Source organism: Legionella sp. W05-934-2 (assembly GCF_964199965.1).
Classification (GTDB): Bacteria; Pseudomonadota; Gammaproteobacteria; order Legionellales; family Legionellaceae; genus JAFIFT01.
This window is the reverse complement of the sequence record NZ_CAXMZT010000005.1, coordinates 173015-262177: the sequence shown is the minus strand read 5'-3', so window position 1 is coordinate 262177 and position 89163 is coordinate 173015. Positions and strand designations below refer to the sequence as shown.

Here is an 89163-nt window from a genome sequence, read left to right as displayed (position 1 = left end):
ACACAGTTTGTCTTTATTTTCTTAAGGAACTCGCCCAATCGGCGTAGGGTGCATTCTACGGATTTTTTATCCTTTGTCAAATGATTTTTTGTATTAACCACGCTTAATTAATGACAGCTTCGCCAAACGTCTTTTACCAACTTGGATAATATAAATATTCCCCGGTTCAAGTTGCGCTGCTTGGTCTGATACTTTTTCCTGATTCAATTTAACGGCGCCTTGTTTTATCATTCTTATTGATTCAGATGTGCTTTTTGTTAAATCCAGTTCCTTCATAATATGGATCAATGATTCTGCTTCATCGGATTCCCTTTCAACGGTTGGCAGATCATCGGGGATTTGTCCTTTTTGAAAGCGCTCGATAAAGGCCTGGTGGGCTGTTTCCGCCTGTTCCGAACTATGAAATCGAGTGATTATTTCCATAGCTAGCGCTATTTTTGCGTCCCTTGGATTCATACCTGCAGCGACATCTTTTTTAATTTTATTAATATCAGAACTCGATTTTAAACTGATCAAGTCATAATAACGCCACATTAGATCATCGGAAATTGACATCACTTTGCCAAACATGGTCTCAGCTGGCTCATTGATACCGATATAATTATCCAAGGATTTGGACATTTTTTTTACGCCATCTAATCCCTCTAATAAGGGCATTGTCAAAATGGCCTGAGCTGGCATTTGGTAATGCTTTTGTAACTCACGCCCCATTAACAAATTAAATTTTTGGTCCGTCCCACCTAACTCCAAATCAGCCTTTAAGGCAACGGAATCATACCCCTGTATGAGCGGGTATAAAAACTCATGAATGGCGATTGGTTGCTGGTTGTTATATCGCTTATTAAAATCATCTCTTTCTAACATCCTGGCAACAGTATAAGTTGACGCCAGTCTAATCATGTCTGCGGAGCTAAATTTATTAAACCAGGTTGAGTTGTATTCAACGATTGTTTTTTGTGGGTCAAGGATTTTAAATACTTGGGTAGTGTAAGTTTTAGCGTTTTCGATCACTTCTTCCCGAGATAGCGGTTTACGCGTGACGTTCTTGCCCGAAGGGTCACCAATCATTGCCGTGTAATCACCAATGAGAAAAATGACATCATGACCTTGCAATTGGAATTGCCGCAATTTACTTAATAACACGGTATGCCCTAAATGCAGATCCGGCGCTGTGGGATCGAAGCCAGCCTTAATCCTGAGTTTTTTCCCAGATTTTATTTTTTCAAATAATTCTTCCTCCGGAATTATCTCATCGCAACCACGTTTAAGTGTGGCGATATCAATTTCTGACATGTTTTAAACCTATTAATTTATTGACCTATTTACTAAGTGAAGGTATCTTATCGCGGATTGATAAGACTGTCGATAACTTCGGATAAGTCGAATTGATTTGATTTTAACCAAGGAATCATTTTGCACACAGGACTTGCTCCCAAAGGCAACCTGCGTCATTATGAATAAAAAAGAATAATAAATTGTATACCCTTGTTACCTTTGGAAAGTTTGTTTCGACGTTGCAAGGTTATAGATGTTGATTGGAGTGTTCATGCGGGAGCCTAAAAAGCCATCCAGATTAATGGCAATCATGGCATTATGTGTCGCTATATCGCTGCCATTTATTATGGTAAACACGCTTCATCACAAACACAAACCTATCAAAACAAATATCAAATTGCCTGCACAACTGCAGCTGCCACATAGCACCAATTCAACACCTGTTGCGGAAAATAACTGGATCACTATTACCACGAAGGATGGCGACACCTTAACAAGCTTGTTTATACGAAAAAAATTAGATACCCGCCAAATTCCAGCGATCCTCAAATCCAGTCCGACGGCCGAAAGGTTAAATCACATCAAACCTAACCAAAAAATGCAAATACTTCGAGTGGATAACACCCTGCAAAAATTATTGATGCCGGTGACAGCAACCCAATCACTGCTTGTCTACAAAGAAGGAGATGGCTACTTAAGCAAGATGGTCTCCCGGCAAATGAGCAAACACAACCACTATATCACAGCAACTGTTAAAGGCTCTTTATTTGGCACAGCAAAAAAATTGAATATCCCAAGCAAATTAATCAATCAAATGGCGCAACTATTTGCATGGGAAATTGACTTTAGCAGAGAAGTAAGAGACGGTGATCAATTTACCATTATCTATAGTGCTTATTACAGCGAAGATAAAATGGTTGGAACGGGAGATATCATCGCAGTCACTTATACGTCTCATAAAAAGGTGTTCCAAGCATTCCTCAATGTCGACAAAGACGGTAATCATGACTACTTTGATGCTGATGGAAGGAGCTTAAAGAAAGCATTTGATCGTTATCCATTGAGATTTAGCCATATTAGCTCTGGATTTAGTAACAAACGATTTCATCCCGTATTGAACTATAAACGTCCACACAATGGTGTTGATTTAGCCGCACCTTTAGGTAAACCGATTCATGCAACCAGTGATGGTAAAATAGAAAAAATCCAATATTACAATGGCTATGGCAATATGATAAAAATTCGCCATACTGACCGTCAATTCTCAACTATATACGCCCATATGCTACGATTCGCAAAGGGACTGAGTAACGGAAGCCGTGTCAAACAAGGACAAGTGATTGGCTATGTTGGCCAATCAGGGTTAGCAACAGGCCCTCATTGTCATTATGAGTTCCATGTTAACAACCATGCTACCAACCCGACAACCGTAGCATTACCCAGGGCCCCGTCGATCCCCAACAATCAACTTGCTGAATTTAAGACACGCTCCTCAACCTTACTGGCTCAACTTAAACTGTTTGAAGAAGCCAATTCTTTAGATAAGCATGGCCTCCATAAAGCCGTTGTTTAAGTGAATAACCATCGGCAAACGATGACAGAAGCGATTATTCCCGATAAATCTGCTAATAGACCGGCGGCTATGGCATGTCTTGTGCGACGAATACCAACAACACCAAAATAGATGGCGATGACATAAAACGTTGTTTCAGTGCTTCCCATCATGGTCGCAGCCATTTTGCTAATGATCGAATCACCGCCATTTTGTTTAATCAGTTCAGCGGTAACGCCTGTTGCTGCTGCGCCCGAGAAAGGCCTGACTAAGGCTAATGGCAATAACTCAGAAGGCATCCCTATAGCGGATAATAGGCCTCCGAGCAAACGATTCATCAACTCAAAAAATCCCGATGCTCTTAGCATCCCTAATGCCATCAACATACCAACCAAATAGGGAATAATTTTGACACAGGTAGGAAAACCCTCTTTAGCGCCTTCAATAAAACTATCAAATACATTCACTTTTTTGAAAGCTGCATAGACAGGTATGCCGACAACAAACATTAAAAAGATAAAATTGGATATATTAGTCAACATCAAGTATTTTCCGTAGGTTCAGTTTTTACTTTAAAAATTGGCCAAGCCGCTAGATATTTCACACTTATAATAGCAACTGCAGTGGATATTGACGTGGCTATTAATGCTGATATGACCACATCGCTCGGATGAGTTGCATGGTTGATTGCCAAAAAATTAATTGCCGTAATTGGGATAATTTGAACGCTGGAAGTATTGACCGCCAGAAAAGTACACATGGCATCACTGGCCTGATTTTTATATTGATTTAATTTTTGTAATTCTTCCATTGCCTTAAGGCCAAAAGGTGTTGCAGCATTGCCAATACCAAGCATGTTTGCCGCTATATTCATAATCATTGCACCCGTTGCTGGATGATCCGGGGGAACATCCGGGAATAGCCAGCGCATCACAGGTCGAACGGCGCGGGCAAACAAATTGACTAAGCCAGATTGACGAGCCACCTCCATTATCCCTAACCACATTGTCATGATTGCGGCCAAACTCAAGGCAATTTCAAATCCTGTCTGAGCATAGTCGGTACAAGCTTTTACCAACTCGTTTACACGTCCTTCAATAAATGCCACAATAACCGAAACGACGATCATGCCCAACCAGATAAAATTTAACATTTTGTCTTTTAACCTTTGATACTATTCAAAAGAGGAATACCATGCGATTTAGTTTACTAATAATCAACTTGATTGCAGTTATCCTACCGGTCTATTCACAACCAGTCCACCCAATCGAACAAAAAACCGAAACGATACTGGAAAAACTATATCATACTGATGCGTTTAAACAGAAGCAACGAATTGAGGCCCGTCTTCAATGGTTATCCAACAACTATCTCAGCAAACCCTATATCCTATTTCCCCTTGGAGAAGGTATAACTGGTGAATATGATCAGCAACCAAGATACCGTCTAGATGGCTTTGATTGTGAGACATTCGTGACAACCCAACTTGCGCTGGCTCTAAGTAATAGCCCTCAGTCTTTCAAACAATGTATCGATAAAATGCGCTATCATGGGAATACCATATGTTATTTACGTCGTAATCACTTCACGAGTATCGATTGGAATCGGTCAAACCAACGTTTGGGTTTATTGCAGGATATTACCCGCGAGATCCATGGTAACAATCAGCAGAAACTCTATAAAACAGCGGTAGGGTCTATTGATAAAGCAAGTTGGTATCAACACATCTCGTCGGATAGAATTAAGCTATTTGAAACAACCCGTTCAGAAATCAAAGCACGCATGCATGCCTTAAAAAATGCCGGAAAAGTTTTCAAACCCCAAAAGGCAATAGTTGATTATATTCCAACAGAAAGCTTGCTTGATAAAAACGATGAACTCAATATGAAAGTGGTTCGGCAAATTCCAAATGGTGCGATTATGGAGATTGTTCGGCCTAACTGGAATTTGCGTGATAAAATTGGCACCAATTTACATATTTCACATTTAGGTTTTATTTTCTGGCATGATAACCACCCTTATTTCTTGCATGCATCCAGTGAGTCTAAAAAGGTAGTTAAGGTCCCGTTGAAAACCTACTTGCATGAGATGAAAAAAAGCCCAACAATTAAAGGTATCAATCTTCAGGTTGTGCCCTTTTCAAATATCAATGAGTCACCTTGTATCCACTTGTTTAAAAACGAATAATGAACAACGCATAGGTAATAGATTGCGAAATCAATCAAGATGCTTAATAATGTATGAACGGTAAACGATTGGGGGTATCATGGGACGTTGGTTCCGATATATAGTAATTGGATTAATCGGTTTGAATTTGCAAGGTTGCTTCCATCCTCCTTATAACCACTTTAAACTCTACAATCGCACAGCAAAAGATACGCTTGTTGCAGGTAGCGCAGGAGCCGTTGCCGGCGCCTTAGCAGGTTCTACTGTTACTGGATTAGGGTTGGGCATTGCGGCTGGTACCACCTATGGCTTATATCATGAAAGTGAATCTTATATAATCAGACAATTGGAAAATCAAAGCATTCAATATATTCAGTATGGTGATACACATACTTTGATCATACCAACAGACAAATATTTTTTAATTAACTCTGCCAACATCAATGATCTCGCGTATCCAGGATTAAACAACGTCGCCAAATTATTAAACAAATATCCCGATAGTCAAGTTTTTGTGGCTGGATTTACGGATGATATCGGCTCTAAGCTCCATCAACGTAAAATGTCCCAAGCCCAAGCTGAAGCAATGTTGACATTCCTGTGGGCATATGGCATCTCAGCTCAATGCTTAGATGCAGAAGGATATGGGCAAAAATTTGCTGTTGGCGATAATAAACTTATCCATGGAAGCGCCTATAATCGCCGGATTGAAATTCAATGGTATCACAAACCCAATCAACCCAAAAAACTTGCATTCATGGGGTGGAAAAACTAATTAATGAATAGTCGTTTGATAGGAGGAATTCTCCTAATTGTAGGTACATCTATTGGCGGTGGAATGTTAGCTTTACCCATTGCCAATGCGGCAACTGGTTTCTGGCAATCTACGTTTTTTTTGATTCTATGTTGGGCAGCAATGACGGCTGGCGCTTTTTTAATTTTAGAGGCAAACCTCTATCTTAAAAATGGCGGCCATATGGTCTCTATGGCTCTATTGACGCTAGGTAAATGGGGCAGTGCATTTACCTGGCTAATTTATTTAATTCTCTTATACACCCTCCTTTGCGCTTATATTTCTGGCGGCTCAGATGTTCTAAATAGCCTACTTAAAAAAATGGGGTATTCCTTATCCGATACCTATGCATGCCTGTTATTTGTCATCGTTTTTGGGGCCGTGGTATATAGCGGCATACGTCAAGTTGATTGGCTCAATCGTGGTCTCATGTTTGGTAAATTAGGCGCTTTCTTTTTTTTAATTATTTTAATCTCCCCCTATGTTGATGTTAGTCATTTCCAAGGAGGTGATTTTCATAACATTTCCGGCACAATTATGATTCTCATTACTTCCTTTGGCTTTGCCATCATAGTCCCCAATCTGCGGGACTATTTTGAGGATGATATAAAGAAATTAAAACAAGCTATTTTAATTGGCTCTCTCATCCCTTTGTTTTGTTATATTGCCTGGGATGCTGTTATTATGGGGAGTATCGCTAACGAAGGACCCCACAGTTTACAATCCCTCATTAAGAGCGCTCATTCAACCAGTGACCTTGCTCAACAATTATCAGAAACCATTGACAATAGTCTTATTCAGCGGTTATTCCATTTCTTCATTTCCATTAGTATGTTAACCGCTTTTCTAGGTGTATCATTGTGTTTAATCACATTTCTTGCCGACGGCTTCAAATGGCAACAAAAAGGCCTAAAAGGAGGGGTTTTATTTACTCTAACTTACCTTCCCCCGCTGATCATTGTTCTCCACTACCCAGGGGCGTATATCGATGCACTCAACTATGCCGGCATATTTTGTGTTTTATTGCTGTTACTATTGCCAGCCATAATGTGTTGGTCGGGCCGTAGCCGTTATCATAGTGAACCATTAAGATATCGAGTAATGGGTGGGCAATATTTGATCGCTGCTGTGATAATTGTTTCTATTATCTTGTTAACAAATAGCTATGTTCACTTATTATAAGACGACTAATTTGCCTTAGCCTATATTGCGATTGAAAGCAGATATATAGCAACCACACCAACCATGACTAATACCGATTTCCCGCCTGGGACAAGCATGAGTGATTGATTATTATTTTTACGCCCTTGCCAAGCCATGGCGACTGGTAATAATAGGAGTAAGACAACACAGCAAATACCCGCATAACGCATTGCACTCAGGTAAATTCCAGGTTTCACTAAGACGATTAGTAGGGGGGGAAGAAAAGTTAATAAAAACGTTCCCTTTCCTTGAAGGCCGCCTTTTTGCCATTTAAGACCGTCAGCTAAAAAATCAAACAATCCAATTGAAACCCCGAGAAAAGCGGTCAACATGCATATTGATGTGAAAAATGCAAAAAAACCGCTTATCAATTGACTACTCACAGACAAGCTTAGCGCATTGGTTAGACCACTCGTTGCATGACTGCTTTGCATCAATTGCAGCAAACCAAATTCACCATCTCTTTGTATAACGCCCATGATGACGGCATCCCAAAGAATATAGCAGGTTAACGGAATCAATGAACCCCAGAGCACAACTTTGCGTAATTGATTCACATCACTATCGAAGTAGTCACGAAGACTAGGCACTATGGAGGCAAACCCAAACGATGTTACTAATACCATCAAACTACCAACAGCGGCTTGAACTCGTCCGCCGGATAGTAAAGAAACGTTGATGTGTGGACTGATAATGAGAATGAGTAAAATATATATCCCTAGTTTGCCAAACATCAATCCGCGATTGACATAATCAACGGCTTGAATTCCTGCATAAACAATTAACCCAAAAAGACCAGTAAATGCAAGTGCTGCCATTGGTTCACTCAGTGGCAAACCGATATTAGTTAAGACCGAACCCAGCACATCGCTACCACCCGAAATATAACCAGCAAGCAAGGTGTATAAAAGAAACAGATAAGCAATCCAAGCAACGATTTGACCAGGCATACCGAGTGTGTGCCGGGCCATGGAAACCATATTACTTCCTTCTGGCAATCGTAAATTGACCTCTAAAACCAATAAGGCACCTGCAGTCATCACTAGCCATGTCAATACGAGAAAAATTAGGGAGTTAAAAAAGCCAACTTCGGCCGTTACCACAGGCAAAGCCAGCATGCCTCCACCAATTGAGGTGCCAATGATTAATAATATGCCGCCAATTAGTTTACTATTCAAATTCCACGCCAGTTTAAATTTTAAACACTATGTTAATAAATAATGCCGGATTTGTCAATCCCTATTACTATTTTTTTTGTCAATCTGATAGGAACAAGACTTACGAAAAACACCAAGCAGAATCTGCTATACATCAAAAATCATAACTTCGATTCATCACCCCTTCATCCGCCCTTTTGCCACCTATTCCCTATGCCTTGGGAGAAGGAAAGCTGAAGGAAGATATTTAGAGGTCCAGAGGGATACATTATCAGTAATATTCATGGATAAACAGCTTTATGTATAGCATTATTTGTGTTCTTGGGTATACTAACATCTGTGTTAAAATACAAGAATATAGGATGCAAAATCGACCTTTCTTGAAATGGGCTGGGGGGAAGCAGCGTTGTCTACCCCATATTTTACCCCACTTACCCCAAGCCAATCGATTGATAGAGCCTTTCACTGGCGCAGGTGCTATCTTTCTAAACACCAATTATCCAAACTATCTATTAGGTGAGATTAATTTTGACTTAGTCAACTTATTTTCAATATTACGCGACCATCAAACTGATTTTATCAATTACAGTGAAACTTTATTTCGCGATCAACATAATAGCAAAGCCAGCTATTATCAATTAAGAAATCAATTTAATCAATGCACTGACTCTCACCAGCGCGCTGCTTTGTTTGTGTATTTAAATCGCCATGGGTTTAACGGACTATGTCGATATAATTCCAAGGGCATGTATAATGTCCCCTATGGAACCCAAGGGAAGTCTGGCCCGTATTTCCCAAAAAACGAATTAATACAATTTGCTAAAAAAGCAAAACATGTTGAGTTTATTTGTCAGGATTTTAGAGACACGTTTGCCCAAGCTATGCCAGGAGATGTGATCTATTGCGACCCACCCTATGTGCCCATTGATATGGAAATTAAATCGTTTTCTTATCACCAAATTCCATTTAACATCGAAGAACAATCCTCACTTGCCTCCCACGCACTTACAGCAAGCAAGCAAGGCATCCCCGTCATTATTTCAAATCACGATACCCCATTCACAAGAATGCTCTATAAAGAGGCTGAAATTATCAGCTTTCCTGTCCAACGGTTCATTAGCTGCAATGGGGCAAAACGCCAACAAGTCAAGGAATTAGTTGCTATTTATCATTCGCAAAAATGAAATTATCCCTTTGCCGTTCTGACATCTTTGAGAAAAAACGCAACAATCGTGACAAGTAACATTGAAATGGGTAAAACGGATAATGCAATTTGAAAATCAGGCACGGAATATTGATGTATTGGCAACGTAAAACGCTGTTCTTCAAGCATATCAAGAATTTTGCCAACAAGCGGTTGAAAAATAACCCCTCCTAAAGTCACAATCAAGTTGGTGACAGCGAATACTGTCCCGGATAACTCAGCGCCAGAATTCTCTTTTGCCATAATGAAGACAATAATTTCAACCGCACTAAAAAGTCCATAAAAAAACAATAAAATATTTAAGGTCATGTAAGACAAGTTTGGGAAATATAAAACGAGTGAAATACAAACACACGCACCGATAGCTCCTAAAGCAAGCGGCATGACACGTCTACCCGAATTATCCGAGAAGAATCCCGCTAAAGGTGCACCGATAGCCCACCCAAAAAAAACGGATGACACCGTCTTTGCTGCTTCCATGTTACTGAGATGGTGCGCCTGCATTAGATAGGTTTTACCCCACATTTCGCCGAAAACAGATAAAGAGGTATAGAGGCAAGCTCCAACAACGCCTATCAGCCATACTTCATAACTAGTGACCACTTTAAACACTTGATAAAAAAACTGAGGCCAAGGCTGGACATCTGGAGAGTGGCCAGCAGGGCCATCTCGTACTAAAAGGAAAATTAATATCGATAGGCCCGCGCCCAAAAAAATCATTAGATACAGGACATATTCCCAGCCGAGATTAGCGCTCCATTGAGAGATTTTAATTTCCCCATACACTAAACCTAACATGCCCATGGTTGTAATTAAACCGACGACAAAGGAAAAATAGCGACGTGGAAGCCAATTTGTGGTTAACGTTAATACGCCAACAAAGGCAAATGAAGAACCAAAACCAACCAGGAATCGACCACTAGCGGCAAGCCACATCGTGTCGGTAAAGGTATATAAATACGAACCCACCGTACAACTAAAGCAAGCAAATGTTAATAGCCGCCTGGGCCCATATCGATCCATGAGCATTCCCACAGGTAACTGCATTGGTGAATAGGCAAAATAATAGAAAGCTGAAATTTGTCCGAACGTTCCTGCTGTCACATGGCCATAGGCCTCACTTAACTCACTTTCCAATGCCCCGGGAATAATTCGCAAAAGAAACTCATAACAATAGAAGACGCCGCCGATAGAAATGATCAAAACAGCTAATAAATTGATTGTTTTACTAGAATCACTTATTTTGGGGTGCATGGGCATGAGTTTCTTTGAGGAAAAAGGTCAATATAGCTGCAATGAAAATTCCTACTGGGATGATAATCATGGCAAATTGATAGTCACCAATACTATACATGTCCCTAACTGCATCCTCTGGCATCGCAGATAAATTCATATGCGGTAACCGGCTTTGTAAGCTCCAATCAAGCAGACGCCCTATTAACGGTTGTATAAAGGTGGCTCCAAGCATCACAATCGTATTCGTTGTCGCCATCGCTGTTCCAGCTGCTTCTCCGGGGCTTAACTCACGACCAACAGCAAACACAATTGCTTGGGCACTATACATCATGCCTAATAGAAAGACTAGGCCATAAATTCTTTGATAATCGAGTCCTGGCATATAAATGATAATGCTCATTATGATGCCTGACATGACTGCACCAAAAAGCATAGGCAATTTCCGTCGATGCAACTTATCTGAGATAAACCCCATAATGGGTGCGCCGATGGTGAATCCTAAAAATATCAAGGAATTTGCAAAGTCGGCTTGTCCGGATGTTAATTTTTGACCATGCTCAAAATAGGGGATACCCCATAACTCAGCAAATACAGTTGTTGGCAAGTAGACCAAGCACCCATACATGCCGTTAATCCAAATTTGTTTATTAGTTAAAATTTTCTTTAAATCAACCAGGCTTTGTCGAAAGCTATCGATAGTCCCGGAAATTTCCTCTGCATTTGGATGGTCTTTAACACCTAACCATAAGGCAGCAATGATAAATAGCCCAGCAATGGCAGTGTAATAGACAGTATCTTGCCAGCCTACCATAGACACTAAATATCCTAATAAATTATCGCCAAGCATTGCACCTAGCGTACCTAAAGCGGCGGCGAGGCCAGAAACCATCGCCAATTTATCTTCGGGTAGCCAAAGTGTTGCAAGCTTCAAAACGCCTACGAAGGCAAACGCTGAGCCAAACCCTACTAAAAAACGGCCAAATGCTGCAACCCAAAAGGAATAGGTTGATGCGAAAATAATTGTGCCAACGACACACAATAAACAGGCGAGTGTCAGTAACCGCCTAGGACCATATCGGTCCATTAAAATACCAACGGGAATTTGCATTGGCACGTAAGCATAATAGTAGAATGCAGAGAGGAAACCAAAACCAGTTTTATTCAATCCAAAATGAGCCTGCAGCTGGGCTTCCATAACACTTGGAGATATTCTCAGTAAATACTCATAGCTATAAAAAATGGCGCCCAATGCACAAACAAACCATGCATATGAGATATGAAGATTTTGTTTTTTCTGCAAAATCAGCTCCTTAATGTTATTATCTAACCAACTTACCGGAAATTCTGACTTTCAGCAACACCACTATCAATTGCTGCTTGAGCGACAGCCTTCGAAACCGCATTTAGAAGACGCGGATCGGTTGGCTTTGGAATGATATAGTCTGGACCAAAAGTCCAGCTTTCAAATCCCGAATAATCTCTTTTAACCTGCTCCGGCACTGGTTCGTGCACTAGCTGCCTTATCGCTTTGACAGCTGCAATTTGCATTGCTTGATTAATGCAGGTTGCCCTTACATCCAGGGCTCCACGAAAGATGTAAGGAAAACATAATACATTGTTCACTTGATTTGGATAATCACTGCGCCCTGTTGCCAATATTAAATCATTTCGAGCACGATTTGCAACATCAGGTCTTACTTCAGGGTTTGGGTTTGATAAAGCAAAGATAATCGGTCTGTCAGCCATGGATTGGATCAAGGCCTCATCGAGCAAATCAGGTTTAGCAACACCAATAAAGACATCAGCTCCCTGCAAAGCTTCTGGTAAATGGCGAGCGTCGGTTTCACGAGCAAAGGCGAACTTGTAAGCATTTAAATCTTCCCGACCTGTATGCACTACGCCCTTTGAGTCCAGTAGTAGAATATTGCTTTTTGAAGCCCCCAATGCTACCAACAAACGCATCGAGGCAATTCCAGCCGCTCCTGCTCCTACGCAAACGATCTTAACATCACTGATGTTTTTCTTTTGCAGATCTAAGGCATTGAGTAACCCAGCCGCGACGACTATCGCCGTTCCATGCTGATCGTCATGAAAAACGGGGATATTTAGTTGATCAATCAGAACTTGTTCGATTTCAAAACACTCTGGGGCTTTGATATCTTCTAAATTGATGCCACCGAATGTCGGTGCTATTCGCTTAGCGGTTGCGATGAAGGCGGCAGAATCCTCTGCGGCAATCTCAATATCAAACACATCAATATCGGCAAATCGCTTAAATAAAACCGCTTTCCCCTCCATGACCGGCTTGCTGGCTAGCGGTCCAACATCTCCGAGCCCCAAAACAGCTGATCCATTGGTCATCACGGCAACCAAATTTCCTTTCGCCGTATAGAGATAGGCCGCTTTTTCCTCTTTGGCAATTGCAAGCACAGGCTCAGCAACACCTGGGGTGTAAGCTAATGATAAATCATCTTGCGTATTGGTTGGCTTTGTAAGCGTTATCCCCAGTTTACCTGGCTTTGGATCAGCATGATAGGCTAATGCCCGCTCTTTTAATGTATCTCTATCCACAGACCACTGTTCCTACTGTAATTTTCGGTTTATATTCAAGCAGAATGTAGCGCATTTCAATAAATGTAATGCCGTATTTCCGCAAAAAGTGCAGTCATTGCTCAATAAGATAATTCAGATCCTTTAGTCTTTAGAATTTCTTTGATACCGGTCTTTAAAACGCTTCACCCTACCACCAGTATCAACAACTTTTTGCTGACCTGTATAGAAAGGATGGCAATTTGAACATACTTCAATGGGTAGATCATCCTCTAAGGTTGATCGTGTTTCGAAGGTATTCCCGCAACTACAAGTCACCTTAATAGTTTTGTAATCAGGATGAATTGACGTTTTCATAGTTCATTCTCACTTAGTAAACATGGATATCGCCACCCAATATGTCTTGCATTTGGGCACCATATCAATCAAAAATGACGCAGAACAATAACAGAATATGGCGAATAAATCAATTATTCCATTCACGAAAACAATTATATTTTTGTCCTGTACAATGATCTACAAAATATCAAGGCGCTTTGTAATGGACAATTCCTAAAAATAGCCGTGTTTGCTAACGTAGTGATGCAATCCAGAAAGGATTTCTGTTCGGATATCGAACTGGATTGCTGCGCAAAGCTCGCAACGACAGGGCTTTTAAGAATTGTCCAGTACAAAGACCAAGGAGCGTCCCTAATGTTTCGCTAATATTCTCTTAAGGTTATGGAATTATACTAACTTCCTTTTAATTTGTAGTTGATTTTTTAGTATGCCAATCAATCGAAATACAATTGCATCGCAATTATTGCAAAACGCCTTGCGAGGCATCAATTCAACTAATCAGGAAGATATTAATACACAGCCTGCTAAATTATCTGACTTTGCCTTATTTACTAAAACTAACGAACCATTAAATCAAATTTCGCTGCAATCCTATAATCTTCAATTAATGAAAGAATGGCGATCGTTCTTGACTAACAAAGCAATCCAACCCACAACGCCTCACTCAAAATCAAGCCAATTTAAATTAGCGCTGCTAACTTTCTTGGGCACACTCTATTTTGCCTGTGAAGGGTTTGATGGCATAACAGCTTTGCTTACCACACTAGCCGGTATCATCACTCTCCCAGCTTCCTTACTCATATTCTTTGGCATCCTATTTTCTATTTTATCCGTCATTATTTTTTATAGCTTCGACTTAGTAGAAATATCGAAAAATCTCAATATTTCGTGGCGTCATACACCAAAATTGGTCGATCTGTATGTTGAACAATTTGATGAAATGAAATCGATCATTCGTGATATGAGGTCTGAACTAAACCTTGGCAACCTGGAGAGCCTAGATAAAGATCAATGCATTATTTGGCTTAACCAGCTCGAGGAACATTATCAAACTATTCGACAACAAAGTATCGTTTTAAATCAGCAACTTGACCGACCCGTGATGAATCATATCCAAAATGCCATAACCTTTCTCGCTGGCTTGATCCATTTTAGTAGCGGTTTTTTTGCGGGACAGACCGTGATGATGTATATTTGTGCAGGACTATCACTGACAGCTGCCCCAACGGCTTTACCGATCCTTGCTTTCTCTTTGTTCATCGGTATTGCCGCCGTATCGATTTATTGGTATGTTGAAAAGCCTGGCATTGAAAAATTTGTTAGCCGTTGGATTGGCATCGATAAAGACAAATTAGAAAAGATAGACAAACCAGGGCGAATTGATCATAAAATTGATGAAATTAAGACGCTAAAAACTGCTCTCGGCATGTTCCGAAGCGCTGCTAACGATACTAGACTCCGAGAGACTTCGGTGGATGAACTTCCCCAATGTCATCATATCCAAGGACAAGTAGGCGAAAAAGCTATCGCCTGATAAGTACCCTGGGTTAAGTTGCAAAAACTCATCCCTATCTTTGAGGTGATATTGGCTCCAAATTGGCTTTAATGGGACTAGGCCTTTCACCAGCTGTGGATTGCTTGGATCAAATTGCCAGTCATGTATTTGACATAACTGCTTCATCAAATGCTTTACTAATCCATTGCCACGCCCATCTTTTTTGAAATCCGACATACCCATCATTTCACGGATATAAGCATAACGCTCCGGATTATTAATATTTGCAAAATACACTAGCTGCTGATGAGGCTGAAATAATTTATACCTCAGGGCATCCATGAGACAAATTCGTGAAGCATGGCCATTAATCTGCAACATCGGATGATGATAAGACCCACCATAATTGACAGCGTATTCGAGGTTATTGACGGTTAAAATGCGTCGGATCAATCTGGTAAAGCCTACAATTTTCTCATTCGAATGATAAACGACTAAGATTCCAGGTAACTGCAGACATAATATTCTATCTTTAAATGACTGATAGTTATCAAAAAAATAAAACTGATCAACGAGCTCATAAAGCTGGTTGCTTAGCCGTTCAACTGCTATGTCTGATTTAGACTGTAAGTCAACTTGTTCACAGCTAAGTCCAATATTGGGGTTCATTCCTCGACCCTGAAAAGTGACGATCTATTGTTAATATATAGAAGAAATTCTATTAAAGTCAAATAGATATCATTTTTTAAAGATTTAGGGTCTGTTTCACAAAGGGGACTGTTAATTTGCGTTTTGCTGCCAGTGATGCTCTATCCAGTGTATGTAGATGTTGGGCTAAGTCATGCATGTTTCGTGAAGTTCGAGCCATTAAAAAATGGGCTACTTTTTCTGGCAAATCAATCCCTTGGCACCATGCCATTTTACGAATAGCAGCAACTTTATGCTCATCGGATAACGGTTTGATGGGTAAAGACAACCCCCAGCTTAAACGTGAGCGAAGATCTGGCAACTGTATGGTTAACAAATTCGGCGCGACAGCTGCACTGATTATTAAGCGTGTTGTTTGATTATCTCGGACTCGATTATATAAGTGAAATAAAGCCTCTTCCCAAGGTGGGTCTCCGGCAATGATGTCTATATCATCAATAGCTATCAAGTGAAAGTGGTCCAAATCTTCCAGACAATCAGGCCCAGTCATTTTAAGAATGTGTAAAGGGAGGTATATGGCATGTCGTTGATTTAAGTTTTCCGCTTGACAACATGCTTGCAATAAATGGGATTTACCAACCCCCATTTCACCCCATACATAGAGAAACTGCTCGCTCCCTTCTAACAATTTATTCACTGCCTGCTGAAGAATCGCGTTATCACCCCAACAAAAATTGTCAATTGTTAGTTGATTATTTAGATGGATACTTAATGGAATTTGTTCAGTCATACCGTTTTACTGCTACGTACCAAGTATGCTTTTTTGCCCCACGTCCAAGCATAATCTACGAAACTAGTGAGCGTCGTTGCCGCTGTTAATAAGATTAAACCTTCAAGAAAATACCCTCTCAGCGGGAAAAACGCTTGCTCAAATAAACATGCCGTCACCAACACCAATTGAAAACAGGTATTCCATTTACTAATAAAACTGGGAGGAAAGTTAGATTTTCTATCAATGAGGTATGCCCACAAAAAAGCACCAACGGAAATGGTTAAGTCACGCAGAAAAACCAAAACCACTAACCACCATGGCAGGATATTTAGCACACCAAGTGCGATGAAACTGGTGGCAACAAGCAATTTGTCAGCAAGTGGGTCTAAGAATTGTCCCATCGGGGTTTGCCAATTGAAGCGTCGCGCTAGCCATCCATCTAACCCATCGGTCATGCCAGCTAGGATATAGACATATAGCGCTGGTTTATACGCATGGTGAGATAAATACCACACAAATGGAATGATCATTATCAGTCGAAATAGCGTCAGTATATTTGGTAGTTGTCTTAGCATATTGTTCTACATGAAATGGATAAACCACCCCCCTCTATCAAAGGCTAGTCTAAGCAAACCAATCAATAAAGGAAAATAGTAGTTTCAGTGATACATACCCGTGATCATTCAAAATGCAAGTTTTCTGCTTTTTCTTTTTCGCCCTGCAAAACGTTAAAAAACACACAAGGGAATGAGCCATTTCGCGTTTTTAACGTTTTGCAGGATCAAAAAATAAAGGCGCATAAATCCTCGCATTTTGAATGATCACGGGTATAGTGTATACAATGATGTATCATCTGTCACGTTGTTAAGCAACGATAGCCCTGTCTCAGCATTGATCGGGACATCGGTAAGATTTATTAGAGAACCAGGACTTAGCTTGTATTCGAGGATAGTTGATAGGTTTCATCTAGCATGAAGGCGTTAAAGTTTTTCGTTAATAATGAGGCCTGGTTTATAGCGAATGTTTTTGATGTCTAGGGTGTAAGTAAATATCTTTTTATCAAATTTAACGCCATTGATAATGGCATGGCCAATAAAAAATTGAGACTGAAAGTCCACAGGGGTTGATTTTTCTAAATATTCATTACAAATAACGCGAATCTGATCCTTTGTTATATCCACCAAATGACAAACGACATGCTCTTCCTCATCAATTGATAAAAATACTGCGACCGGTTGAAGTGGCTCAATTTCCATAATTTCTCCTCACTAAATATATCAATACAATCATTCCTATATTTAGAGGCAAAGCAACACTTGTTGGACAGGATAATTAAATTATAGCATGTTAGTTTATTTTTTTTCCTCAAACCCCACGCGAATTATGCTAATTTTTTTATTCGCAAGATTTTTCGAGGGTTTCTAACATGGCAGCAAGACCATCGTTCCCATTAAAATGAATGATCAACGTGCCCTTTCCCGATGCCTGGGTCTTTATCTGCACTTTCGTTGCCAGATGCTGACCAAGCTGTTCGGTGCGTTTTAACAGTGGTTCTGGGATAGCCGTTGATTTTAACGCAGGCTTAGCTTGATGGCCCTTAAGCAAAGCATGTATCCATTTTTCCGTTTCACGTACGGTGAGTTCTCGCGCAACCACATCTTTGGCAATCGCAAGTTGTTTTGAGTCTTCCAGTGCGAGCAGTGCACGGGCATGGCCCATTTCTAAATCACCGTGATTAAGCATCATTAAAACGGGTTGTGATAAGCCTAATAATCGTAGCATGTTGGATACAGCGGCGCGCGACATTCCCAATAACTCGGCAACTTGCTGATGGGTTAAGTCAAATTCATGGCATAGGCGCTTCATTGCTTGTGCTTGCTCTACCACGTTGAGATCTTCTCGTTGCAAATTCTCAATCAATGCCATCGCCATCGCTGTTTCATCATCCACTTGTTTGATGATCACAGGAATTTCATCAATTTGCGCTAGCTTACAGGCGCGAAATCGTCTTTCACCAGCGATAATTTCATAGCTATCCTGGGTAACTTTACGAACGAGTATGGGTTGCAATAATCCTTGCTTGCGTATCGATTGGGCTAACTCATCCAAACTATGTTGGTCAAACTCACGTCTTGGTTGGTATTTTCCTGCTTTGATGCGAGTCATTGGCATATGCGCAATTCGCTCACTACGAGAATCGTCTAATTGCGTTGTCGTTTGGCTTAATAGTGCCGATAAATTTCGCCCTAAACCACTACGTTTTGTACTCATTGGTAACCCTCATTAGCTGATGACAGTTTGTCGGTTTAGCATTTCCGCTGCTAAAACCATATAGGCTGATGAGCCAGGGGAGGTTCTATTGTAATACATAGCAGGCATGCCGTGCGATGGCGCTTCTGCTAAACGAACATTCCGTGGAATCACTGTCCGATAGACTTTATGACTAAAATGCTCCAATAACTGCTTGGAAACCTCCATACATAATCGATTGCGAGAATCATACATGGTTCGCAATACCCCTTCAATTTGTAATCGTTGGTTCACCGAATCGCGAACTTGATCGATGGTTTGAATCAGTGCAGCCAAGCCTTCAAGGGCATAGTACTCACATTGCATGGGAATGAGCACTGAATCGCTTGCCACTAACGCATTAACGGTAAGCATATTAAGTGATGGGGGACAATCGATAAGAATAAATTGATAATTCGATTTAATAGGCTGAAGTGCTTTTTTAAGAATTGCTTCACGTTCCTGGCACTCCATCAAATGCACTTCAGCAACGGTTAAATCACCATTGGCAGGCATCAAATCAAAGCCAAAGAGAGTAGCGATAATAGCCTGTTCAGCTAAACAATCGCGCAGCAGCACATCATTAGTTGAATGCACCAAACTATTTTTGTCGACCCCTGCTCCCATCGTCGCATTACCCTGGGGATCCAGATCGATTAACAACACCGATTGCTTGTTTTCAGCCAAAGAACTGGCTAAATTAATCGCCGTTGTCGTTTTACCCACGCCCCCTTTTTGGTTAGCTATGGCAATCAGTTTAGCCATATGAGCCCTCTCATCGTGATTGTTGTATTTTCACCACACAGCGACATTGCTGCAAATGGGGTACCTCACAATGATAGACAGTATAGGGATAATGAATACTTTCCAATTCTTGTTGAGGCACACGTCCTTTCATTGCTAGCCATACACCTTCAGGCTTGATCAGGTGTTTAGTATACTGCAACATTTGATTAAGATCACTAAAAGCGCGGCTGAGAATACAATCGAATCCAATCTCATCGACAGTTTCTTCAACACGGCCATGGATAATTTCGATATGACTTAAATTTAATTCCCGTTTGACGGCTTGTAAAAATCGTGTTTTTTTACCATTGCTATCCAACAACGTCACTTGGTATTGAGGACTAGTCAATGCAATTGGGATGCCCGGCAACCCTGCGCCAGTGCCAACATCAAGAAGCCGCTCTCCGTGTAAGTAGGGTAGGATTGCAAGGCTATCGAGCAGATGTTTATCAACCATTTCGATGGGATCTCGTATCGCGGTGAGGTTGTAGGCTTTATTCCATTTGATGAGTAACATCAAATAATCAACCAATTTGTCAGGTTGAGCCAACAATCCCATTTTTGTCAACCCATCATTTAAGCGTGCAAGTAATTGTTCACGCATTATGCTGTCAACTTTAGTTTTTTCAGATGAACCAATAACAAGGATACTGCAGCCGGGGTAACGCCGGAAATTCGGCTTGCTTGTGCTAAGGTATTGGGTCGTATTTTTGATAGCTTTTGGACAACTTCAGTCGATAATCCAATCACAGAACAATAATCCAAACTATCGGGTAGTCTCGTTTGTTCATGCTTGCGTAGTCTTTCAATTTCCATTTGCTGACGTTCAATATAACCCGCATATTTACATTGGATTTCAACCTGCTCCGCTTCCACGGGCGATATTTCTGGCAAATCAAGATCAGAAATTTGTTGCAAGTGTTGATATGAAATCTCAGGTCGCTTTAACACATCATCGGCACGCGTATCATGCATGAGGGGTTTCTCAACCTTTCCTTCAAGCATGGCATTATGTTTTATTCGCACCCAGGTATCTTTTAGCTTTTCTTGGGTTTTGGCAATGGTTTCTTGTTTGGCACAAAATAACGACCACCGCTTTTCACTGACTAATCCCAATTGATAGCCAATCTCCGTTAAACGGCTATCGGCATTGTCTTCCCTGAGCATTAATCGGTATTCTGCCCTAGACGTAAACATACGATAAGGCTCTTGCGTGCCATTGGTGACTAAATCGTCAACCAAGACTCCAATATATGCTTCATCACGCTTTGGAGACCACATTGGCTTGTCTTGAATAAAGCACGCTGCATTGATACCCGCCAAAATGCCTTGCGCGCCTGCCTCTTCATAGCCAGTTGTTCCATTAATTTGACCAGCAAAGAACAAATTATGTAGGGGCTTCGTTTGCAAATAAGGGGTTAATCCTCGCGGATCAAAGTAATCATATTCTATGGCATAACCTGCTCGGGTAATGTGCGCATTTTCGAAGCCTTTGATGGAGCGAACAAATTGCCATTGCACTTCAAAAGGTAAACTGGTTGAAATACCATTGGGGTAGATTTCTAAGCTAGTCAAGCCTTCTGGTTCAACAAAAATTTGGTGGGAAGCTTTATCTGCAAAACGCACAATTTTGTCTTCAATTGAAGGGCAGTATCGTGGTCCTATACCCTCTATTTCACCACTATACATAGCAGATTGATGCAAATTTTGCCGAATAATATCATGCGTCTGTTCCGTGGTATGAGTAATATAACAACTCACTTGCTGTGGGTGATCGGCGATTGAGCCAAGATATGAAAACACAGGGGTTGGGTAATCACCGGGTTGTTCCACCATTTGGGTTAAATCAATGCTTCGGATATCTATCCGTGGGGGCGTGCCCGTTTTTAAGCGACCAACCGGTAAATTGAGATCGCGTAGTTTTTGCGCCAGCGCTATCGAGGGTGGGTCACCTGCGCGTCCCCCAGCATGGTTGCGCTTACCCACATGAATTTTACCGCCTAAAAAAGTACCCACTGTCAAAATGACGGATTTTGTTTTAATCACCAGCCCTAATTGAGTGACCACGCCAGTCACTTGATGATTTTCAATGATTAAGTCATCCACTGCTTGTTGAAAAAGGGTTAAATTTTGTTGATTTTCCAAGCGGGGACGAATGGCTTGACGATACAAGACACGGTCTGCTTGAGCACGTGTAGCGCGCACGGCAGGCCCTTTAGAACTGTTTAAGGTTCGAAACTGAATTCCGGCTTCATCTGCAGCCAATGCCATTACGCCATCGAGCGCATCAATTTCTTTAACCAAATGGCCTTTACCAATTCCCCCAATAGCGGGGTTGCAAGACATTTGCCCTAACGCATCGAGACTATGGGTTAACAATAAGGTGTCAGCTCCCATGCGAGCACTTGCTAATGCCGCTTCCGTACCCGCATGTCCACCGCCTATAACGATGACATCAAAAACTTTATGAAGATCCATGACTGTAGAAAAAAGGATAAGTAAAAAATGCGATATTATACATTAAATTTATACAACAAGCCAAAATATTGGAATAGAAATTTTGGGTGGAGGAAGCATCGATTGATGGCGGTAGCCTTGCCCATTGTCAAGGAACTTGACTATCCATCCAACTCTGGGTCAGTTTGACAAATTGGAAAACTTCTAACTGCTCTGGGCGAAGGCCTGGGTCTATGTCAATCGCTTCAATGTCTTCTTTTGTCATGATTGGCTTTAGATTGTTAGCTAAGGTTTTGCGGCGTGTCGAAAAAGCTTGCGCGACCAGTTTCTCAAGTGCATCTCGAGGAACCTCACCAAATAGCGGGGCTTTATGGGGTGTCAAACGAACCACAGCGGATTCAACTTTCGGCTGAGGATGAAAGGCCGTTGGCGGCACATCAAACAGGTAGTCCGTTTGGCAATAATATTGACATATCACTGAAAGTCGCCCAAATGTTTTGTTTCCTGCCTCAGCGCAAATCCTTTCAACCACTTCCTTTTGTAACATAAAATGCATATCTTGAATATGATCAGTGCTGCCTAGCAAACGCATAATTAGCGGTGTTGAAATGTTATAAGGTAAATTACCGACAACACGAATGGGCTCGGGCCATTGGCTAAAATCAACGGTTAAGGCATCTGCTTCGATTAACTCAAATGCATGCTCATTGAGCAATTTTTGTAAATGGAGGTAACCAATCAAATCTCGATCGATTTCAATGGCCGTTAGACGCTTTGATTGACCACAGAGCTTTTGGGTCAATACCCCCATTCCAGGTCCAATTTCAACAATATGATCCTCAGAATGGATATCCAAAGCGTATAATATTTGCTGCACAACACGTTCATCGCGCAGAAAATTCTGGCCAAATCGTTTTTTTGCCTGTATTTTCAATGAGATCTCTATTATGACCAATATCTGTTCAAGATAGCATTTATTCGCTAAAATTGCGAGTTCAACTTACCAAATTATTATTGAATGACACAGAAAATTGATGCTCCTTGGCAACTTGGCGGACTGACGTTGTCTCACCGATTAATCCAAGCGCCCTTGGCAGGGTATAGCTGCGCGCCTTTTCGCCGACTATTCAATCATTATCATCCCCCTGCTTATTGTATGAGCGAAATGGTCTCTGCCCAAGACATCTTGACGAAGCACGCCAATCATAGTCGCTATTTGTATCGCCACCCTGACGAACAAATACTAGGTTACCAACTTTCAGGCACCGACCCCACTATCATGCAAAAGGCAGCTTTACGTTGTGAAGCATTAGGAGCTGATCTAATCGATATCAATTGTGGTTGCCCCAAAACTAAAATCCGTCGAAAAGGCGCTGGATCAGCACTTTTGGAAAACCCAGACCAGCTCCTAAGAATTATTGCGGCGATAAAGGCTGCCATCTCCATACCCTTAACTATCAAAATACGCTTATTAGACAATGAAAGGACCACCCCTCTTGCCCAGCAAATTGCCAATGCGGGCGCTGATGCGCTCGTGGTCCATGGACGTACCTATCAACAAGGGTATGATGTTCCTAGTGATTGGGAGCGTATTGCTACCATTAAAAAGTCGATATCCATCCCCGTGATTGCCAATGGCGATATTGCCGATTTATCAAGCCTTTCTCAAGCAATAAGAACAAGCCAATGTGATGCCTTCATGATTGGTCGTGCTGGCACTGGCAAACCTTGGCTTTATCAACAATTATTAAGCGGGGTTACCTGCCAACCGTCCTTTGGAAAGCGGGTTGAGTTGCTCATCGAACAGCTTGAACATATCGCCCTAATCGACGGTGAACCCTCCGCACTCTTACAAGCGCGCTCGTTAGTCCGCTACTTTTTTAAGGTAGAAAGAGCCAATATTCCCTTAGAACACCTATATCAATGCAATACCTTAACAAAATTGCATCAACATTTGATGAATTGTAGTATAATGGCGCATTGAAGTTTCTCTGGATAATTCATGATCACTAATATTAGAAATATCGCCATTATCGCTCACGTCGATCATGGCAAAACCACACTTGTTGATAAACTATTACAGCAAACCGGTACACTTGATGAAAGAGCGCCCCATATGGAGCGTGTCATGGATTCAAACGATCTCGAAAAAGAACGAGGGATCACTATTTTAGCCAAAAATACGTGCATACGGTGGCAAAATTATCAAATCAATATTGTCGACACCCCGGGTCACGCTGACTTTGGTGGCGAAGTAGAACGCATTTTATCGATGGTTGACTCAGTGTTGTTATTGGTCGACGCTGTTGATGGACCCATGCCACAAACCCGGTTTGTTACCCAAAAAGCCTTTGCACAAGGTTTAAAGCCGATTGTTGTGATTAATAAAATCGATAGACCAGGGGCTAGACCCGATTGGGTTGTCGATCAAGTTTTTGATTTATTTGATAATCTCGGGGCAACCGATGAGCAGCTTGATTTCCCTATCATTTATGCCTCTGCTTTGAATGGGTATGCCATGCTCGAATTAGCGGATGAGGCAAAAGACATGGAACCGCTGCTTCAAACAATCATTGAAAAAGTTTCCCCACCACCAGTCGATGAAAATGGGCCATTCCAGATGCAAATATCTTCTCTGGACTATTCAACTTATGTCGGAACAATTGGCATAGGTCGTATTACCCGAGGGAAAATAAATGCCAAGTCGCCGGTAAAGATTATTGACAAAGAAGGCCAAGTTCGCAGTGGTCGTATTTTGCAGCTACTTGGATTCAAAGGGTTAGAGCGAGTTGAAGTGATGTCGGCTACCGCGGGCGATATCATTGCAATTAGTGGCATCGAGATTTTGAACATTTCAGATACCTTGTGTGATCCGAACCACGTTGATGCCCTACCGCCCTTAACCGTTGATGAGCCCACGATAAGCATGACTTTTCAGGTCAACGACTCCCCTTTTGCGGGTAAAGAGGGCAAATTTGTCACTAGCCGTAAGTTGAAAGAACGTCTCGAAACGGAATTATTACACAATGTGGCCTTGCGGGTTGAGCAAGCAGAGGATCCGGATAAATTTCGCGTATCTGGCCGTGGCGAGCTCCACTTATCTATTTTGATTGAAAATATGCGTCGAGAAGGCTATGAACTGGCTATCTCTAAACCGGAAGTAATTCTACGTGAGGTTGATGGCGTCAAACACGAGCCTTATGAGCAACTCACCGTCGATGTCGAAGAAACGCATCAAGGCACGATTATGGAAAAACTGGGTGAGCGCAAAGGTGAGCTAAAGAATATGGTTCCCGATGGTAAAGGACGCGTTCGTCTCGATTATGTAATTCCGACTCGCGGGTTAATCGGGTTTCACACAGAATTTTTGTCAGCAACCTCAGGCACGGGTTTAAATTACCATGTTTTTGATCATTATGGCCCAGCGTTTAAAGGCAGACTAGGAAAACGTATCAATGGCGTGTTAATTGCCAACTGTCATGGCACAGCTAGGGCGTTTGCTTTGTTTAACCTACAAGAGCGAGGTCGACTATTTATTGGTCCCCAAGTCGAGTGTTATGAGGGAATGATCGTTGGTATCCATTCGCGAGAAAATGATTTAGTCGTCAATGTGACCAAAGAAAAGCAATTAACCAACATCCGTGCAGCCGGTTCAGATGAAAATATTATCTTAACCCCTCCAATTAAGCTATCCTTAGAGCAAGCCCTTGAATTTATTGATGACGATGAATTAGTGGAAGTTACACCCAAACATATTCGCTTGCGCAAAAAAGCGCTGAAAGAGCATGAGCGCAAAAAAGCCATGCGCAGCCAAAAAGAGGATGAATAGCGTATTATGAAATCTGTGTTTAAACGAGCAATTCTTTATGCACGGCAACACCGCTCGAATGGCCATGTGATTGATAGCCTAGAAAAGCTATCAAAATTTTTACCCAAGCATGGTCTCGATGTTTACCAAGATATCGACACCTCCGAGTGCACGAAGCTTAAGCTACCTATTTTGTCTCGAGAAGAAATGGGTAAATCACAAGATATTATTATTGTTGTTGGTGGTGATGGCAGCCTGTTATCCGCTGCCCGAATGGCCATTAAGGTGAATGTCCCTGTCATCGGCATCAACCGAGGACGCTTAGGCTTTTTGACCGACATAGCGCCTGACGATATTGATGACCAACTAGCGGCGGTGTTACGTGGCGAGTTTATAGAAGAGCGTCGGTTCTTGTTACAAGCTCGTATCCATGATGAAGAAAACACCTATTTTTTAGGCGATGCGCTCAATGATGTTGTCTTAAGTCGCGGGAATGAAACCCATTTGATTGAGTTTTCCATTGAAATTGATAAACAAAAGGTATGCAGTTATCGTTCCGATGGACTCATAGTTGCGACGCCAACCGGCTCAACCGCCTATGCGCTGTCGGCGGGTGGCCCAATCATGCATCCGCAACTAAATGCCGTCGTAGTCGTCCCGATGTTTTCCCACAGTTTGAGCTCTAGGCCGTTAGTTATCGATAGTCATAGCCAGATTGATCTGCATATCAGTGAAAGAAATGAAGCGGACTTGCGCATCAGCTGCGATGGTCACCAATCACGGATGGTCAAGCCAAACCAATATGTTTCAATTACCCGCAATGCACAGCAACTAAGGCTCTTGCACCCAGTCGATTATCTCTATTATGATACCTTGAGAAAAAAACTCGGTTGGGAATCCAAACATCAGGAGTAACGCATGCTGACCGCCTTGCATATTGAAAATTTTGCCATTGTCAAATCACTCACCCTTGATTTTAATGACGGTATGACCGCGTTTACCGGTGAAACTGGCGCTGGAAAATCCATTATGATAGATGCCTTGATGTTAGCATTAGGGGAACGAGCGGATGCTTCTGTTGTAAGGCAAGGTGAAAATATATGCACAATTACGGCAAGCTTTACATTTGAGCCGCACAGTGATCCCGCTATCTGGTTAAAAGACCATGACATTATCGCCGATGAAGGAGAAATTATTTTACGACGGTCGATTGCCAATGAAGGGCGCTCAAAAAGTTATATCAATGGCCAACCGTTTCCTCTGAATAAAATTAAAGAGCTTTCCTCCTTATTAGTCGATATTCATGGCCAACATCAACATCAACGTTTACTACAACACCCAACACACCGCCAACAACTGGATGATTTTGCCAACCATCCAGAGTTACTCATGAAAGTCAATCAACACTACAAAGCCACTCGCCAATTAGAACAAGAAATAGCTCATTTACGGCAGCTAGGCACTCATGAAGAGAAAATTTCGCTGCTGCAATTTCAAATTGACGAGTTAAGCAAACTGGCTGTCAGCGAGGGTGAAATTGAAACCCTTGATCAAGAACATCAACTTCTCCATCACGCCAAAGATTATCTACAAAGTAGTCAACTCGCATGCCAACTATTATCAAGCGAGGAGGGTAACCCCGATATCAGTAGTAGCCTGAATCAAGTTTTGCAGCAATTACAATGCTTGCCTGAATCCCACCCATCGATAAAAAGCGCCTTAGAGCTAATTAATAATGCCATGATTCAATGTGATGAAGCATTTTCCGAAATCCAACAATTTGTTGACCAAATTGACCTGGACCCCGAGCGGCTGTATAACGTCGAAGCACGTTTAAGTGATATTCATCAAATGGCACGCAAATATCACATTGACCCCAAAGAACTTCCCTCTCACCTTTCATCTTTAATGAATCAATTAGACAACCTAAAAAATAGCGAGACGCGTTTAAATGCCTTACAAATTGCATTCCTTGAAGAACAAGCAAAAGCCCAGGCTGCCTGCCAAGCCTTGACTGAATCTCGAAAAAAACACGCATCAAACCTAGCTGCCGAAATAACGGCTATCATCCAGAAACTGGGAATGCCTAAGGGTGAAGTGCGCGTTAGTATTACCCCATTAGAGAAAATCCAATCGCATGGCTTTGATAAAGTAGAATATTTAGTTTGCACCAACCCTGGGATGCCCTATGATAGCTTATCAAAAATTGCCTCGGGGGGAGAATTATCTCGGATTAGCCTAGCTATCCAAATGATCACTGCCGAAAAAGGCTCAACCCCTACCCTGCTATTCGACGAAGTCGATGTGGGCATTGGCGGGGCAACCGCAGCACTCGTTGGCAAGTTGCTGCGTCAACTTGGTACTCGCCTGCAAATATTTTGTGTGACCCATCAACCGCAGGTTGCAGCCTCTGCCCACCACCATTTTTTGGTGGAAAAAACCATTGAAGATAGCTCCACTTTCTCATCAATCACTGCCCTTAGTGACCATCATCGCGTTGAAGAAATTGCGAGAATGATGGGGGGGTTAACCATTACTGAACAAACGCGCTCGCACGCTGAAGAAATGTTATTCGAAAGCATCGCTGAAAAAACTATTTAAAACAGGGAATTACGCTGGATACCGCTCATTAAGCACGGTTCGCAACGGTTTGAATGTCATGTTTATTCTTTAGCTTTCTCAGCATAACAATTTTTAATATGCTCAACAAAAAGATGGATCTTTGTTAACAAATTAGTGCTACGCGGGTAGGTAATATAATTTGGTTTAGGAAGACACCAATAAGTTGGCATGAAGAATACAAGATCAGGGTAATGCTTGCCAAAATAGGTAGGTAAATAAGCGATTCCTGTATTAGCTCTCACTGCTTCAATGACGATTGCACTATTGTTTATGTTCATAGAACCACTGATTGAGGCATTCCCTTGTCTCATAAATTAACCGCATTAACAAATTATCAGCATGAGCGAGAAGATCCTGAAGATTATTTAAGGGATCTTCTTATCAAGCACCACCAAACCAGAGACGAGCAGATTGATAACTTACTTGCTGCTGATAGCTTTATGAGTAAGCAAACGCTTTGTTATTTATCAGATCCGATTGCAGGGCATAGCGCAGCGGGTCATATTGGCGTTCATAATCGATACTTTGCCGGGACCAGGTATATTGATGACATTGATTCATTATGTCATCACCTTTGCAGCGATCTGTTTTCAGTAGAATTTTGTGAGCATCGCGTGTTAGGCGGCACTCAGGCGAATATGATTGTTTATGTTGCTTTGCTTCGTCCCGGTGATAGAGTATGTGTTGTATCACCTCAATGTGGCGGCGATTCAAGTACCCATGAGAACTCCATTCTTTCTAAATTAAATGTCAATATTGATAACATTCCGTTTACCCAAGACTTATCAATTGATTTCGAATTATTGGAAAAACAGTTCAAACAGCACCCCTATCGCCTATTGTCATTTGGTTTTTCCGTCAGTTTAATTCAACCCGACTTTTATCAATTAATCGAGCTATGCCATCGGTATGGTGTTATCTGTCACATTGATTGTGCCCATGAACTTGCTTTGATTGCCAATGGATTATTCCCAAATCCACTCAAATTTGGCGCTGATATCATGACTGCCTCAACCGGAAAAGCGTTCGCTGGGCCACCAGGCGGTATTATCTTATGGAATGATAAAGGATTTAGTGAGGCGCTCGTGAACCACACGTTTCCCTTTTCAGTAGGAGGCTATCAGAATAACCGGGTATTGGCTTTAGCGCAGACTTTAATTGAATATAAGCAAGGTAAAAAGTACTATTTGAAGCAGGCAATGCAACTTTCTAAACTGTTAGCTGATATTCTAACAGAATCTGGTGTCAGCATCGCTAGATATAGAGGCGTGGCAACATGTACTCATCATCTTGTGATTGATTGTCCAAAACAAGATCCACGTCGTGTCATGCATCAATTAGAAGAAAATCATATCTTAACCAGTTTAGCGGTCATCCCTCTAACCAACAGAGTCGGTTTGCGTTTGAGTACAATTCAACCTGCTATACGACAATATGAACATAAAGATTTATTAAAACTTGCCTTCAGAGTGAGAGAAAGTATTTTTTGAAATAGTCACGATTTCTTTAAAACCGCCTATTGATCCATTTTCCCAAGGCAAAGAGAAAAAGTGCCCAAAATGCTGATGAGGGGTTGTTATATCGAAATGACCATTTTGATAGGTAGCATATGATGCTTGCGATGCTTACAAAATCTCAGAGGCAAGGATTAAACATATTGATGAGTAGGCCCATGAAATGAGTGGCGTTTTGACATTTTTTCATCATTTGCCTGATGAAAACGCCAGATATCAAAGCGTGGTCTTGGTTGTGATGCAACGTTATCACTGCTTGAGTTAGCCTGATCTAGCGCCGTTTGTTGTTCATTTTCCATCGTTGAATCAAACTCTCCCTCCTTATTGCCCAAATGACTCAAAAAAGTAACACTCCGAGATCGACGAAGCTGATATTGATTGGATTGAAATACTTCAACTAATTGCGCATCCTCTAATGACAGCAAGGGTTTACACGGTTTATGCTTATCAATATATTTCCCCCATGCAAACGTACTAATACAGAAAAGTACAATAAACACCGCACCAGTGAGCGGTATCACTGGAGTGCCGGCAAAGGCAGGTAAAGCAAACAACATGCCGATAAATAACCCCGTCGTTGTGACTAAACTTAGCCCAAGTCGACGTCTTTCATGCGCAATATTATTATCTAATTCTTCTAAATATGCTTTTAGCTGCTGTGAATGAGGCGTGTCTTTTGCTAAATCAATAAGCTGTTGCTTTAATTGATTTAAGCGTGACAATTCAATATAAGCACGAATTCCTGCCAATGCTATGTCAAATGCGTATAAAGCAACGGTCAAATACATAGACCAAGGAGCCAAGCTTCCCACCAACACAAAGCAATTGATTAGTCCCACAAGAAGCCACACGCTATCGTTGGCTAACTCAAACCATTTATCTTTTAATTGCGATTTAAATCGCAACAAAAACCCCAAATTTCGTTGCCTTTTGTCCATCCAGGGATGGGGAAGGACATTTTTTAGCAGCAGAAATAGATTAAGCGAAAGCCTTGGCACATAAAACACCCAGGCTAAATAGGCAAAAATCGGGTTCGCAATCGAATCCATGAAAAAGATAGCGTTGGCAAAGCCCGGAAATCCTTTAAAAATGGGAACAAGCGCGTCTAAGACACGTTTAACACGAACAATTAATAGTCTTGGCCAATTAACACTTGCTGTTTGTTCTCGAAACCATTTTGATATCGGTTTTTCATGTGGTTTATGAGCCTCTTCATGATCCTCATCCATATCAAAATCGCGGATCAGTTCAAACCGATAACCATAGGAACGAAGTAAGCAGCGTAAAATAATTTCTTCTTTCTCAAGACGGCGAGACTCTAGAGGTGAATTAAAATAATGGGTATTGATAACATAAAGTAAATTCGCCAAGGCCAATGCATTTTTAAGATGCGATTCTAACAAATGGTCATCTTTATCGATTTTAATGGAAGCTTGGATACTCTTAGCAATGAGGGAGCAATTTAGAGCATAGATAATAAGGAGGTGATCGTAATCGTAAATAAAGGGACGAAAAAATTCATCCCCTTGGCCATCCGGGGTGTATTTATCTAAAAGCCTTGATTTAAAACACCAATAATCTGGCTTTGATTCATCGCAAACCTGCGGCGTACTTGGTTGGAGTGACTGCAGCAGTGACAATATAGCAGCCATATAGTAATCAGTTCAAATACATCATGCGCACATTGTGTCAAAAAAAATGGCTTTTATCAATAGCAAAATATCTTTGCTCTTCATGCGGACATGAAGTCTATCATACATCAATCAGTAACATCCCAAAGCAACTCTATCATTGACCATTCTGTTCTTTTTTGATACAATATTGTTTTTTTGTTTGGTTCGCACTTATGAAGACTACGATAGAAATACTCCAAATGTTAGACTTAGTTTACGAATCAAATCCTCTACCAATCATTGAGTCATCTGTTGAACCAAATGGCGGCTTGTTAAATGTAGAAAAAGCACTCAATAACAATCCCGAGTGTTGGGATGTTGTCCATATTGGTGCGACGGAGCTAAAGAAAAAAACGATTATCGTCAATTGCACAACGGAAGAATGGTCAAAACAAAAAGCATTTAACCAACAAATAATAACCCGACTAATCGAAGCAGGGCATCAAGTCTATTATTCAACGGAACAAGGTTTTACTCAATATACCAATCCATTGGAACCAGTCGATCAAATTAAACTGCTTACTCCTACTGAAATTTCTCAAGTTTTAGCAAAACTAAATTTACCTCGCGATCGCATGGATCTGTTTGATCATAATCGATTAACTACAATGCACAAGACTATTTTAGGAAATCCAGATTTATATTTTTATTTCTTCAATGTTTTGGCTGATATCGAAATGGGTTTGTTTGACGGTATTGAGTGTAACGAATTCATCAACAGAAATTTTGTATCTGCAATAAAATGGGAAAACGAAAAAAACAATCGATGGGCAGAAGACCCTTTTCATAAGTTAGCACTTGACACTTTTGATCAACAAACTGATATGTCAAATCCACAATTTAAATTAAATCAAACGGAGGATAATCATATCGATTTAGATATACCCCCCGATATCAAATTGTCATTTTTAATACAACACCAGCCTGATTTTCTTAAAAAATTGGCCGCCATCAATTTAGCCAACCACTCTGTCAACTTGCAGCAATTTTTAAATCAAGCCGAAAATCTTGAGTCAGTTTCATTCGCAAATTGTGAATTAAATGAATCAAATGTATCAGATTTACCAACCACTTCATTACAAAATATTGCATTTCATCAATTGCATATCCAAAGGGACCTTTTAAATAGTTTGCTTGAGAAGTCCCCCCATTTAAGCAGTCTTTCCTTTGATAATGTGTCGGTAAATGATGGATTTTATGACGATGATTTATCCGGGAAAACCCTCCAAAATTTAAAAACATTGTCTTTTAAAAATTCTTCTAGTATTAGCATATCGGCGTTTTTCAATTTTTTGGATCAAGCTAAAAACATAGAACAACTAGACTTTATCAATTCCATTCTGATAGAAGGAAAGAATTTTTATATAGGCTTCTGCCAGTTACCAAAATTAAAAAAGCTAAGTATATCTGGCGTTTGGTTAGATGTTATCAATGAATTTATCAACTCCACACCAAACTTAGAATCGATTAGCATCAGTGACTTAAATCAAACTAAATACCATTATGATCTCTCATGCCTGGAAAAATATAAAAAACTCCATACCCTTCAATTTTGGCAAAGTGAGTTGTTACCTTATGAGCTTGAATATCTGTTTAACCAATTTCAAAACATGAAAGCGTTTAGTTACAAAAATTGTGCACCCTTTGGATATGACAACGTTCTTCACCTCGAGAAAAACCAACTCCCAGAACTAGAATCCCTGGACTTTGGCGGGACTTCTTTAAATAATGCCTCCCTCATTAATCTGATAGACGCAGCCCCTAAATTACATACGCTCAAAATAAATAAACCCCTTAATTTCAGTGATTTTCTTAATTACTTATCCCCTCACTCATTAACTTCACTGAAAATAATTCGTTTTGAAAATGGCACCTTATCTATCAATGAGATACAACAGCTAATTAAAATAGCGCCCAACCTTGATACCATTGAATTCACAAAGCCTAATGATACGGAGGCCCTTGAAAACATCAATTGGTTGAAACAAAGTTACCCCCACCTCAAATTGAATTTGGTAGAGCCTAATTTACGCAATAATTCGATGGATGAAGACTATAGCCCATTTGCAAACTATTCTCTTGATGGGGAAATTAGCGAAACAAAAAGCCCCCCTGATTTGGTTGCAAGAACACTCTTTAAAAGCAAAAACCACCAAGATCCCAGCATCAGCGATTACCACCTACTCATGTTTAAATGGGAACCGAGCACACAATCTTTTACACCCGATTATCCTTTAGATGATGAGTTGACGCCTGTTCAGGCATTGGTTGGATTATCCAATGACCAATTAGCGAAAGATTTTGATGACGCCAAAACATTCAATGAATGCGTCTATGGTCAACTGAGTTTAACCAAACCCGCCGTTAATACTTGGTTACGTTTACCTGCTTTAAGTTCTGAAGATGCCCTGATTAGTTATGCAATCGAGCACCCAGATTATGAAATAAAACGTCATAATCGGTCTGGTTATTATTTTATTAAATTTAATAAACCTTGCCAACAAAGCTGTATTAATTACATTCTTAAGCCAGGTAACAACAAAGAATTCGCGCTAAATGAATTCGTGCCTGAGCAATATTTGCAATGGATATCAGCCTTATCCTTCAATCAAGATGGAAGCCTTGAAAAATCGGTTGCTTATAAACAATTACAAGCTTTAGAGCCAAGCGTTTTGCTTAAAGCTTTAGCACAGTATTGCTACTTTGATAAAGAAAATGCTTCTTCCGATATAAAAGGCAATACCATCGATATATTAAACGGATTAATTAAAACAAGAGCCGGTGTCTGTCGCCATCGTGCTCGCCTATTCGTTGCCCTGGCAAGATCATTTGATCTCGATGCTGAGGTGATAGCAAATGACATTCATGAATTTGTGAAGGTTGAACACCAAAAAAATCGATACGTTCTCGATTTAGGGGGTGGCCAAGCGAACGTTACGCATCTTCCAATGCCCGATGTAACACACTACGCTGAAAATCTGGGTATGTCGAAGATATCCAAAAATAACGATGAACAGTCAGACAGGCGAATGCTTTCTTTAAAACCAGACAATCCTTTTCAAACTTGGAATAGTGTTGCAATGAATGCAAAAAACGCCGATGAATTAGTAACAAATCTTATCACCAGTCATGCCTATACTCGTCAATGGTTGATTTTTAGAAATTCACAAGCAATAGAAGCATTGCATCAAGCCTCTTTGAATCATGAAAATCATTTCTTTTCAGAACACTTAGATACCTTAAAATTGCAATCCTTAAGGATCAGTGGTGGGGCCGATTCAAGAGTGGAGAGTCCCATTTGTCAATTTATCAAACGAGCAAGCGCAACGCCTGAAAAAACATTTACTTGGTTTATTAACTGGTCCGATGCCAAAGCCCGACATGTTGGATTAAACAGTGTCATTGACAATGAAGATAGAAATTTAGATGGCCTAAAAATCCCCGCAAATGTTCGCATTGTGGTTTGTAGCGACCAAAATTCAGCTGCAAAAATGGGGGATGATTTTTATTCGCGCTTTGATGCTATCAGCCAAGCCCCCGAAATTGAAATGCCAGATCTTCCTCCTATCCATCCCCATCAACCCATTCAAGAGACTGATGTCATAATCCCATCACCGATAAGTTGGCAAACAATTTTGCTGGGCCGTCCTAATATCCAGGAAGATGAATTAGATATAGCCCCGGGTGCGCTAATCCATGCTGCCGAGCAAAAACTATCAAAACTAAGAATACAAAACCCTCCATTCGAAGACCCAAGTTTTCGCTTTTTCATCAAGGAAGTATTAGCCAAAAAACGATTTTTCTTCAATGGACAATGGTATTCATTGCCAAGTGATTTTACCTTTGATTTTGCTAAGCCTGACTTATCAAATTTCCCAAGCATTACGCCGATGGGGATGCAAGCTAGCTCAAGAAAAATCATCAATGCTGCAACGTATTCTCAGTTGTTTAATCAATACCTAATCACCTCGAAAAATAAGCTTAAATCAGGACCAGGATTTTTAGAGGCCCATCATTCTCTTGAACTGGTGGTAACGGATGATTTATCGGAACTTCAATGGTATCTACTTCTTAAAGAAGCAAGCGATAAGAAGTGTTCATTATCTGTCAAAGCGACCCCCAACGTTACTATCCCGGGACCACTCCAAGCAAGTGTTACCCAAATAGAACCACTCGCCAATCACAATCATTTGATTGTCACAAACGATCTAGACGATGCGGAAGAAACTTGGCAAAGCGCTGACAGCATCACCATTACCGTTGATGCAAAAACAAGCTTTAATCAATTATTTTTCCATATATCCCTGAATAACAAACAGTTTACCGGTCAAGAAACCAACTTATTACAGGCTCTTAAAGAAGGAAAACACATCATTCTAAAGGGTGAGTTTTCCTATACACTCGCCCAACGGTTACAAAGTTTGTTTATAGACCCACCGTCAATTCAAGTGAATGGTAGCACTATACCCGTTAATAACCTAACGCTTATCACCACGAAACCAGCACCCTTCACCGCTATTCGACAGGAAGCACATCGCTATAATCCAGAAAAAGACTTGAAAAAATTAGAAGAACCGATTGCTTCACTCATTCGTCAAACCTATCAACAATTAAATATTAAGCCTTGCCATAGCCATTTTGGTAGCCTACCAACCGGTTTAAAGTCCCAAGAAAAATGGGCGCACGACCTGATTGAAAGATTGGCATGTCAAGCTGACGTTCCACCTAAGTCAACCCTACCGACTTCACCAGAACAGATACTTTCTTATTTGGACAAGCACGGGTTCGTTTTTCTAACAAGTAAAACGGGTTCGGGGAAAAGCTATTTTGTTCAAAAAACGCTTCAGAAATATGCGCAGAAAAATCAACGCCCAGTCAAAATTTATTATGAAAAGTCGTCGATCAAAGATTGGTTAATGCATGAAGATGCTAGAGAACCCATTTTATTTTTCGATGAAGCCAATATCTCCCATGAGCAATACACAATTTTTGAAGCCATCGCCAAAGGCGCGAAAGAAATTTGGTTTGAAGGAGAACGATATCCTTTAAGCAATCATAAAGTTATCTTTGCTGGAAATCCTTCCAGTTATGAAGGACGGCTTTTACCGGATCTGTTGACGCGATACCCAAACTATTTCCATTTCCAAGGAGAGTCCTTGGAAAATATAATAAGGCCTTTGCTTAAGCAGTACGAAAATCCTACTTTGCTATTTAACCTAATTTCTAATTATTATGAAAAAGCGCAAGAAGCTGGGTTAAACATTTCTCCCCGAAATGCTCAAATGATGTGCATGCGCTTCTTTATTTTAAAGGAATTACCAGGGACAAGTGGAATGAATGATTTGTTTCTGATGCGCTATGCCGTCCTCAATGAATTAAAAGCCCTTACCTTTGATAAATCGCTCACTCAGCCCATTCGTAGAGAATTAAAGAAAACCGATAGCTGGAAAGCCGATAAAAAGCGATTAAAAACCTTGATTCCAGGTCCGGCATTGACGGATCAAGCCTCTAACTTTGTCTGGACAGAATCCCGTTACAAAATCGCAAAAACCATCGAATTGTTTCTTCAAATTCGTGAAAAGAAAATAAAACATGCGATTAAACATAACCAAGGGATCAATGGCATCTTAATCGAAGGAGAACCTGGGCTTGGAAAGAGTCAATTAGTCAATTCCATCCTGAAATCTGCAGGAATTGATTATGTCAAAATATCTGCTAAGAACCCACAAACCTTTAGAACTCAATTGCTCGATGCCTTTCATAAAGGGCAAATGGTTGTCGTTGAAGAGTTTAATACATATATCGACGAAACATTGCTGAATGCGCTGCTATCAGGCTATGATTTGGATGGAAACCCGGCAAAGCAGGCAGGGTTTTGCATTATAGGCACACAAAATCCTACCACATTTCATAACCGCCAACCCTTATCAAATGCACTCGACAATCGATTCTTACATATCTTGCTGGATCATTACTCGTCTTCTGAATTTCATCAGATATTAAAGGAAAAATTCAAACTAGCAAACGATGATGCTATAAAGATGACAGAGGACTACTTTCAAGCAAAAACCTACGCCAAAAACCTGGGGTTTTTCCCACCCCCGAATCCTAGAAATGTCATGAATCAAGCTGAAATGAATCGTTCAAAAATCGAGGTTTTTCCGAGTTAATTTCGTTAAATGTCTGGGCTAATCTCCCCCTCACATTTTCCCTTCTTATCAAGCAAGGGGAGCAGCTATACGGATGAAGGCGCTTCAATCCAAGGCATATATTAGCCGCGCAGCGCTATATACTTGATATGCTTAGGAGAAATTTCCAATCATTACCTAAGACCGAGCAACCGATTCTCGCCCTCGTTAAATAGTCTCACCTTCAATGATTGCACCATTTAACCGGCTATTTTTATAGCCATATACCGCATAAATCACAAGACCAACTAACATCCAAATGGCAAATCTTACCATCGTCAACCATGGGAGGTGGAAAATTAAATACGCGCAACTTAAAATCCCCAAGATTGGAATATAGGGCATCCAAGGTGTTTTAAATGGGCGTGGAATTTCTGGATGGCGATAACGCAAGACGATCACCCCACCACAAACTAGCATAAAGGCAAATAAAGTGCCGATATTGACGAGCTCAGCTAAATCCGAAATAGGCATCAATCCACCTGTTAAAGCCATTACCAAACCAGTCATAATGATAATTCGCATTGGCGCTTTCGTTTTAGGATGGGTTTTAGCAAACCAATGCGGTAGTAACCCATCCCTCGATATGGCCAAAAATACACGTGTTAAACCATAAAAAAGCACTAACATCACGGTGGTTAAGCCAGCAATCGCACCAACACCAATTAACCCTGCAGCAAAATGGTGTCCAATTTTTATTAAAGAATTACTGATGGGTGATGCATTATTGAGGGTGTCAAAAGGTACAATCCCTGTTAACAAAAACGAAACTAGCATGTATACCACCGTACATATGGCTAAAGAGGCAATGATCCCTCTTGGTAGGTCGCGTTGTGGATTGATTGCCTCTTCCGCGGCCGTTGAGACTGCATCAAAACCAATGTAGGCAAAAAATATCAAAGAAGCCCCTTGCACCACCCCTTCCCAGCCATAGGGTAAAAAAGGCGACCAATTTTTGGTTTCAACATGAAAGGAAGCAATGGCGATGAAGATTAAAATCACCCCAAGCTTCACAAAGACGATAAACTTATTAAATCGGGCACTAGTCATCACCCCCATACTCAATAATACTGTCAAAAAAGCAATAATCAAAAAAGCTAAGCTATTGATATAGCCATGATTTAATGGACCATGAAGCAACCAATTTGGAACATTCAGATGGATTGTTGTTAAAAAGTCATTCGCATACCCACTCCACCCCACCGAAACAGCGGATGTTGCTATCCCATACTCCAACAATAAGTCCCAACCTACGATCCAAGCTAAAAGCTCACCAAACCCTGCGTATGCATACCCATAAGCAGAGCCACACCCTCCAACAAAAGCGGCAAGCTCAGCATAGGAAATTGCGGAAAAAGCGCAGGCGAGTCCTGCTAGAATATAACAGAAAATAATACCTGGCCCTGCTTGCGTTGCAGCGACAAATCCTGTCAATACAAAAATACCAGCGCCAATAATGGCACCGATTCCTAGGAAGGTTAAATCCCAAGCACTTAAGCATTGCATGAGTTGTGATTCATGATTATGAATATGCTGTATGGGTTTTCTTCGCATCAGATCCATTTATCTTTTCCTTAAAAGAAACACACCTACTAAGTTCCAACCTTAAAAGAAGGACGTTATTTAGAAGACCATGGAAAATATCCAATTTAATTCAATATGTTAGTTATGAAGTGATTGGGTATATGTTAGCACTACTTAATTGGCAAAGAAATACTGCTCAGCTTTGGGATAGAGTCTATGCATAACAATTTACTTATTTATTCGTGAAAGTTTGCATTACCGTCTGCGTTACCGAACCGATTGGTGTCAAGAGAAAAGCTAATGCATTTCATTAAGGTTTATCCATATACGAAAGTTGAGGGCACTCTATCTATAGGGTGATATTGCTAGAATCAAGCTAATTCGGTAACGGAAACGTTAACGCAAACGTTCACGTTAATTAGGCATCAGTCTTGCGAAAATACCCAAATTAAAAGGAAGATTTGGTGTTTTTCCTAAGTCCTGATAGTATTTTGGGGTATAAAAAATTATAACCCTCTTTTGGAAGCGTGTATGAGAAAAAAGGGAATTGTTGGCTTGTTATGGCTACTAATTCTATCCACTCCTGTTTTTGCTGACTCCAGTTGCGATAATTGGCCCTCATGGTTTCAGTGGATATGTATACGTTCTAAGCAGATAATCAACGAAGGGGATAATGCCATAGTTGTATCAGGTTATGCCTGGCATAATCGAAACTATTATACCCCTGAAAAAATTAAAACCTATAATGAGAAAGCCTGGGGTGGGGGATTGGGCAGAGGGTTCTACGATGAAAAACATAATTGGCATGGCTATTATGGACTGGTCTTTCTTGATTCGCATAAAAATCTGGAGCCTAACATAGGCTATGCCTATTTCAAGGTTTGGGAAATTGGCCAAACCCCATTTGAATTGGGGCTGGGATATACAGCCATCATTACCGCAAGAGCCGACCTCAACAAAGGTCGCCCCTTCCCAGGCGTTTTGCCACTAGTCAGTTTTGGCACCAAAACCGTGACTGCTTATGCAACGTATATTCCCGGTAGACGAGGGATTGGCAACGTGCTGTTTATATTTGGCAAAATAACGTTTGGATCTTAAGCACGAACCCATAAAAAAATGTTCAAATTTTATATTTTATGGTAATATATCGTGGGTTTTATTACCCGCACGATGCCTATTGACGCCATATGTAGCATTAAATGTCATATAACTCTGTTTTATGACTTGCATTCAACGCTACACCTTGGTAGTCTTCACGCGATTATCTTGTTTTTGTGAGATAAATCTTAAGAAATAATCAAGGAGATGTTAAACATGAAATTATTTAGCAAAGCAGCTACATTCGTTGGCGCAATGGCTTTAGCTGCAACAACATTTGCTGGCGCTCATCAAGCAGATCGTTGCCCAGGCGTTGAAGCGATTCAAGCGCAAGGTATCTCAATGGTATTACCAATTGATTTCAATTTATACATTGGCATGGAAACCAGCAATTATGACACCGACAACGAGTGGGCGTTTTTGATTGGCCCAGTTGAAAGTGAAGACTATGATGACGCCGTTGGTCAAGCAAATGATTCTTTAAAATCTCTTTCTGGTTCCCCAATGCCTGAAGAAGAAGAAGGCGTTACTTTCTGCGAATACAATACAGGCTCTGACGAATTAGCTGCCATTGCAATTACAGCTGACGATATGCTTTCTACTCAAAAAGTTAAGCAACTTTTCCGTAAAAAGTCATAATTCTAAAAACCTGGGTATAACTTATGGCTTAACCCAGGTTTTCTGCTTTTAATTTCTCTAACCATTGCATAACGTCTGCAACATTATTGGTAAATATCCAAGGAATGTGGCGAGACACCTCACGATACAAGCTAAATTTGGATTCAACAAAGCCAACGCCATATATTTTATTAGCCAGGATTAACCGCTGGATTTGCCGATTGGTTAAAAATAAATAGTGGCCCAGCACGCCCCCATAGGACTTTTCTAAGGCAAATTGGCAGAATTTCTTCACATTATTATGAACTGGAATTAGCAATTGCGCTTCTCGCGGGATTAATTTCAAAGGTCGTAAACTCGCTTCATCTAAGCTAATGATGTAGTAGTCTTCAGTAGGCTTCAGATGCGATAGCAGTGAAACTAATTTGTCATACTGATTAAATGACTCCTTAATCTCAATAAAGAGCTTCTGCTTATGGCGATACGTTTCTATGACCTGCTCTAAAGTGGGTACCTCAGGCAACATGTTTTCAAATTGTGCCCATTTTATCTGATCAATTCGCTCATCTCGTTGAAATAAACGCTTAAAATCTAAATCATGATGCACGATAGGCACGCCATCCGCCGTGCATTGCACATCAAACTCGATGCCCCAAGAGCCTAGTTCAACTGCGCGATCAAAAGCAAGTAGCGTATTTTCAACAATCCCTTGGGAAGGGTTATGCGCCCCTCGATGAGCAATTACTTTGGTGTTTACAATCAATTCCTCATTCGGCTTTTGCCTTGGTAGTAAGGCGTAAAATTTATCAATTGCTTTTTCTAATTTATCTAAAAACGCCATGGTTTACTCACGGTTGCTGACCTAAATATCATAAGGATTTATGAAAAACCCAAGGTCGGGACAAAATTTGGTTATGGTCCAATATCCTAATTATACCCTTGTTATTTCAAAATGATCACGGGTTTCGGTGAACAGATTAACCCATCGATGCAATGACAAAGGTTTCCTTACTCCCATGGATATGCGATACTTCTGCTTATTTTATCCTTATTTTCGTGAATGAAATACACTGATTTAAGAGACTTTATTAAGCAATTAGAGCAACGTGGGCTACTTAAACAGGTAGACTACCCCGTTTCCCCCCATTTGGAAATGACTGTTGTCTGTGACCGATTGCTGCAGCAAAATGGGCCTGCCGTTTTATTTACGCAACCCAAAGGGCATTCAATGCCTGTCTTGGGTAATTTATTTGGCACAGTTGAACGAGTGGCTTTAGGAATGGGAGCCGAAAATATACAAGCGCTCAGAGACATCGGACATTTGCTGGCAGCTTTAAAAGAACCGGAACCTCCCAAAAGCTTTAAAGATGCCTTTGAAAAACTGCCTTTGCTAAAACAAGCTTTTAACATGGCACCAAAGATTGTCAGTAAAGCACCTTGTCAAAGCCGTGTTTACAGTGGTGATGAGGTGGATTTAACCCAATTACCTATTCAAACGTGTTGGCCAAAAGATGCTGGCAAATTGATTACCTGGGGGCTAGTAACCACACAAGGGCCACAAGGTGGGCGGCAAAATATCGGCATTTATCGCCAGCAATTAATCAGCAAAAACCAGCTTATTATGCGGTGGTTATCCCACCGAGGCGGCGCTCTCGATTATCAAGCCTGGCAAAAAGAATTCCCGGGTGAACGTTTCCCTCTTTCTGTGACGCTTGGTGCCGATCCAGCAACGATATTAGGTGCTGTCACTCCGGTTCCGGACACCTTATCCGAATATGCTTTTGCTGGATTGTTAAGGGGGCAACGGACTCATCTTATCGATTGTCAAACCAATGCATTGCAGGTGCCTGCCAGTGCTGAAATCATTCTGGAAGGCTATCTTGAGCCCGGAAAAGAAGCACCAGAAGGCCCTTTTGGTGACCACACTGGCTATTATAACGAAGTTCAGTCCTTTCCCATTTTTACCGTCGACAAAATGTATATGCGAGAGGATGCAATTTACCATAGCACTTATACGGGCAGACCACCGGATGAACCAGCCGTTCTAGGTCTTGCCTTGAATGAGGTATTTATTCCGTTGTTGCAAAAACAATTCCCTGAAATTGTTGATTTTTACTTACCTCCTGAAGGATGCTCTTATCGATTGGCCGTTGTCACCATTAAAAAGCAATACCCAGGACACGCCAAACGCGTCATGATGGCCGTGTGGTCCTTCCTACGTCAATTTATGTATACTAAATTTGTGATCGTCTGTGATGACGATGTTAACGCACGTGATTGGAAGGAAGTCATCTGGGCTATCACCACCCGCATGGATCCAGCTCGAGATACTGTCTTGGTTGAAAACACGCCCATTGATTATCTTGATTTTGCCTCACCTAAATCCGGCTTAGGCTCAAAAATGGGCATGGATGCAACGAATAAATGGCCCGGTGAAGTGGATCGTGATTGGGGAGAAGCTATTACGATGGATAAGGATATTATTCAGCTAGTTGATGCATACTGGCCGCATTTAGGGCTCGACGAAAAATGACCAAACAATGCCAAGCAAAGCTGATTCAAATTAGCCCACTGACTAACTCAATCATCCAAATAAAGCTCAATCCAGATATCTTCATTGACTATCAGTCAGGTCAGTACTTAAATATCTTACTTCAAGAAGAGGCATTAAGCTTTTCAATTGCCAATGCCCCCTTGGGGGGGCACTATTATGAACTCCATATTCGTCATAGTGGTGGCGACCCTTATCATCAACCGTTATTTGCTCATTTAAAACAACATGGGAGCTGTTTAATTTCGTTGCCATTTGGTGAGTGCTATTTGGGTAATTTAGACCCCCAAAAACCAATAGTCTTCATCGCCGGAGGCACTGGCTTTGCCCCAATTAAGGCCATGATAGAAGAAATGCTAGCGCATGATGACTCAAGGCAAATGATGTTATTTTGGGGGGCTCGGGAGGCCTGCGATATCTATCAGCAACAACTGGTCTGTCAATGGCAAAATCACGTGAAACAATTTAAAGTAAAAACGTTGCTGGATAATAAGAAAGAAAATTTGTTAGTTAAGGAAGTTTTGAAAACTAATAAAGACTTTCTCAGTCAAGCTCAATTTGTCATATCAGGGCCATTTCCTTTGGTGTACTCGATTCGCGATCAGCTAGTCCACCATGGCCTGTCAGCTAATAACATGCACTCAGATGCTTTTGCCTTTGAATGCTAAGAGGACACTATCATGCAAACATTAACGCAAATTTTATTAATCATTCTAGGTATCGTCATTGTCGTCATTTTATACCGCTCTATCCGCAGTCAACCCGACAAATTCAGCAAAGAGAATTTAAACAAAAGTGCTTACACTATGGCGCTTCTTGCTTTAGGTTTAATAGGCTTTGTTGCTTTCTTAGTAATCATGTTACGTTCAAGTGGTTAACCCGTTAGAGATTTTTGTGAAATGGGTTACTCGATGGCTAGAAAGCTGGAATAGGATTTGCCAGGTGGTAGAAAAAATGACTGTTGTGGACTATACATTAAAAAGAGGCCTGCGACCAGATAACTAACAAGGCAGGGATGTTGCACACAAGCAGCAGGCCTTAAGAATTATGGTACAACAGTGTTTGCTAATGTCAAAGCCTAAAACGGCTTTTTGTGAATAAATCCCATTTTAAAGGATTTAAAATGCGCACCAACGCCTATTTATTGTTCTTATTGATCTTTATGCAATCATTTGCTTTGCATGCAAATAAAGTGACTCGGTTAACGGTCGATGGAGGCATAGGCCCCGCAACGGCTGATTATATCAGTCGGGGCATAAAAGAAGGCCAAGATTCTGAAGCCATATTAATTGTCATTAACACACCCGGTGGTTTAGATAAATCGATGCGACTTATTATCCAGTCCATCTTAACCTCTGACGTTCCCGTTATCACTTATGTGGCTCCCAATGGCGCTCGTGCAGCCAGTGCTGGCACATATATCGTCTATGCCTCGACAGTTGCAGCGATGGCCCCCAGCACCCATCTTGGTGCAGCAACACCGGTATCATTGACTGGCGGTGGTTTATTACCTAGCAACAATAAAAAAGACGATAAAAAAAACAAAGCTGAATCGGCCATGGCAAGCAAAGTTACCAATGATGCAGTTGCCTACATACGCTCTCTTGCTCAATTGCGTAAAAGGGATGCAAATTTTGCTGAAAAGGCGATCACCGAAGCGGCTACCTTAACCGCTCGAGAAGCATTAGAGAACGGCGTTATTAACCTTATTGCCAATGATGTTGACGAACTCATGGCGAAAATTGATGGTCAACAGGTTGAACAAGACGGTCGTCAAATCGTTTTAAAAACTAAATCGGCAAAAATCGTTGATTTCGAGCCTGATTGGCGAATGAAAATGCTATTAATTATCACCGACCCAACCGTTGCCTATTTGTTATTATTACTTGGCATTTATGGGATCTTTTTTGAGTTATTCAATCCGGGGGCAATCATTCCAGGTGTCGTTGGTGGTGTGGCAATGCTTATTGCGTTATACGCTTTGCAACTATTACCCATCAGCTATGCAGGACTTGGCCTTATATTTCTAGGAATAGCATTTATTATCGCTGAAATTTTCACCCCAAGCTTTGGAATTCTTGGTCTTGGTGGCACTGTGGCATTTATCTTTGGGTCAATTTTGTTGATGGATACTGACTTGGATGCCTACCAAATTGCATTACCGGCTATTCTCGGCATGGCTGCTGCAAATTTAGCTATTTTTGTGGTATTTCTCGGTATGATGCTGCGATCAAGGGAGCAGGAAAAATTTAATAGCACCGAACGATTGATCAATCAATCAGCTGTTGCTCTCGAAGACTTTGATTCAATTGGCCAAATCAAAGTCGGTGGTGAAATTTGGCAAGCAAAAACGAAAAACCCGGTGAAGATTAATCAGACTCTAATCATTGTTGGGGTGGATGGACTAACGGTTGAGGTCAAACCTATCAAATCATAAAGGAGTGAAATATGGGCGTCTTTTTTACATTTTTTATGGCAGTGATTGCTGTTTTAATCATTTCAGCCTTCCGGGTTTTTCGTGAGTATGAACGGGGTGTTGTATTCATGTTAGGACGATATTGGAAAACAAAAGGGCCAGGATTAGTGATCATCATTCCGATAATCCAACAAGTGGTTAGAGTGGACATGAGAACCATCGTCATGGACGTACCAAGCCAAGATGTTATCTCGCGTGATAATGTGTCTGTTCGAGTTAATGCAGTCCTGTATTTTAGGGTAGTAAACCCCTCCTATGCTGTCATTCAGGTGGAAAATTATTTTGAAGCAACCAGTCAGTTAGCCCAAACGACTTTACGCTCTGTGCTAGGTCAGCATGAGCTCGATGAAATGCTAGCTGAACGTGAAAAGTTAAATAGCGATATTCAGAAAATACTTGATGAACAAACTGATGGTTGGGGCATAAAAGTTTCAAACGTCGAAATTAAACATGTGGATATCGATGAAAGCATGATTCGTGCTATTGCCAAACAAGCTGAGGCTGAAAGGGAACGAAGAGCCAAGATTATCTATGCGGAAGGCGAAATGCAAGCGGCTGAAAAACTAAGAGAAGCAGCAGAAATTCTGGCAAAAGAACCCACGTCAATGCAATTGAAATATCTGCAAACCCTTTCTCTGGTTGCCGGAGATAAATCCTCGACCATCATTTTCCCTATGCCAATTGAAATAGTCGACCTGTTAAACCGCTTTAAGAAAGAATAACGCTTGTCATTCTATGGGGTCTTTGCCCCATAGAATTCTTTTTGCGTGCCTACACCGAAAAACCATGTTCCGTCATCCACTTATCGGATATGAATTTAGACATATAATTGCGAACAGAGTCCGGTAAAATGACCAAGCAGTTTTGACCAGCTGGCAAGTCTTTCGCAGCTTCTAAAGCTGCCATCATGGCCGCACCACTGGAACCACCAATCAATAAGCCTTCTTCACGGATAAGTCGACGTGCCAATGCAAATGATTCTTCATCCGTGGTTTTGATATACCGATCGATCAATTGATTGTCTAAAACATCTGGAAAAAAATCATACCCGATGCCTTCTACCTGATAAGACGCCACTGTATCCCCTCCGCCCAGAATAGAGCCAACCGGATCGGCGCCAATAATCTGAATTTCGGGATTATATTCTTTTAAGCGTTTAGCCACCCCAGTGATGGTTCCACCAGTCCCTACCCCCATGACGACCATATGCAAATCCTTGCCAAAATCAGCAATGATCTCTTCAGCCGTACCAAAGTAATGCGCATTTGGGTTATTTTCGTTGCCATATTGGTCAAGTATATGGGAGTTTTCAATTTCTTTATGAAGCCGTTTAGCAAGTGAAATATGACTCTCTGGGCTATCCCATGCTGCCTCAGTGGGTGTACGATAAATAATTGCCCCTAGTCGCTCTAAAACAACTTGCTTTTCCTGGCTCATTTTTTCAGGCATGGTAATTATCACGCGATAGCCTAGCACCGCACCTGCTAAAGCCAAACCAATCCCAGTATTTCCCGAGGTGGGCTCAATCAAAGTGTCGCCCGGTTTAATCTGCCCTGACTCCTGGGCACGAATTACCATTTCATAGCCAATGCGATCTTTAACGGATCCGCCAGGGTTAAAAAATTCACATTTCGCATACAAATTACAAGACAACGCTTTGCCCACGCGATTAATGCGGACGACTGGGGTTTTGCCAATGGTTTGTAAAATATTGTCATAAATCATCGTATACATCCAAATAATAACCTAGTTGATGATTATACCCGTGATCATTCAAAATGCGAGAATTAATGAATAATTCCAATTTATCCCGCTGATGAGCAAAAGAACTGAGTCGACTAAAAACCAGCATTTTGAAATATCTTGGGTGTCGTTGAGAATTTTACAATTTTAAAATCTCAGTCTAAGCTTAAGAAAAGAATAGAAAAAAACAAGGAAGCGCGATGAAAACAATAAAAGTACTTTCTCTCTCAGCTGCTATCACTTTACCAATCCTATTAACGGGTTGTGAAAGTTTATTCAGGGAAGATGAATCACCCCGCCGTTATTATAATTCGTCTGAATCGTATTATCATGCGTACGATAACGAAAGTAGTGGTGCGAGTGGCTCTCGAAGCTACGGTGGTGGTGGAAGTAGCAGTGGGCCATCTAAACCGCGAAGCGATAGACCGTCTACTTCTTCGACAGCCGACTCGATTGAATCCGCTGAGGTTCCCATTGAACCACCTTCACTTGAATAAGGTATCACGATGGGAAACGTTGCTGATTATATAATTGAATCATTGGAAAAAGCAGGCGTTAGCCGAATTTATGGCATTGTTGGCGACTCCCTAAATGCTTTTTCCAGTGCATTGCAAAAGAGAAAATCCATTGAGTGGGTGCATACAAGGCATGAGGAGGTTGCAGCCTTCGCAGCCGGTGCTGAAGCTCAATTAACGGAAAAGCTTAGCGTTTGTGCTGGCAGCTGCGGTCCTGGAAATATGCATTTGATCAACGGGCTATATGACTGCCACCGTTCGCATGCCCCCGTCTTAGCTATAGCAGCAGATATCCCTTCCTCTGAAATTGGTAGTGGTTATTTTCAGGAAACTAATCCGAAAGCATTGTTTGCTGATTGCACTGTATTTTGCGAAAGATTGGTTTCAGTCTCTCAATTACCCCATCTTCTACACAATGCCATGCAAGCCGCGATTGGTGAGAAAGGCGTGGCTGTTCTTATTATATCGGGCGACATGGCAATGACTAAGATGCCAAACACCAAAGCAGAACCATTTCTCTGGCCCCTACATCGCCAACTCACCCCTGACATTCATGGACTACAAACCATTGCAGAAAAACTAAATGCTTCGCCAAAAGTTGCCATTTTTGCGGGTCATGGTGCTCGTCATGCCAACCGAGAACTTGTTTCGTTGGCTCATAAATTACAGGCACCGATTATCCATACATTAAGAGGGAAACCCTATGTTGAGCCAAACAATCCTTTTGACGTTGGCATGACCGGTCTAATCGGATTCTCGTCTGGCTACCATGCCATGGAAACATGCGACACCTTGCTTTTACTTGGGACAAGTTTTCCCTATCGTCAATTTTATCCAGAAAAAGCCCACATTATTCAAATCGATCACCGCGGTGGCCAATTGGGGAAACGTTGCCGGGTTGATTACAGTGTCGTCGGAGACGTCCGTGATTCCATCGATGCATTACTCCCATTGGTACAACAACGGCAAGATGTCCTCTTTTTACAGAAATGCACATCCCATTATCAAAAGTCACGCAAGGACTTGGATTTGTTAGCTACCTTTGACAAATCAAATATCATTCACCCACAATATCTCACTCATCTCATCGATCGATATGCTGATGAAGACGCTTTATTTACTTGTGATGTCGGGACACCGACCGTCTGGGCTGCCCGTTATTTATCCATGAATGGCAAACGTAATTTATTTGGTTCCTTTAATCATGGTTCAATGGCCAACGCCATGGCTCAAGCAATCGGATTGCAAAAAGCAGCCCCCAATCGCCAAGTCATCGCCTTGTGCGGTGATGGGGGATTTTCGATGCTAATGGGGGATATTTTAACCTTGCATCAATATCAGCTTCCCATTAAACTCATCGTCTTTAACAATAGCACCTTAGGCTTTGTTGAGATGGAAATGCGAGTTAGCGGTATGCTCGAATATGGTACCAGTTTAACGAACCCTAATTTCGCGGAAGTGGCTAAAGCCGTAGGCATAAAGAGCATCCATGTTGACGAAGCAAATCAATTAGAATCTGCGATTCAACACGCCTTGTCAACAGAAGGGCCTTTTCTAGTTGATGTGAAAGTTAACCGCAACGAACTGGTAATGCCTCCTACTGTCACAGCAGAAGAAGTAAAAGGCTTTGGTTTATTTATGTTGCGCGCCATTATTAATGGCAAAGGGACTGAAGTAGTTGATATCATCAAACAAAATTTAATGCGTTAGGAAGTGTCATGGATCAAAAAAAACAAAAAGCGGCTGAGCATGCGTTATCATTGATAAAAGATGATATGGTTGTGGGTGTTGGAACCGGTTCAACTGTCAATTATTTTATCGACGCTTTAGCATCAATAAAACACCGTATCGATTCCTGTGTGGCTAGTTCTGTGGCAACAGAAGAGCGGCTACGTCAACATGGAATCAATGTCATCGATTTAAATGTTGCCACCAGTGTTCCTATTTATATTGATGGAGCTGATGAAGTCAATTCATTTCGGGAGCTAGTCAAAGGGGGTGGTGGTGCACTAACCCGAGAAAAAATTATTGCCACCGTAGCAAAAGAGTTTGTTGTCGTTGTCGATGATAGTAAAGTGGTCAAGCGCTTAGGTGAGTTCCCTGTCGCGGTGGAAGTTATCCCGATGGCTAGAAGTTATGTCGCCCGTCAAATTGTCAAACTGGGGGGTAACCCAGAGTATCGCGAAGGCTTTGTCACAGACAATGGTAATATCATCCTTGATGTTTTCAATCTGACCATTACCAACCCCATGGAAATGGAACGTAATATAAAAGCCATCACCGGTGTTGTTGATAATGGACTATTTGCGCAGCGGGTTGCCGACAAAGTCATTGTTGCAAGCGACAATGGCATTTCTGAAGTCACTGCTTAAGTATCATGATTTTTCGTTATCCCAGACAATTTTTATCATAAGCTCGCAACGACGGTGCTGTTATAAAATGCCCCCTACAATGGCTATTTATCCTGTTTGAGTTTTCCATAATATTGCAAGGCGGTCTTCCTTGCTTGCTGATGATCAACGATCGGAATCGGGTAGTCTCTCCCTAATTGTATGGGTAGTTCCGATTCAGGTGCAAGCCAAGGTTTATGCAGCCATTTGTTTGGCACATTAGTCAATGCTGGAATAAATCGTCGAACGTAATGACCTTCTGGATCAAACTTTTCGCCCTGCAATATGGGATTAAAAATCCGAAAATAAGGCGCTGCATCAGCGCCACAACCTGCTGTCCATTGCCAACTGGCATAATTGTTCGCTTGATCAGCATCTAATAATGTATCATCAAACCAAGTGGCACCTTGTCGCCAATCAATTAGTAAATCTTTGGTCAAAAAAGATGCCACAATCATACGCACTCGATTGTGCATATAGCCTGTTTGCCACAACTCCTTCATGCCAGCATCAATGATGGGATACCCCGTTTTACCCTGCTGCCAACACCGCAAGGCTTCTTGATTATCCTGCCAAGGAAACGCATCAAATTCTCTTCGAAAATTATCCGTATTTAACGCTGGAAAGTGATACAACAAATGATAAGAAAATTCACGCCAACCCAATTCAGCTAGAAAATGCTCAACAGATTGGTGGTTTATAGCAGGATCATTTTTTAAATCTTGCGTTGCACGCCAAATTTGCGCGGGGCTTATCTCCCCAAAATGCAAGTGAGGCGATAATCGGGAAGTTGCCATTAGGCTCGGGCAGTCCCTTGCATGTTGGTAATCATTGAGATGTGTTTCTAAAAAAGTGATTAATTTTTGCCAAGCACCATCAGACCCTGGCTGCCAATATCGAGCAAAATCCTTTGCCCAATTGGGTTTGGTTGGGCATAAATGCCAGTTTTCTAATTGCTCACTGTCACATTTTATTGGCTTAGGCCAAGATTTAACCGAAAGGTCTTTTGAAACATCCATTTGCCGCAAACATTGTTTCCAAAAAGGGGTATACACTTTAAAGAAATCACCGGCTTGATTTTTGACTGTCCACGGTTCATTCAGTAACGATCCATTAAAACTGAAGACATCGATGCCCTTATTCTGTAGATTAACCTTGATTTTAGTATCACGCGCTTGATGGGCCGGCTCATATAATCGATTCCAGTAAATCGCTTGGATTTGATTTTCCTGAGCTAACTGGCACAAAATATCTTCTGCATTTCCTAACCTAAGCGTTAAAACAAGCCCATGACTTTGCAACTGCTGTTGCAGAGCTATAATCGAGTGATGTAGCCACCATTGTTGTGCTCCGCCAATTGGGACAGTTTGGATATCTTCAAGGATATATAGGCACATCACTTGTTCATGCTCGTCACAGGCTTTGGCTAAAGCAGGGTTATCTTGTAAGCGCAGATCTTGCCGAAACCAAACAATCGCTCTAGACATGATTCCTCCCGATGGTACGTTTATAATTCACAAAGAGCCCTGTCAGCTAGGATGGTTCCAGCCCCAAGTTACTTCAAAAACTCATTTTGAAGTAACTTGGGGATATATTCAATAAGGATAGGAAAGAGCTGGAGCCCGAACTACTTCAATGCTAACATAGCATAGAGAGTAACCTGTTATCTTGGGGAAATAGCGTTAGCCCTCAACCTAAGCAATTGAGATAAAATATGCCGATAACTATGCCACTACCAAAACTAGACAACCTTGATACCAAGGAATTTGTCAACCAGCTTTCTTTATTGCTGCAATCTAACCTCGATCAGATTAATGACATTATTCGTGAGCATCATCATTATACTTGGGATAACCTGATGCAACCGCTTGAATGGATGGAGAATAATGTCGAAAAACATTGGGCGCCCATCGCCCAGCTCAATGCGGTTGTTAATAGCGACGACTTACGCGTCTGCTACCAAAAAAGCCTAGCAAAGCTAACAGCCTATGAAGCAACTGTCGGTCAAAACGAGGATCTCTACAACGCCATATGCTCGATTGATATCGGAAAATTAAGTCATACACAAAAAAAAATTATTCATGACAGCTTAAGAAGCTTTAAGTTATCGGGCGTCGCCCTGGACTCAGCAAATAAAAAACGGTTCGAAGAAATTCAAACACGTCTCAGTGAATTGTCAAATCAATTTGAAAATAATGTGTTGGATGCCACGCAAGACTATTATTATCATGTTGAACGTAAAGACGAATTGAAAGGTATGCCTGCTCATGCAATTGAGGCCGCCCAACAACTTGCTTCTTCTAGGGGCGAAACAGGTTATATGCTTAGCTTAGAATTTCCTTGCTTCTATGCCGTCATAACCTATGCAGAAGATCGTATATTGCGTGAAAACATTTATCACGCCTATATGACACGTGCCTCTGACATAGGTCCTTCAGCAGGAAAATTTGATAACGGTCCGATTATTTATGAAATTATGGCACTTCGCCAAGAGTTAGCAAAATTGCTTGGTTTTGAAACTTATGCTGACTATTCCTTAGCCGACAAAATGGCTAAAAATAGACAGGAAGTCATGGATTTTTTAACTGACCTGAATTCCCGTGCCTATCACCAAGCGCGTGTCGAGTTTAAGCAACTAGAATCGTTTGCCCAACAAAATTTGGGATTCGAACACATCAACCCTTGGGATATCGCTTACATATCAGAAAAAAAACGACAACATCGCTATCATCTTTCACAAGAAGATTTACGTCCTTATTTTCCATTGTCAAAAGTTTTAGAGGGCATGTTTGAAATCATTAAACGATTGTATGGCATTCAAATCAACAAAATGGAGCCGCCTTCAGTTTGGCATAACGATGTGAATTGTTATCAAATGGTTGATGATAAGGGGAATTTAAGAGGCATTGTTTACATGGATTTGTTTGCTCGGTCAAACAAACGAGGTGGCGCCTGGATGGCAACGTTACAAAGCCGTTGTTTGTTACCCGATGGGTCCATTCAATATCCTATTGCCACCGTTAATTGCAATTTTGCAAAAACAGACAAAAAGGAATCCTGCTTATCACATGATGAAGTGTTAACACTTTTTCATGAATTTGGTCATTGTTTACATCATGTACTTACAAAAGTGGATTACTACAGTGCTTCTGGTATTAATGGGGTTGAATGGGATGCGGTGGAACTACCGAGCCAGTTTTTCGAGAATTGGTGCTGGCAACAAAGCGCTCTTGATCTGATTAGCAAGCATGTGACAAAAGGTGAAACATTGCCGGTAACTATGTTTGACCAGCTCTGGGCGACGAAAAATTTTCAATCAGCAATGGCTATGGTAAGACAACTCGAATTTTCTTTATTTGATTTTCGTCTTCATAGTGAATTTGATCCAAAGAATGGTCCTGGCCAAATTGAAGGGATTCTCAGCGATGTGCGTGAATCGACTTCCGTTGTTCCCATTGCCGATTATAACCGCTTTGTGAATAGCTTCAGCCATATATTTGGTGGTGGATATTCTGCAGGGTATTATAGCTACAAGTGGGCAGAAGTTTTATCCAGTGATGCATTTTCCCGATTTGAAGAAGATGGCATATTTAATTCCCACAGTGGTCGTGATTTTCTCCATTTTATATTGGAGACTGGTAGCAGCCAGACTGCAAAGGAAGCTTACTTATCCTTTAGAGGAAGAATGGCTACGGTGGATGCGCTTCTTAAGCATAGTGGCATCCGCTGATGGCTACATCTTCGTGATCATTGGTAAATCGAATAACAGTTTCGCCCATTAGCTTTGGCATCATATAAAGCGCGATCGGCTTGAATAAGAAGGAGCTGTTGATCATTATTAAGCGATGGTAATATGCTTGCAATACCAATACTGACAGTCATTTGCTTGTAAGGTGATTGCTCATGGTAAATTGCCCGCCTTTGTACTTCCTCAATAATTTGGGCTGCAACCCACTGGGCTCCCTCCAAATCAGTATTATATAAAATCACCGCTAGTTCATCCCCACCATAACGTGCTGACAAATCAGTATCTCGGACAACAACATCTTTTAATATATCGGCAATTGCTTTTAAAACCGCATCCCCTTTAACATGCCCATAGTGATCATTATATTCCTTGAAAAAATCAATATCGATAATTAACAAAGAAATGGGCAACCGCGCTCGCTTGCTTCGCATCCAATCTTTACTTAATTGTTCATTAAAATACCCTCGATTCGCCAATCGGGTTAGCGAGTCGGTCATTGAAGCAACGCCTAATCGCTCGTTCATGAGCCGTAAATCATGGATTAACTGATCTTGCTGAGCAAGCAGATTAATATTACTCACCAATCGATGGTGGTTGGTATGGAATAAATAACCAACGATGAATATATACATGGTTAAGCCCACGCTAAAAAATAGGTGGTCGACCGTTTCCCCCATCAGGGATAATAGCCAAAGAGGCATAACAATGGGTATTGCAAACAAATAAAAGCAGAGCTTACTCGCACTCAAAGACAAAATAGAAATGGTGATCCCTGCCACCATAATCAAGATGATAAAAAATTGTTGATAGACCGACATTTGAGAAAAATAAAATGGATAAAGCCCACCCCAGATCAGTCCATTGATAAAGATATTTATCGCAAATAAGACAAAATAAAATCGCAGCCGGTCAAAATCATCAACTTGCTCCCCTTTTGCGCTAATTACATAGCGGATGGTGCTAAACACATACAAAAGGCTAAGCCAAATATATAAATAGACCTTAGATTCCATTGTCATAGCAAAATACCACGTAACATAGGAGCCCGTGATAATGTTTATCAACGCACCTCGTTTGCCATTGGACAACAGCTGAAGGAGCAATCGGTGTTGGATTTTTTGCTCTTGTTTGTTCATCCGTCATAAATTTTTATTGTGTATCTTATAATTTTAACCCATCTTTTTGCTAATTGCTTGACAATAATGAATAAATTACTTCAGTAGTCTTCCAATAACGTCAAAAGCAAAGCAAAATGATGGCGGTTCTTAACAAGCTTTATTTTTAGAATAATTTATTTTGTGTTATAATATTAGTGACACCTTTCTATGGGGGCGACCTGGCTTCGACGTGGGTTGCAAAACCGGAAGTGCATGCCGAGAATGAGCTCTCTCGAAAATCAGACTCACTAAATATAACTGCAAACGAAAAGTTTGAAGAAGCTCAATTAATGGCTGCATAAGCCTTAATTTTGTTTCGCCGTGTGTCACTAAACCTGACACCCCGCTGCCTGAGTTCGCTTATTGATTCAGACCCAGCGGTCAACTAGATAAGCTAGTTAATTGGAGTTTCTTCGGCCAACTAGCGAAATTAAGAAGAATCACTGCCAACCATCCTGCCAGTCGGAGGGGGAAGCGGTTAAATTTAAATGACATGGCTAAGCATGTAGAACTGAAGGCAGAGGATCAACGGACGCGGGTTCAATTCCCGCCGCCTCCACCAAATTATTGATTTATAATAATTTTTCTTAAGGACGGTTCCCTCGTCCGTATTATGACTTATGCACGTCTCTAGTTTGCAAACGATTGATTTATTTGAATAACTCCTCTAATAAAACCAATCATAGTCCATGATTCTGAGTTTTAACGCCTACCATTTAATATTTTTTTGCCCCAATTATTCCCCACCACTAAACTTAAATACATGCGCCAGGTTTGCAGTTCTATTTCTGACCGTATTTGGACGAAAAATGGAGGTGCCTAAAAACCAGCTTTTTTAACAGTCACCGATTTATGATCAACAAACAGCAATGTTGCTATTCTATATCGCCTAGATCTGGTATTATCAGCACACCACCTTTTATTTCTTACGTCCTAATGATAGACCAAATTTTGCAGTTTAAAATTTCCCTAAAGCACTCTAAGCCATCTATTTGGCGCCGAGTCCAAATTCCTAGTGACAGCACTTTTGAAGATTTACATTTAATCATTCAAATAGCCATGGGTTGGTGTGATGAACATTTACATGACTTTTGCATCAAGCAAGATAAGAATTCAGAGCCCCTTATCTTTGGCGTTCCATCAGAAGATGGGTTCGGAACAATGGAAACTAAAGCCGAGTGGGACTACCAAGTCATCAACTTTTTAGCGCCTAAACAAAAAATGATTTATACATATGATTTTGGTGATAACTGGGAACATGAAATTCTTTTTGAAAAAATAATTGATCCAAAACCCAATCAACTCTACCCCGTCTGTACCGCAGGCAAACGTGCCTGTCCGCCAGAAGACATAGGTGGTATCTGGGGTTACGAGCACTTTTTAGAAGCCATAAAAGATCCAGCGCATGAAGAACATGAAGAAATGCTTGAGTGGGTCCATGATGAATTTGATCCTGATGCTTTCGATCCCAAAGAAGTTGTGTTTGAGTAACACCACTTATAATCTACCCTTATAACTTAACTATGTGTTCGGAGTGAACATCCATGACTGCTAATACTTTGTCTTCTTCAAATCTTCATGCTCAAAAGCTGAGGCCATGCGATCAATCTCCCTTTTTGTCAATCCAAATTGGCTAGCAACAGCTCGCCATTCACTGACGGCCATCGCAACCTCTTTTATAATTTCAAGTGCTCTTGTTTTTTTTATCCGAAACTCCTTTATAACGGATATTGCTAAATCAATAGAAGCCGTTGGATCATCATAATCTATCGACGTTGATAACATCCGTGCTTTCATTTCAACGGGGGTTGGGTTGATATCATAGGCAGGTGACAATCTCCAACCTTTATGACGTTCATATAAAAAACCATGGTTTCTTAAATGATCGTCTGTGTTTGAAATCAGCACGGTAAAGATGATACGCCGCCACAGCTCTTCTAAATCACTGTTTGGACTTGCACCGTGTTGAGTGATGGCGTAAGCGATTTCAAGATAGCTATGGGGATCATTATCCTTTGCGCCTAACATACTCATTGCAGATAAGAATGGAATGCGATGGCTTGCTTGACGGTCAAAACGGCGCAAAAGCAGCACTGGTTTATCCATGATTGTTTCCAGACGCCAATCGGCTGTATTGATACCCGCTTTTTCTACAAGCCTCAGCGCAACAGCCTCCCAGACAACCACGTTAAATTCATCATCTTTTTTTGGAAATTTAGCAATTGCAAGATGACCGTCTTTATCTCTGACTGATGCTTTCGGCCGAGCTCCACCAAGAGAGGACCCAGGTGCCAATAATATTTTCAAATCTTCAGCTGTTTCCTCGTCATTAAGATAATGTTCCGTTGCAGAAAGTAATCGAGGTAGGCTGATTAAAGGTGGTATGCTTTCTTTATCTTTTGGCGTTAAGTATGGTCCGCCATCTTGTAGCGAGAAACGCAGTGCGCCCTGACGAGCTTCATCATTAACGCCTAAAAGATAATCGACTTCTGACAGTGTTCTTGTTGTCTCTGACATTGATTTAGCGCGCATACTTTCTGCTCGGCGCATCAACACACGACCCCAGCGATCAGGTGCTGAATCACCAATAGCACCGAATAATATCTGGTCTGGAGTTGTATGAAATGCGCCAGAGGTTAATTGAAGCGCTGGATCAAGAGCGAACTTTTCCGAATGTTTCAGCCAGTCAGGATCATATTCAAAAGATGCACTTTGTCTTGCACCGCGTTGATGAAACCAGAGCTTGCCGACCTTGTAGGTGTTTTCGCCGAGATCAATCGAAACATAAATCTCTTGGCTACTCATTTGCATCCCCTTTATAAGATTGTGGCGCTCGAATTCTTTTTGGGAGGTTTTCTTCTTCAAGTTCACGCCCGACAATATCGTTAGAGACATGAGCAAGGGATGCTAGTTGTTCAGACATCCCTAAAACAAAAAGAGCAGACGCATAAGCACCCATAGATACGTTTGGATCGCCTTTTTCAATTCTGGACAAAGTGGGGCGAGAAAAACCGCAGCGCTCAGACATTAACTCCATAGCTATCCGACGACGGCGACGCGCATCACCAATATTCTTGCCCAATATTCTTAAAACTTTCTGTACGGGAATGGGCAAATGTGTTTTTTTACTCATTGCTTAACCTTTAATGTATCATATATATTTCACTATGCGGCTCAATGTAAATTATATGTTACATTAAATAAAGAAGCAAGAATAGAAAACTTAACAAGTTGATAGGCTTAAATGTGAGATTGCGGCTTATGATTTTAGGCGAAAGAGAAAAAGAAACAAAAATGCCCCATTTACGTCCCAGAATTGGCAAGTCGAAAATTAGGGCTATATAAATCAATAAGTTACGAGAAATTGTCGCGGGTTCAATTCCCGCCGCCTCCACCAACTTATTGATTTATAATGATATTTTTTAAGGACGGAACCCGCGTCCAAGTATTGCATATGCACCAAACTGGAACGCAACACTCTGATTTATATTAATATTTTTTTCAACTCCCTATCAACCGAGCCCTTTTATTAGATTTCTAAGCCTATTATTTAAAAAATTTTCTGCCTAAAAAAAGACCCATAAAATTACGATAAATATACACAAAATTGCAGCGCCAAATCAGAAAGTACTGGATTTAAATTACAGCTCATGATATTGCATTAATCTCCAGTAGGTAATAAAATATATATACTATTGGAGATTAATGCAAAATGAAAATCGAGCGATTCTTCTATGAACATCCTGTTTTTCGTCATGAGGAGTTTGTGCTTTTTAAAGCAACTCATGGTGAAAGTGACTCACATAATGTGAAAATGGCATTATCATATTATGTTAAGCTTGGTCGCATCAAATCCATTCGACGAAAATTATATGCTGTAGTACCACCAAATCAATCGGTGGATAGCGTGCTGATTGATCCCTATCTTATCGCAGGTAAGGTAACCGAAGACGCCATTATTGGCTATCACTCAGCATTAGAATTGTTAGGAGCAGCATATTCTAGCTTTGGTCAGTTAACTTATATTACCAAACAAAAGAGCAAACCCTTCGAGTTTGATGGCTATTGGTATCAGTCGGTTTTGACGCCAATAATACTACAAAAAAATCAAGCTTCTGATGCTTATGTTGATGTGATAAACAGGCAAGGAATTGATATCAAGGTAACTAATTCAGCCAGGACCTTTGTCGATGCGCTTGATCGAGTAGAGCATTGTGGTGGATGGGAAGAGGTTTGTCGTTCCATAAGCAGCCTTGCTGTATTAAACGTTGATCAGGTTGTTGATTATTGCCTGAAGTTGGATAATGCACGTTTAAATGCAAAAGTTGGTTATTTTTTAAGTCAACGTCAAGGTGCCTTTGCAGTAACAAATGAGCAACTAGCACCCCTCCTTAAACGTAAGCCTAAAGCTGCGCAATATATCTCAGGCACAACAGGTGAAAAATATGAGCTGGTAAAGCCTTGGAATATTTATTTACCTTTATCTGTAATCAATCAATCGTGGGAAGAACCTGATGCTGAATTCTAAAGAACAACTCATGAGTCATGCTCGAGCAGCCGGTTATAAACCAGAAAACCTCGAAAAAGTTCATCGACTCCTGGATGTTTTTCAACAAATCATGTCCGTTCCTTTTTTAAAAGAGCGTATGGTTCTTAAGGGTGGAACTGCGCTTAATCTTTTCTGTTTTGAACAATTGCCAAGGCTTTCTGTTGATATCGATCTTAACTACATTGGTGCGCTTTCCCGTGAAAAGATGCTTGAAGAAAAACCAATGATTATGGATGCTGTTGAGCAAATCATGGTGCAAAATCAATTTGAACGAAATCGTGCGCCCATGAGGCATGCCGGTGGGAAAATGGTTTGGTTTTATCCAAGCTTGTTAGGGCAACGCGGCTCTCTTGAAATTGATATCAACTTTATGTATCGCGAGCCTTTATTTCCTGTGGAATGGAAATCTCCAAATATTAACGAATATAAAAATATCAATGGTCCAGTTTTAGATATTCATGAACTGGCCGCAGGGAAATTATCTGCACTATTTGACCGAAGTGCCAGCCGTGACTGGTTTGATGCTCATTACCTTTTAACTCAAATGTCCCTGGATAGGCAAAAACTAAAACTGGCTTTTGTGACATACTTAGCCATGACTCAAATTGATTTATCTCACATGGTGCCTGAAAAAATAGATTTTGATTTAACGGATTTACGCAATCGATTAATCCCTGTCATGCATCAATTATCGGTCTCAAGAAACTCTCGTGAACTAAAAGAATGGGCTACAGCTAGAATCAATGAACTTAGGGAACAATTATCAAAGATTCTGCCCCTTGAAAGCCATGAGCAATTGTTTATTCAGAACATTAGAAATGAAGGTTTAATTTCTCCAGAACTGATCACAAGTGATAAAGAAATGGCTCAAAGGATTATTAACCACCCAGGTGTTAATTGGGCAGTTAGGCAAAAACAAAAATAGTCATGCGATTGCCCTAACTCTGTCACTAATATTAAGTTACATGACTAGGTTGTATCAGTTTACCTTCATACGAGTAGAAAATTGCATCCCTAAGAAAAATTTGCAATATCGCACCAAACATATAGCTTAATTTTACTCACATTGCTCTTATGTGATTTTTTGGTATAATATAAGGCCAGAATTGCTTGCCAAATAACTATGTCAATATCCAACAAACTGTTTTTAATACTGATTGCAACGATTTTTTCTGTTACTAATGTATGGGCTCGACCATTCAATGAAGTCGTCCAGGATGCTAAACAACAGGGCTTTGCAGGGATAATCAGCCAAACGAAGAATGGGAAAACTCAAATCGAACCAGTGAATGACGATACGTTTGATGAAAATACCCAATTTGCCATCGGCTCAATTAGCAAAATATTTACTCAAATTGCCATCTTACAACTTGCTGAGCAAGGAAAAATTGACCTAAACGACCCAATCAATACATACTTAGACATCAACCAATTTCCAAATGATTGGCAAGAATGGATGCCAAAAATTACCGTTAGAGATTTAATTGAACATCGCTCAGGCTTGCCAGCGTTGCCCTATTGGAGTGAGGGAACTCAAGCAATCTTCCACCATGCCGGTAAAAAAAAATCATTGCAACAGTTGTTCCACAATGGTGAAAATGCACATATTACTTATTCATTATTACAAAAAAATCTAAGAAACTCAGATGAAGATGGCACTTATTACAGCAACATAGGATACAACTTACTGGCTTTAATTATAGAGAGCGTATCGGGGATATCATATGATGAATATCTTAGCGCGAATATTTTTAGTCCGGCTAAGATGGATAATAGTTTTTCAGGAACACAAGCAAATTATTCATTCAAGGATTTACTCTATCTACATAGCGCAATGGCTAAACCAAAAATCTATCCAATAAATTTTAATTCTAAGCAAGCAAACTCTGAAACATATTTAGTTACCATAAACCCAAAGACACAAAAAAACGAACGAGACTTTAATTTTGTATTTGCTTATGGTGCTGGATCTATCATATCTTCCGTTTCGGATTTGAATAAATGGCTAGCAGCCGTATTTAAATCTGACAAACTACTTACGACCCAAAAATACAAGCAATATCTCATTCAATTGGACATTGAAGATAATATTTGGGGCCACCAAGGTGAATTACCAGGGTACCAATCTATTGTATTATATGATTTAGAGAAAAAACGTTCGGTAGTTATTTTATCTAATCTAAATTATGATATGTTTTCTCTTTATCATGAATTAGTGGAATTATCTGGTAAGAATATCAATGATTTTGATTTACGAGGAGGTGAGTCTGGCGTTGAAAGAGAATTTAATCATGCCTTAGAAAAATGTCCTCTTCTAGCTCCTGCCAATGTGGCTCTTGATTTATTAGAAAATTAATCATAACTAAAATACTGTCGTTATTTGCATTGCCTCTAATTTGAAGTCAATAAAACAAATAATAGTGAATCAAATCGATATTTCAGACTAAATTAAACATGGACAAAGATGCATTCAAAAGTACCCAAAATCAGCCCAAAAATGTTGGGCACTTAATAAGATATATTAATATCAACAAGTTAGAGAAAATTCCCGCGGGTTCAATTCCCGCCGCCTCCACCATAACTTACTGATATATAATGAGTAATTTTTCTCGCGGGTTTATTGCGGGCTTTTTTCTGGTATCGCTCTTGTACGTGTCCTAAAGTGTAGGTTGGGCCTTGGCCCAACAATTCCCAACTATTCACCAAAATCACTAGATTCAATTGGATTCCCCCAAGCCCAATCCTCAGATAAGATTCCCCTTTGTATATAGCTATGGATGCTCGAATATTTCCAATTTGAAGGTTTATCGACATAACCATGTTTCACTGGGTTGAAATGTATATAATTCACATGATGTTCGTAATCTATTTCATCCCGAATGAGGTGCTCCCAAAGTCGTCTCTGCCAAATACCCCTCTCTCTTTTCTTTTTCCTTGCTAAGGTAATTGATTCTGTATAAGTAATTTGTCTTGAAAACAAAGCCTTTATCATACTCCATCTTAATGAAAAATTGCTGTCGTTTGGGGGTAAGGTCATTATCATGTGCATATGATCAGGCAAAATAACATAAGCGTTTATTTTAAACGGATAATTCAACTTTGTCGTTTCGATTGAATTTCGGAGAGTGTCAATTTTTTTAGTAATATGCCATTTGATCTAGTTGCTAAATTAACTGTAAAAAAGTATTGAGCACCTGGAACTCGAGTTCTAATGTATCGCATATGATTGGACTTTTTTCCCTAAGATTGTCTCTTATAGCTAATTATAATGGCGAATTCAAGAGTTGTCGGGCCAAGGCCCGACCTACCCGCGCTGTGTAAAAATTAGATGATCCCGCCCTGCCCAATCGCTAAAAAAATTTTACATGGCTTTAAATTATCGTTACCATGCGCAAATAAACAATCAAAGGATCTAATATGTTAAGGAAGCTAACCCTAATTGCCTTGATTTTTCCACTATTAATCAGTAATTTAAATGCGAAACAAGCGGCTTCTGTTAAACACTATACCTTACAATGGAACATCAAAATAAATGAACTTAATTCTAATTTACAAATAAAAGAGTTGTACTCAACAAAAAATCTGACGATCCTTCCGCAATTATTAATAGATGACGGTTATTCCTATTTACAGGGAATAAATATAGAAACTGGGAAACAGCAATATGTTGTGAAGCTACCCGCAGAACATATTTTTTATTCTGAAATACCCGCCTTTATTTTTGGTGATAAACTCTTCTCCTATGGTTTAAACCAACAGTTGAATCTTATTTTTTTTATCTATGACATTAATACAGGCACCCTGATAGAAAAGATTCTAACGGATATTAATATAGACGCGGAACGCTCCATAAAGGATGTGAAGAGCTTTGTTCATCTTTATCAAGACGACATTTATTTAACCTATGTAGCGCCTAAGGCAGAAACAGCTTATAAAATAACAAAGAAGAATTCTGCAAGGCCAGTGGTAACCAGGTTATTTCAAATACGCCATGAAAAGGAAAACATGGACCAAACCCTTTTTGCTATACAGGGAATGTTCTATAAGGTTAACAGCCCAGAATACTGTATTCGCGAAATAAAAAGGCTTGATGATACTGGCCAGGAACTCTGGACAAACAGGGAGAATTTTGAATATTGCGATTCAGAAGTTCCGTTTGTATATTTCAACAATAATCAGGTTATTGTTAACCAAGCCCAAATAACCCGGAGGAGCGACAATATTGGAATTAATTTAACAACCACCTTGGATGCTACTACTGGCAAAATCTTATCCAATTATCAATTCCCCATTCATGCCTCAGCGGTCAGCTTTTCCATTTATACTACCTTGGATAAAAATGACGACCTGCTTTTATTAGATAATGCCTGTACTTTAAGAAAGCTAAAGCATGGAGATCAGGGTTATAAAAAACTTGCCTGGCAAAAGAGTATTCCTTTGTTGGAATGTTATCAGTATGATACCGCAATAAATCCAGATGGCTCGCAATTAATTGTAACCCGTAATTTTTCTACTAAAAACGATCCGATCATTCCCATTATATCGGTTGATGTTGAAAGCGGTAAATTTTCTAAAAGGGCAAACGGTTCTAATTATACTTTAAATATGTACAAAAATATCCTGATGATTCAATATCAAAATTCAGTTACAGTCATTGACACTAACACCTGGAAAATACTTGATGATATAGAAATGCCTGAAAAGCAATACGTACAATTAGTCAGGCACACTGCTCAAGGCCTAGAAATTTATACTACAAAGTATTTATATTTTTACACACTGGATGAAGACTGTTGAACATTAAGGGGCAGGCCTTGCCCCTTATGCGAGCCTAAATTAAATTATATTGCCGATTAATTTGGGCCAAAAAATGCACTGATTGCAAGCCGAGGCGTTCATAAATTCGCGCTGTTACATTTGAGTTATCCCTAATATAAAATTCTGTCTCCCTCCACTCATGCGCAATATCTCACGACTTATAGGTGATATCTTCCATCCAACAATAGCAGCAATCTTGCGCGCTGAGATTGAACTATATTTTGGTGCGTAAATTTGAGACATTCCACGATGCCTATGGCTGGAAGGACAGTCAATCAACAAATCGCCCCTTTCATAGGGAGAGATTTTATGTGATAGAGTAAAAGCATCAAAAGAGCCCCATTTACGCCCCAAAATTCGCAAGTCGAAAATTAGGGTAATATAAATCAATAAGTTACAAGAGATTATCGCTGGTTCAATTCCCGCCGTCTCCACAATAACTTATTGAAATATATTATTTTTTTCAAAATTAATTTTTGATTGCTTCCCGCTGGCAAAATTCTGACATGATTTTGACTGTCCAAGTCCATTAGCCCCATCATTTTGGTGTTTCATCCTAGAGGGAGCCAAACTATACTTTAACTCGATCAATAAAACTTTGTAGATTTTCGATAACAGCCATTAAGTTTTGATTTAAGTTATTCACTTCATCTTGGCAAAAATGTTCTGTCGCCAGTTTTTGCATGAAATCACCTTGTTTTTCTAGCTGTCGACAGGCTGTTTTCGCTTTTTCAGTTAGAAAAAAATGGTAACATCGTTTATCTTCTTCACTTCGAAACCGAATTACCAAACCATCACGTTCCATTTTGTTTAATATTCCCACCACAGTGGGCTGTTTCAATCCTGAACTTTTGGTTAGTTCCATCTGTGTCTGACCATCCTGTTCCCAAAGACGTACCAAAAAAATTGTCTGACTATATGTAACTCCTAAGGATTCTAAATTCAAGTTGGATACACGTTCAAATAATCGCGCTGCCTTTTTAATCAATACTCCTGTATGCTCATTTAAATTAATCGACATATCTTCACTCATCGTTTAAAGAAAATATATAGTCACCTATATATATTGACTTTATTTAGTTCCCTGTTTATCATCCTTAACGTTTTTGACGATTTATAAGGATGTTATGATGTTTAAATTACGTGGTACTCTATTTTCTTTTCTGTTGATTTTCAATAGCCTTGCCATTGCAGTTAATCCAATTCTAGCCGTTGTTGAAGAAAATTCCGATAGACTGAGTTTCTATAATACCGAGACAGGTATACGACAAGGGAGCCTTAAACTTGGTTTCCTACCCCATGAAATTGCCGTCACTAAAGATGGTAAAATAGCATATGTCAGTAACTTTGGTATCCGTGATTATGATAGTGGCTCAGGAACCCCTGGGGTATCCATATCAGTTATCGACCTGACAAAACAAGTTGAAAAATACCGTCTGTATACCCATGACGCGATGGAACAAAAAGATTATCAAGATATTGACAGTGCGCCGCATGGCTTGAAATTACGCCCTCCCTATGAGAAACAGCTTTATGTCAATGTCGAACATGGGGGAAAAGTCCTGGTCTTTGATGTTGAATCAAAAAAAATTATAAAAAAATTTGATGTCAGTCCAAATACACACAACCTGTTTTTTTCAGAAGACGGAAAAACATTATGGCTTATGGCCGGTAAAGATGGCGTGATACGAATGAATGCCGATTCTGGAGAGATTACTGGTAGCATAGCATTACCATCAGCAGTACGCGGTTTAAAATATACACCGGATAAACGTAATTTGATGCTTTCTGCAGTCAACCAAATTGTACTTGTTGATTCAGATACACTGGTTATAAAAAAGCAGTTTACCAATTTAAATCTTGGCCCGGTTCTCTATTCTGATATGACTCCTGATCAAAAATACATTCTTGCCCCTGCACCATTTGATCATCAAGTTGGCATCATTGATGTAGCCACTGGTCAAGTAATTAAACGAATGGTAACGGGTCTAAATCCTATGAATATTCTCGTTAGCCCTGACGGTCGCTATGCCTATGTATCGAATGCCACCGATAAGCATTTATCTAAAATTGATATGAATACCTTGGAGATGTCTGAAATTTCAACTCATGATGGTCCCAATGGTTTAGCCTTTATCCCCGAATGGCATAAGAAGAAGCATCAAAAGCTAACCATGGGCGTTGTTTTACCATTGAGTGGTAAAGACAGTGCAAAGGGCCGAGATATGTTAAGGGGTTATGAATATTGGAAAAGTATGGTTATCAAAGGCGGTGGACTTTTAATTGGTAATCAAGTCTATGAACCAGAGATTGTGTATTTAAACTCTAATTCTGATACTGAACAAGTTAAGACATTATCGCAGGAATTGGTGAGCCAGCATCAAGTACAGATTTTTCTTTCACCCTATGGCCAGGATGCCTATGAGCAAGAAAGGCATATTGCAGAATTCCATCATATTATTATGACTCCCCCTTTGATTGGTGATGAAACGTGGAATCCAGATAATATCGCACAGGGTTATGATTATTTTGTCTCAACAAAAATGTATGAAAATCATTACGTTGCCCAATACAATTTCAAACCTTCTTCCTGGTCAGCGATGGCAACAGCAGTTGGGCTAAAATTTCAAAAAACCTGTGAACAGGTAAACTCTCTTGATTATCAGCAGTTTATGTCAGTCCTCAATGACACTCATTTTCAATTATTTTATTGATAAGGATTTAAAATGAAGGACCAATTAACCAGTACTAGCAGTTACAAAGAGATCATAGCCAGAATGGATAAACTGAGTACGGCAGCTCTCTGTGATGCCCATTCTGATGTTAGTGTAATGGAAGGTGGTTTACGCACGTTTAATCGTGATCCATTAACCCGTGTTGTCGGCAGAGCCTATACGGTAAACAGCGCCGGGGATGCTTTGTCAACAATGGTAGCATTGGATGATCTTCCAAATTTTATTTTAGAGCTAGGATGCAAAGATGATAGAGTTCCCTTTTTGCTCATTATCGCCTCTTGTGGCACTAAGCTCGATATGTTAGGTGGAATGTGCGCAGAGACCGCAAAGCTTAAAGGATATGGCGGCATTATTACCGATGGAAACTGTAGGGATGTTGCTGAAATCCAAAATAATGGTTTACCAGTCTTTGCAAAGGGTACATATCCCAGATCAACCCCTAAACAGACCGTTGGAAAGGTGAAAATACCAATTACTTGTGGAGATGTATATGTCAATCCAGGAGATATTGTTATGGCAGATAGTGACGGTATCATTGTCCTAAGCAAAGAGACAGCGATTGCTGCTGTTAATAAAGCGGAAGTGAACGAAGAAAAAGAAGCTATCGCAAGGAAAGAAATCCAAGGAGGCGCTCGCTTTGATGAAATCTGTAACTTAAAAGAACATATAGAAAAACGTCAACGAGAAGAACCATCTACACTCAATTTGACTATTTAAAAAGGAAATTTCATAGTGCATACATCTATTTCAACAATTCTGTTTTTTATTGTTCTATCCACGTTATCCTTTTCCAAGGCACTGGCGGAGAGTAGTGATTATCAATTTAATCCCGAAGATCCCCACCATGCGCTTTATATTCCTGATAACCAAACCCATGCACCTGCGATTTTAATGCTTCATGCCAGTACGGGTATTGAAAATGTTAACCATGATTGGGCTCGGCGACTAAGAGAACAAGGTTATGTGGTGTATATTATTGATAGCTTCACACCACGAGGCTGGGAGGATAGACGTTCTGTAGGATGGGAAACGGCCACTCAAGCACAACTGAATGATCTGGTTCCAGCTTATGAGTATTTAAGCCACCTCCCTTTCGTCGATCCTGAAAACATTGGTCTTCTAGGGTTTTCGATGGGAGGCTTCGATGTACTGAAAGTAATGACAGAATCAAATAATCCCAAGAACTACCAACAACTGAATTTCAAAGTTGCGGCTTCTTTTTACGGCGTTTGTCACAGATTGGATAACAACACGATCCTAAAGGCAAACACGAAACTATTCATAGGAGAAAATGATGATCGCGCAACGACTCAAGATTGTGTTCAATTAATCCATAACAGTTCTGAGGTTAATCCGAATATTGACATTCAAATTTATTCTCATGCATTACATGGATTTGATAACTTTGAATTCCCAGAGTCAAAAGAAATCATTGATGAAAAGGGCGAGCATTACCATATTGGTTTTGACGCAGCTGCAAGAGCAGAAGCGTTAAAAGATTTGCCAGATTATTTTGATAGGGCACTTAAACCTGCTCAATAATTAAGGTGAAATCATCCATGAAAAAAACAAGAAGAAAATCCATTGGTATTAGACCAGATCAAATTGCTTGGAGCTGTTGGATGTTGGCAAACACAGCTAGCAGCTGACACTTAGTCACAGGTACAGGCGATCATCTATCAAACTGTCATATTAATATAATCAGGAAACCTAATGAAAACAAAATCAATTGAAAAATAATTTATGCTTCTCCGCTAAGACAATATCAAGCCCATAAAATCATGAAGTTAGGCCAGCAAGATAAACCTTATTAATTTCACAAACAGCTACTATATTTTTTATTTTTATTTCGAAAATTTTTTAAATGGGAATATTAGTAAAATTAAGGATAGTATTAATTTTAATATCAGTCATTATTCAAATAGGTAAGCTATGTGCAGAGATATGCATACAATTCATAGGATAATTGCAAAATAGCTTCAACGTTCTCAAATAGCTATAAAAAAATTTGGACTATCATTCGAATCCCAATAAAAATTACCAATATTCCAGCAGATATCATGATCACTCTCGGTTCGATAAATCGAACCACCCATGCTGCAAATGGCGCAGCAATAGCCCCGCCAACAATCAAGCCAAAAATAATTGTCCAATGTGTGATTCCAATTGTTAAAAGAAAAGTTGCCGATATACTGAGTGTAATTAAAAATTCAGTGAAGTTTACAGAGCCTATGGTAAAGCGTGGCGTAGTACCCTGAGCAAGTAATGTTGAATTCACGATAGAGCCCCATCCCCCACCCCCAGCTGCATCAAAAAAACCACCAACAAAACCCAGAGGAAGCAAACCCCGCGCTTCTTCCGAAGGTAACTTATCCCACTCAACTTTTTTCAAGAGTAAGCTTTTAAAATTTTTTGAAAATCTACCTCGTCTTAGTGCTCTATACAATATAAAGCAACCCATCATGAATAGGTAAGTAGCAATGAATGGGGTTGCTATAGACAAAGGTAATTTTGTTAAGAAAATAGCACCGGTAATGCTACCAATAATGCCAGGAATTGCCAGAAGCTTGAAAAGTTTTATATCAATGTTTTTAAACATTGCATGCGATAGTCCCGAAATACCGGTTGTTACAATCTCAGCTGTATGCACTGCAGCGCTAGCGACCATAGGAGAAATGCCTGTGCCTACAAGAATACTTGTACTAATTACACCATAAGCCATCCCTAATGCACCATCAATCACTTGTGCGATAAAGCCAACTACGATAAAAAAAAGAAACTGGCTCATCTTATGAAATCATCCACTATCGTGCCCCAAATTAAAAATTTTACCTTTCATAAACAGTCAATCTGCAACCCAAAAAATCGCCTTTTAACATTCTCGGGATTTCAATTGTTGTGAGATACCCCTTAGACAAGCCGACTATTAGACGCAAGATAAGCCCTTTTTCAGAAGCACTATATAAGCTCATTTTTTATATAGGAAGAACTATTATTATAGTATCATAATCAGGTTTTGCAGCATCTAATAAATAGATAAAATTATATTGGCTACACTTATGAAATTTATCCAGTTTGGGTAAATTCAGTAATGGGTAACTGGAGAATTAAGTTGACCACGGTTAGTGAATGGTGGATGTGGGTTGTCTTTATAGTATTTATATCTATTATGCTAGCTATCGATCTGTTTTTATTTAATGGTAGAAAAGTCCATCGTGTTTCGACCCGAGAAGCTCTTTTCTGGAGCCTAGCGTGGATTGCACTTGCCTTACTATTTAACCTGCTTTTTTGGTTATACATATATCAAACAACTAGCCCAATCGTAGCCAATGAAAAAGCGCTTGAATTTTTAACTGGGTATATCATTGAGAAGTCATTATCAGTTGACAATATTTTCGTCATATTAATGATTTTTAACTATTTCTCTATTCCTGAAGAATACCACCGCCGAGTTCTCATGTATGGTGTGATCGGTGCCATAGTTCTGCGATTTATTTTTATTACACTAGGTATATGGATGATTAGCAAATTTCATTGGATATTATATCTATTTGGATTATTTTTGATGATTACAGGCATAAGAATACTAATTTTTGCGGAGAACAAACCCGACATTTCTAAAAATATAATTCTTAATTGGATGCAAAATCATTTGCGAATTACTGAGAAACTCCATGGCGAAAAGTTTTTTATCCGGAATCATAACTTGTTATATTTTACACCACTCTTTTTAGTGTTAATACTAGTTGAATTGAGTGATGTAATCTTTGCTATAGATAGTATACCGGCCATTTTTGCAGTTACTAATGATCCTTTTATTGTGTTTACATCCAATATTTTTGCAATCTTGGGGTTACGCGCCTTATATTTCCTAGTAATTAATATGCATAATAGATTTCACCTTCTCAAATACGGCCTAGCTTTTATTCTTGTCTTTGTTGGTTTAAAAATGCTAATTGCTGATTGGTTTAAAATCCCTGTTTTTATTGCTTTAGCAATTATAATATTCACTCTGAGCCTATGTATTGGGTTAAGCAGTTATCATATTTATAGGTTGCCAAGGAAAAAGCGAAAATCATGAATTTACATAACCAATTCCATGCTTATTGCCTCACTAAGGATCCACATATGCTTTGAGCTTGAAAGAATTTTGCGACAGAGCCTATAATGTTAGCTATAAAAATGTAAGTTTCAAACTTATAGTCCAAAGTGATCCGACCATCAATAAAAAATCTTATTTTTGTCAATTACAGGTATTAAGCATATATTTGTCGGATCGGATAAGACTTGGATATATATTTGGTTTTGCCATGTTGAGATTCAATAAGGTGTTTGATTTTCATGAAGATACTCAAGTTTTTATGTTCGATTGTATTAAGTTTAATTCTGATCACTACAAGCTTAAATGCCGCAAATATTGATTATATTATCGATACGGATATTGGTGGTGATATTGATGATGTACTTGCATTACTGGTAGCACTTGATCATCCAGTTAAGCCCTTGGCAATAACCACAACGCATATTGAGCCAAGAGAAAAGGCACAAATTGCAAAACTTGTGATGACTTATGCCGGATTTCCAGAAATACCCGTTTATGCTGGTATCGGCACTACACGTAATGATCCCAGAGAACTATTTTTACAACAGAATCCGCTATGGCCTCCTTTTTTTGGTTATCCTGATTCATTGCCAGGAGAAAGCCCATGGTTTGCTCAGCAAGCAGTGCCTTACAGGCAGATGAATCATTCAATTTTTGACGAAATGAAAATAGAAGAAGAGTCAGCCCCAGAATATTTGGCGCGTATTGCTAAACATTATTCACCCCAACATAAATTAGTTATTGTCTCTTTAGGCCCATTACATAACATCTCCGCGGCGTTAAAGATTAATCCTTCAATTAGTTCTAATCTGAAAATATATTCTATGGGCGGTATTTATCCCAAAGGATATAATTGGTTGGTTTCCCCTGAAACTACAGCTCCGGTGCTTGGTTCTACTGAGGTGATTTCTATAGCCAGTCAATTTGTCGATGCTCATGATTTTTATATTACCCCTGAAGAATTTTTGGAAATTGAAAAAAGTGCACAGTCTGAGTTTGGATTGGCGGTAATTCAGGATTGGAAAAATTGGTATAAAATCGACAAGAGGAATCTGAACAAAACGCATTTATCAGATCCCATTACCTTGTATTTGGCTTTGCACCCAGAAGAAATTACCCACATGTCGTCTAAATTACTTACTTTTCCATGTCTTGATCTTAATGGTGTTTTAACTCCTGAACTTGTAGGTTCCTGGTATAACATGCCAGGTCTTGAAAATAAGCTCATGAAGGTAGAGGATAGCGAAGAAAGCCATATTAAATTTGTATCTCAAGTCGAATCCGCATCAGCAATTAGAGTAAAGATAGTTAATTCAATAAAACAAATTTTAGGTAGTTCTTAAGCAAGCAATGATATTAATCTTAATTTTTTGAAGGTGGATGAAATAAATTTATATAGTCACTAATCCTATGAAACTACCCAATAACTGCTATATCGTTTCCATGCTCATAATGCCGGGGTAATTCAGAGCGATCATTCTTGCCAATTCAAAAATATTGCTTAATTAGATTTTAGTATAGCATGGCCTTTTGGGCAGGATTCAAAAACGGTTTTTTTCGAAAATTATGGATTGGAGCTAAGCGGGAAATTGGGGGGAATCATGTTCCTCTAGCACAAGATCAAAATGCTCTTCAATTTTAGCTTCAGCATTTGTAATATGTCTAAAGTAGGCACTGAAACTTTCCAATGTTTCAACTCGTTTATCATCAAAAAGAAGGCTGCCATCTTTTGATACCGAAATTTCACCACTTTCCTCAAATTCAAGCTTATAGCCTTTTTTCTCATCGCGAAAGGCATAATTTCCAGAATCTGTGCGGCCAAATTTCCACTCTTTTTCAGCATCAAATTTATAATTTTTAATAATGTCCTTTATTTCTCCGGGGCTTTTCCAATCGCCAGGTTTGAGCGCTAATCGGGCATTTTCAAATAAATCAGCAAGCCTTTTTTTCACATGATAGAGGTGGGCTTCAATGATGACAAGTTGATTGGCTTGATAAAGTTGACCGAATACTTTGCTAATCGCCGCCTCCTTTTTTGCTGTCTCCTTTTGGGGTTCTACCTGGCCATCCAATCTTTCATAAACATCAAGTTCAGTGCCTTTTTGTCTAAGAATATAATCAGGTGTCTCAAGGGTTGAGTTTTTACTTTCTTCGTCTCTTACAAATACTATGGGATCACCCTGCTCATCACTTAAATTGACCCTAGCCCCTGGTGAACATTTTTGGTTATGTTGCGCTATCAAGGCGCTTAACAGAACTGCATCGGGATTTACCATGGAGGCATTTATTCCTTTTTGGACTTTAAATTTTTCTTGCATACTAAGTGTCGGTAACGTACGACCTGCCTCAGGGTGAACTGATTCGCGTGGATTTATCTCATCCTGAAAACAGGCTGTTTCAACCGAACTTTGTTCTTTTTTAGGAAGTTTAGCAAGCCTTTCAGGGTCTGTGATATGAGCATATAGTCCTCTTTTTATAAGCACATCTATGACATTTTCCCAGTTTCGGCTAGTTACAACATCCACTAACTGATCCCAGTTTTGAATCGGTATTCCATTTTCAATCAAAACCTTGGCAAGCGCTTCATTATCAGAGTCTATCGCGATATCCAAAAGCGAGCATTCCTTACCGTCCAATGTGTGCTTTTCATTTAGTTCGGCGCCATGTTGTATCAAAAGCGCTATCATTTCCACATTGGGTTCATACCAAATATAATGAAATAACGGCGTTGTGTTATTCGTATCCGAACTATTTAAGGGATGTACTTCGCCATGTTCATTTTTCTGTTTGTTCCCTAACATCTCTATTAATTGCTTTACTAAAGCATCATTCTTATAACGAATAGCCAAGTGTAATAATGTATTTTTCTTTTTATCCTGTCGGGCGGCTCTTTCTGGGTTTGGTTGGTGGAGCGCCATCCAGGTTGGGTTTTGGGCTAATTTTCTTTGATCTTGAATCAGCTGTTGTTGGTTTTCTTTGGCTACTTTAAGTTGGGTAGAAATAACGGCAACGTTGTCTTTATTTGTTTTATCTGAGTAAGATTCTATCGCTGATCCCATGATTAAGCTTGCCAGTTCCGCTGGGTCTGTCACCGGTTTGGCCGGCAAGCTAACTGGATCGATAAAAAACCAGGTTCTTTTATCTTTGTCATAATTGATAGTAATGGCATGTGAAAGTGATTTAATCATGATTGAAGTAGGAACGCTTAAGTTGCTTTCAAGTAAGCGAAGATATGCCACCAGTTCTTCGTGGGTATAAGCGCCCATTTGGGTTTCACCTTCATAAATGGCGTCATTATCATCGAGTAGCTGATTGACATCGCTATCGGAAGGTCTTTCACTATTAGGGAATAAATGTTGAAGCGAATCATCATAGGAAAATTGACAAACATAGACACCATCAAAGAAAGCTTTAACATCCACCTTGCTTTCCAATTGTTCCCAAGGGGTATGTTGAATATATCGAAGCCGCTCATTGAATCGATTCATGCCCCCCGCTAAAAAAGCCCTGCCCGCCATATTTGATATTCCATTACAGACACCTTTCATATCAATTTTTTCATAACCCATTTGCTTCATCTTATACTGAATCCAACGCTGATTCTGTGGCATTGATTCCATATGCATAATGAGCTTCTCGGTGATTTCATCATTACCGCACATATTATAAGCACTTATGCCACGACTATTTGGTTCATTTGGGTCATGACCTTCATTCAACAGGCGTATGACCTCTTGCTTGTTATCCTGTTTTATGGCTCTATGCAATGGGGGGAAATCTTGATCGTTTTGCAAAACAGCCGTTTTTTTTGTCACGGCTGTTTGAGGTGTTCCTTGCAAAAGAGGCGTGCTTGATTCTTTAATTTTTTGAATATAAACCTTAATCTTGTTAGCCTTTTGCTCATCAGGTTCATCTTTAAGCATTTCCTCTAACTGTGTCAATTCACTTTGTGTCCTAATCCTTGCACCAAAAACAACGATAAGGCCAAACACAAGATTTAAACTACCCGAATCCATGGCATGTTGTAACGGAGTCAGTCCATTATCATCAATACAATTTACCAGATTTTTGTTGGCATTAATGAGCCTGCCGATGGTTCGTTGATCAGCTCGATTGATTGCAGCAATTAAATCTATTTCATCTTGAGTCATAACTACTTCATGTGGGATATATATATAAATATAGTGTAGACTCAAATTACCTCAAGAAATGCAGCCTGGGTGCTATAGACTTTCGGTAAATGATCGCCCAAAATTACCGAGTATTGCGTTTGGAAGAAATTGCCATTAAAACTGTCATACACTTGTTCGGAATCTAATTCTAAAAATCTGAGGATAACTTTATGAACATGAAACGTTTTTTGATAGCCATGATAGGTCTTTTTATATTTATCTTTGGGTATGAAACCATTATCCATGGATTCTTGTTGACAAATATCTACAGCGAAACCCCTTCAATTTGGCGAAGTTACGATCAAATGGTGGCTTATATGCCGTTTAATATTGGAATCATGGCGTTGATTACCATCTGGATTGTGTTTATTTTTACGCGTCTTTTTGAGGAAGGAGGCTGGAAAAACGGGTTGAAATTTGGGTTTTATTTTGGCGTCTTATCCGGTATACAAGCAGCAGGGGCTTGGTATTATTTGCCGATTTCAGGACTTTTGGCAGGATATTGGTTTATGGCATATGTCGTTGAAAGTTTGCTCGGAGGATTGATTATCGGGTTTATATATCGACGTTGAGTGAGATAGCTCCTTTCCATAGTCTTGCTTATTCATTCTGCTACAGTTACGACGAGATGAGTTAAGCCTGTTAATAGTTTGCTCCTCTCGTCGCAACCCCCATGTTATTCAATCTGGGCATATAAAGTCTTTCACTACCAGCCAATAATATGTTTTGCACATAGCTCATAGGTTTGATATTATTGCCCTATTATAAACCTAAGTGGCCTTATATAGCCCACTTGGAGCGGGAACTAAATTGTCATAACAACCGGTTCCAAATTTGTAAACAGGTACCCTTTATCAAGTTACCTTTTATCTTGGCAATATAAAGGCAGAAGTATTATGAGAAGTCTACTAGATAAACTGAATGACCTTGAAAATGTTGTAAGTGACGCTGAAAAAGAAATTGCGCTAAAGCGACTTATGGATGAGGCAAGTAAACAAACCTATTATGACGTGATGGGTTTTACCATGGACGAAGCCATTGATAAAAATAGATTGAAAAAGACTTATCGCTCGCTAGCAATGAAGCTCCACCCCGATAAAAATAAAGATAAGTGCTATACACCAATATGTGAAAATCTCTTTAAACTTGTCAGCGATGCCAATAGCACCTTGTCAGACCCAATGAAGGAGAAGGACTACCGATTATCTCAGAAACAGGGTAATCACGCCTCAACATCATCCGCAGCTTACCAGAATCATGCTTCCTACACCGCCCCCAATTCGTCTTATTCGCCGCCCTATGGTCCCTATACTTCACCTTATGCAAACAACGATTTTGGTGATCTTTTTGCTGAATTTTTTTCTCAATTCAAACAATCAGATAACCATTCTTATTCGCAATCAGGGTTTGGTGTTTTCCAAGAAAGCGATTTTGACGGATTCCCCAGCCATCGATTTTCACCTTTCTCCAATGTAAGGTTTGTATTTAGTCAAAACGATGGCTTTGATTCCTTCTCAAGTTCGTCTTTTGTTTTCATGCAACGAGCGAGCTTTGGTAATGAATATCCATATGCAACGCCTCGTGCTTCATCACAGAAACCTGTGATCATATCTAATTTTGAACAATTCATGTCATTACTAGAAAACAAACGAAGTATGGCTCATCGCTTGTTTATAAGTCAGCCTAATGAAGTGGTTAGCTTATGTCAGACATTTGACCAATTTATGTTACTTCGCCACACGGATCAGGCGTTTGCACATCATTTTTTTGAAGTGAATCCAAACAAATTTATCAATCTTTTGCAAACGCGCATTCAATTCCTGCAATTGCTGGACGAAAATAATAAAATTGCCCATGACTTTTTCCTATATCGACCCGATAAGATAATTGGATTGTTTCGAACGCCTGAGCAATTCATGGGGATTGTCAGCAGAGATAAGCAATTAGCCTACGATATGTATCGAAGACAGCCAGATAGGATTCTTGGTTTTTTTCAGACGTTTGACGCCTACATGCTATTGCTCATAGACGATAGGACTCTGGCCAACAGCTTGCTTGTTAACCATCCAGCCCCAATAATTGGACTTATTCAATACAAAGAGCAGTTTAATCAGTTAAAAGAATGGAGCCCTGCTTTAGCATCCTATATCGTCAATTTGGTTCCAAATTTCGCTCATTCATTAGCCTCTTCTTCCAGTAGGCCAAATAGACAAGCGAATAATCATAGCCCTCGACAGCCACATGCGCCTCGATTTTTTAATCGCACTCGTGATTCAGAGGAAAATAGCGATAAACAAACCAACAGCAATGCTAATTTCCATTGGAATATATTCGATAAGCTCAAATCTTTTACATCCGATGCGCTTCCTTACTTTCTTGGGGCCTTAGGAGCCATTGGTCTCATTAGTCTTGCAAGAAGAAGTCAACAAAATGATAACATCCGAACTTCGAGACAATCATTTTAAAATTCTTCTTCAAAACCAAGGTAAGACTATTTGGTATGACAGCTAGAGGCCCTAAGCGCTCCTCCGGTTTTTTTACTGAATAAAGGCTCGCAACGACTAGGCTATTATGATATGGTTACTAACAGTCAATAAGCAGAAAAATGACGATGATTGAACAATGGATAAGAAAGTTTGAGCAATACCACCAATCCCATGAGTTGGACGATAAATCCCATGATATAAGCCATTTTCGCCGAGTGTATACCACTGCAAAAGCAATCATGAACAAACTGGGTGGCAACGAGCTTGTCATTGCAACAGCCTGTTATTTTCACGATATTGTCAATTTGCCAAAAAATCACCCGAATAGAAAGCAATCGTCGGTGTTAGCGGCAAAAGAAACGTTAAACATTTTATCCACGCACTATCCTGATTTTCCAACGGAGCTATACCCAAGTGTTGAGCATGCAATTTGTGCCCATAGTTTTAGCGCCAATATTAAACCGGAAACAATAGAGGCAAAAATCGTTCAAGATGCCGATAGAGTGGAAGCACTGGGCGCTATTGGACTTGCGAGAGTGTTTTACACAGCAGGTCTTTTAGGACATCATTTATTTGATGCACAAGATTTGTTTGCTGAAAAGCGTCAGCTTGATGATACCAAGTATGCTTTGGATCATTTTCAACAAAAATTATTAACATTACCTGCCACCATGCAAACGGCAGAAGGCCGAAAAATGGCCGAATATAATGCCAATTATTTAGTGGAATTCATGGCAAAATTGGCCTGTGAAGTCAAAGGGGATCCCTATGGCAAAGCCCCTGAAGTCATAGAAAGATTTTCAAGCGAAGAAATGGCGAATTGATTAAATGATGGCGAGATCATGCCGATGACCTATGAAATTAGACCCATCACAGAAAACGATATTGAATGCTTTCGTCAAGCAGTTGGTAGCGTTGCTCGTGAAAAATTATTTTTAGCGTTCTTGGATACCCCTTCATTTGAAATGTCTAAAGAGTTTGTTGAAACAAACATTCGCGAATCTTGGCCGCATCTCATTGCTATTTCAAATCAAAAAGTCATTGGTTGGTGTGATATCACCGGCTCGAATCGTCATGCCTGTAAACACCTTGGTACGCTAGGCATTGGCGTCATAAAAGACTACCGAGGTCAAGGAATTGGTCGGGCATTAATAGAACAAGCGTTATCGCTAGCAAAATCAAGACACCTTACCCGAATCGAATTGTCTGTTCGGGAGGACAACGAAAAAGCATTAGCACTTTATCAAAAAATGGGCTTTTATGTTGAAGGAAAACATATCAATTCACTTTTAATTGATGGCGACTATAAAAACCAGTACTCGATGGCATTGTTGTTGGATTCTCTTCAAGACAATTAACGCGTTTTTTTAGACTTCGGTTTGGGCTCAGGCAGTTCCTTCGCCGTCATTTGAATGAGTGTTGTTAACCATTCATCGTCCTCCCATAACTCACCGGAAATGAATAAGTACGGTTTCGCGCCAGGGTATGGGCACCCTTCAGTGTAATGGTTGATAAACGCTTTGCCTGCATTGGTGGGTTTTACGTAGAGTTGATCATCACAAACTAAGGCAACCACTTTGGCATTGCAGTAAATAGCATATTCCCCAAACATTTTTCTTGCAGTCATCACGCCAGCATGAGCAATTTGCTCCATAATATAGTCAACTGTACTTTGCGTAGTAGCCATTTGATATCCTATGATCTGAGATTCCATTTTTTAAATGGACGATTTTAATATAATTTATCTTGGTGGAGTATATACCCCAGATTCCGCACACTAAAATGATAATTTATTTTTAATTCAACCTAACAAAATAAAACCCCCATTCAATCTTGCTCTACACCCATTCCCGTCTTCCTCTGCTTTATGCGGAGGATCCAGGGACATCGGACTATCGTTACTAGTAAACACACCTCAGCTCCTGGACCCTCCGCATAAAGCGGAGGGCGACGTTCATGGGTTATTGCTATGGTTTCATAACCAAAATGATTTCATAAATAAATCTTGTTTTCTAGTGTGCACACGGCTAGGTTGACTCTGAAAAAAATATCGTGTTGTATAGGATGAAGACTTCTAAATACATTCCTTCAGTTTCCCTTCTCCCCAGACACGGGGAGAAGGTGCCCGAAGGGCGGATGAGGGGTTGTTGAATCGAAGTGATTATTTAGTCGTGTAGTATGATGTGCTTGAGATGCTCCAAATAACTTCCTTCAGTTTCCCTTCTCTCCAGACATGGGGAGAAGGTGCCCGAAGGGCGGATGAGGGGTTGTTGAATCGAAGTGATTATTTAGTCGTGTAGTATGATGTGCTTGAGATGCTGACAAGAAAACGCCAAGGAGGGAAGTATGGGTAAGGGGACATGTCTGTTTGGTTCACATGAACCATCTCCAGTTGAACAATATGAAAAAAACAACCAGCTAATTAAGGCTGTTTCCAAAAATGATTTAGAAGCCGTTAAAAAATATATACGCAAAAAATACCATACTTACCTTGGTGGCCGCACGGGTGTCGATGCGTTATATGAAGCTATCATCTGTGATCATCCGGACATGATCGATTTGTTGCTTCAAAATAATGTGCCTGTCGATGGCTTAGTGGAGAGCAATAATAGCAAGGATTCGCAAACGCCCCTTTTACTTGCCTGCCAACTAGGCAAACAGGCGGTTGTCGAGAAACTGCTGTCCTATAAAGCCAATATTAAAGCTATGGATAAACGCAACAACGAAACCGTGCTTCATAAAGCAGCGCAAGCGGGTAATTTAGATCTAGTTAACTTTCTTCTCCAAAAAAATATCGACATTAATCCAGTCAATCGATCCGGGGAAACACCCCTTTTTAAAGCGGTGGATAGCGGTTGGGCTCATATTAGTAATGCCTTGATAGACCGCAAAGCAGATATAACCATTCGAGATGCCCACCAAAATAGCCTCCTCCATCGAGCATCACTGAAAGGCTATTTAGACATAGCCCAGTTACTGCTTAAAATGAACGCGGCCGTCAACGCTGTCAATGACGAAGGCAATACCCCGCTTCATGAAGCAGCAAAAAATGGAAATTTAAATCTAACAAGAGCCCTTTGGACCCATGGCGCATTGGCGAGTGCAACCAACCAAGATGGAAAAACCCCATTAGATTTTGTTCCAAAAGAAGCGAGCCGAGCCACCAAACTATTTTTAGAAATTGTTTTAAAACAGGCCTTAAAGCAGGAGATCAAACAGCTTTCGATGAATCCCCATGAAGCGAATCAAAAGCCGTTACAGATTGTCTAGGCAAGAACTTATTAACGTTTAAATCTATTCTGGTTCTATGAGGTCATTCTCGGGTCATTTGAGGACATATCAAGGATGGATGTTTCAATTATAATCACACATGATAAAATTAAACTCGATTTAATTGGGGCATTTAGAATAAAATTTATTCTACGCAATCGTTAACTTGGTCATCAGTCCTCCAATTAATTCATAACGTTTTATTACACTATCGTTGCAAGAACGATTTCGCAGGCATTTTTTTTTAGCCACCTAAGTAATTGCGGAATCACCACAGGAAATGAGAGTCAGTCCATGGCAGAAAACAGTATATATAACGATGTGATCGCATTGTTAACGTCAATTAATAGCCTCGATGAACGAATGCAAAAATACCTGAATGGAATCATTAAAAAAATTGAGCAGGCAGAAAACAGTGGTCAAATTGCGTATTATCTCTCACAAATTCTTGCCAACAAAAGCGTGTTGAATGCTCTTTCGCCCGAGGAAAAAGCAAATTTAGCGACGCATCAACAACGATACCTCGCCTATTCTCAAACGCTTGATCGTTTTGGCAACCCAAAGTTAAATGCTGAATTTGAATCCATGCTCAGCCAATCACTCTTAGAACATGCACCTTGTGAAAGTCTTGTAACCATCAATAGCGCCATCGTTGATTATTTAAAACGCCATAAAACGACACTTCTTACAAGTAAAGAATCGGAATTTAAAAAGGCGTTGATTAAATTTAAAATTCCCTATGATACCTCCGTTGATCCAATTGATGCACTCATCGCCCTTCTTGAAAGGCCGCTCAATGGGGCTGATAGAGCACAAGTCATATCCGAAACCATGTCGCTGCATTTGTTGTTTTTCAATTACCAAAACCTCTATCAGCCAGAACTGGATTGCGAAGAAAGCCAACGTGACGCCATCATGCAAAAACGTGGCATTATTCATCGAACGCTGCGACCTAAGGATAAAGGCCAAATGTTTGAAGAGCACACGCGTGGACGACTGACGGTGCAATCGACAAAACAGTCAACCACGTTAGGCATAACCGATGATGAGTCTGCCTTAGATGCATTTTTAAATTTTCACCGCCATGAATTCACGCCACATAAATATCGTGCCAAAGCCAATGAAAATTCACCCATCGTGAAAGCTTTTAGGAAGCAGGGTATATCCTTTATTGCGGGTCCATCCGGCACCACGGCTGATTGCCTTGAAGGGATACACTTTTTATTCCCCAACTTTAATTTCAAGCAATATGAGCAGTATTTAAATTTATTGGCCGCCGCAGAAGTTGCCCAAGGCCACCATGCCATGCATGAGATCCTATTGCCAGCATTGAATGCAAACACATTACCCAAACTCGCCACGAAAATGACCAATAAGCCGATTTGGGATTTATTACCGTATGGGAAAACGTATGAATTGTTTTTAAGCGATGAGTTTAAAGCGCTTCCCATATACCAAGCGTTAGTGAGCCGTTATCCGCAATATCTCGATGAGATGCCTGGTCGCCAACTAGACAAAGCCGCAACAGCGATTCAACGAGAAATTCGAAGTGCACAAGCCGCGAAAGAATTTCATGCCTCCGAATATTGGCAAGAAGTTGATAGCCAGGACCCAGCGATGAAAGTTGAACCAGCGATAAAAAATTTCATTAGATCGCGCTCGGCAAAAAATTTCGCAAAGATTAAACAATCCTTAGGCCCCCTTTCTTCAAGCGAGACAAAATTCTTGCGCTTTTTTATGGCGCAAGAGTTTGATTTGACTCACTACACCAATTCCAAAGAAGCCATCTTAGCATCGGGTGACATCTTGTCTAATTCATTATTGAAAAGACAACTCCTTCGCTTTGACGACCATTCATCTGAAGGCGATATTGATAAACTGAATAACGGGCACTATGTATTTTATCGCATGGAATTAAATCATCAGTACAAGGCCGGTTCACGTTTTGGCATGGGTCAGTTTGTCATCAAAGGACGGCATAGTGGTTTATTGGAGTCAGGTAATGTTTCTCTTTTTGAAATGTATGTACCAAGAAACGCCTCAGTCCTTAGAATATTGCACTACAAAGACAAACTGGTTCGCAAAAATGACATCACCGTCGAACCGCGAGAATCCATCCATCTGATCTATCCTGAAACGGGGAAATTCTCAACCTTGAGTATCCCCGGCACCGTATTTCACGGCAGAGATATTATGCCTGGCATTGCCTATGCCATGATTCGCGAGTTGCGCAATATAGGCAGTAGTATGCAAGATGACTTTTTACGCCAGTTTGACATCAACACATTCGACATCGACTCCTCTGTTTACCAGCAGATGCAGCAGTCTGCCAATGACATGTTAGGGAAACTATTTCGGGTTGAAGGAAAAATCCCGGCTAAAACCGTACTTGCCAATCAAGACTTTGAGATTGTCCATGTTGATGAAGCCTTATCCGCGTTGAAAAGTAGTGATCCTATTCTATTAAGAGCTCAATTTACGCCAGAATCGATTAATAGGCCCTATTTTCATCATAATGGTGGTCAATTTAATGCGCTCGAGATTGCCATTATAAACGACTATCCATTTGCTGTTTCCTGGCTTACTGCCAATGGTGGACAAATCTCTTCACAATTGAACATTTTTAGCTTTTTCGACGGAGCTTTTTTAAAAACGTGTACCGTGGATTCTTTCAAGTCCCGAATGGCCCTCATGCCGCATTTAGACGTTAACTTAAAAGATAAGTCCGGAAAAACCTTGTTGCATCACATGGCTGCAAATAATCGATTAGACCTTATAGCAACAGCTATATCACTTGGCATTGATCCCCATATAACTGACGATGCCGGCAAATCCTTTATGCAGGATTTTTCTATCATTAATTATCTGACTTCCAAGAAGCATGTTCGCTTAGAAGACTTAAATGAATATGCATCATTCATATCATTGGATCAACATAGTTTATCAGGCTCTAACCTATTACACCTTGTCGTTACGCTCCAACTATCGCCAGAAATTATAAATTTTTTTATCACTCATGGCGTTTCTATTGATGAAAAGAGCGAAGATGGCCGCACGCCTTTAGAAATACTTCAACTAAATCTTATTAGTAGAGCAAGATCAATAAATAGAGCAAGTTCAATAGATAAAAATCAACGTATCATCCATTATTTTCAAACAATCAAGTCCCTCGATATTAATTTTAAAGCATCGTTCTTTTCCCCGTCTGATGAAAGAACAACCACACTCTTATTGACTGCAATTGATAATGAAAATATTGACTTGGTGATGTTTTGTTTGAGTCAAGGTGCAAAGGTTTCTGCGCTAGAACATAAAGCGCTAATCTTGATGCTAAGTAAATTATTTAGTCAGCAAGATATTGAAATTATTGATAGAATTATCATCCTCTATCCTGAAGCCAGTGGCTTTCTCAATTATGTAGACCCAGCCGACCTCATTGACAATGATCGGTTGAGTCGATATATCAAGGCCTTTCCAGGCAATGAAACGTCAATCTATTCTGGCTTCGTTGAAAGCAGCCATAAACTGCTTCAACGAGTAACCCCAGAGCAGGTGAACACGTTGCTACAACACCACCCTCAATTGCTATCTGCTGTCGACAGCCATGGCGATACGCTTTTATTTCATGCCGCTGAAGCAGGGCGAGTTGATTTATTTGTCCCCTTAATCGAATTAGGTGTTAACACGGCGCACACCAATCAGGTCGGCAATACCTACCTGGATAAGATAAATTTGGTTCCCTCTGTTAAAAAAGGTGACCTTGATGCGATAAAGCGAATCTTATCCGACTACCCACAGGTTAAATTAGATGCAACCCATAAAGGGAAACGTTTAATGCATTTTGCGGCAAAGCATAACCAGTTTGATATCCTTGACTTCTTGCACGACCAAGGATTTTCATTTGATGATTTAGATGCGCAAGGAGTTTCTGTTAAGGAAGCAATGCAAGAAGCGTTGTTAGAAATGTCATCATCCCTACCCTATGCGAAACTGCAAGCGCTACTATCGCGTTATAATTTTTTGACCCTCAATTACCGAAATAAAGCTCACATATTTCTGGCTCAGGCATTATCTCAAAAAGATAATGATTATATCTTCTTTTGCCTCGAAAACGGAGCATACCCTATCGAATACCAGCCCACAGAGCTGCAAAATTATTTATCGGAATTGGCAAGAAATGATGATTTGCGCCCCTTCCAGAGATTTGCTTTGCGTTTTCCGGAATTGGTGGATGTAAAGTCGGTTCGTCCATTGGCCAAGCTCAAGGATCAAACACCATACCACCCCGAAGTTAGCTCGCAAAGTATGATGGCGCACAATCCGCATTCATTCTTCGCAGGCCATCAAAAATATTATCCTCTTAAGACTAAAGCCGGTTCCCCTTACAACGATATTTTTTTTAAAAGCTATCTAAATTTCAATGAATAGAAACGCTCCGCTAAAACCTAGCGCTGAATGGGCGAGCTTGATGTAGGACTTTCACTATCGAGCGTGTCGTTTGCGCTGGAAGTGCGCAAAGATTTGAGAGCTGTCTTAAACTGTTGTTAGGAAGAAGGGGTTAACTCAATTCCGAACGTTTTAATAGTATTATTGATTGAATCAATATTACCATTAGTAAGTATAGAAAATATCAATTGGGTTAAAACTTTAGCAGAAATTCCGCTAATGGCTTTTTTTAATTCTCCGAATCAATAGGTTTTCGTCAAATGTAGATTAATAATCAAAATTGACCACTTATCACCAATATTTGCTAACACGTTACGGGATGGGCATTGCGTTTTATAGATTGAATATTTTATATCCGGCATGAGAAAAGGGTGATGAACAAATGACTCATTATATCATTTGTTCATCATTCGATTAGACCAGTGCAGCGATCATGGTTGATGAGTGTTTTGCCCAATTGGATGTTGATATTGCATATATAACAACGTTAGGCCAATAATTGGGATTAATATATCAGACCAGAAGATGATGCCCGCATTGCCAGGGGCAAAATTATGAGCAACTATCATTTGATAAATGTGCCCACCCGCAGCCCCCCAGAGGAAAAACGACGGTGCTAAGATGGTTGCAGCACGAAAACCAAGATTGCCCCAAAAACTCAATAAGCCAACGACGCAAAATCCCAAGCTAGCAAACCCAACTTCAAGCTGAAATGGGCTTTGCGACCAACCAATGAAAGCGGCGGCCATGTCACCAAAAAACACATGCATGACAAAGTTATACAGATAACTGATCCCAATGTTAAATAAAAGAAAGTAGGCAAACAATTTGTCGATAACCTGAGCTTTTCCCCTTGGTTTTGGCATACGCAATAAGGCTACCCCAACAAAAAGAAGACTCAAAACAAACAAACTTAAGGTAAAATTACCCAAAGCAAAGGCGATTAATCCTTGCATAAAGACTCCATTCTTTATAAAAAATAGAAATTAAACTTAGCAAAACCAAACCAATCCGAGGGAATGCCAACTAGCGTATTTAAAGCAAGCCTCATTCTAAAATAGCGAGATTATTGGTGAAGTGCAAGGATTGGGTATTTAGTGCATAAAGGGAAATAAACTGGGTTAAACCGGGATGCTATGTTGGGCCAAGGCCCTGAGATATCTTCAGTTTTTGGGAGATGCCTCATATTTAGTCCTTGCGAGCGCAAGCGAAGCAATCCAGATCGATGTCACGCTAAAGATATGTGCTGGATTGCTTCCCCTTCGCTATGCTCTGGGTCGCAACGACGGCAACTTTTTCTTGCTTTAGAAAACTGAAGATACCCCAGGTCAAGGCCCAACATACTTTTTCTGGGTTGATTTTAATCAGCAAACTCCCGTAGACTAAAAAAGTGACGTTCATAAAAAAACGCCAAGCAATCAAGTTTCACTGTAAGCAGTTAATTGTATCTAACTAGGGCTTAGGCCCTAAATACTAACAATAAGGAAGTCTTATGGGTAAACAATTGAAAAACGATCACTCCCCAATCTCGCCATCCTATCCTAAACCGAAACCCTGTGTTCCTTTAGAAGGTTTGATAAATAGTCATGTCAGCGTTTTGCGGGATGCTCATAAATTAGACATCCCTTGGATGACACGGAAGATAGATGAGGCGAACTCAACGTTCTCAAAGGCCCAACATAATGACATTGATGCCATTACTTTTCTAAAACAGGTCCAAGAAATTAAACAATTGGCGGATGAAATCAAGCAATTTGAGCAACATAGCAATCTAATCAAGGAAGAAACGCTTTTCGCCAGGGATTTTGCTAGATTAAAACAAAGTAATTATTTCTTGCCTCATGTCTATGAAAAATTGTTGAATCATATTCGATCCGATGAATTTCTTGTCATCAACGAATTAGCCAAAAACCCTATCATACACCCTGAAGCCATTTCCCAACTCGACCAAACCCTCTATGATATCGATATTGCACAAGATAGAAACGGCAAATTATATTTTGATGAAATGGTAGCGTTTGTTAACTACTACTGCCAAGAGATGAAAAAGGATTATGCCCAAGACTGCCAAACAAGATTCCGAGAAGGGTTGGTGAGATTATTAGCTGAATACCGTAAGAATAGCGATCATCTTAGTGTTGCTACGTTGAAAACACAACGCACCAATCTTTCTTATGCCGGATTGGGCGCAATGGGGGTATTGACCTTTGACTTGCAAATCAGTCAAGCGAATCATCCAGCACCCATTAAAGAGCCCAACTTGGGTCAACTAGCACTTGCGCGCGTTATTAGCACTCATCATGGTTTATTCGGTCACAAATGCACAAAACATGAAAGACCAAAAGAAAAGGCTTGGCATCAACTTGAAGAAGCCTCTACGACAAAACAACAAGCTAAAATTTTACGAGAACTTGCGACAGATATTCGTTTAGAGCATCGTTCAAAACATTCAAGAGGTGGCCGCATTCTGTCAATATTTAGTCACTCTAGACTGGCTGACCAGGTTGAATCAGAGGCCAAACTACTAGAAATGGCTGCCCAACGGGCATCACGCTAACTGGCACACTTTAGTCAGGCATCAAAAGTCTACCTTGATGTTTTAATTGTTATCCGAGGAAACGTCTTTTTTGCCTGACCTTTTCCAATATAGTTCAAATAAAAATCCGGCTTGGGATAATGTTGGTATTGGATGGTCGTTAGCATACCCGCATTCATATGGTATAAATTATGGCAATGGGTCACCCAAACCCCGGGATTTAGGGCATCAAATTGCACTTTAACCGTTGTATTGGGTTGTACTAAGACGGTGTCTCTCACAGCACCGTCTTTAATGGGTTGGCCATTGATTTCAGTGACTTGAAATAGATGGCCATGAAAATGCATCGGATGAGACATCCCTGTTTTATTTTCATAGGTAATTTCAACTCTATCTCCGAAATTCACCACGCTTGGATTAACGTTTGGCCACGCTTCACCGTTCATGGTCCAAACATAGCCGCTCATTGTTCCATTCAAGACAAAGTGAATTTTTTTATCGA

Annotated in this window: 72 protein-coding genes and 1 other RNA gene (1 of these 73 running past the window's edge); 41 read left to right on the top strand and 32 right to left on the bottom strand. The window is 40.3% G+C overall.

Going from position 1 to position 89163, the window contains the following annotated elements:
• Positions 1–93: 93 nt before the first annotated feature.
• The gene (tyrS, locus tag AB3348_RS07975) at positions 94–1293 is read right to left on the bottom strand and encodes a tyrosine--tRNA ligase (RefSeq protein WP_367607066.1); all 1200 of its coding nucleotides are present in this window, start codon (positions 1291–1293) and stop codon (positions 94–96) included.
• A 253-nt stretch (positions 1294–1546) separates the two neighbouring features.
• Between tyrS and AB3348_RS07970 the strand changes: the two genes are divergently transcribed.
• Positions 1547–2848, top strand: coding sequence for a peptidoglycan DD-metalloendopeptidase family protein (locus AB3348_RS07970; protein WP_367607065.1), 1302 nt, complete (start codon positions 1547–1549; stop codon positions 2846–2848).
• Here the strand turns inward: AB3348_RS07970 and AB3348_RS07965 are convergent.
• Both AB3348_RS07965 and AB3348_RS07960 read right to left on the bottom strand, forming a co-directional pair.
• Positions 2845–3369: a spore maturation protein gene (locus AB3348_RS07965; protein WP_367607064.1), complete on the bottom strand. Its 525-nt coding sequence runs from the start codon at positions 3367–3369 to the stop codon at positions 2845–2847. The genes AB3348_RS07970 and AB3348_RS07965 overlap by 4 nt on opposite strands.
• A complete protein-coding gene (locus tag AB3348_RS07960) occupies positions 3369–3980 on the bottom strand; it encodes a nucleoside recognition domain-containing protein (protein WP_367607063.1) in 612 nt (203 codons plus the stop codon). Before AB3348_RS07960 ends, AB3348_RS07965 begins: the two co-directional genes overlap by 1 nt.
• Before the next feature lie 41 nt (positions 3981–4021).
• On the opposite strand from AB3348_RS07960, the gene AB3348_RS07955 reads away from it, so the two are divergent.
• From AB3348_RS07955 to AB3348_RS07945, 3 genes are all read left to right on the top strand, one after another.
• Positions 4022–5014 (top strand): N-acetylmuramoyl-L-alanine amidase-like domain-containing protein, encoded by a 993-nt coding sequence (locus AB3348_RS07955; RefSeq protein ID WP_367607062.1) that lies wholly within the window; start codon positions 4022–4024, stop codon positions 5012–5014.
• Between the two features lie 79 nt (positions 5015–5093).
• On the top strand, positions 5094–5768 hold the full coding sequence (gene cmpA / locus AB3348_RS07950) for a C-OmpA-like family protein CmpA (RefSeq protein WP_367607061.1): 675 nt from the start codon (positions 5094–5096) through the stop codon (positions 5766–5768).
• Positions 5769–5771: 3 nt separating this feature from the next.
• On the top strand, positions 5772–6968 hold the full coding sequence (locus AB3348_RS07945; protein WP_367607060.1) for an amino acid permease: 1197 nt from the start codon (positions 5772–5774) through the stop codon (positions 6966–6968).
• Positions 6969–6988: 20 nt separating this feature from the next.
• Here AB3348_RS07945 and AB3348_RS07940 read toward each other — a convergent pair whose 3' ends face one another.
• Positions 6989–8167, bottom strand: a complete 1179-nt coding sequence (locus AB3348_RS07940; RefSeq protein ID WP_367607059.1) for an amino acid permease — start codon at positions 8165–8167, stop codon at positions 6989–6991.
• Between the two features lie 341 nt (positions 8168–8508).
• On the opposite strand from AB3348_RS07940, the gene AB3348_RS07935 reads away from it, so the two are divergent.
• A complete protein-coding gene (locus tag AB3348_RS07935) occupies positions 8509–9330 on the top strand; it encodes a Dam family site-specific DNA-(adenine-N6)-methyltransferase (RefSeq protein ID WP_367607058.1) in 822 nt (273 codons plus the stop codon).
• Between the two features lie 2 nt (positions 9331–9332).
• Here AB3348_RS07935 and AB3348_RS07930 read toward each other — a convergent pair whose 3' ends face one another.
• From AB3348_RS07930 to rpmE, 4 genes are all read right to left on the bottom strand, one after another.
• Entirely contained in the window at positions 9333–10604 is a 1272-nt protein-coding gene (locus AB3348_RS07930) for an MFS transporter (RefSeq protein WP_367607056.1), read from the bottom strand.
• Entirely contained in the window at positions 10585–11886 is a 1302-nt protein-coding gene (locus AB3348_RS07925; RefSeq protein ID WP_367607055.1) for an MFS transporter, read from the bottom strand. The genes AB3348_RS07930 and AB3348_RS07925 overlap by 20 nt, the downstream gene beginning before the upstream one ends.
• Positions 11887–11918: 32 nt before the next feature.
• Entirely contained in the window at positions 11919–13157 is a 1239-nt protein-coding gene (locus tag AB3348_RS07920; RefSeq protein WP_367607054.1) for a malic enzyme-like NAD(P)-binding protein, read from the bottom strand.
• 123 nt (positions 13158–13280) lie between these two features.
• Positions 13281–13493, bottom strand: coding sequence for a 50S ribosomal protein L31 (rpmE, locus tag AB3348_RS07915; protein ID WP_367607053.1), 213 nt, complete (start codon positions 13491–13493; stop codon positions 13281–13283).
• Between the two features lie 409 nt (positions 13494–13902).
• On the opposite strand from rpmE, the gene AB3348_RS07910 reads away from it, so the two are divergent.
• Positions 13903–15009, top strand: coding sequence for a hypothetical protein (locus AB3348_RS07910; protein ID WP_367607052.1), 1107 nt, complete (start codon positions 13903–13905; stop codon positions 15007–15009).
• A gap of 706 nt (positions 15010–15715) precedes the next feature.
• On the opposite strand, the gene hda is transcribed toward AB3348_RS07910, so the two are convergent.
• From hda to rsmA, 8 genes are all read right to left on the bottom strand, one after another.
• Positions 15716–16408, bottom strand: a complete 693-nt coding sequence (gene hda, locus AB3348_RS07905) for a DnaA regulatory inactivator Hda (RefSeq protein WP_367607051.1) — start codon at positions 16406–16408, stop codon at positions 15716–15718.
• Positions 16405–16965, bottom strand: a complete 561-nt coding sequence (locus tag AB3348_RS07900; protein WP_367607049.1) for a CDP-alcohol phosphatidyltransferase family protein — start codon at positions 16963–16965, stop codon at positions 16405–16407. The genes hda and AB3348_RS07900 overlap by 4 nt, the downstream gene beginning before the upstream one ends.
• Positions 16966–17370: 405 nt before the next feature.
• Positions 17371–17646, bottom strand: a complete 276-nt coding sequence (locus tag AB3348_RS07895; protein WP_367607048.1) for a hypothetical protein — start codon at positions 17644–17646, stop codon at positions 17371–17373.
• A gap of 139 nt (positions 17647–17785) precedes the next feature.
• Complete coding sequence (locus AB3348_RS07890; protein WP_367607046.1) at positions 17786–18661, bottom strand: ParB/RepB/Spo0J family partition protein; 876 nt, start codon at positions 18659–18661, stop codon at positions 17786–17788.
• A gap of 12 nt (positions 18662–18673) precedes the next feature.
• Complete coding sequence (locus AB3348_RS07885) at positions 18674–19444, bottom strand: ParA family protein (protein ID WP_367607045.1); 771 nt, start codon at positions 19442–19444, stop codon at positions 18674–18676.
• Positions 19445–19454: 10 nt separating this feature from the next.
• Positions 19455–20024 carry a 16S rRNA (guanine(527)-N(7))-methyltransferase RsmG gene (gene rsmG / locus AB3348_RS07880; RefSeq protein ID WP_367607070.1) on the bottom strand — a complete coding sequence of 190 codons (570 nt, stop codon included), beginning with the start codon at positions 20022–20024 and terminating at the stop codon, positions 19455–19457.
• A 44-nt stretch (positions 20025–20068) separates the two neighbouring features.
• Positions 20069–21943, bottom strand: coding sequence for a tRNA uridine-5-carboxymethylaminomethyl(34) synthesis enzyme MnmG (gene mnmG, locus AB3348_RS07875; protein WP_367607043.1), 1875 nt, complete (start codon positions 21941–21943; stop codon positions 20069–20071).
• A gap of 127 nt (positions 21944–22070) precedes the next feature.
• Positions 22071–22856: a 16S rRNA (adenine(1518)-N(6)/adenine(1519)-N(6))-dimethyltransferase RsmA gene (rsmA, locus tag AB3348_RS07870; RefSeq protein WP_367607042.1), complete on the bottom strand. Its 786-nt coding sequence runs from the start codon at positions 22854–22856 to the stop codon at positions 22071–22073.
• An 84-nt stretch (positions 22857–22940) separates the two neighbouring features.
• Between rsmA and AB3348_RS07865 the strand changes: the two genes are divergently transcribed.
• The 4 genes from AB3348_RS07865 to recN are packed head-to-tail and all read left to right on the top strand — an operon-like array spanning position 22941 to position 28331.
• On the top strand, positions 22941–23906 hold the full coding sequence (locus AB3348_RS07865) for a tRNA dihydrouridine synthase (RefSeq protein WP_367607040.1): 966 nt from the start codon (positions 22941–22943) through the stop codon (positions 23904–23906).
• Between the two features lie 18 nt (positions 23907–23924).
• Positions 23925–25751: a translational GTPase TypA gene (typA, locus tag AB3348_RS07860; RefSeq protein ID WP_367607038.1), complete on the top strand. Its 1827-nt coding sequence runs from the start codon at positions 23925–23927 to the stop codon at positions 25749–25751.
• Between the two features lie 6 nt (positions 25752–25757).
• A complete protein-coding gene (locus tag AB3348_RS07855; RefSeq protein WP_367607036.1) occupies positions 25758–26645 on the top strand; it encodes an NAD(+) kinase in 888 nt (295 codons plus the stop codon).
• Positions 26646–26648: 3 nt separating this feature from the next.
• Positions 26649–28331, top strand: coding sequence for a DNA repair protein RecN (gene recN / locus AB3348_RS07850; protein WP_367607034.1), 1683 nt, complete (start codon positions 26649–26651; stop codon positions 28329–28331).
• Between the two features lie 62 nt (positions 28332–28393).
• Here recN and AB3348_RS07845 read toward each other — a convergent pair whose 3' ends face one another.
• Entirely contained in the window at positions 28394–28630 is a 237-nt protein-coding gene (locus AB3348_RS07845; protein ID WP_367607033.1) for a hypothetical protein, read from the bottom strand.
• Between the two features lie 24 nt (positions 28631–28654).
• Between AB3348_RS07845 and AB3348_RS07840 the strand changes: the two genes are divergently transcribed.
• Entirely contained in the window at positions 28655–29842 is a 1188-nt protein-coding gene (locus tag AB3348_RS07840) for an aminotransferase class V-fold PLP-dependent enzyme (protein WP_367607032.1), read from the top strand.
• A gap of 158 nt (positions 29843–30000) precedes the next feature.
• On the opposite strand, the gene AB3348_RS07835 is transcribed toward AB3348_RS07840, so the two are convergent.
• Entirely contained in the window at positions 30001–31518 is a 1518-nt protein-coding gene (locus AB3348_RS07835) for a hypothetical protein (protein ID WP_367607031.1), read from the bottom strand.
• 221 nt (positions 31519–31739) lie between these two features.
• Between AB3348_RS07835 and AB3348_RS07830 the strand changes: the two genes are divergently transcribed.
• Complete coding sequence (locus AB3348_RS07830) at positions 31740–37709, top strand: hypothetical protein (RefSeq protein WP_367607030.1); 5970 nt, start codon at positions 31740–31742, stop codon at positions 37707–37709.
• A gap of 186 nt (positions 37710–37895) precedes the next feature.
• Here the strand turns inward: AB3348_RS07830 and AB3348_RS07825 are convergent, their stop codons facing one another.
• The gene (locus AB3348_RS07825; protein WP_367607029.1) at positions 37896–39290 is read right to left on the bottom strand and encodes an amino acid permease; all 1395 of its coding nucleotides are present in this window, start codon (positions 39288–39290) and stop codon (positions 37896–37898) included.
• 492 nt (positions 39291–39782) lie between these two features.
• On the opposite strand from AB3348_RS07825, the gene pagP reads away from it, so the two are divergent.
• Together pagP and AB3348_RS07815 are read left to right on the top strand one after the other, a co-directional pair.
• Positions 39783–40349 carry a lipid IV(A) palmitoyltransferase PagP gene (gene pagP / locus AB3348_RS07820; RefSeq protein WP_367607028.1) on the top strand — a complete coding sequence of 189 codons (567 nt, stop codon included), beginning with the start codon at positions 39783–39785 and terminating at the stop codon, positions 40347–40349.
• Positions 40350–40565: 216 nt separating this feature from the next.
• Positions 40566–40988 carry a DUF4949 domain-containing protein gene (locus AB3348_RS07815; RefSeq protein ID WP_367607027.1) on the top strand — a complete coding sequence of 141 codons (423 nt, stop codon included), beginning with the start codon at positions 40566–40568 and terminating at the stop codon, positions 40986–40988.
• A 28-nt stretch (positions 40989–41016) separates the two neighbouring features.
• Here the strand turns inward: AB3348_RS07815 and AB3348_RS07810 are convergent, their stop codons facing one another.
• Complete coding sequence (locus AB3348_RS07810) at positions 41017–41808, bottom strand: glycerophosphodiester phosphodiesterase (protein ID WP_367607026.1); 792 nt, start codon at positions 41806–41808, stop codon at positions 41017–41019.
• Positions 41809–42027: 219 nt separating this feature from the next.
• Here AB3348_RS07810 and ubiD point away from each other — a divergent pair, with 219 nt between their 5' ends.
• The 5 genes from ubiD to AB3348_RS07785 all read left to right on the top strand — a co-directional run bounded on the left by ubiD (position 42028) and on the right by AB3348_RS07785 (position 46716).
• Positions 42028–43500: a 4-hydroxy-3-polyprenylbenzoate decarboxylase gene (gene ubiD, locus AB3348_RS07805; RefSeq protein WP_367607024.1), complete on the top strand. Its 1473-nt coding sequence runs from the start codon at positions 42028–42030 to the stop codon at positions 43498–43500.
• Positions 43497–44186 (top strand): NAD(P)H-flavin reductase, encoded by a 690-nt coding sequence (locus AB3348_RS07800; protein ID WP_367607023.1) that lies wholly within the window; start codon positions 43497–43499, stop codon positions 44184–44186. The genes ubiD and AB3348_RS07800 overlap by 4 nt, the downstream gene beginning before the upstream one ends.
• A gap of 12 nt (positions 44187–44198) precedes the next feature.
• Positions 44199–44396: a hypothetical protein gene (locus tag AB3348_RS07795; RefSeq protein ID WP_367607022.1), complete on the top strand. Its 198-nt coding sequence runs from the start codon at positions 44199–44201 to the stop codon at positions 44394–44396.
• A 215-nt stretch (positions 44397–44611) separates the two neighbouring features.
• Positions 44612–45955, top strand: a complete 1344-nt coding sequence (locus AB3348_RS07790; protein WP_367607021.1) for a nodulation protein NfeD — start codon at positions 44612–44614, stop codon at positions 45953–45955.
• A gap of 11 nt (positions 45956–45966) precedes the next feature.
• Positions 45967–46716, top strand: coding sequence for a slipin family protein (locus AB3348_RS07785; protein ID WP_367607020.1), 750 nt, complete (start codon positions 45967–45969; stop codon positions 46714–46716).
• 49 nt (positions 46717–46765) lie between these two features.
• Here AB3348_RS07785 and AB3348_RS07780 read toward each other — a convergent pair whose 3' ends face one another.
• Positions 46766–47719 carry a pyridoxal-phosphate dependent enzyme gene (locus AB3348_RS07780; protein WP_367607019.1) on the bottom strand — a complete coding sequence of 318 codons (954 nt, stop codon included), beginning with the start codon at positions 47717–47719 and terminating at the stop codon, positions 46766–46768.
• 218 nt (positions 47720–47937) lie between these two features.
• On the opposite strand from AB3348_RS07780, the gene AB3348_RS07775 reads away from it, so the two are divergent.
• Genes AB3348_RS07775 through rpiA form a run of 3 tightly spaced genes read left to right on the top strand, consistent with a single transcriptional unit; the run spans position 47938 to position 50624 of the window.
• Positions 47938–48234, top strand: coding sequence for a hypothetical protein (locus tag AB3348_RS07775; RefSeq protein WP_367607018.1), 297 nt, complete (start codon positions 47938–47940; stop codon positions 48232–48234).
• Between the two features lie 9 nt (positions 48235–48243).
• Positions 48244–49962 carry a ubiquinone-dependent pyruvate dehydrogenase gene (gene poxB, locus AB3348_RS07770; RefSeq protein ID WP_367607017.1) on the top strand — a complete coding sequence of 573 codons (1719 nt, stop codon included), beginning with the start codon at positions 48244–48246 and terminating at the stop codon, positions 49960–49962.
• Positions 49963–49970: 8 nt separating this feature from the next.
• Positions 49971–50624 (top strand): ribose-5-phosphate isomerase RpiA, encoded by a 654-nt coding sequence (rpiA, locus tag AB3348_RS07765; RefSeq protein WP_367607016.1) that lies wholly within the window; start codon positions 49971–49973, stop codon positions 50622–50624.
• Between the two features lie 83 nt (positions 50625–50707).
• Here the strand turns inward: rpiA and AB3348_RS07760 are convergent, their stop codons facing one another.
• Positions 50708–52129 carry a deoxyribodipyrimidine photo-lyase gene (locus AB3348_RS07760; protein WP_367607015.1) on the bottom strand — a complete coding sequence of 474 codons (1422 nt, stop codon included), beginning with the start codon at positions 52127–52129 and terminating at the stop codon, positions 50708–50710.
• Positions 52130–52368: 239 nt separating this feature from the next.
• Between AB3348_RS07760 and AB3348_RS07755 the strand changes: the two genes are divergently transcribed.
• On the top strand, positions 52369–54372 hold the full coding sequence (locus AB3348_RS07755) for a M3 family metallopeptidase (protein WP_367607014.1): 2004 nt from the start codon (positions 52369–52371) through the stop codon (positions 54370–54372).
• 17 nt (positions 54373–54389) lie between these two features.
• On the opposite strand, the gene AB3348_RS07750 is transcribed toward AB3348_RS07755, so the two are convergent.
• Complete coding sequence (locus AB3348_RS07750; protein WP_367607013.1) at positions 54390–55526, bottom strand: GGDEF domain-containing protein; 1137 nt, start codon at positions 55524–55526, stop codon at positions 54390–54392.
• A gap of 191 nt (positions 55527–55717) precedes the next feature.
• On the opposite strand from AB3348_RS07750, the gene ssrA reads away from it, so the two are divergent.
• Both ssrA and AB3348_RS07740 read left to right on the top strand, forming a co-directional pair.
• Positions 55718–56109: a transfer-messenger RNA gene (ssrA, locus tag AB3348_RS07745) on the top strand.
• Positions 56110–56399: 290 nt separating this feature from the next.
• The gene (locus AB3348_RS07740; protein ID WP_367607012.1) at positions 56400–57038 is read left to right on the top strand and encodes a plasmid pRiA4b ORF-3 family protein; all 639 of its coding nucleotides are present in this window, start codon (positions 56400–56402) and stop codon (positions 57036–57038) included.
• Positions 57039–57098: 60 nt separating this feature from the next.
• Here the strand turns inward: AB3348_RS07740 and AB3348_RS07735 are convergent, their stop codons facing one another.
• Complete coding sequence (locus AB3348_RS07735) at positions 57099–58352, bottom strand: type II toxin-antitoxin system HipA family toxin (protein WP_367607011.1); 1254 nt, start codon at positions 58350–58352, stop codon at positions 57099–57101.
• A complete protein-coding gene (locus AB3348_RS07730; RefSeq protein WP_367607010.1) occupies positions 58345–58680 on the bottom strand; it encodes a helix-turn-helix domain-containing protein in 336 nt (111 codons plus the stop codon). Before AB3348_RS07730 ends, AB3348_RS07735 begins: the two co-directional genes overlap by 8 nt.
• Positions 58681–59259: 579 nt before the next feature.
• Between AB3348_RS07730 and AB3348_RS07725 the strand changes: the two genes are divergently transcribed.
• From AB3348_RS07725 to AB3348_RS07715, 3 genes are all read left to right on the top strand, one after another.
• The gene (locus tag AB3348_RS07725) at positions 59260–60075 is read left to right on the top strand and encodes a hypothetical protein (RefSeq protein WP_367607009.1); all 816 of its coding nucleotides are present in this window, start codon (positions 59260–59262) and stop codon (positions 60073–60075) included.
• A gap of 91 nt (positions 60076–60166) precedes the next feature.
• Complete coding sequence (locus tag AB3348_RS07720; protein ID WP_367607008.1) at positions 60167–61021, top strand: nucleotidyl transferase AbiEii/AbiGii toxin family protein; 855 nt, start codon at positions 60167–60169, stop codon at positions 61019–61021.
• 198 nt (positions 61022–61219) lie between these two features.
• Positions 61220–62452: a serine hydrolase domain-containing protein gene (locus AB3348_RS07715; RefSeq protein ID WP_367607007.1), complete on the top strand. Its 1233-nt coding sequence runs from the start codon at positions 61220–61222 to the stop codon at positions 62450–62452.
• Between the two features lie 339 nt (positions 62453–62791).
• Here the strand turns inward: AB3348_RS07715 and AB3348_RS07710 are convergent, their stop codons facing one another.
• Complete coding sequence (locus AB3348_RS07710; RefSeq protein WP_367607005.1) at positions 62792–63193, bottom strand: transposase; 402 nt, start codon at positions 63191–63193, stop codon at positions 62792–62794.
• A gap of 320 nt (positions 63194–63513) precedes the next feature.
• Between AB3348_RS07710 and AB3348_RS07705 the strand changes: the two genes are divergently transcribed.
• The gene (locus AB3348_RS07705; RefSeq protein WP_367607004.1) at positions 63514–64893 is read left to right on the top strand and encodes a hypothetical protein; all 1380 of its coding nucleotides are present in this window, start codon (positions 63514–63516) and stop codon (positions 64891–64893) included.
• A gap of 592 nt (positions 64894–65485) precedes the next feature.
• Here AB3348_RS07705 and AB3348_RS07700 read toward each other — a convergent pair.
• Entirely contained in the window at positions 65486–65935 is a 450-nt protein-coding gene (locus AB3348_RS07700; protein WP_367607003.1) for a MarR family winged helix-turn-helix transcriptional regulator, read from the bottom strand.
• Positions 65936–66041: 106 nt separating this feature from the next.
• Between AB3348_RS07700 and AB3348_RS07695 the strand changes: the two genes are divergently transcribed.
• The 3 genes from AB3348_RS07695 to AB3348_RS07685 are packed head-to-tail and all read left to right on the top strand — an operon-like array spanning position 66042 to position 69191.
• Entirely contained in the window at positions 66042–67628 is a 1587-nt protein-coding gene (locus tag AB3348_RS07695; protein WP_367607002.1) for a cytochrome D1 domain-containing protein, read from the top strand.
• A 12-nt stretch (positions 67629–67640) separates the two neighbouring features.
• Positions 67641–68366, top strand: a complete 726-nt coding sequence (locus tag AB3348_RS07690; RefSeq protein WP_367607001.1) for an RraA family protein — start codon at positions 67641–67643, stop codon at positions 68364–68366.
• 15 nt (positions 68367–68381) lie between these two features.
• The gene (locus AB3348_RS07685) at positions 68382–69191 is read left to right on the top strand and encodes a dienelactone hydrolase family protein (RefSeq protein ID WP_367607000.1); all 810 of its coding nucleotides are present in this window, start codon (positions 68382–68384) and stop codon (positions 69189–69191) included.
• A 454-nt stretch (positions 69192–69645) separates the two neighbouring features.
• On the opposite strand, the gene AB3348_RS07680 is transcribed toward AB3348_RS07685, so the two are convergent.
• Positions 69646–70437, bottom strand: coding sequence for a sulfite exporter TauE/SafE family protein (locus AB3348_RS07680; RefSeq protein WP_367606998.1), 792 nt, complete (start codon positions 70435–70437; stop codon positions 69646–69648).
• A 324-nt stretch (positions 70438–70761) separates the two neighbouring features.
• On the opposite strand from AB3348_RS07680, the gene AB3348_RS07675 reads away from it, so the two are divergent.
• Both AB3348_RS07675 and AB3348_RS07670 read left to right on the top strand, forming a co-directional pair.
• The gene (locus AB3348_RS07675) at positions 70762–71730 is read left to right on the top strand and encodes a TerC family protein (RefSeq protein ID WP_367606996.1); all 969 of its coding nucleotides are present in this window, start codon (positions 70762–70764) and stop codon (positions 71728–71730) included.
• A 260-nt stretch (positions 71731–71990) separates the two neighbouring features.
• The gene (locus AB3348_RS07670) at positions 71991–73094 is read left to right on the top strand and encodes a nucleoside hydrolase (RefSeq protein WP_367606995.1); all 1104 of its coding nucleotides are present in this window, start codon (positions 71991–71993) and stop codon (positions 73092–73094) included.
• Between the two features lie 234 nt (positions 73095–73328).
• Here AB3348_RS07670 and AB3348_RS07665 read toward each other — a convergent pair whose 3' ends face one another.
• Positions 73329–75902 (bottom strand): ankyrin repeat domain-containing protein, encoded by a 2574-nt coding sequence (locus AB3348_RS07665; RefSeq protein WP_367606994.1) that lies wholly within the window; start codon positions 75900–75902, stop codon positions 73329–73331.
• Between the two features lie 191 nt (positions 75903–76093).
• On the opposite strand from AB3348_RS07665, the gene AB3348_RS07660 reads away from it, so the two are divergent.
• The 4 genes from AB3348_RS07660 to AB3348_RS07645 all read left to right on the top strand — a co-directional run bounded on the left by AB3348_RS07660 (position 76094) and on the right by AB3348_RS07645 (position 79767).
• Positions 76094–76495, top strand: coding sequence for a hypothetical protein (locus tag AB3348_RS07660; RefSeq protein WP_367606992.1), 402 nt, complete (start codon positions 76094–76096; stop codon positions 76493–76495).
• A 324-nt stretch (positions 76496–76819) separates the two neighbouring features.
• Positions 76820–78388, top strand: coding sequence for a DnaJ domain-containing protein (locus AB3348_RS07655; protein WP_367606991.1), 1569 nt, complete (start codon positions 76820–76822; stop codon positions 78386–78388).
• A 140-nt stretch (positions 78389–78528) separates the two neighbouring features.
• Complete coding sequence (locus tag AB3348_RS07650) at positions 78529–79233, top strand: phosphohydrolase (protein ID WP_367606990.1); 705 nt, start codon at positions 78529–78531, stop codon at positions 79231–79233.
• 18 nt (positions 79234–79251) lie between these two features.
• Positions 79252–79767, top strand: coding sequence for an N-acetyltransferase family protein (locus AB3348_RS07645; protein WP_367606989.1), 516 nt, complete (start codon positions 79252–79254; stop codon positions 79765–79767).
• Here the strand turns inward: AB3348_RS07645 and AB3348_RS07640 are convergent.
• Positions 79764–80096: a TfoX/Sxy family protein gene (locus AB3348_RS07640; RefSeq protein WP_367606988.1), complete on the bottom strand. Its 333-nt coding sequence runs from the start codon at positions 80094–80096 to the stop codon at positions 79764–79766. The genes AB3348_RS07645 and AB3348_RS07640 overlap by 4 nt on opposite strands.
• A 659-nt stretch (positions 80097–80755) precedes the next feature.
• Here AB3348_RS07640 and AB3348_RS07635 point away from each other — a divergent pair.
• Complete coding sequence (locus tag AB3348_RS07635; protein WP_367606986.1) at positions 80756–81679, top strand: ankyrin repeat domain-containing protein; 924 nt, start codon at positions 80756–80758, stop codon at positions 81677–81679.
• Between the two features lie 294 nt (positions 81680–81973).
• Complete coding sequence (locus tag AB3348_RS07630; protein ID WP_367606985.1) at positions 81974–86107, top strand: hypothetical protein; 4134 nt, start codon at positions 81974–81976, stop codon at positions 86105–86107.
• Between the two features lie 449 nt (positions 86108–86556).
• Here the strand turns inward: AB3348_RS07630 and AB3348_RS07625 are convergent, their stop codons facing one another.
• Positions 86557–87081, bottom strand: coding sequence for a DUF6790 family protein (locus AB3348_RS07625; RefSeq protein WP_367606983.1), 525 nt, complete (start codon positions 87079–87081; stop codon positions 86557–86559).
• A 536-nt stretch (positions 87082–87617) separates the two neighbouring features.
• Here AB3348_RS07625 and AB3348_RS07620 point away from each other — a divergent pair.
• On the top strand, positions 87618–88682 hold the full coding sequence (locus tag AB3348_RS07620; RefSeq protein ID WP_367606982.1) for a hypothetical protein: 1065 nt from the start codon (positions 87618–87620) through the stop codon (positions 88680–88682).
• A gap of 29 nt (positions 88683–88711) precedes the next feature.
• Here the strand turns inward: AB3348_RS07620 and AB3348_RS07615 are convergent, their stop codons facing one another.
• A protein-coding gene (locus AB3348_RS07615; protein WP_367607069.1) for a multicopper oxidase family protein crosses the window boundary here: on the bottom strand, positions 88712–89163 show its end. Its footprint extends 997 nt past the window's final position; only the last 452 of its 1449 coding nucleotides appear in the window; the start codon falls outside the window, past its right edge; its stop codon occupies positions 88712–88714.

Excerpts from the sequence above, each read along its gene's own strand:
- AB3348_RS07935 (WP_367607058.1), top strand. The coding sequence starts at position 8,509 with ATGCAAAATCGACCTTTCTTGAAATGGGCTGGGGGGAAGCAGCGTTGT.
- AB3348_RS07730 (WP_367607010.1), bottom strand. The coding sequence starts at position 58,680 with ATGAGTAAAAAAACACATTTGCCCATTCCCGTACAGAAAGTTTTAAGA.
- AB3348_RS07830 (WP_367607030.1), top strand. The coding sequence starts at position 31,740 with ATGTTAGACTTAGTTTACGAATCAAATCCTCTACCAATCATTGAGTCA.
- AB3348_RS07900 (WP_367607049.1), bottom strand. The coding sequence starts at position 16,965 with ATGCTAAGACAACTACCAAATATACTGACGCTATTTCGACTGATAATG.
- AB3348_RS07775 (WP_367607018.1), top strand. The coding sequence starts at position 47,938 with ATGAAAACAATAAAAGTACTTTCTCTCTCAGCTGCTATCACTTTACCA.
- AB3348_RS07700 (WP_367607003.1), bottom strand. The coding sequence starts at position 65,935 with ATGTCGATTAATTTAAATGAGCATACAGGAGTATTGATTAAAAAGGCA.
- pagP (WP_367607028.1), top strand. The coding sequence starts at position 39,783 with ATGAGAAAAAAGGGAATTGTTGGCTTGTTATGGCTACTAATTCTATCC.
- AB3348_RS07695 (WP_367607002.1), top strand. The coding sequence starts at position 66,042 with ATGATGTTTAAATTACGTGGTACTCTATTTTCTTTTCTGTTGATTTTC.
- AB3348_RS07735 (WP_367607011.1), bottom strand. The coding sequence starts at position 58,352 with ATGAGTAGCCAAGAGATTTATGTTTCGATTGATCTCGGCGAAAACACC.
- AB3348_RS07725 (WP_367607009.1), top strand. The coding sequence starts at position 59,260 with ATGAAAATCGAGCGATTCTTCTATGAACATCCTGTTTTTCGTCATGAG.
- AB3348_RS07715 (WP_367607007.1), top strand. The coding sequence starts at position 61,220 with ATGTCAATATCCAACAAACTGTTTTTAATACTGATTGCAACGATTTTT.
- AB3348_RS07665 (WP_367606994.1), bottom strand. The coding sequence starts at position 75,902 with ATGACTCAAGATGAAATAGATTTAATTGCTGCAATCAATCGAGCTGAT.
- mnmG (WP_367607043.1), bottom strand. The coding sequence starts at position 21,943 with ATGGATCTTCATAAAGTTTTTGATGTCATCGTTATAGGCGGTGGACAT.
- AB3348_RS07810 (WP_367607026.1), bottom strand. The coding sequence starts at position 41,808 with ATGGCGTTTTTAGATAAATTAGAAAAAGCAATTGATAAATTTTACGCC.
- AB3348_RS07910 (WP_367607052.1), top strand. The coding sequence starts at position 13,903 with ATGCCAATCAATCGAAATACAATTGCATCGCAATTATTGCAAAACGCC.
- AB3348_RS07620 (WP_367606982.1), top strand. The coding sequence starts at position 87,618 with ATGGGTAAACAATTGAAAAACGATCACTCCCCAATCTCGCCATCCTAT.
- AB3348_RS07720 (WP_367607008.1), top strand. The coding sequence starts at position 60,167 with ATGTCCGTTCCTTTTTTAAAAGAGCGTATGGTTCTTAAGGGTGGAACT.
- AB3348_RS07890 (WP_367607046.1), bottom strand. The coding sequence starts at position 18,661 with ATGAGTACAAAACGTAGTGGTTTAGGGCGAAATTTATCGGCACTATTA.
- AB3348_RS07800 (WP_367607023.1), top strand. The coding sequence starts at position 43,497 with ATGACCAAACAATGCCAAGCAAAGCTGATTCAAATTAGCCCACTGACT.
- AB3348_RS07945 (WP_367607060.1), top strand. The coding sequence starts at position 5,772 with ATGAATAGTCGTTTGATAGGAGGAATTCTCCTAATTGTAGGTACATCT.
- AB3348_RS07785 (WP_367607020.1), top strand. The coding sequence starts at position 45,967 with ATGGGCGTCTTTTTTACATTTTTTATGGCAGTGATTGCTGTTTTAATC.
- AB3348_RS07750 (WP_367607013.1), bottom strand. The coding sequence starts at position 55,526 with ATGAACAAACAAGAGCAAAAAATCCAACACCGATTGCTCCTTCAGCTG.
- ubiD (WP_367607024.1), top strand. The coding sequence starts at position 42,028 with ATGAAATACACTGATTTAAGAGACTTTATTAAGCAATTAGAGCAACGT.
- AB3348_RS07960 (WP_367607063.1), bottom strand. The coding sequence starts at position 3,980 with ATGTTAAATTTTATCTGGTTGGGCATGATCGTCGTTTCGGTTATTGTG.
- AB3348_RS07855 (WP_367607036.1), top strand. The coding sequence starts at position 25,758 with ATGAAATCTGTGTTTAAACGAGCAATTCTTTATGCACGGCAACACCGC.
- AB3348_RS07970 (WP_367607065.1), top strand. The coding sequence starts at position 1,547 with ATGCGGGAGCCTAAAAAGCCATCCAGATTAATGGCAATCATGGCATTA.
- AB3348_RS07690 (WP_367607001.1), top strand. The coding sequence starts at position 67,641 with ATGAAGGACCAATTAACCAGTACTAGCAGTTACAAAGAGATCATAGCC.
- recN (WP_367607034.1), top strand. The coding sequence starts at position 26,649 with ATGCTGACCGCCTTGCATATTGAAAATTTTGCCATTGTCAAATCACTC.
- AB3348_RS07795 (WP_367607022.1), top strand. The coding sequence starts at position 44,199 with ATGCAAACATTAACGCAAATTTTATTAATCATTCTAGGTATCGTCATT.
- AB3348_RS07930 (WP_367607056.1), bottom strand. The coding sequence starts at position 10,604 with ATGCACCCCAAAATAAGTGATTCTAGTAAAACAATCAATTTATTAGCT.
- AB3348_RS07825 (WP_367607029.1), bottom strand. The coding sequence starts at position 39,290 with ATGGATCTGATGCGAAGAAAACCCATACAGCATATTCATAATCATGAA.
- AB3348_RS07845 (WP_367607033.1), bottom strand. The coding sequence starts at position 28,630 with ATGAACATAAACAATAGTGCAATCGTCATTGAAGCAGTGAGAGCTAAT.
- AB3348_RS07705 (WP_367607004.1), top strand. The coding sequence starts at position 63,514 with ATGTTAAGGAAGCTAACCCTAATTGCCTTGATTTTTCCACTATTAATC.
- AB3348_RS07625 (WP_367606983.1), bottom strand. The coding sequence starts at position 87,081 with ATGCAAGGATTAATCGCCTTTGCTTTGGGTAATTTTACCTTAAGTTTG.
- AB3348_RS07835 (WP_367607031.1), bottom strand. The coding sequence starts at position 31,518 with ATGGCTGCTATATTGTCACTGCTGCAGTCACTCCAACCAAGTACGCCG.
- hda (WP_367607051.1), bottom strand. The coding sequence starts at position 16,408 with ATGACTGAACAAATTCCATTAAGTATCCATCTAAATAATCAACTAACA.
- AB3348_RS07895 (WP_367607048.1), bottom strand. The coding sequence starts at position 17,646 with ATGGAAATTGAGCCACTTCAACCGGTCGCAGTATTTTTATCAATTGAT.
- cmpA (WP_367607061.1), top strand. The coding sequence starts at position 5,094 with ATGGGACGTTGGTTCCGATATATAGTAATTGGATTAATCGGTTTGAAT.
- rpiA (WP_367607016.1), top strand. The coding sequence starts at position 49,971 with ATGGATCAAAAAAAACAAAAAGCGGCTGAGCATGCGTTATCATTGATA.
- AB3348_RS07885 (WP_367607045.1), bottom strand. The coding sequence starts at position 19,444 with ATGGCTAAACTGATTGCCATAGCTAACCAAAAAGGGGGCGTGGGTAAA.
- rsmG (WP_367607070.1), bottom strand. The coding sequence starts at position 20,024 with ATGGGATTGTTGGCTCAACCTGACAAATTGGTTGATTATTTGATGTTA.
- typA (WP_367607038.1), top strand. The coding sequence starts at position 23,925 with ATGATCACTAATATTAGAAATATCGCCATTATCGCTCACGTCGATCAT.
- AB3348_RS07965 (WP_367607064.1), bottom strand. The coding sequence starts at position 3,369 with ATGTTGACTAATATATCCAATTTTATCTTTTTAATGTTTGTTGTCGGC.
- AB3348_RS07955 (WP_367607062.1), top strand. The coding sequence starts at position 4,022 with ATGCGATTTAGTTTACTAATAATCAACTTGATTGCAGTTATCCTACCG.
- AB3348_RS07815 (WP_367607027.1), top strand. The coding sequence starts at position 40,566 with ATGAAATTATTTAGCAAAGCAGCTACATTCGTTGGCGCAATGGCTTTA.
- AB3348_RS07635 (WP_367606986.1), top strand. The coding sequence starts at position 80,756 with ATGGGTAAGGGGACATGTCTGTTTGGTTCACATGAACCATCTCCAGTT.
- AB3348_RS07780 (WP_367607019.1), bottom strand. The coding sequence starts at position 47,719 with ATGATTTATGACAATATTTTACAAACCATTGGCAAAACCCCAGTCGTC.
- AB3348_RS07660 (WP_367606992.1), top strand. The coding sequence starts at position 76,094 with ATGAACATGAAACGTTTTTTGATAGCCATGATAGGTCTTTTTATATTT.
- AB3348_RS07865 (WP_367607040.1), top strand. The coding sequence starts at position 22,941 with ATGACACAGAAAATTGATGCTCCTTGGCAACTTGGCGGACTGACGTTG.
- AB3348_RS07740 (WP_367607012.1), top strand. The coding sequence starts at position 56,400 with ATGATCAACAAACAGCAATGTTGCTATTCTATATCGCCTAGATCTGGT.
- AB3348_RS07640 (WP_367606988.1), bottom strand. The coding sequence starts at position 80,096 with ATGGCTACTACGCAAAGTACAGTTGACTATATTATGGAGCAAATTGCT.
- tyrS (WP_367607066.1), bottom strand. The coding sequence starts at position 1,293 with ATGTCAGAAATTGATATCGCCACACTTAAACGTGGTTGCGATGAGATA.
- rpmE (WP_367607053.1), bottom strand. The coding sequence starts at position 13,493 with ATGAAAACGTCAATTCATCCTGATTACAAAACTATTAAGGTGACTTGT.
- AB3348_RS07670 (WP_367606995.1), top strand. The coding sequence starts at position 71,991 with ATGAAGATACTCAAGTTTTTATGTTCGATTGTATTAAGTTTAATTCTG.
- AB3348_RS07655 (WP_367606991.1), top strand. The coding sequence starts at position 76,820 with ATGAGAAGTCTACTAGATAAACTGAATGACCTTGAAAATGTTGTAAGT.
- poxB (WP_367607017.1), top strand. The coding sequence starts at position 48,244 with ATGGGAAACGTTGCTGATTATATAATTGAATCATTGGAAAAAGCAGGC.
- AB3348_RS07760 (WP_367607015.1), bottom strand. The coding sequence starts at position 52,129 with ATGTCTAGAGCGATTGTTTGGTTTCGGCAAGATCTGCGCTTACAAGAT.
- AB3348_RS07645 (WP_367606989.1), top strand. The coding sequence starts at position 79,252 with ATGCCGATGACCTATGAAATTAGACCCATCACAGAAAACGATATTGAA.
- AB3348_RS07630 (WP_367606985.1), top strand. The coding sequence starts at position 81,974 with ATGGCAGAAAACAGTATATATAACGATGTGATCGCATTGTTAACGTCA.
- AB3348_RS07650 (WP_367606990.1), top strand. The coding sequence starts at position 78,529 with ATGACGATGATTGAACAATGGATAAGAAAGTTTGAGCAATACCACCAA.
- AB3348_RS07755 (WP_367607014.1), top strand. The coding sequence starts at position 52,369 with ATGCCACTACCAAAACTAGACAACCTTGATACCAAGGAATTTGTCAAC.
- AB3348_RS07680 (WP_367606998.1), bottom strand. The coding sequence starts at position 70,437 with ATGAGCCAGTTTCTTTTTTTTATCGTAGTTGGCTTTATCGCACAAGTG.